This is a genomic window from Pseudomonas sp. ANT_J28 (assembly GCF_008370005.1).
Taxonomy (GTDB): Bacteria; Pseudomonadota; Gammaproteobacteria; order Pseudomonadales; family Pseudomonadaceae; genus Aquipseudomonas; species Aquipseudomonas frigoris.
Map to the genome: position 1 here is coordinate 1 of NZ_VOBM01000022.1, position 104959 is coordinate 104959.

Genomic DNA, 104959 nt, shown 5'->3' on the forward strand with positions numbered 1-104959 from the left:
CAGCGCGACTAGAGGAAAGAACCATGAATTAAGGACAGGAAAGGCCTGTTTTTCGACCGACTCATGATTTTTTGAACCTCAAGCAGAGAGGGCATGAAAAATCGGTGGGTACTTCAGACCTTCCCTAAAAGGCACAGGCCCAGAAGTGGGTGGACGAGCAGCTCCAGCCATGCAGAAAACCTCTACGAACTCATCAAATAAAGCCAATATAGATAGCTGTGTCGATCAATGGGGCGCTGCGTTCCATAAGGAAAATGGTGACGACGCCATGGTTATCTCCGACATGCTCGACGAGTGGGAAAATTGGTGTAAAGCAGGTAAGCATCCATGATTGAAAGAAAACTTAAAGAGTTCAGCCAACTCTAGAAAATCCATCATCTGCATGACTTAAATCCCTATTGATCAAGCTCAAAGTAAACCGTCCACCCCCCACCTTTCTGACCCAACGCTTAGGGCGATGGCGTCCACCAAAGTGGACACCATTTCTAACCTTTTAAGCGGCCCCCTCATGCAGCCTGCACTTAGCCTTCTACTTCGATAGAGGCAGCTGGAATAACCAACAGCAGTTCAGATTCATCAACTAACTGATAAGTAGGACGAATACCAGATAAGCGCTCGCTACTATCTAGAATAATCTGAACGCCCTCACCACGCTTATCCATCATGGCGCTGCGCCCTGAAAGATCCCGCTCTTGGTCTGGAACACTACACTTCGCGAGTAAGCTAGTAATTTCCTCGTTCCTAGCCGCCTGGCGATAGGGCAGGCTGTCCACCGTCATTGTGTTCGGAATCATGCCTGGTGAATAAAGCTCTAATCTGTCAGCAAACATGCGTAACCGAATCTTTGCGCCGTGAATGGCATAGTCACGGTGAGCTACAGCATTCACCAAGGCCTCGAACACTGCCGTAAGGTCAAATTGCGGCACATCGTGACGACCCTCTTGTTTGCTGGCGACAACACGCATATTTCTTTTGACGAAGTGACAGGCCCCAAGTACCTGCTGATCGAGCGGACCAGTAATATCTTGTGCGTCGAGTTGATAGGCCTGATCACCTTGCGGCAATATTTCTGTGCCTCTATACGCGACAGCCTGGATAAAGGCGTTGGGCAACCAACGACGAGGATCATGAGATGCCATCAATACGCCAGTAATTGTGGGGCGTAAGACTTCATCAGTATCTAGACGGGCCATAGCAAGCTTGTCGAGAAGAATCTCTCGACTATCGTTGACGCGCGGGCTGGCGAAACGCTGCCAAAGCTCAGGCTGCAAATCGTCGAGCGTAGCCCCAGGGACTGGTTGCTCATCGAAGCGGATAATGCGCGCTTGACTACGTTGTTGGAACTGCCGAGCGAGATACTCTGGTGCCATCTCACGTTTGGCGCTACCAACCCGATGCATATAGCCTCCTGGGCTTCTATGCACGAAGAGGCTGCGAGGTATCTCTACCTTTATGACAGGTAACTGCTCACCCGTAGTTGATGGAAGAGTCAGGCGCTCAATGACCGGGTTGAGCGATGGAGTAACAGAGTTAATGCAAATCTCGCGAATAAAATCCTCGACAACGTCGAGCCTATCGAGAGCAATGCCTACGACCTCTCGCCGATCGTCCACGCCCATGACGCAGACACCACCGCGACTGTTCGCGAATGCAGCCAACTCGTCAGCCAACGAATCACGATGGGGAGCGGCGACTCTAATACCGGAGAGGCGAACCTCCTTCAATTCCAAAAAGGAATCCTCACCCAAGCGAATTTTCTCGATCAGGTCAATGGGGTTGTCATACATCGTTAAACCTCTCTTCCCAGGCGTTGGTAACGTCGCTCGAAAGCGTCTTTACCTCCCTCCATCACCTTGCAAATTTCCTCTCGCATGGCCTTGTTCTGCAATGATCCTGACTGGCTGACGAAACACTGATGGTTGAAGTCGAGCACGTGAATCATCTCAGCGTCGCCATTGACTACGATATTTGGATTGTGGGTCACAATGATGAGCTGTCGTCGTTGCTTGTTGGCGCGAATTTGTTGCACGACCAGATCATAGATTAAATGGTTGTCCAAATCGTCTTCGGGCTGATCCAAGACCAGAGGTTCGTCTCCGTGAGCAAGCAAGAAGGCCAACATAGCTGCGGCGCGTTGACCAGCCGAAGCCTGCCCAATCGACTGAAAATCTTTACCGTTGCCTTTACGACTGTACTCTACCTGCAAGCCATCCTCGGGAAACCAGCACTGAATGTGGTTGATCAGCTCGGGGCGTTTTTCGGTTTCGCCTGTCAGGTATTTGTTGAACCAACCACCAAACTCAGCTGAACCGCGACATGACGACACCAAGCGGTTTTGCAATTGCTTGATAGCCTCTTCAAGGTGCTGTGTGGCTGACTCATCTGGCGTCTCAGCCAAATCAGCTGCCAGAAGCAAATTGGCAACTAGCCCCTTAGCCGGGGTGTCACCTTGTGATTCGGTATAAATATCGTCCTTGAACTTGTCTGGAACCCCGAGTAAATCTCGTAGCGAACGATCCATGGCTTGAGCATCGCGGCCATAAGGAATCAAATTCATCCGGACAAAGTGGTTTTCTGCCAGCGTTTCCTCAAGGAATTGCATGCGCGTCGCACTGATGGCTCGGCGTGCATGCCAAACGTGTTCGAGTTGCGATTTGGCATGCACTCTCAAGTCGTCGAACTGTTTTTTTAGTGCCTCCAAGCGTTTCACTTCTGTATCTAGACGTTGTCGCTCCTGCACCAGACGTCCATATTCACTAGGGTCATTTACACCCTGAGTCTGCAAATCTGTTTTCAGCGCCTCATAATCGACTCTTGCCTTCTCAACCTGCGCTTTCCAACGACCCTGCAACAATTGCTCTTTGAGCGAGCCGCTGTTGTCGACTAATTGCTGTGCTATGGCCTCTACCTGAGCTTGGGCTTGTGCGATGGACGAGGCTAATTGCTGAACGATCGCCAACGCGTCGCTGTCGGCGACGGGGTCGAATACGCTTTCGGGTAAATCTTCAGCCAGTAAGTCCCCCGCCAACTCACGCAGACGCGTTGCCGTTTCAATCGCAGTATCAAACTGTCGGTCCATCTCTCGGGTTTGGCGGCTAGTTCGCTGATAAGCCTTCAGTACTTCAGCGTGGTGAGCATCCTCAAAGCGCGCTAGCTTACGTTGCACATCCTGCAGGGTTAGATTCAGTGCCTCACGCCCTTTGAGCTTGCCATTCAGCTCGCGCAATTTGGCGCAGGTACTGAAGAATCCACCTTTGGCCTCTTCGAATAGGTTTTTTGCAGTATCCGTCCCGGCGGCTTCGTCTATTACTTGTAATAGAGCCTGTTGGCTTTCACCTGCCAGCGCTGCGATCTGCCCTTGGCTGAACAGCCGCACAGGAAAGCGTTGTTCGGTAATTGCCTGGCTCTCGGATGTTTTCCATTGAGAGGTAATTTCGTCCCACTCTTCGACGGCTTGCCCTTGCCCATCTTGTTGCCATAACAAACGATAACGGACGCCATCGCGGCTGAGAGTAAGCGTAATGTGCGTAGTGGCGAGCAGGCCTCCCAAATCATTTCGGGATCTGGCAATTTTGTTGAAGCGCACAAAGGTCTCGCTGGCCTCGCCGCTTCCCCCCAGCTCACGTTCTCGTCGGTAAGCTAGCCGTAGAGAGTGCACGATTGTGGACTTGCCAGTGCCCCGACCACCAACCAACGCATTGAAATAAGGGTTGAACGCCAGTCGGGTGGGTTTGTTGCCGCGCCCCATGAAACGAGCATCGGCTATTTCGATGGCCTCGATGAAGTGTTCAGGTCTGTCGAACGGGGAAAAGGGCTCGACGTCATCGCTACGACGCACTGAAATACCTTGCCCATCCAACAGAGCCAAACGCAGCCCTTCCAGAGAAGGCTTGGCCATTTTGATCCAGGTATAGCGCGAACCAGGTACGGCTGGGCCTTGGAAGGTATGGCAGTCGGAACCAATTACTTCGGCCCAGTTCAATTTTGACTGGATGTATGCTGATGGCTTAGGAGCTGCGGGGGTCAACACCTCCATGGCCAACACGCCAGGATTACTCAATAACAGCTCTACGGTTTGATGGTCGAGAACAGACTGGATGGAGCCTTCTGCTTTGAGTTGCAGCAAGCCCTTACTAGCGTCGGCATGGGCAGGAATAGGCAGCGCGCCAGCCTCTAGTACGGCCTGCACCACGTCTGCCGCACTTCGACGGGTTACACCATCACTATCGCCTTTTGTACCGCTGTAATCGACTCTGCCCAGTAGGGAGTCAATGTCACTGGTCGTGGCGTCGGTACCGAAAATCGCTAGTAGGTGGAAGCCCCCATTGACCGAAAGCTCCACGCCAGGAAACAGATGTAGTTCGCGAAACCCCTCAGGCGGATCTTCCTGCATGGTCGCGTAAGCGACCTTTAATTTGTCTACCCAAGCGCCGCAGTTGTGGTCAGTGACGGCCACGCAGTCAATACCTGCCACCATGTATTTCAGGAGCCATTGCTTAGCTGTTAGCTCGTCAACCGTCCCCATCGCTCGCTGCCAAGCATCCGTATCCTTGGATGCAGGGGTATGCGTATGGAAGTCAAATTTCCACCAACGGGCGCCGGGGTAAGTCCATTGAAAGCTCATTGAAATTCCTTAATTCGGACACACGCCGTGATTCTGCGGAGTCTTCGGGCATTTTTTGTTACTAATCATTGAACACCGTTGATCACCTAGCATGTCGGTTTCCCCCTTGAATCTAAGCTTTAACTAGCGCTTTGGAGACTATATTTTCCGTCCAAGAAAGGCAGACCTTGGTCATCTACGTCGCTGAATCGGAGCTCGACCCCAGCTCATCGACCAAATACATTCGACTTTACCATTGAACGTTGCAGCGCTCGCGCTCAGAAATCTCTCGACCCGAAACCCAGCACCAAGGATTGTAGTTGCTCGATGCTCAACTCTACTTCAGAGCTGTGTCGAGAATCCGGTCAGAAAATTTTACCCTGACGCGAACGACGTGCGGCCAGCCAAATCCCCCCAGCACCCATGGATCAACCACTTCTTCAACGAACAGATCCAGTGACTACCCTTCCTCTACTCTGATAGGATTCAACCTATTTAAGACGACTTATGACTATCTTTCTCGCGAGGCTGTCCTCATGAGCACCGAGCCGTGGGTTTCCGTTGAGCAGGTCGCTCAGCACTTGGATGTAGCCAAAGACACTGTCTACCGCTGGCGTGAGCGCCGTGGGCTTCCTGCACACCGAATTGGTCGGCTGTGGAAGTTCAAGCTGTCCGAGGTGGATGAATGGGTGCGCACGGGTGGTGCGGACGAAGGGCAGCAGAAGCGGAATTGAACGAGAAAACTTCATGACCAAGATAAAGAAACCAAACTATCAACCCAGTCTGTCGTTCCCAGCAGCTCCTGATGAGCTGCATCGCTTGGTCAATTGGCTGTGGATCCCGCTACGCAAAGAATGGAGGGATGTCACCACCAAAGCAGAAGAAGTCGTGCGCCAGAAATTCATCCGCACACTGGTAGAACATTATGGTTACACCTTGGAGCAGATGGATCAGGAGCGTCGCACGCTGCACGGACATAAAAGTCCGCGCGCTGACATCGTAATCTGGCAGTCCGCCACGGAAAAAGCGGCCGGACGCACGCCGGTTCTAGTCATCGAGTGTAAGACTGACACCATCCAAATTCAGGAGCGTGATTACTATCAGGGTGAGTCCTACACCCGCGCTACCGGATGCGAGTTTTTCATTGCCACCAACCAGCGTCACACGGCGGTATTCAAGCTGGTGCCGGGGCTGCCAGGCGGCTTTGTCGCCATCAACGAAATCCCCAAGGCAACTGACTGGGGCGATGCCAAGCGCCTGAAAGAAATCCGCGAATCGCTGCGCGCTTTTAACCGCAAGGAATTCCAAGACCTACTGTTCGTCTGTCACAGCATCCTGCGCGACGTACACAAGATGGAGCCTGGACGTGCGTTCGACACCATCTCGAAAATCCTGTTTATCAAGATGTATATCGAACGCTCAGGCTTGCATGGAACATTTACCGTTGATTACCTGGACCAACGCGCAGCGTTGCGTATGTCGAACGATCCACAGGTACATGACGGACTGTTTGAGCTGACCAAGGACTACTACAAGGCGGACAGTCTTTTCGGCACAAACGACACATTAGGGGTGTCAGAGGCGACCTTCAGACGCATCGTTAAAGAGCTTCAGCGTTTCGATCTTTCCAAAACCAGCGATGACATCAAGGGCCTAGCCTTTGAAAAATTCCTCGGCACTACCTTCCGAGGCGAAATGGGTCAGTTCTTCACCCCACGTCCAGTCGTGGAGTTCATGGTCGATCTGCTCGCTCCTCAAGAGGGTCAGTTGATCTGCGACCCGGCATCTGGGTCGGGCGGCTTCTTGATTCGTGCATTTGAGCAAGTTCGCAGCCAGATCGTCGCCGATATCCAGCGGCAAAAGGATGAGAAGCGTACTCAAATTGAAGTTATCGGCCTACCGGAAGAGGAAGAAGAGCTCCAAATCGAAGAAGAGTTCTCGCGTTTGAACTATCAGTTGCTGCCCAGTGGCGACGACAACAAGCCTATCGATACCCGCGTTGGCCGTTTGGCCTGGCAATGTATCTACGGCACCGATGCTGAACCTCGCGCTGCCCGCACCGCCAAAATGAACATGATCATGCACGGCGACGGGCACGGCGGCATCCACTATCACGACGGTTTACTCGACATCAACGGCATCTTCAACGGCCGCTTCGATTTGGTGCTAACCAACCCGCCGTTCGGCTCGAACGTTGGCAAAGATCAGACCGTGGGGGGGAGCAATGAAACTCGCGTGCCTACCGATGCAGTCTACCTGCAGCGCTGCCGTGAACATGGTTATGGCAGCTCCTGGGAGAAAAGCCACCAACGCCTGCTGGATGCCGCCGCTGCGAAGACTCCAATTCTTGATCTGTTTGAGATCGGCAAGGGCAAGAACAACCGCCCCACAGAGCTGATTTTCATTGAGCGCTGCCTAAACCTACTCAAACCTGGTGGACGGACGGGGATCGTACTGCCGGACGGCCCCCTCAACAATCCTTCGCTTGCCTGGCTACGCCGCTGGGCTGAGGGTAAGGCCAAACTGATTGCAGTGGTCAGCCTGCCGGAAGAAACATTCCGCTCAAGCAGTGCCACGGTCAAAGCCTCAATGGTGTTCTTGCAAAAATTCACCAAGGAAGACGACCTAGCCTGGGAGGCTGCCTGGGCCAAAGCCCATGCCGAGCTGGATTCGGGCTTTGATGTTCAGCGCAATGCCGTACATGAGGAATGTGCACCAGGAATTATTTCAGGCGAGGACGCCGAAGTTGGTCGCCTGCTCGATGAGCTAGCTGCATTTGGGTTACGACGCGTGCTATTGCCTTGGCATCGCGGGGAGGCACCGGCCTATCCACGCACTTGCCTGCCGACCGTGCAGGGTAAACCGGTCTGGCTCAACGAGGTCGCTAAGGATTATAAAAAAGCAGTTGCCGAACTCAAAAAGCAAACGTCCGCCGCACTCTCAGCTGTGCAATATCGCAGCGATGCCCTGCTGTCCAGTCTGGGCTCCAGGTACCGCACCATCGACGAAGCTCACACTGCTGCCCTCTGGGCTCGGGTGCGCGAACAGTTCGATTACCCCGTTTTCGTGGCTGCCCCCAAGACGGTGGGCATCACATCCACAGGCGAAACCGGCGAAGGCGTGGCAAACGAATTACCTGAACTACTCAAGGCTTACCGTGAGTTCGAAGCCTGGATGGCGCAAGGCGCTCAGTCGGATGCAATGCCAAATTTTCCGACACCCTCCACTGTCTGATCCGACAGTGGAGGGAGATCGAGCGTTGGATCGAAAAACCGTCTGCTGAATCGCGGACTAGTAACTTCCCATTACTGCCACTGAGTGACGTGATTACCCCACGTCACGATTCTGTTCGTGTCGAAGGTGAGCTTGGAGATTGGCAGGCTATTACTATTAAGTTCTCCGGCAAGGTCATTCCACGTGCGCGGACTGAGGTGTTCAAAGGATCCATGTTTGCGGCCTACCCGGGCGACATTGCTTTCTCGAAGATCGATGCCCGCAATGGTGCAGTGGGGCTGATTCCAGACAGCATCTCCAAGGCGGTCGTGACGGCTGAGTACCCCGTGTTCACGCCAAAGTCTGACAAACTGCGGCCAGCGTACCTGAACCATCTTCTACGCGCCGACCATTTCAAGGTTGCCTTACAACGCAAGGCAACCGGAACCAGTGGCCGAAAACGCGTCACACCGGAAGGGTTCCTGAGTCTCGAAGTGCCAGTGCCGTCGCTGGACGAGCAGGACGTACTAGTTGGCACCTACGACGACGCGCTGATCCGCGCCGCGCAGCTTGAGCAGGAAGCGGATGCCATTGAACATGCAGCCTGGCAGGCCTTCGAGACAACTCTCGGTGTGGCTGCACCTATCGCCCTGCCGGACTGGCCAGTTTTCGTGGCGCGGTTCAAGGATGTGGAGCGGTGGAGTTACGAAAGCATCTTGAAAACCTCCACGTCTGGCCCTGAACACACTTCGCCTTGGCCGCTGGCTCGTCTTGGAAATCTGATTGCTGACCTCGAGAATGGATGGAGCCCGAAATGCAACGACCACCCCGCTCGCGGGGGAAAATGGGGCGTATTAAAGCTTGGTGCTGTTTCATTCGGGACGTTCGATGAGCTTGAGAACAAGGAGCTTCCCACAAGGCTACAGCCGCGCACTGAGTACGAAGTACAACCTGGTGATGTATTGATCAGCCGTGCAAACGTTACTCGATATGTCGGTGCCTGCGTCTATGTCGAGTCGACACGAACCAAGCTGATGCTGTGCGACAAGATCTTCCGAGTACGATTTTTGCATGATGGGATGTTGTTACCCCGCTTTTTGGCGGAAACGATGAAGCTACAGCTCGTCCGTGAGCAAATCGAATCTCGACTGACAGGCACGTCTCCAACGATGAAGAACATTTCCAAGCCGTCGCTACTGGATCTGCAATTCCCGTTGCCCGATGCCCATGTGCAGGAGCAACTGGTGACGGACCTTTATTCCGCGAGAACTAGTGCAGTCAGCAGACGCATCGAAGCTACCACCCTACGTCAGTCCTCTTGGACCACCTTCGAGTCGACGCTGTTCACCGTTTCCGTGCCTGCCGAATGAGCGACTTCCAGCAACAGTACGCTCTGTGGGACGAATTCTTGAAGAAGTAGCCTCTGGAGCGGCTGATCACGATGACGCTGGACGAATACTCCTTGGTCGGATCGAAGGACAGCTTCATCTACTGGATCGAATCGCGACTGGATGAACTTGGTAGTATCTGGGGCGGTTCATCATGTTCTTACGCAAAAATATGGAGCACCGCGAAAGCGTTGAGAACCGCAGCTACTCCTACATCCACGGCTGGTACTCTTCTCTCGGCGCTACGGCGGAAGAAGCGTTCGTCAAGGTACGCGGGTATGTCGTACAAGTAATCACCTTGGCATCGCAAGGAGATGTGGAAGGCATCGAGTCATTTGAACGTCTGGGCGAGGCGACCAAATGGAAGATCGCCTTCCACCACCAGAACCGCCCGATACTGGCGGTTGTCGATATATTCAAAAAGGCACCGTTGGACGCTTTCGTCGGAGAAACGGCCGGCCGCAGCATGGCAGCTTTGCAGAAAACCGCATTGGCGCTATTCCCCACCAACCTAGGCATCCTGGAGTTCGGAGGGTAAATATGGGAGGCATCGGAGCAGGAAGATCTGGCGATCTGGAAGCTTTCGCACGATTTCAATGACTTTTACAGTTCGGAGCGTCAACAGACAGACGTCATCAAGGTATAACCTGTCACGCAGAATCCAATCGGGGGGACAAGTGGGGGGACAAGCAAAAAAATAATAATAAAGCCCTTTAAAATCAATATCTTAATCAGATCAAAAAGCCGCCCACAAGCCGGCTTTTTAATGCCTGAAATCCGCACAGGATGAGGAATTGATCCAAAACCCCATCTTTGACCCACACCCAAACGCTGGGTTAGCCGCGGCTCCAGCGACTCGATTTCTGTGACAGACAAGAACCGTGTCGTCTCATGCTCTAGTGCGTAATTGCACCAGCCTGACCACCAATGCATTCGTATTGACCACCTGCTTGCATGCGGCGTGAGCAGCACACGCCATAGTAACTACCGGCTGCGCTCGACCCAAAGGGGAAGCTAACGCTTGGTTAAGGGGCGGGCTTTAGCCCGTCCCAGAGTCTCCCGGCAGCGCATGCGGCGCCACAGACCTATTCTTGCATTCGGCAACAGAAGCCTAAAAGTAAGCAGCATCCCTTTCTTCTGAAGGAAATATCCTTGAAAGCCCAACCTGCTTGCGCACGATAAATGCGCTGACTAATCTTCGCGCTCCGCCGAAAAACCATAAGGGATAAAAGCATGAGCGACACCCCCGCTAGCCTGAGCATGCCCCCCGACGGCTACGGCGATTGGCTGATCGATCTTAAAAGCCGCATCCATAATGCCCAGCAGCGCGCCACTCTGGCGGTGAACCGCGAGCTGGTGCTGCTGTACTGGCAGATCGGTCAGGATATTTTGACCCGCCAAACACAGCAGGGTTGGGGGACTAAGGTCATCGACCGCTTGGCTCAGGATTTACGCGCGGCTTTTCCGGATATGAAAGGGTTTTCCCCACGTAACCTCAAATACATGCGCGCTTTTGCTGGCGCGTGGCCGGACGCGGAATTTGTGCAACAAGCTGCTGCACAATTGCCCTGGGGTCACAATCTGGTGCTGCTAGACAAGCTTCATGGCCCTGAAACCCGCCGTTGGTATGCCGCCCAGGCCATCGAGCACAACTGGTCGCGCAACATTTTGGTGATGCAGATCGAGACCCGTCTGCTGGAGCGTAGTGGCAAGGCAGTCAGCAACTTCGATAGCCAGTTGCCCAAACCGCAATCCGACCTTGCCCGCGAATCACTGAAAGACCCTTACCGTTTCGACTTCCTCGGCCTGACTCTTGATGCCCAGGAGCGCGAGATCGAAAACGCTCTGGTTAAACACGTTACTGACTTCTTGCTGGAACTGGGTGCGGGTTTCGCCTTCGTCGACAAGCAAGTGCTGCTAGACGTAGGCGGTGACGAGTTCTTCATAGACCTGCTGTTTTATCACCTCAAGCTACGTTGCTATGTGGTGATCGAACTCAAGGCTGGCAAGTTCAAACCAGAGCATTTGGGGCAACTGAGTTTTTACCTCACTGCAGTGGATGCGCAACTCAAACATCCGCAGGACGGCCCGACCATCGGCCTTCTACTATGCAAGAGCAAGAACAAGGTAGTGGCCGAATATGCCCTGCGTGATAACGCCCGACCTATCGGCGTGGCCGAGTACCAGTTGGTGGAGTCCTTGCCGGCAGAGCTTCAAACCAGCCTGCCCAGCATCGAACAGATTGAGCGCGAGCTGGCTAGTGATGACGCCTTCACGGAGGACGAATCGCAATAATCGGACAACCAAGGATCGGGGACTGCAGCTACGTAAAAACGCTGCGGTCGCTTTATTTCACCCTCACGGATAACTAAACCCCTTAACCAACGTCAACTCCCCCACCGCCCGCATCGGCACCAGAAACGTCTCCATCTTTTCGTTCGGCGTCCCCTCCTCCGTAATCACCGTCACCTGTGCCGTCGTCAGCGGCTGAACCGCATCCTCCTGCCCCTCCTCATCACTGCGATACCCACCGCCGAAGTAGTTCACATACACCAGATACTGCCCCTTGATCGGCGCCGGCATGGCGAAGATTTCCGGGCCGTATCCCGTCGTCACGTCAACATCGAGCGCCGCGCCATTGGGCGCAACACGATCGCCGTACCAGATGTGCGCGCCGTCGGGGGTGATGAGGTGCAAGTCGAGGTCGGTGCCGTCACTGTCCCAAGCCAGTAGCACCCGCAACTTCGCCGGAGTGGCCCCGCCGCTGGCGTTCAGGAACTGCGTGCGATGCCGTTGCTGGCCATCGGGACTTCGGACTTCGACGCTGTTGCTGCCATTCGGAAATGAGAACGGACGATCAAAGCGACCAGCGGGGTCAATCTTCAGTGGCATGCTGACGCCGTTGACGATCAACCGGCCCGGCTCACCAGACTTGGGTGTGTCGTTGATCTGACCGGTGATGCGTGCAGTGTTGGCCTGCCCCACCGGGGTGTTCACCGAGGAGGCCGGGTAGTTAACGATCTGGCGAAAGTTTTCGCCTTCGCCTTCAGGCGCGCCAGTGCGCCAGCCACCAACGGGGGTGTCGAGTTTGGCGGCGCTTTCGGCGGCGAACGTCGTCGGCCATACGCAAAAGGAGCAGAGGAACAGGAAGACCTGTGGATAACGGAGTTTCATGGCCTATTCCAGCAAGAGGTGGCGGGCGAGCCCTTCGATGTAGGTTTCATCCTGGCCGTTGGGGTGTGCTTCGAAGGCCAGGTGCAGGTATTCGTGGGTCAGGTCGAGGCGGTCTTGCAGCGACAGCACACCGCGCACGTAGATGCGCTGGCGTTCGCGGTCGACGTAGGGGCGGCCGAAGGCCAGGCGGCAGACGGCGAAGGTGCTGACTTCGTTGTAGCCAACCTCGCTTTCCAATCGCGGACGCCAGCCGCGGCGTTGGTGTTGCAGCCAGTCTTGCGCGGCGGGGAGTGCTTCGCAGGAGGCGACGGGGTTGTCCCAACGGCTGAGGCTGGCGCGCGGGTAGGCGTGCAGCAGGATGGCGTCGTAGCGTTGGCCGGCGTTGGCTTGTTCGACGGCTTGCTGCCAGGAGAGCTTGTCCGGGCCAGGTTGGTCGGAGTGGTAGGTGACGGTGCTGCCGGCGAGGACCAGGTCACTGGTCCACGCGGCGATGTTACGGGATTCGGTGGTGGCTGGACGTGGGGCGACGCGCTGACGGCTGCTGCTGTCGTCGATGCTCAGGCAGTCGCCGTTGCGGGTGGCGTTTTGCAGCAGGTACGTGCGGATGGCGACGGCCAAGGCTTTGGCGGCTTCGGCGGGTTCGGGTCTGGCTTCGCGCTGGAGGACTCGGGCGACGTATTCTTCGCGGTCCAGACGGGCGATCAGTTTGTCTTTCACCAAAAACAGTTCGCCGTCGCTGTGGATATCGAGTTGGTTGCCGTTGGTGAATTCGACGCGGTAGTCGCCCAGCAAGGGCCCGGACTCAACAGCACGATCCCCCGCCAGAACGCGACCGATGGGGTAGCGTGAAAACAGCCCTACCTCGACGCAACGTCCCGTATCCGAAGGCCAATCCACCGGCAACACCGAAGCCAACGCCCCACCGTAGTTACGCAAGACCATTTGACTGGTCCCACGCCCGCCCGCCCAAACCGGCGTGCCATCTGCTGTCCACCCGGCAAAACCACCCTGACGCGACGAAGGATCCTGATCCCCCAACCAGCTCCAGGTTTTCACCCGCAACCGGCCACCGAGTTCGCCCACAACATTGCCGTCAGCCGCATTCAACACCACATCCAGCAACACCCGCCGCGCTTGATCCTGCGCCGGCATCACGGCCAGCATTCGCAGCAACTCAGTCACTGAAACTCGCGTGGAAGGCTGCAACGAAGCCAAATCCAGCAACCACTCCGGTGCCTGCCGCGCCTGCCAATACGCACGCCAGTCAGCGCCAGCAATGCCCAGCCGTTGCGGTTCAAAGTACAAACCGCACGACTTCACCAAGGCCTGATCGCGCTCAATCTTGCCGCCCGCGGTGCAGCAATAAACTTCGTCTTTCGACTGACCGCGACATTCGTAAGCCGGCTCATGGGCGTTGGTATCCACCAGCCAGCCGTACACAAACAACTTCCACACACTGCCCAGCGGAGTCTGCACATCAGCAGGCAACGGCTCGCGCGCGATCACCTGAGTCCGGCTCAACGACAGCAACTCACCTTTAAAGGCCAGCCGCAGCGGCTCCTCCTGCGCTGTCGCCAGCGCAGGGATCAAGCACAGCAGCAACCAGACCAGACGCCGGATCATGTCAGTTGACCGTGACCTGGCCGAGGGCCGGTTTTTGCTCTTGCGCCTGATGCTGTGGCGCATAGACCTGAGTGAAACGCACCGGCGGCAGGTTGAACTGGCCTTTCTGCGAGAAACGCACCAAATGACGCAGACGCAATTCGCCACTCAAGGCATCCACCGGAATGGCATAGGCCATCTGCCCCGGCTCGAAACGCGCCTTCTCCAACGCGGACGGTTCGGTGCCAGCCTTGCCCATGAGCTTGATGCCCCAGGTGGTGCGCTCGACATCGGCGCCCGGTGGCAGCGGCACTTCGAGCATGCCGTAGCGCAGCGGTTTGGCGGCTTTGCTGGTGATGATCACTTCGTCCAGATACAGGCTGTCGCTGGACAACGGTTTGTTGCCGACCGCTTCTAGTTTGAAGGTGAAGGCTTCGTCGCCCGGCACCAGACGCGACAGACGACGGGTGATGGTGACGGCCATCGGATCAACCAGCGGTTGTTTGGTCTGGAAGCTCAAAGCCGCTCGCAGCGGACGCTCTTGCGCACCGGTCAGCGACAGCAATGCTGGCACTGGCGAAGCCCCCTGCCACGTCCAATAAGTCTCCCCGGTATCACCGTATTTTTTCTTCCAGCCTTCACCCGGTGCCAGTGCAATGGTGGGCGAAGCCTGCTCGATGCTGCGTTGCAACCAGGTCAGCGCCAATGCGCGTTCCAGGGTCGATTGCTGTGGCAATAGTCGTTGCAACAACGCTTGCGCGTGTGCCTGATCGAAGGCTTGCAACGACAGGTTCAAGGCTTCGGCAAACGGCAGAGCGCTGACAGCCAGACGTTGTTGCGCATCCGGCAGTTGACGATTGAATGCGTCCGGCAGAAGCACCTTCGATTGCTTCGCCAAAGAGGCCGTCAGCGCACGAGCGGCCGCCAGACCGAGCGCCGAATCCGGATCGCTCATGACGATGCTGTCTTCGCCATCGTCCATCAGGTTCGCCGCATTACCCTCGCCCGCTTTCGACAGATCATCCATCAAACCGCTGAGCAAGGTGTTCACCGGCAATTGCATTTGCTTGGCGAACGACAGGATCAGCGCCCGCTGCAACAGCGGCGTGTTTTTGGCCTGCTTCGAATAGACCTCCAGCACCCGCTGCCAATGCTCCGGCGGCAGGCTCAGCTCCAGCGCTTTGCTGGCGTACCAGTCGGCGTAATAGGCGTAAGCGGTGAGGAACGCATCCGGTTCACCGTCCATGCCCCACCAGGTGAAGCTCGCCGAAGGCCCGGCCATTTGCACCAGGCGCAGACGGCTGTTCTGCATGATCAAACGCAAGCGATCGCGGATCTGCGGATTCGACGACAAAGTCGGATACGCGATGCTCAGCGGCAGCAAACGACTGGCCGTTTGTTCGACGCCGCCATACGGATAGCTCAACAGATCGTCGAGTGCCGAGCGGAACAGCGCTTGCGGACTGTCGTCCAGACGCAGGCGAATATCCGTCGCGTCCGCTGGCAAGGTCAGCGGCGTATCACCGCTGGCAGCGTCTAGGCTTTGACTTTGGGTCACTTGCCAGCCTTCGCCGGTCGCGGTCAGGCGCACAGCCAAGGCATCAGCCGTTTTACCGTCCTGCACCAGCTCAGCTGTCCACTCGCCACTGGCCAACGCGAACGCTGGCAGCGCGATGTAGTTGATGCCGTTATTCAGCGTCACGGGAACGCGTTGTTCGGTACCGCCGAAATGAATCACCAACTCAGCCTTGGCCGGTTTTTCCGCTTGGCTGAAAGCAAACACACCCAGATCAGGTTTGTCGCCTGTGCGGAATTTGGTCGGGCCGCTCCACTTCAGGTACAGCGGTTTTTCCGAGCGTACGAATTGCTTCTTCTGCCCGACCTGACCGTCATCAGCGATGGCCCGGGCGGTGATGCGCCAGCGGGTCAGCGAGTCCGGCATCTTGAAGGTAAAACGGGTTTTGCCGTTGGCGTCGGTGGTCAATTCCGGTTGCCACGCGGCAGTGTCGACGTCTTCACGACGCGGCCGCTCCAGCACTTTCACGCCTCGCTCGCTGCGATTGGCTTTGCCTGGCGCGCCAGGGCTGCCCGGCAATGCCACGTCGTAGCTGATGAACGACAGACTGGCGCTGGTGCGCACGTTGTTGCGGCGCGGATGGTAGAAAAACTGGTCGATGGTCGGCGCGACTTCCGGTTGCAACGCGTAGACCATTTCGTCCACCACGCTGACCGTCAGGTGCGCTGGAATAGGCTTGCCAGCGAACTGCGTGGTCAAGTCCACCGACACGGTGTCACCCGGTTGATACGCCTCTTTATCGGTGGCAATCGCCACGTCGATTTGCGGCGTAATCACCTTGATGCCGGCGTTCTGGAAGCTGTACTGACCGCCCTTGGTGTAGAGCACCGAGAAGGTCAGGTTCGGCGCGAAATTATCCTTCACCGGAATCCGCGCGCGGTATTGGGTCTCGCTGAGTTTTTCCATCTTCAGCCAGTCGCCGCCCTTGGATAGCAGCGCTGTGGCCTCGACCTTGTCGCGCTCGAGCGACAGCAGCGCATCGCTGATCGGCTCAGGGAACGTGATCAAAGCCAGGGCTTCGTCGCCGGCCTTGTACTCGGGTTTGTCGAGGACGATTTCCACGGTGCCCGGCACCGCTTTAACGCCTTCGCCCGTGACCGAATGACCGGTGGCACCCACCACGCGGCCATGGTCATCCTTCAGCGTCAGGTTGTAAGTGCCCGGACGGTCGAAGGCCAAGGTGAAGCCTTTGTCTTTCGCGGCGAGTTTGCCCTCGCCGGTGGTCTGGTCTTCCAGGCGTACCCAGCTATAACTGCTCGGCGTGACCCCTTTGCTTTGCTCGCTGCCGCCTTCATTCAAATAACTGAACGCAACCTTGTCGCCCACCGCGCTAAAACGCTGAGGCGCGCGCAGGCTGAAACTCGCCGCGCCGCGGTCGATGAGGATTTCCTTGGTGGTCTTGACCCGATACGCCGCGCCATCGCTGGCGAACACGGTGAGCATGTAGCGGCTCGGCTTCTCGGCAGCCGGCAGATCGAGCGTCGCGTTGCCCTTGGAGTCGGTGGTCAGTTCGGTGCTGGTCAGTTCCACCGGGAATTGCCCGAGGTATTGCAGCTCGTTGTCGACCATCGACAGTTGTTGGGCCCGCAGGCTCAGGGTCAACTTGGCGTCGGCCACCGGTTTACCGTCCGGGTACAGCAGCACGAGGCTGCCCTTCACCGGTTCGCCGGTGCGGTAATCCTGTTTGGCCAGGTTCAGGGAAATCTCGAAGTGCGGCTTGATGTACTCGGCGACACGGAAGGCGCTGCTGTAGGCCTGATCCTTGTAGCTGAAACGCAGCTCGTAACCGCCCGCGACCGCGTTGTCCGGCAACTGGAAACGGCCTTGAGTGCCAGCCTTGGAATCGAGTTTCAACGCCAGCGATTGCAGCGCCGTGCCGGTGGCATCGAGCACGGTCACGTTGACGTCGGCAGCGGTCGGCAGCACAGAGTCGCGGGCGTTCTTGAACTCGCGCCCGACGATCTTCAGCGACACCCAATCCCCCGGCCGGTACAACGGCCGGTCGGTGAACGCGTAGAGTTTGGTGTCGTAGATTTCGCTGTCGTAATAGAAGTTTTCGGAGACAAACACCCCGCCCTCTTCGTCCTCGCCAATCACGAACGAACGCTCCGGGCTGACGTGTTTCAGACGCAGCAAACCATCGGCATCGGTCGCACCGCTGCTCATCACGCCGAGGCCATCGGTCCACAACACATTCACCTTCGGCACCGAACTGCCTGCGTGTTTGCGTGCAGCCCACACTAGCAATTCATCACCGGCAATCTTGCTCACGGCCACAGTGTTGGAGACGAAGACCATGGTGGTCGCGCGGTACTTGCCGATCAGCGCTTCCACCAGGTACAGACCCGGCTTCAGATTGCCCAACGGGATGTACACGTTACCCGGTGCAACGCTGACGAACTCGCTGGAAGAACCGGCCAGGTTTACGCCCTCAGGCGGCTGGATCGGTTTGGCTTGCCACAGCGGATAGCGGAATTGGCTGACAACCGGCAGGCCCGGAATCAGCGCGAATTGCGGCTGAGCGTCGTAGGGCGTTGGCGCGGCGATGGCAGTGCCCATCTTCAGTTCTGGCACTTCTTCGGTGATTTGTTTACGCGATTCGTAGGAGAACGCCCGCTGCATCACCCGACGGGATTTTCGGTACCAGTTGTCCCACAAGTACGCGAGGGTGTTCGACAGGCCTTCACCCTTGAACTGGCCGTCGCTGACCACGCGGTGCAGGTTCTTCTGGCGCTTGAGGAAGTCCAGCGGCTTGTCGATGCGGTACACGCGAATGTCGGCGCCGCCGTAAGGCTCCATGCGAAACCGACGATAATCGCGACCCGGCGCTTCGAGGCGAACCATCGCCTGTTCGTCGCTGGCAAAACTGCTGTCGGCCAGCAGGAAAAAGCTTTCACCGGCCACCGGCGCGTAGCCACTCGGCTCGACGGTGTCTTCGGCATTGACCGCCGAAAAAGGCAGCACAAAGACCAACAGCAGAGGCAGAAAACGCAACATGCGGGCACCGATCATAGGGAGAGAAAGTTCAGTCGATAGACGCCGATGAAGTTGGGGTTGGCTGCGTCGGGTATCCATCGGGTGTCCTTCCATGTCATGAGTTGCTGCAGGCTTGCGGAGCGCATGCCGTTGTCAGTCGGGGTGGTGGTGCCGGTGTGATAGGCGATGTAGCGGCCCATCCAGATCATCAGGTGCTGGTCGTCGCCCTGATCGAAAAACATCAGGTCGCCGGGCCGGGCTTGCGCCAGATCGCGGCCGACCAGATGGCTGTTGAACTGAATCAGTTTGATCGCGTTGACGTACGGCCCGACCTTGCCGCCGCCCTGCTGCCATTGCTGGGCGAGGCCGCGCTGGGCCTCGCTCAATTGCAGCTCTGGCGGCAGGTAGCGGTTGGACAGGCCATTGCTGCGCAGCCATTTGTCGTCATGAACTTTCAGCGCTTCGTTGGCGGCGAAACGTACCAGGCCCGCGCAGTCCTGCTGATACCAGCGCGGGCTCGGGCCTTGGGTCAGTTGTTCCTGGGCGATGCGCACGAACCAGGCACGGAACACCTGGGATTGCTGCACGTCCAGCGGCGGTGTCTCAGTGGCAAATGCCCGGGTACCCAGCAACATCGCCAGCAGGCCGAGACCTCGGATGAGTGCGGTCACAGGGCTTTCCATTCCAGCGGCAGCCATTGCCAGTGGCCGTCGGGTTCGCTGCCTTCCGGCAAGGTCAGGGCGTATTTGCCGTAGCCGCCGAGCTTGCGCAGTTTCGGGATCAGGTAGGTCTGCGCGGCGTTGTAGAACACCGGCTCCATGTCCTGCGGCAGGCTATCGAGGGTTTCCTGTTGCATCAGCTGCGCCATGGAATCCGGGCCGAAGTAGACCGGCATCAGCAAGTCTTTTGGTACCACGTCGGCCATCGGCGGGAAGCGTTTGTCGAGGGTGCCCAGGGCCTTGTCCACGAGCTTGTCGTCGAGGGAGAACAGCAGCGTCGAACCGTGGCGCGCCAGGCTGACTTTCATGAACGCCTTGCCGGTGATCGCGTCCGGTTGCTCGGCATCCTTGGCTTTGTAAGGACCGAAGTTGGAGCTGACCTGGCGCTGCCACTGGTGGGTTTGAACTTCTTGTTTCTCGACCACCGGGAATGCGTGCTCTTCGACGTTGCCTTCGTAGGCGCCGACCATCGAGCCGAACAGATTGCCCAGGTCGCCGTCGAGTTTGGCGCTGTTCTTGTCGTTCAGGCTGGCCACCAGCAACGGCGTGTAAAGCCGCGAGTCGGCGTACCAACAGAGACCAGCGGCACCCGCCATGTGTTCGGTCAGGGCCTGGGCCACCGACTCTTCGGCGCCAAGTTTTACCAGCAGCGGTTTTTGTTGTTCGGCGGCGAGCGGCAAGGCGACACAGGCACTGGCGCCCATCGGCATGGCTTGCCAGATCGGCTTGAAATCGAAGTCTGGCTGGTTGTCCAGTTCGTCCATGGCGAGGAAGCTGTGCCAGCCCTTGTCGTCCATGTCGAAACGCAGCCCGGCGAAATTCGGGATGAAGCGCTGATAACCCATGGCCAGGACACTGGAATTGACCGACAGGCGCTGTTTCACTTCAGGCGCGCGAGGTGGCAGGCCGAAGGCTTCGGGGAACAGTTTCTGGCCGCCGAGCAGTGCTTCCAGCGATTCAGTCGACACCATGCCGGGTTCGTCGACCGGACCGTGGCCTGTTTCATACAACTTGGCCGGATTGGACAGCACCACCAGTTTGTCGCCATGAGAGGCGAACAGCAGCGCTTTGCTGTGGTTGTAGGTGAGTTGATAAAGCGGCACCACATCGCCGGCAACCTTGATTTCAGCCAACTGGGTCAGCTGCGAATCATCCAGCGCCACTTTCGCCAGCGGCTCCAGCACCTTGGCCAGACCACCGCGATCCATCACCAACAAAAAGTCTTTCAGGCGACCATCCGCCCCGCGCCACAGCGCCACATCCGCCGGTTGATCGAAGAGCTGCTCGATCAAACTGTCCTGCAATTTCAGGTCATGTTCGTAAATGATCCGCCGCAGACTGCCGATCAAACCGAGACGATCCGCATGCGCTTCGTAATAGAAGACGAAATCCTCGGTCAGGGTTTCCTTGAGGAACGGCACCGCCAGCAAGTCCTTGGGCAACTGGCTCAAGGAGTGGGTTTCGAGCAGACCGTCCGGCCGGCTCATGCCCAGTTTGTCGCTGGCCAACGCCGCTGGCGGCGCCTTGGGTTTGTGCATGAACCAGCCCAACCCGGCCGCGACGCCGGCCACCAGGACCAGCCCGACCAGCAGCGCCGGCCAGCGGCGAGGAGTTTTGGCTGCTGGCGTTTCGGCGGCCGGAGAAACAGTGTTATCGCTCATGTTCACAAAACCCGATGTCATCCGTGGAGCGGGATGCTTAATAGTTGAAAGTCTTGACCAGCAGCAGGTCACCGATGGCCCGCAGGGGCACGATGAAGGTCTCGCGTTTTTCGTCGACGGTGTTTTCGTTGAGCACCAGGTTGATCTGCGAGGTGATCACCTCGTTCTGGTTGCTGGTCTCATCGAAGTTATAGCCGCCACTGCCGAAGTTACCCCAATAGTTCACGTAAACCAGATAGGTGCCATGCATCGGCGCGGTCATGGTGAACATTTCCGGGCCGGGGCCATCGACGCCGTCCGGGTCCAGGCCGCCGCCGTTGCTCATCGCCGGGCGAGCCCAGAACGCATGCTGGCCGTCGGGGGTAATGATGTGCAGATCGAGTTCGGCTTTCGGATCATCCCAACCCAACACCACGCGAATCCGCGCCGGAGTGCGCAGGTTGTTGGCTTCATAGAATTGAACGCGCTTGAGCGATTGGCCTTCAGAGCTGCGCACTTCGACGCTGTTGGAGCCAGCGCCAAACGCATACGGCCGGGCGAAACGCCCTTGGTCGTCGGTATACAGATTCAGAGGATTGCCGTTGACGGCCAGGGTGTGCGGCCCTCGCTGAGTGCCGATGGCCTTGAGCTGGCCCTGGATCATGGTGCGATTGCGCTGCACACCGCGATCGATGGGTGGCGTGGGGTAGGCGACTTGAGGATTTTCGCTGCGGTCCAGCAGGCCGGAATAACGCCAGCCACCCAACGGTTCCGACACCTCGGCCGAAGGCTCGGCCAACGCCGCAGTCGCGCAGACGAGCCCCATCAGCAATAGAAGAAATGAACGCATGTGACGCCTCCTGCCATGCATAACGAAACCTTGCGCCCGATCCTCGGCGCGTTACAGATCCAAAAACTGCGTTTCGTCAGAAAGACCCATGACTATCGGGTCGTAGAAGGCGCGAAGATTAGCCATTCGGCGGTTTTTTAACAATCGGATACCTCTATATTTGCGGTGGGCTTCACGCTGGCAGGTGGACGGTGAGCCGAATAGACGTCATATTCGGCTCACCACATGAGCCGAATAACATTTCTATTCGGCTCACCCACTCCAAGAGCACCGAGTTCATGGCACCTCACTGGATCTGGCAGCAGCCCGATTGGCCCAATTTCAACTGGCAAGCAGAGCGGCTGGGGCCGTTTTTGCGCGAGTGTGTCCAAGCACAAGGGCAATTGATGGGCATGGCCAGCTCAGTGGGCAGTTCGCTGAACGCTCAAAGCGAACTGGATGCGCTGTTGCAGAACATCGTGACCTCATCCGCCATTGAGGGTGAGCAGTTGAATGTAGGTTCGGTTCGCTCGTCATTGGCGCGACGGCTGGGCCTGGAGCTGGTCGATGGCAACAATGTCAGCCAGCGCAGTGAAGGGTTGGCGCAATTGATGCTCGACGCCACTCAGCATTTCGCTGAACCGCTGACGCTGGAGCGATTACTCGATTGGCACGAATGGCTGTTTCCCGAGCAAGAGACCGATCTCGCCGCCCGGCCGATCCGTGTCGGCGCATTACGCGGCGATGATCCGATGATAGTGGTGTCCGGCCGCCTCGACAGACCCACCGTTCACTTCGAAGCCCCTCCTCGTCAGGGCCTTGAGCGACAGCTCGACACCTTCCTCACTTGGTTTACCGCCAGCCGAAATCAGGCGGGACTCGATCCATTGCTGCGGGCCGGCATCGCGCACTTCTGGTTCGTCACCCTGCACCCTTTCGACGATGGCAACGGGCGCCTGACGCGCACGATCACCGATCTGGCATTGGCTCAGGGTGAAGACCAAGCCATCCGCTTCTATGCCATGTCGGCGAGCATTTTCGAAGATCGGTCCGGCTATTATCGAGTGCTCGAAACCTGCCAGAAAGCCACACTGGATATCACCGAGTGGCTGGAATGGTTTCTGCAAACCCTGCTGCACAGCTTGCAACAAGCCATGGCCCGGATCGAAAGCGTGCTGGGCAAGGCGCGTTTCTGGCAGGCGCACAGGATGTCATCGCTGTCGGTTGACCAGATAAAGGTCCTCAATCGCTTGCTTGATGGTGGGGAACGAGGTTTCGAGGCGGGCATCAGCGCGGCTCAATACCAGGCAGTCGCCAAGGTTTCGAAAGCCACCGCGACCCGTCATCTGGCCGAACTGCTGGAGAAGGGCTGCCTGGAACGCCTGCCCGGCGGAGGGCGCAGTACTCGGTACCGGATCAGTTATCCCGATGACGCAGCATCCTGAGTCCGGTTTTTCCGACGTCGCAGCAGGGCTTTTACGGGCTGCTCATTTGCCCATACCCCCCATGTCTGCTAGTGTCGCGCCGGTTTAACGTCAACCGGAAATAGCCGCCATGGCCCGCAAAAAAGCTGCACTGGATTTCGAACAATCTCTCGCTGACCTGCAAACGCTGGTAGAGCGTCTGGAGAACGGCGAATTGTCGCTGGAAGACTCGCTGACGGCTTTCGAGCAAGGCATCGGTCTTACCCGCGATTGCCAGGCGGCGCTGGCCCAGGCCGAGCAAAAGGTTCAGGTGCTGCTCGAGCGTGACGGCGAGCTGGCCGAGGAACCCTTCGACGCGGATCAGCCAGAATGATTGCAGCGTATTCGGCGACCAGCCAGGCCCGCGTCAATGCTGCACTGGAAACCCTGTTCAACGCGCCAAGCCCTGAGCTCGCGCGCCTGTACGAAGCCATGCGCTACAGCGTGATGAATGGCGGCAAACGGGTCCGCCCGCTGCTGGCCTACGCCGCGTGCGAAGCGCTGGGCGGCAAGGCTGAGCAAGCCAACGGCGCAGCTTGCGCGGTGGAGCTGATTCACGCTTATTCCCTGGTGCATGACGATTTGCCGGCCATGGACGACGACGATCTGCGTCGTGGCCAGCCGACCACTCACAAAAAATTCGATGAAGCCTGCGCGATTCTGGCCGGTGACGGCTTGCAGAGCCTGGCCTTCAGCGCCCTGCTCGACCCTCGCCTGAGCACCTCGGACGCTGAAATCCGTCTGCAAATGGTCAGTGCTCTCGCCTTGGCCGCAGGCCCGGCAGGCATGGTCGGCGGTCAAGCCATTGACCTCGGTTCGGTCGGTCTGAAACTCGATCAAAAAGCCCTCGAAACCATGCACCGGCACAAGACCGGCGCGCTGATCGAGGTCAGTGTCAAACTCGGAGCCCTGGCCAGTGGCCGCGCGGAGAAGGACGAACTGAAATCCTTGCAGACTTATGCACAGGCCATCGGCCTGGCGTTCCAGGTGCAGGACGACATTCTCGACATCGAAAGCGATACCGAAACCCTCGGCAAACGCCAGGGTGCCGACATCGCACGCGACAAGCCGACCTATCCGGCCCTGCTCGGCCTCGAAGCAGCCAAGGCCTACGCCCTGGAGCTGCGCGATCAGGCCCTGCATGCGCTGCGACCGTTTGACGCGGCTGCCGAGCCGTTGCGCGACTTGGCCCGTTATATCGTCGAACGGCGCAGCTGACGGCGTATCCGCCAAAAAATACCAACGCGTGGGCAGGGGGCGATGCATCAGGTAAACTGCCGCATCTTTTATACCTATAACGATTCGCCTGATGCCCACGACGTTTCATGAGATTCCCCGCAAGCGCCCGACCACGCCCCTGCTCGACCGTGCCAACACGCCGGACGGCCTGCGCCGGTTAGGCGAAGCCGAGCTGGAAACCCTGGCCGATGAGTTGCGCCTGGAATTGCTCTACACGGTCGGTCAGACCGGCGGGCATTTCGGTGCCGGCCTGGGCGTCATCGAGTTGACCATCGCGCTGCATTACGTCTTCGACACCCCGGACGACCGGCTGGTGTGGGACGTGGGTCATCAGGCCTATCCGCACAAGATCCTCACCGGCCGTCGCGAGCGCATGGGCACCCTGCGCCAGAAGGACGGCGTCGCGGCCTTCCCGCGTCGTTCCGAGAGCGAGTACGACACCTTTGGCGTCGGCCACTCCAGCACCTCGATCAGCGCAGCGCTGGGCATGGCCATTGCCGCCCGCCTGCAGAACAGTGATCGCAAGGCGATCGCCGTGATCGGCGATGGCGCACTGACCGCCGGCATGGCGTTCGAGGCGCTGAACCATGCGCCGGAAGTGAACGCCAACATGCTGGTGATCCTCAACGACAACGACATGTCGATCTCGCGCAACGTTGGCGGGCTGTCGAATTACCTGGCAAAAATCCTTTCCAGCCGCACTTACGCGAGCATGCGCGAAGGCAGCAAAAAGGTCCTGTCGCGCCTGCCCGGTGCCTGGGAAATCGCCCGTCGCACCGAAGAATACGCAAAAGGCATGCTGGTTCCCGGCACGCTGTTTGAAGAGCTGGGCTGGAACTACATCGGCCCGATCGATGGCCACGATCTGCCGACCCTGATCGCCACCCTGCGCAACATGCGCGATCTCAAAGGTCCGCAGTTCCTGCACGTCGTCACCAAGAAAGGCAAGGGCTTCGCCCCGGCAGAAGTCGACCCGATCGGTTACCACGCGATCACCAAACTCGAACCGCTAGACGCTCCGGCCGCCGCGCCGAAGAAAGCCGGCGGGCCGAAGTATTCCGGTGTGTTCGGTGAATGGCTGTGTGACATGGCCGCGTCCGATCCGCGTTTGGTGGGCATCACTCCTGCGATGAAAGAAGGCTCCGATCTGGTGGCCTTCAGCGAGCGTTTCCCGCTGCGCTACTTCGATGTAGCGATTGCCGAGCAACACGCCGTGACCCTCGCCGCCGGCATGGCCTGCGAAGGCGCGAAACCGGTGGTGGCGATTTATTCGACGTTCCTGCAACGTGGCTACGACCAGCTTGTGCATGATGTGGCGGTGCAAAACCTCGACGTGCTGTTCGCCATCGACCGCGCAGGTCTGGTGGGCGAAGACGGCCCGACTCACGCAGGCAGCTTCGACCTGTCGTTCCTGCGCTGCATCCCCGGCATGCTGGTGATGACACCGAGCGACGAAAACGAACTGCGCAAGATGCTCACCACCGGTCACCTATACAACGGCCCGGCGGCAGTGCGTTATCCGCGCGGCACCGGCCCGAACGCAACGATCGAGAAAGACCTGCAACCGATCGAAATCGGCAAGGGTGTGGTTCGTCGCCAGGGCAGCAATGTCGCCCTGCTGGTGTTCGGCGTGCAACTGGCCGAGGCGCTGAAAGTCGCCGAGACGCTGGATGCAACCGTGGTCGACATGCGCTTCGTCAAGCCACTCGATGAAGCACTGGTTCGCGATATCGCCGGCAGCCATGAGCTGCTGGTGACTATCGAAGAGAACGCGATCATGGGCGGTGCCGGTGGCGCAGTCAGCGAGTTTCTCGCCCGCGAAAACATCCTCAAGTCGATGCTGCACCTGGGCTTGCCGGACAGTTACGTCGAGCACGCCAAGCCTGCGCAAATGCTGGCCGAATGCGGGCTGGATGAGGCAGGGATCGAAGCTTCGGTTCGTGAGCGCTTACAACTCCTGAATATTTAAACGCAAAACTTTGTGGGAGCGGGCTTGCTCGCGAAAGCGGACTGTCAGTCGACTGAAATGTTGACTGACCCACCGCTTTCGCGAGCAAGCCCGCTCCCACATTGGTTTTCATGCCTTTCAAAACTGTATTCGCTCCAAAGCCAACGGACTGCCAATGAAACTCTCCCGCCTGGCCCTGACGCTGACGCTCCTGTCAGCCGGCCCTCTGCTGGCCGACACCTTCGAACGCGATCAGGCCCTGAAACTTCCCGACGTGCTGATCAGCGCCAACCGCCAGGTCGAAGCGCGCAATGACAGCAGCGCCGCCAACACCGTGTTCACCCGCGAAGACATTGATCGTCTGCAACCGAGCAGCGTGACTGACTTGCTGCGTCGTGTGCCGGGTGTGCAGGTCGGACAAACCGGTGGGCGCGGCAGTCTGCCGGGGATTTACATTCGCGGCACCAAGTCGGCCCAGAGCCTGGTGCTGGTCGACGGCCAGCGCATCGGAAACTCCACCTCGGGCGACAGCAACCTGCAACACATCAACATCGAACAGGTCGAGCGCGTGGAAGTGTTGCGCGGCTCACGCTCGGTGATTTATGGCAGCGATGCGATTGGCGGGGTGATTCAGATTTTCACTCGTCGCGGCGACGAGCAAGGCCTGCAACCGCGAATGCATGTGGGTTTTGGCAGCAACCAGACCTGGGAACGCAGCCTCGGGCTGTCCGGCGGCGACGAGCAGACCCGATTCAATCTCGGCGCCAGCCTCGATGAAACTGCCGGAATCAATCGCACCCACGTGTCCTATCCCAGCGACGGCGATCATGACGAATACCGCAACAAATCGATGAGCTTGAGCCTGAGTCACGCCCTCACCGATGACATCGAAATCGGCGCCAACCTGCTGGATAACCGTGGCAAAAGCGAGTTCGACAATCCGTTCGGCCGCTTCGACATGGAAACGTTCGAGTCAGTCCAGCAACAGCCCTACAGCGACTTTGCGGTGAGCAGCGTCAGCAGTTACGTCGATGCACGTATCAATGACCTGTGGAAAACCCGCGTCGAGTTCGGCCACAGTGAAAACCGCGAGAAGACTTTGGACAAGCTCAGTAACGAACGCAGCGTGTTCAACACTTACCGTGATTCGGCGAACTGGCAGAACGACCTGACCCTCGACGAGCGCAACAGCCTGATCCTCGGCGGCGACTGGTACGAGGACCGGATCAACAGCAGCACGCCATTCGACGAGGACAGCCGCTGGAACCGTGCGGCGTTCATTCAACATCACTACCAGTCGGACAGCTTCTCCACCGAACTGGGCCTACGCCGCGATCAGAACCAGCAGTTCGGCGGCCAGAACAGCTGGAGCGGCACCTTCACCCTGCCGCTGAATCCGGACAACGATGTGCTGCTGACCTACAGCGAAGGTTTCCGCGCACCGACATTCAATGATCTGTATTACCCCGACTTCAGTAATCCTGACCTGAAACCCGAGACCTCGAAAAGCTACGAGCTGCAATGGCGCAGTCAACTGACCGACACCGCTCGCCTGGAAGCTTCTCTGTACCGTACGGACCTGGAAGACGCGATTATTTTCGGTAGCAACTCACGGCCGCAGAACGTGGCCTCGGCACGGATCAACGGATTCGAAGCGGCATTGAAACAGGAGCTGTTCGGCTGGCAGAGCAACCTCGGCGTGGCGATCATCGACCCGCGGGATCGCGATAGCGGTCACACCCTGGCTCGGCGCGCGCGGCGGACTTTGAGCCTGGATCTGGATCGGCAGTTTGACCGGCTAAGGCTCGGCGCCAGCTGGCAGGCTGCGAGCAGCAGCTATGACGATGAGAACAATCAGCAGCCATTGGGCGGGTACGCGTTGCTGGGGTTGCGCAGCAGCTGGGAATTGAACCGTGAGATCAAGCTCGAGCTGAAGGTCGATAACTTGCTGGATAAGGGTTATAGCCGGGCGCTGTACAGCCATGACGGCAGTCAGTATGGGTATCGCGAGGAGGGTCGGGTGTGGATGTTTGGGGTGACCTGGACGCCGGCTCTCTGACCTGATTTGTGGTGTTTGGACTGGCCTCTTCGCGAGCAAGCCCGCTCCCACAGGGGGGGGTCGCACAGAGATCCAATGTGGGAGCGGGCTTGCTCGCGAAGCAGGCGCCTCGGTCTCAGCTGTCCGGCGCGATCACATGGCACAACTTCGCCGTCGCCTCGATCATCTGCCCACTCGGCCGCTCCAGCCCTTTATCCGTCGCCAACAGCAATTTCCCCTGCGCCACTGCGGCAACCTGCGGCCAGGCTTTCCACGCATCGAGTTGCGCCTGATCACTGGCCAGAATCACCTCTGGATTGCGCTGCAATACCGCCTCAATACCGACCTGCGGCGCCGGCAGGGTCAGGTCGGCAAACACATTACGCGCCCCGCAAACTTCAAGCGCATCGCTGATGATCTGCCCGCCACCAACGGTGTACAGCGGTCGATCCCAGACCTGATAAAACACCCGCAATGGCACATCCCGACGATAACGCTGGCGCAGAGTACCCAGCCGTTGACGCAAATTTTCAGCCAATGAAGCGCCACGCTCCGGACGGCCGAGCTGTGAGGCAATCGCTTCAATCTGCGAAGTGAGTTGTTCGAGGTTGTGGGGTTCAGCAATGTAGGTCGGGATGTTCAACCGCTTGAGCTGTTCACGCTGGGCCGGGCCAACGCTGCCGGGCCAGAGCAACAGTAAATCGGGTTTGAGGCTGAGCAATCGCTCCATGTCCAACTGGCCGTAGCGGCCAATCGAAGGAAGGTCTTTGAGCTCGACAGGACGCTCACCGGCATCCAGCACACCCACCAGCAGGTCGGCTGAGCCCAGCTCAACAACGATTTCAGAGAGCGATGGCGCGAGGCTGACAACGCGTTCGACCGCAGCCGCCGGGACACTGGCGGCCAGCAGCAAAACCGCCAGCCAGACGGGCCGCATCAGCCGAGTTGACGCGGGATACGGTAGAGGTAAAACAGCACCAGGGTCGACAGCGACAGCAGCATCAACGGCACGGCTTCGAGGCCGACGAATACCGCCAGCGCGCCAATCCAGGCCGGCAGGCCGGCAGCCAGGAACGCCGTGCGACGCTTGGCAGCCAGGGCTATCCAGGCAGCAGGTTCTTCAGGGGTGTCGAGGGCTTTTTGAGTGGCGATCAACGCGTGTTTGTAGCCGCCAAAGAATTTCAGGCTGACAAACATCGACGCCACGCCCGCGATGAACAACGGCATCGCCAGCACCGGCAGGATCGCCTCGCTCTGGCCAAACACGCCGTTGATCACGAACAGCGGCACCAAGGCCAGCGCCAGGTATTGCCACCAATTGACGGACAGTCGCCGCCGAACCTGACCGCGGGTCACGCCCGGTCTGCCTCACCCTGGTGCTCGTTGCCCATCATGTGGTCGAGCTTGCTGGCCTTGGTGGCCAGGTAGAGTTTGTTGTGCGGGTTATGGCCGGTGTGCAGCGGCACGCGCTCGGCGACCACGATGCCCATGTCGGTCAAGGCTTTGACCTTGCGTGGGTTGTTGGTCATCAAACGCAGGGATTTCACGCCCAGGTGCTCCAGCATCGGCAGGCACATGGCGTAGTCACGTTGGTCGGCGGCAAAGCCCAGACGCTCGTTGGCTTCAACGGTATCGGCGCCGCCATCCTGCAATTCATAGGCGCGGATCTTGTTCAGCAGGCCAATGCCACGGCCCTCTTGACGCAAGTAGAGCAACACGCCACGGCCCTCACGAGCGATGGCCTGCAAGGCAGCCTCGAGTTGCGAGCCGCAGTCGCAACGCTGGCTGAACAAGGCATCGCCGGTCAGGCATTCGGAATGCAACCGGCCGAGTACCGGGGCACCGTCGACGAACTCACCCAGGCTCAGCACAACGTGCTCGCGCCCGTTTTCTTCATCGAGAAAGCCGTGCATGGTGAATTGCGCAAAAGGCGTTGGCAGCTTGGAAGCGGCGACAAAAACGACAGGCACCGGTGTGCTCCTGATCAATAAGTACTGGAGATTCGCAAACGCGGCATTGTAACAGCACGTTCCGACAGACGCTTAGGCTGAATTATGGGGCATAACGATCAAAAAGTTAGATATCGGCCCTGCTGTCGACCATGTGGGAGCGGGCTTGCTCGCGAATGCGGAATGTCAGCCGGCATCAATGTTAACTGATACACCGCATTCGCGAGCAAGCCCGCTCCCACATTGACCGTGTTCAGTTCGGGTCAAACGGATAGGGTTGTTTCCAGCGCTCGAAGATCGGTTTCAGCTTGCCGTTTTTCACCAGTTGCTTCCATGCGCTGATCGAACAGCGCCTTCAGGGTGCGAGCCTTGGGGGTCTTGGCAAAGCACAGATACAGCGGCAATTCCGCGATGTGGGTGCGACGGAACTGCGACGGATCCTTGGCCCACCTGAGGACATAGTCGGCCTCGGTCAGCGCGTCGATGTAAAAGTCGGCGCGGTTGTGGGTCAACATCGACAAAATCCCGGTGCGCCGCATGACTTCGTTATAGCGGCGTATGTTGGGCAGGTAATCCTGAAAGTCGTAGCCGCGGCCCCAGGCCAGTCGATAGCTACCCAGGGTTTCCAGGGTCGACGCGGGGTTGCTGTCCAGCCCCAAGGGCGAAAACCATCACAGCCAACCAGCGTCGAGCCATCCCTGGTCCCCTGTTTTGCCCATCAGGCAAAAATCCATACCAGCCCCTGCATCGCCAACCACGCAAACACCCCGGCTAATACGTCATCGAGCATGATCCCGACGCCACCATGCACATGCCGGTCGATCCAGCGAATCGGCCACGGCTTGAGGATGTCGAAGAAGCGGAACATCAAAAACCCCGCCAGCAACCAGTACCAACCTTCCGGCACCAGCCACAAGGTGATCCACATCCCGACCATTTCATCCCAGACGATGCCTTCGTGGTCGTGCACCCGCAAATCGTCGGCGACCTTGCCGCACAGCCAGAAGCCAAACAGCATGGTGATGCCGAGCATCAGCCAGTAGCCCCAGTCGGGCAGCATCTGCCACAACGGGATAAAGGGTAACGCAACTAACGAACCCCAGGTGCCCGGTGCTTTTGGCAAGGTGCCCGAGCCGAAGCCGAACGCCAGGAAATGCCATGGATTGCGCCAGACCGAGGGCGGTACGAATTCCGCCGGGACCTGTTTGGGATGATCTGTCACGGTGTCTCCCGAAAATGTTGATAACCCCGGGTTTGCGGGGTGATGTCTTGACCGTCGGCGTCCAGCAGCACTACGCCCTGCCCCGTCACAACACGGCCGACCACATGGATCGGCCAGCCGTCGCTCAACAATTGCGGCAACTCGACGGATGGCAAGGTAAAGGCCAGCACGTAATCATCACCACCGCTCAGGGCCGCGATTTCTGCACCCGATTGACCGAGGAAGGTGACCAAAGCGTTCGACAATGGCAGCGTGTCCCGTTCAACCTGAATGCCGACCTTTGACGCGAGGGCAATATGCCCGCAGTCCGCGAGCAGGCCGTCGGAGATGTCCAGCGCCGAGGTGGCTTTGCCGCGCAGCGCCATTCCCAGCCCAAGCTGCGGCTGCGGTGACCAGTAATGTGCCAGCAGCGGATCAGCGATGGCGGCTTCCGCCGTCCGCTGGCCGAGCACCAGCGGCAATGCCCCCGCCGCGTTGCCAAGCTCACCGCCAACGCACAGCAAGTCGCCAGGCTGCGCACCGCTGCGGGTCAACGCCAGACCTGCCGGCACACGACCGAACACGGTCATCGTCAGGCTCAACGGTCCACGGGTGGTATCACCGCCCACCAGCGCCACACCACAGCGCTGCGCCATGATATTCAAACCACGGGCGTAGGCGTCCAGCCAATCGGCGGTCACCGTCGGCAAAGTCAGAGCAAGGGTAAAGGCAACGGGAGTGGCGCCCATGGCAGCCAGATCGCTGACGGCCACGGCCAGCGAGCGCTGACCGAGCAGAAACGAGTCGCAAGGATCTGCGAAATGCACACCGGCAACCAGTGTGTCGGTGGAAATGGCCAACTGCTCCCCGGGAGGAACAGCCAGCAAGGCGCAGTCATCGCCGATCCCAAGGGCAACGCCTTCGCCGCCTTGCGCACAGGGCGCGGCGGCGAAGAAATTGCGGATCAGCTCAAACTCGCCCATGGCTGAGACAAAGTATTCAAGCGCCGATTAGCGCTTGAACGCCTTCACTTCAGCTTCACGCAGACGCGGGGCCAGCTTGTCGAGTACACCGTTGACGAACTTGTGGCCGTCGGTGGAACCGAAGACTTTCGCCAGCTCGATACCTTCGTTGATCACAACGCGGTACGGCACGTCGACGCGCTTGATCAGCTCCCAGGTGGACAGGCGCAAAACCGCCAGCTCAACCGGGTCCAGCTCTTCGATCGTAATGTCCAGGCATGGCGCCAGGGCAGTATCGATCTCGGTGCGGTGCGCCGGAACGCCGTGCAGGATGTCGTGAAAGTAAGCGGCATCGACATCGCTGAAATCGTTATCGACCCGAAACTGCGCTTCGATCTCGTTCAAAGATTGCTTGGCCATGTGCCATTGATACAGCGCCTGAGTCGCGAGCTGACGGGCTTCGCGACGCTTGACGCTTTTCGATGGCTTGCCGGCATCCGCAGGCTTTGGATCGCGCGGGTTGAAACGATCGCTTTCGTCGCTAATCACTTGGCCTCCAACTGCGCCAGCAGGCTGACCATTTCCAGAGCGGACAGGGCAGCTTCAGCACCTTTGTTACCGGCCTTGGTGCCGGAACGTTCGATGGCTTGCTCGATGGAATCGACGGTCAGCACGCCAAATGCGACTGGAACGCCGAACTCCATGGACACCTGGGCCAGGCCCTTGGTGCATTCGCCAGCCACGTATTCGAAGTGCGGAGTACCGCCACGAATGACCGCGCCCAGGGCGATGATTGCCGCGTATTCGCCCTTCTGAGCGACTTTCTGCGCAACCAGCGGGATTTCGAAGGCGCCAGGTGCGCGGATGATGGTGATGTCGCTTTCGCTCACGCCGTGGCGAACCAGGGCATCAACTGCACCGCTGACCAGGCTTTCAACGACGAAGCTGTTGAAACGGCCTACTACCAAAGCGTAGCGGCCTTTAGGGGCGATGAAGGTACCTTCGATGGTCTTCAGGGTCATTCGTTAGATCTCTTAAAGAGCCGGGACGCGTTTTCTACGCGTCCCTCAGTGATGTGTTAACCGCGAATCAAGGACTGGAAACAACCGGTCATTATTCGGAGGGCACGTATTCTACAACTTCCAGATCGAAACCGGATATCGCATTAAATTTCATTGGCGCACTCATCAGGCGCATTTTGCGTACGCCCAGGTCCCGAAGGATCTGCGAACCGGCACCAACGATGCTGTAGGTGGTCGGTTTTTTCGCCGGTACGTGCTCCGCGGTTTCGCGGATATGCGCCAGCAACACGTCGCCATCGAGCGGGTGACCGAGCAACAGCACGACGCCGCTGCCCGCCTCGGCAACCGCGGCCATCGCGGCGCGCAGGCTCCAGCGGCCAGGTTGTTTGACCATCAACAGGTCGCGCAGCGGGTCCATGTTGTGCACCCGAACCAGGGTCGGCTCTTCTGCGCACACGGTGCCCAGGGTCAGGGCCATGTGCACGTCGCCTTCCACGGAATCACGATAGGTCACCAGGTTGAATTGGCCCAGTTCGCTGTCGAGCGGCTGCTCGGCAATCCGCTGAACGGTACGTTCGTGGATCATCCGGTAGTGAATCAGGTCGGCGATGGTGCCGATCTTGATGTTGTGTTCGGCAGCAAACGCTTCCAGTTCCGCGCGGCGGGACATGGTGCCGTCGTCGTTCATCACTTCGCAGATCACGCCGCTTGGCTCGAAACCGGCCATGCGCGCCAGGTCGCACGCCGCTTCGGTGTGGCCGGCACGGGCGAGGGTGCCGCCAGCCTGGGCCATCAACGGGAAGATGTGACCGGGGCTGACGATGTCTTCAGCCTTGGCGTCTTTTGCGGCAGCAGCCTGCACGGTACGCGCACGGTCGGCGGCAGAAATGCCGGTGGTCACGCCGGTGGCTGCTTCGATGGACACGGTGAACTTGGTGCCGAAGCCGGAACCGTTACGCGGTGCCATCAACGGCAGCTTCAGCAGTTCGCAGCGCTCGCGGCTCATCGGCATGCAGATCAGGCCACGGGCGTGCTTGGCCATGAAGTTGATGTGTTCAGGCTGGCAGCACTCGGCGGCCATGATCAGGTCGCCTTCGTTCTCGCGGTCTTCGTCATCCATGAGGATGACCATCTTGCCTTGGCGGATGTCTTCAACCAGTTCTTCGATGCTATTGAGCGCCACAAGGCACCCCCCTTCTTTCGAAATTTGAGCTTCAGGATTTGAGGTAGCCGTTTTGGGCCAGAAAGCTTTCGGTGATGTTACCTGGCCTTTGCGAAGAGTCGCTTGGCTCTGCGGCCTTGTCGCCCAACAACAGGCGCTCCAGATAACGTGCCAGCAAGTCAACTTCGAGGTTCACCCGGCGACCTGGCTGGTAAGACGCCATGATGGTTTCGCTCAGGGTGTGCGGAATGATCGTCAGCAGGAACTCGGCGCCATCGACCGCGTTCACGGTCAGGCTGGTGCCGTCGACGGTGATCGAGCCTTTATGGGCGATGTACTTGGCCAGTTCCTTTGGAGCGCGGATGCGAAACTCCACAGCGCGAGCATTCTCGGTACGGGCAACCACTTCACCCACGCCATCGACATGGCCGCTGACCAGATGCCCGCCGAGGCGAGTGGTCGGAGTCAGGGCTTTTTCCAGGTTGACCGGGCTGCCGCTTTTCAGATCATTCATGGCGGTGCAGTCGAGGGTTTCGCGACTGACGTCCGCCGCAAAGCCGTTGCCTGGCAATTCAACCGCTGTCAGACACACGCCGTTGACCGCAATGCTGTCGCCCAGTTTGACGTCGCTCAGATCGAGCTTGCCGGTTTCTACGTGTACCCGCACATCTCCGCCTTTTGGGGTCAATGCACGAATACTGCCGATGGATTCGATGATGCCGGTAAACATGGAGTCCTCCTCGAGAACAGGGCCGTCGCGGGGCGCAGGCCCGGAATTATACGCTCGCCGCTGGCGAAGGAATGGCGATGACTCGCCAGTCATCGCCAACCGCGCGAATTTCGGTGATTTTGAGTTCAGGCGCATCCTTCATTTGCGCGAGCGGCCAATCCAGCAACGGACGCGCAGACGAACCTAAAAACTTGCCAGCGATGAAAATCTGAAACTCGTCAACCAGCCCTTGCTGAGCGAAAGCCCCGGCGAGACGCGGTCCCGCTTCGACCAACACTTCGTTGACCCCACGGGCGGCGAGTTCGACCAGCAGTTTGCGCAGGTCGACCAAGCCATCCTCGCCCGCCACGATCAGGCATTCCGGACCGTTGGCGTATTGCTCCTCGATCGCCATGCACGTGGCGACCAGCGCCGGGCCAGCCTTGAAGAACGGCGCGTCCAGCGGCACTCGCAGGCGACCGTCGATCAACACACGCAGCGGCGGACGGCTCATGGCCAGGGCCGTTTGCTCAGGATCCAGGCCTAGTTCATCCGCACGCACGGTGAGACGGGCGTTGTCTGCCAGCACCGTGTCGGCGCCGGTCAACACTACGCTGGCCTGTGCGCGCAGGCGTTGCACCGCAGAACGCGCCGCAGGACCGGTGATCCATTGGCTTTCGCCGCTTTCCATCGCTGTCCGGCCGTCGAGGCTCATGGCCAACTTGACCCGCACGAACGGCAAGCCGTGCTCCATGCGCTTGAGGAAACCTTCATTGAGCTTGCGCGCTTCGCCTTCCAGCACGCCGCTTTCGGTAGCGATGCCGGCCTGGGTCAGGCGCTGCATGCCACGACCGGCAACCGACGGGTTCGGGTCTTGCATCGCCGCGACTACCCGAGCCACACCCGCATGTACCAGCGCATCCGCACAAGGCGGCGTCCGTCCGTGGTGGCTGCAAGGTTCGAGGGTCACGTAAGCGGTGGCGCCTCGAGCCTTATCGCCGGCGGCGCGCAGGGCGTGGACTTCGGCGTGGGGTTCGCCGGTGCGCACGTGCCAGCCTTCGCCGACAATTTGCCCATCACGCACGATCACACAGCCCACCCGAGGGTTGGGGTGTGTCGTGTAATGACCTTTGCGCGCCAGTTCCAGCGCGCGGGCCATGTAATGGGCGTCGAGGATGGCAAGTTCTACAGAGGTGGTCATTCTTTCACCGGCTCTCTGGCCAGGCGATCGATCTCTTCGCGGAACTCGTTGAGGTCCTGGAAGCGCCGATACACGGAGGCGAAACGAATGTAGGCGACTTCGTCGAGCTTTTGCAGCTCGGCCATCACCAGTTCACCGACGACAAGGGATTTAACCTCTCGCTCACCGGTGGCGCGCAGTTTGTGTTTGATGTGCACCAACGACGATTCCAGGCGCTCGACACTCACCGGGCGCTTCTCCAGCGCACGCTGCATGCCGGCGCGGAGTTTTTCTTCGTCGAACGGCTGGCGACTGCCGTCGGTTTTGATCAGGCGCGGCAACACCAGTTCGGCCGTCTCGAACGTCGTGAAACGCTCGCCGCAGGCCAGGCATTCACGCCGGCGGCGTACCTGTTCGCCCTCGGCGACCAGACGCGAGTCGATGACCTTGGTGTCGTTGGCACCGCAGAAGGGACAGTGCATGGTGGCAGGCAACAAAAAAAGGGAGGGCCATGGTAGCGCATCCCCGTGGCAAGACAAGCCATAGGGTTTGCGGTATACAGACGGGCTATAGAGCTAGATCCATGGATTTCACCTTGCTGGAGCCGAAAATGTCCCTAAGACCGCTCGTTTTGCTCAGTCTTTTCAGCCTGCTGGTGGCCTGCAGCAGCGATGCGCCCAAGCCCCAGCCGCCGACGCCAGGCCCGGCGCCGCAACAGGCGCAGAAGAAAGCCAAGGAGTCAGCCAACCTCGGCCCGCTGCCTGCTTATCAGCGTGAATTGAGCGGCACCCTGCAAGGCGTGCCGGCCGACGCCGAAGTCGAACTGGCGCTGATGGTGATCGACGAAAAGGGCCGCCCGCAACAATTGCTGGCCAGTTCCAGCCTGATCGGCACCAATCAGGTTCTGCCGTTTCACCTGCGTTTCAACCCGGAATCCTTCCCGGTCGGTGCCCGCGTTGAACTGCGGGGCCGCGCCAGCCAGTCCGGCCAGCTGATTTTGCATCTGCCGTCGCAAGTCATCAGCCAGCCAACGACGCAAGTGCTGGGTCAGCTGCAATTCGTCAAAGCGCCATGATTGCACCGCTCGACCTGCAACAGGCGCTAGGTGAACTGCTCGGTGACGCACAGCTGGTTGCCTGTGAATTACCCGATACCGACTTGAAGCTTTGGCTGATCGACGGCGACAACATGGACCGCGCGTTCAGCCCGGAAGAAACCCGGCGAATTCTCCATGACCCGCCTTATTGGAGTTTTTGCTGGGCCAGTGGGCTGGCGGTCGCCCGTTATCTCGCCGAATTCCCTGAGTGGGTCAAAGGCAAACGGGTGCTGGATTTCGGCGCCGGTTCCGGGGTGGCGGGGATTGCGGCGGTGAAGGCCGGAGCGCTGGAAGTGGTGGCCTGTGACCTCGATCCGCTGGCGATTGCGGCGTGCCGAGCGAATGCCGAACTCAATGACGTACACCTCAACTACTCGACGGATTTTTTCGCCGAAGCGGATCGCTTTGATCTGATTCTGGTGGCCGACGTGCTGTACGACCGGGCGAATCTGCCGTTGCTCGATGAATTCTTGAGTCGCGGCCAGGAGGCCCTGGTGGCCGATTCGCGCGTAAGGGATTTTCGCCACCCGTTGTATCAGCGCATCGAGAGGCTGGAAGCGATGACCTTGCCCGATCTGGCCGAGCCCGAAGAGTTTCGGCATGTGAGCCTTTACCATGCGCGGCGCGTTTAGAAGCTTCGCGAGCAAGCCCGCTCCCACAGTTGACCGCATTCCCCTGTGGGAGCGGGCTTGCTCGCGAAAGCGTCCTGACAGACGACGCATCACCAACGGCCACCCCGCTTTCAGCCACACCCCACCAAGTCGTATAGTTGCCCCATTCACGCTTTTACGAGATCCCCCATGAGTCAGGAAACGCCGTACATCTTCGACGCCACGACTGCCGATTTCGAGCAGTCGGTGATCGAGAACTCTTTCCACAAACCGGTGCTGGTGGATTTCTGGGCCGAATGGTGTGCGCCGTGCAAGGCGTTGATGCCAATGCTGCAAACCATCGCCGAGAGCTATCAGGGCGAGTTGCTGCTGGCCAAGGTCAACTGCGACGTCGAGCCGGACATCGTTTCGCGCTTCGGCATTCGCAGCCTGCCGACGGTGGTGCTGTTCAAGGACGGTCAGCCGGTGGATGGTTTTGCCGGTGCACAGCCGGAATCCGCCGTGCGCGCGATGCTTGAGCCTCACGTGCAAATGCCGCCACCGGCTGCTGCCGACCCGTTCGAACAGGCTCAGGCGCTGTTTGATGACAACCGCTTTGCCGACGCCGAAGCCACACTGAAAGTGCTGCTGGGCGAAGACAACACCAACGCCCGCGCACTGATCCTTTACGCTCGCTGCCTCACCGAACGTGGCGAGCTGGGTGAAGCGCAAACCGTCCTCGACGCGGTCAAGAGCGATGAGTACAAGGCCGCCCTGGCCGGCGCCAAAGCGCAGATTCAGTTTCTCGGCCAGGCCAAGGATTTGCCGGATGCGGCAGACCTGAAAGCGCGCCTGGCAAAAAATCCGCAGGACGATGAAGCGGTTTATCAGCTGGCGATCCAGCAACTGGCCCGTCAGCAGTACGATGCGGCGCTGGATGCGTTGCTCAAGCTGTTCGTGCGCAATCGCAGCTACAGCGAAGGCCTGCCGCACAAGACCTTGCTGCAGGTGTTCGAACTGCTGGGCAATGATCACCCGCTGGTGACCACGTACCGCCGCAAGTTGTTTGCTGCGCTTTATTAACCTGCGTTGATCCAGCTGTAGAGCGGCGTATCTCCGCCGCTCGTCACTTTCACATCAGAGCAATGGCGCAGTCGCACCAACAGGCGTTTGCCTGACGCCGCGCTGCCGGTCAATCCTTCCAACTGATCCAGCAAATCCGGTCCGCTCAATTGCCCGGCCTTGCGCAGCAAATCCTTGGCGATTTGCCACAGCGCATCATCCTGATTGATCGGTTTTGCCGGCACAGCACTGGCCTCGAGGTTCACCACCTGCAACTGCGCACCAAGCCGTGCCCAGTCGCCGTCATCCATCTCCAGCGTCAAATCCACCGGCCAGTCGCCGATGCTTCCGCGTATACGCAACATGAGTCTGCTCCTGCACATTTCTGACTTGCATGCTCCCATGGGACTTGTGCAACGCCAAGCAGGCAGTCAAACTCTCGGCACTTTCGTTATAAGATCACATAACAAACTGTTCATTTTACTTTCCGGAGACCCGCCATGCGCCGTCTGCTTCTCGCTCTGCCGTTTGCCCTGTTGCCGCTCGCTGTCGCCCACGCTGCCGATGAACATGATCATGAGCACGGCAGCCTCGGCGCCCACGAACATGGTGTCGGTCGCTTGAACGCAGCGCTGGACGGTCAGTCCCTGGAGCTGGAACTGGAAAGCCCGGCGATGAACCTGGTGGGTTTCGAACACGCCGCCACCACCGACGCTGACAAAGCCAAAGTCGCCGCCGTTCGTGCGAAGCTAGAGAAACCGCTGGTGCTGTTCAACCTGCCGAAAGCCGCCGGTTGCGTGGTTGCGACTCAGGAACTGGAAAGCCCGTTGTTCGGCGACAAGCCGGATGCCGATGATGATCACGATGAGGAAGGCAAGGACGAGCATCACCACGACCACAGCGAAATCCACGCCCATTATCAATTCAGTTGCTCGGCACCCGGCGCGCTGAAAAACCTGGACCTGGCGAACATCTTCAACACCTTCCCGGCGACCCAGAAAATTCAGGTACAACTGATCAGTCCGAGCGGGCAGCAAGGCGTAGAGGTGACGGCCAAGGCTGCCGCCCTCAAGTTCTGAGTTCACTGAAGATCTAATGTGGGAGCGGGCTTGCTCGCGAATGCGGTGTGTCATGCAACATTGATGTCGACTGACACACCGCATTCGCGAGCAAGCCCGCTCCCACAGGGTTCACCACCAATCTGACCGGTTTCACATGACCCAAGCACTCATCGAACTGTCCGACCTGGGCTTCAGCTGGCCCGGGCATCCGCCGCTGCTGGACATCCCGGCGTTTCGTCTGGAACCTGGAGAAACCCTGTTCCTCAAAGGCCCCAGCGGCAGCGGCAAGACCACCCTGCTCGGCCTGCTCGGCGGTGTGCAGAAGCCTGATCGCGGCAGCATCCGATTGCTGGGCCAGGAGCTGACCGAACTCTCGGCCGGCGCTCGCGACCACTTTCGGGTCGATCACACCGGCTACATCTTCCAGCAGTTCAACTTGCTGCCGTTTCTCTCGGTGCGCGAGAACGTCGAGTTGCCCTGCCACTTCTCCAAAGTGCGCGCTCAACGGGCGATCCAGCGCCACGGCAGTGTCGATCAGGCGGCGGCCACCCTCCTCGCCCACTTGGGTTTGAAGGATCAAAACCTGCTCAGCCGCCGTGCCGATTCGCTGTCCATCGGCCAGCAACAACGGGTTGCCGCTGCGCGTGCATTGATCGGTCAACCAGAACTGGTCATCGCCGACGAACCGACCTCCGCCCTGGATTACGACGCTCGCGAGAATTTCATTCGCTTGCTGTTCGCCGAATGCCGCGAAGCCGGGTCGAGCCTGCTGTTCGTCAGCCACGACCAGAGCCTGGCACCGCTGTTCGATCGCCACCTGTCGCTGGCCGATCTCAATCGCGCCGCCACCCCGTCCGAGGTTTGAGATGTATTTGTTTCGTCTAGCCATGGCCAGCCTGGCTAACCGCCGCTTCACCGCGATCCTCACTGCGTTTGCCATCGCCCTGTCGGTCTGCCTGCTGTTGGCCGTGGAACGGGTGCGCACCGAAGCCAAGGCCAGTTTCGCCAGCACCATCAGCGGCACCGACCTGATCGTCGGCGCCCGTTCCGGCTCGGTGAATCTGTTGCTGTACTCGGTGTTTCGCATCGGCAACGCCACCAACAACATCCGTTGGGACAGCTTCGAGCACTTTGCCAACAACCCGAAAGTGAAGTGGGCAATTCCGATGTCCCTCGGCGATTCCCATCGCGGTTACCGCGTGATGGGCACCACCGAGGCGTACTTCGAACACTATCAGTACGGTCATCAGCAACACCTGGAACTGGCCGACGGCCGCGCCTTCGCCACCGATCCGTTCGAAGTGGTACTCGGTGCCGAAGTGGCCGATGCGCTGCACTACAAACTCGGTGACAAACTGGTGCTGGCCCACGGCGTGGCGGTGATCAGCCTGGTCAAACACGACGACAAGCCGTTCACCGTGGTCGGCATTCTCAAACGCACCGGCACCCCGGTGGACCGCACATTGCACATCAGCCTGGGCGGTATGGAAGCGATTCACATCGACTGGCACAACGGCGTGCCGGCGCGCGGCAACGGTCGGATCAGTGCCGATCAGGCACGCAACATGGACCTGACGCCGCAAGCGATCACCGCGTTCATGCTCGGCCTCAACAGCAAGATTTCGACCTTCGCACTGCAGCGTGAGATCAACGAATTCCGGGGTGAGCCGATGCTGGCGATCCTGCCGGGCGTGGCGCTGCAAGAGCTGTGGAGTTTGATGAGCACGGCGGAAAAAGCCTTGTTCGTGGTCTCGCTGTTCGTGGTGCTGACCGGGCTGATCGGCATGCTCACGGCAATCCTCACCAGCCTCAACGAACGCCGTCGGGAGATGGCGATTCTGCGTTCGGTGGGGGCCCGACCGTGGCACATCGCGACGTTGCTGGTGCTGGAGGCGTTTGCCCTGGCGCTGTCCGGGGTGATCGCCGGTGTGGCGCTGCTATATGTGGGCATAGCGGCGGCCCAAGGTTATGTGCAAGCCAATTACGGCTTGTACCTGCCGCTGGCCTGGCCGAGCGAATATGAATGGACGCTGCTCGGTGGCATTCTGATCGCCGCGTTGCTGATGGGCAGCGTGCCGGCCTGGCGCGCGTATCGCCAATCCCTGGCCGATGGCCTGTCGATCCGTTTATGAGGAGGTTGAACATGCCCCGCGCTGTGCTTGCGCTGTTGATGCTGGTTGCCTTGCCCCTGTGGGCGGCCGAGCCGAAAGACCTGACCTGGTCAGAAATGATCCCGCCGAACGCCGCGCCGGAAGTGCCGAACATGACGCCGCTGCACGACCTGTCGCAGATGGGCAGCGCGTTGGCCGCCGAATCGGCACCCGCGGCCAAGCAAGACATGCCCAATGCGCCGGTGGTGAAAAGCCTCGACGGTCAGCACATTCGGCTGCCGGGCTACATCGTGCCGCTGGAAGTGAGTGAAGAAGGTCGCACCACCGAGTTTCTGCTGGTGCCTTACTTCGGCGCCTGCATCCACGTGCCGCCACCGCCGTCGAACCAGATCGTGCACGTCAAAAGCGAGGTGGGTGTGAAGCTCGACGAGTTGTATCAGCCGTACTGGATCGAAGGAGCATTGCAGGTCAAGGCATCCAGCAGCGAATTGGCCGACGCCGGGTATCAGATGGAGGCGGACAAGATTTATGTGTATGAATTGCCGGAGTGAACCCGGTGGTTCTGTGTTGTTTGATCGATCGCTTTCGCGAGCAAGCCCGCTCCCACAGTTGATCTGTGCATCAACACAAATCAACTGTGGGAGAGGGCTTGCTCGCGAAGAGGCAATCAGCCGCACCACAAAAAACGAGCCATCACTGTTTCATTGAGCTGAGTCAAAAGACCGTATCAGACGGCTCCGTACCATTGGACATCGAATATTTTTAACGTCCTTTGGAGCTCTCCATGCACAAGTCTTTGCTCAGCGCTTCGCTGTTTGCCCTCGCGCTCGCAGCACCGCTAGCCTACGCCCACGAAGCCGGCGATATCATCGTTCGTGCCGGTGCAATCACCGTCAACCCGAAAGCCGACAGCTCCAGCGTCAAGGTTGATCAAGGCCCGCTGAAGGGTGCCGATCTGGGTGGCAAGGCCACCATGAGCAGCGACACGCAATTGGGTTTGAACTTCGCTTACATGCTCAACAGCCACTGGGGGATCGAGCTGCTGGCGGCCTCGCCGTTCGAGCATGACGTGAAGATCAAAGGCACCGCCCTGGGCGCCGCCAACGGCAAACTCGGTACGCTGAAACACCTGCCGCCGACGCTGAGCGTTGTGTATTACCCACTGGACGCGAAGTCCGCCTTTCAGCCGTATGTCGGCGCCGGTATCAACTACACCTGGATCTACGACGAGCACGTTGGCAGCGAAGCCAGCGCCAACGGCTTCAGCAATTTCAAGGCGGATAACTCCTGGGGTATGGCGTTCCAGGTCGGCGCCGACTACATGCTGACCGACAACATCATGATCAACGCCCAGGTGCGCTACATCGACATCGACACCACCGCGACCGTGCAAAATAACGCAGTGGCACAGGGCACTCGCGCCAAGGTCGATGTGGACGTAGACCCGTTCATCTACATGGTTGGCCTGGGTTACAAGTTCTAAAATTGCCGCATAAAAAAAGGTGCCTCGAAAGGCGCCTTTTTCATGGCCGCGAAAAATTCAGCGCCCCAATAACCGCGCCAGGCCGACACGCATCGGTGTCTGCTCCGGGTAGGTAAAGCGCTCCAGCAAACGCTGATTGTTCGCTCGCGAGTGGCGGATGTCACCGGAGCGCGCCGGGCCATAGCTCACCGGCGGCAATTGACCGACTACCGCTTCAAGGGCTTCAAGCATTTGCTTGAGGGTCGTGGCCTGGTTCCAGCCGACGTTCACCGCGCCGACTTCGACCTGCGGTTTCTCGATCGCTTGCACCAACAAGTCGACCAGGTCTTCGACGTAGACGAAATCGCGAGTCTGCTCACCGTCACCGAACACCGTGATCGGCAGGCCCTTCTGCGCGCGCTCGCTGAAAATGCTGATCACCCCGGAGTACGGCGAGGAAGGATCCTGGCGCGGGCCGAAGATGTTGAAGAAGCGGAAAATCACCGGCTCCAGACCATGCTGGCGACGGTAAAAATCGAAGTAGTGCTCGCTCGCCAATTTGTCCGAAGCGTAGGGCGTCAACGGTGCCTTGGGCGTGTCTTCGTCGATCGACTCGCTTTCGCCATTGTTGCCGTAGACCGCTGCGCTGGACGCGTACAGTACCCGCTGGACGCCGGTCTGGCGCATAGCTTCACAGACATTCAGCGAGCCAATGAAATTGCTCTGGTGAGTCTTCACCGGGTCATCCACCGACGCCTGCACCGACGCTACCGCCGCGAGGTGCGCCACAGCGCTGCAACCGACCATCGCCTGCGCAACCAGCGCGGCATCGGCGACATCGCCCACGATCAGTTCGACGCCGGGATTGTCCAGCGGCAAGTTGCTGCGTTTGCCGGTGGAGAGGTCATCGAGAATGCGCACCGAATGGCCCTTGGAGAGTAAGGCGTCGGTGAGGTGCGAGCCAATGAAACCGGCGCCGCCGGTGATTAAAACAGGGCCGTCAGCCATGGCGATAAAACCTATCCAGTAAGCCCGGGAGTGCCGCACGCCAGGCGCGGGGCTTGATCCCGAAAGTGTGCAGAATTTTCTTGCAGGCCAGCACCGCGTGTTGCGGTTCTTCGGCGGCGTCGGGCCGGGCGGCGTGAGCCTGGGCGGTCGGCGCTTCGATGGCCAGCGGGTGCAGCGCGCGTGCTTCGGTGAGGATCGCCTGCCCAAGTGCCAGCGGCGTGGTCGCCTCATGCCCGGCGTAATGGTAGGTGCCCCACAGCGGCGCCGAGCAATCGAGTTGCTTGAGGACCGAGATGATCACCCGCGCGGCGTCATCCACCGGCGTCGGATTGCCCCGGCGGTCATCGGCCATCAGCAATTCTTCAGGTAGTTCGGCGCGACCGAGGAATCGTCCGAGAGTGCCGTCGGGACTGTCATCCAGCAGCCAGCCGAATCGCAGCAACACGTGTTGCGGGCAGGTGGCGCGGACGCTTTGTTCGATCCGCCACAAGGCCTGACCGCGCAGGCCCAGGGGCACCGGTTCGTCTTTTTCGCTGTAGGCCGTCGCCCGGGAACCATCAAACACCCGATAGCTCGACGGTTGCAGCAGCACGATGTTGTGATGCTGGCACAGTTCGGCCAGACGCTCGATCGCCCGCTCCTGACCAGCCAGACGTTGTTCGCTGACCGTCTCCGCCTGAAACCAGTCGAAGTAATAGGCGAGGTTGATCAACGCGTCCGGACGGGTGTCGTCGAGCAGTTGCGTCAGGGTTGCGGCGTCCCAGCCGTCTTGCGGTGGGCGGGGGGCGAGGAAGCCGATGTCTTCCTCCGCACCGAGGCGAATCAGCGCCTGCCCAAGGGCATTTCCGCCGCCCAGTAACATAAGGCGCATTCGCATAGAGTCAGCAGGCCCAGTCTGATTGAAACAATGGCTTTATCGACACCGCTCGCGGGCGATGCCGTCGATAGTTGCCGGAATCGTTGCATTTTGCGGGTTTAGTGCGCAACCGTCATCCGTAAAGTGTAGATACCTGAGATATGCGGCGCTGCTACTGGCCTCATCGCGAGCAAGCTCGCTCCCACAAGGGATCTGCGGCGTACACAAATCCAATGTGGGAGCGGGCTTGCCCGCGAAGGGGCCATAAGGATCAATAGAGATCTCCAGCGGTACTTGCATCTTCAGCCCCCCGCCCGCATAAATTGCTGCATGAATCTGCCAATCCCGACGGACAGCGCCCTGGCAGGCTTCCACCCCGCCGTCAGCGCCTGGTTCAGCAGCACCTTCCCGACGGTCACCGCCGCCCAGGCCCGGGCGTGGCCGTTGATCCGCCAGCACCGTTCGACCCTGGTCGCCGCACCCACGGGCTCCGGCAAGACCCTCACCGCATTCCTCGCGGTCATCGACGACCTGGTCCACCGCGCAATGGCCAACGGCGGCCATCTGCCGGATGAAACCCTGGTGGTCTACGTTTCGCCGCTAAAGGCCCTGTCCAACGACATCCAGATCAACCTGCAAGACCCGCTGGCCGGCATCACCGGGCAGTTACGCGCGATGGGCCTGCCCGAACTGCAGATCAACACCGCCGTGCGCACCGGCGATACGCCGCAAAAAGACCGCTCGGCGATGCGCAAGACCGCGCCGCATATTCTGGTGACCACCCCGGAATCCCTTTACGTGCTGCTCGGCTCCGACTCCGGTCGGCAAATGCTCAGTACCGCCCGCACGGTGATCGTCGACGAAATTCACGCGATCGCCGCCAGCAAACGCGGCAGTCACCTGGCCCTGAGCCTTGAGCGACTGCAAGCGTTGTGCGCGCAACCGCTGATGCGAATCGGCCTGTCTGCCACGCAAAAACCCATTGAAGCCGTCTCGCAATTTCTGGTTGGCCGTGGTCGCGCGTGCGAAATCATCGACATCGGCCACGCCCGCCCGCGGGATCTGGACATCGAAGTGCCGCCCGTGCCGTTGTCGGCGGTGATGGCCAACGACATCTGGGAACTGGTCTACGACCGCCTCGCCGCCCTCGCCCGCGAACACCGCACCACGCTGATTTTCGTCAACACCCGACGCCTCGCCGAACGCCTGAGCCGTCACTTGAGCGAACGCCTCGGCAAGAACGCGGTGGCCGCCCACCACGGCAGTCTGGCCAAGGAGTTTCGTCTCGACGCCGAACAGCGGCTCAAGCGCGGCGACCTGCAAGTGCTGATCGCCACAGCGTCCCTGGAACTGGGGATCGATATCGGCGATGTCGACCTGGTCTGCCAGATTGCTTCGCCACGCTCGATTGCCGGGTTCCTGCAACGGGTCGGCCGCTCCGGGCACCAGGTCGGCGGCACACCCAAGGGCCGTTTGTTCGCCACCACCCGTGACGACCTGATCGAATGCGCCGCCCTGCTCGATTGTGTGCGGCGCGGCGAACTCGACACCTTGCTGATCCCCAAGGCACCGCTGGAGGTCCTCGCGCAACAAATCATCGCCGAGGTGAGTTGCCAGGAATGGCAGGAGCAGGCGCTGCTGGAGATGTTCCGCAACGCCTCGCCCTACAGCGAACTCGACGAAAAACACTATCAAGCGCTGCTGCAAATGCTCGCCGAAGGCTACAACGGCCGCCTGGGCATCCGCAGCGCTTACCTGCACCGCGACGCCGTGACCCGCACCCTGCGCGGTCGCCGGGGCGCCAAACTGACCGCCGTGACCAGCGGCGGGACGATCCCGGACAACGCCGACTACAGCGTTTTACTCGAACCCCAAGGGCTGAACATCGGCAGCGTCAACGAAGACTTTGCGGTGGAAAGCATCGCCGGGGATGTCTTCCAATTGGGCAACACCTCCTACCGGATTCTGCGGGTCGAAACCGGCAAGGTCCGGGTCGAAGACGCTCAGGGCCAACCGCCGACCATTCCCTTCTGGCTCGGCGAAGCGCCGGGGCGCAGTGCGGAACTGTCGTTTGCCGTGGCCCGGCTGCAAGCGCAACTCGATGAGCTGCTCGGCGCCACACCCGGTCACTTGCAGCCCGCGATCGACTGGCTGACCGACACCCTCGGTCTGAACCTGGCCAGCGCCGAACAATTGGTCGATTACCTGGCCCGTGCGCGCCTGACATTGGGCGCCCTGCCGTCACAAGACACACTGCTGATGGAGCGCTTTTTCGACGAGTCCGGCGGCACGCAACTGATCATCCACACGCCGTTCGGCAGCCGCATCAATCGCGCCTGGGGCCTGACCCTGCGCAAGCGTTTTTGCCGCACCTTCAACTTCGAATTGCAGGCCGCCGCCAGCGAAGACGCCATCGTCCTGTCGCTGTCCACCAGCCACAGCTTTGAACTCGATGATGTATGGCGCTACCTGCACAGCAACAGCGCCGAGCACACCCTGATTCAAGCCGTGCTCGATGCGCCGCTGTTCGGTGTGCGCTGGCGCTGGAATGCCGGGGTCGCTCTGGCGCTGCCGCGCTACAGTGGCGGACGCAAAGTCCCACCGCAGATCCAGCGGATGAAAAGCGAAGACCTGATCGCCAGCGTGTTTCCCGACCAGATGGCCTGCGTGGAAAACCTCGCGGGCGAACGGGAAATTCCCGACCATCCACTGGTGGAACAAACCCTCGATGATTGCCTGCACGAGGCCATGGACTGCGAAGGCTGGCTGGCGTTGTTGCGGCGCATGGAACGGGGCGACATCCGCCTGATCAGCCGCGACCTGCCGGCGCCCTCGCCGCTGGCAGCGGAAATTCTCAGTGCCCGGCCTTACACCTTTCTCGATGATGCGCCGCTGGAAGAGCGCCGCACTCAAGCGGTACTCAACCGCCGCTGGAGCGATCCGCAGTCCACCGACGACCTCGGCGCGCTGGATGCGCAAGCGATTCAAGCCGTGCGCGAGGAAGCCTGGCCAACGCCGACTGGCGTCGATGAAATGCATGAAGCGTTGATGAGCCTCGCGTGCATCAGCGACGCCGAGGCCCAGGCCCATCCAGACTGGCTCGACTGGCTGAACGCCCTGGCCGACAGCGGTCGCGCCAGCCGCTTGCAAGTCAATGCCGGGCAAGCGCTATGGTTGGCCCTGGAGCGGCTGACTTGCCTGAACGCGATTTATCCACAAGCGATTTTGCAGCCACCGTTGGAGGCGTTGCCCGGGTTCGATGAAATCTGGACGGCGGACGAAGCGGTACTCGAAGTGATCCGTGCGCGGCTCAGCGCGTTCGGTCCGTTGCCGCTGAATGCGATTGCCGAACCGCTCGGTTTACCGGCGACTCAAGTCACCCAGGCGTTGGCGCAACTGGAACGCGAAGGCTATGTGTTGCGCGGTCAATTCACGCCCGGCACGACGGAGGAAGAATGGTGCGAGCGACACCTGCTGGCGCGGATTCACCGCTACACCGTCAAGCGTCTGCGGCGGGAAATCGATCCCGTGGCGTTGCAGGACTTCATGCGTTTCCTGTTCGACTGGCAGCATCTGTCCGCCGCGACCCAGGGTCAGGGCAACGCAGTGTTGCCCGCGATAGTCGGTCAGTTCGAAGGCTACCCCGTCGCCGCTTCAGCCTGGGACAGCGATATTTTGCCGGCGCGGGTCAAAGACTATTCGGCCAGTTGGCTGGATGACCTGTGTCGCAGCGGCAAACTGGTCTGGACACGGCTGACCGCGCGCAACAAGAGCGCCAGCACGGCGCTGCGCAGCACGCCGATTCTGCTATTGCCACGCAGTCAGGTCGGGTTGTGGAGCGGGTTGACCGAGCAGACGCCGGTCAGCGAACTGTCACCCAAAACGCAAAAAGTCTACGAAGCCCTGAGCCAACACGGTGCGCTGTTTTTCGATGAGCTGACTCACGAAGCCCACCTGCTGCGCTCGGAACTGGAAATCGCCTTGCAGGAACTCGTAGGCGCCGGGCTAGTGAACGCCGACAGCTTCGCCGGTCTGCGAGCCCTGATCACTCCGGCCAGCAAGCGACAGAATCGCAGCAGCCGACGCGGGCGCGGAGCGTTTGTCGGCGGGATGGACGATGCCGGGCGCTGGGCCTTGCTGCGACGCGGGGCGCAAGCTCCGGTTGTGGATAACAGACGACCGGCCCCGACGCCGACCGACACCCTTGAACATATCGCGATGACCTTGCTCCGGCGCTACGGCGTAGTGTTCTGGCGCTTGCTGGAACGTGAAGCGGATTGGCTGCCGAGCTGGCGGGAATTGCTGCGCACTTTCCATCGCCTGGAAGCTCGAGGCGAGATTCGCGGCGGGCGGTTTGTCAGTGGTTTGGCCGGTGAACAGTTTGCATTGCCCGAGGCCATTCCGTTACTGCGCGAAGTGCGGCGACGGCCGCATGACGGAAGTTTGATTGCCGTGTGCGGGGTTGATCCGCTGAACCTCGCCGGGACGCTTTTGCCTGGCGCGAAGGTGCCAGCGTTAGCGAGTAATCGATTGGTGTATCGCGATGGATTGCCCGCCGCTGCCGAGATTGCCGGCAAGCAGATTTTCTGGCTAGAGTTTGATCAGCAGACCAGTGCTGAGGTCCGTAGCAAACTGATCCAACATTGACGTTGCCTGGCCTGGCCCCTTCGCGAGCAAGCCCGCTCCCACATTTGATCGCATTCCCCCTGTGGGAGCGGGCTTGCTCTCGAAGGGGCCATCACTGCCAACAAAATTATTGAGTTCTCGGCTGATCGGGCAGGAACACTGATGAATGCTCCGATGCAAGCCCATCGCTTTGCGGCGGCTCAACAGCCTGTCGGGGCATCAAGACCTGCTGTGGATAAGTCTGCGCGAAATGCACCCACGGGCTGTTATCCACAAGCTTTTTCAAACGCTGGTTGAACGCCCGACTCACTGCGTATTGTCCACCCGACACGGTGCGGAACTGTGCCGTCAGCACCACGCCGTTGAGGTCCATCTTGTCGACACCAAACACATCCAGCGGCCCTTGCAGGTTGTACTTGAGGAACGCATCGTCGCGGATGGAGTCCCCGGCCTCGCGGATCAACTCGATAGCCTTGTCGACATCGGTGTCGTAAGTGAATTGCACCGAAAAGAACGCATAGGCGAATTGCCGCGATTGATTGGTCACGGCCTTGATCTGCCCGAACGGCACCGAGTGCACAAACCCCTTGCCGTCGCGCAGGCGCAAAGTGCGGATGGTCAGGCCTTCAACGGTGCCGGCGTGGCCAGAGTCGAGCACGACCCAATCGCCAATCGACAACGTGTCTTCGATGATGATGAACAACCCGGTGATCACGTCCTGCACCAATTGTTGGGAACCGAAACCGATCGCCAGCCCTACGACACCGGCACCGGCCAGAAAGGGTGCAACGTTGATCCCCAGGTTGGCCATGGTGGTGATGGCGCAGATCACCACCAGGATGATTTTTATTGCGTTGCGCAGCAGCGGCAGGATGGTTTTGGTTCGGGTACTGGGTTGGCGCGCCGAGCGTTTGTTAACGGGTGGCTTCAGGGCTTCCTGAATCGCCGTGTCCAACACCACCCAGCCCATCCAGGTCACCAGGAAAATCAAACCGATACGGCTCAGGGAATCGCTGATCGCCCGGCCGACCGAATTGCTCACCGCAAACTCGAACAGCGACACGCCCCAGATGCGCCCCAGGACATCGATGAACACAATCGCCAGGGCGATGCGCAGCAACGCATGCGAAAGGCTGAGAAAGCGCTCTTTGTAGGCACTGCTGCGGCGTACGGCCAACTCACTGCGCGACTTGAACAGGTGATGAAGCGACGTGCTGAGAAACACCATCGCAATCAGCAACACCGTGGTAAACAGCGCACAGCGCAGTACTTTCTGGTTGTCATCGCCGATGCCGATCAGATTGATCACCGACACCAGCACCATCAACAGAATCGGCCAGTACCAGAGCCCGGAAAAGATCCGCAACATTTCACGCAAGGCCGGCTGACTGAGGCGCTGGGCCAACGGCAAAATGCGGATCAGATGGGCGACCGGACGGCGCATCTTGATCACTAAAAAGCCAAAGGTGATCGAGGCCGCCACCCCAGTGAACACCGCGATACTGCTGGTGAGATTGCCGCCGAGCAGGCGGGCGATCTGCGGGCTGGTCAAGGCGTCGCTCAGGGCCACGAGGAAGCCCATCAAAAACAGCGATCGTGGGCTGTACTGACGAATAATCTGCACCGCCCGGCGCTTGTGGCCGGCGTTGAACAGCACCACCAGCGACAACAGCAACGACGCGGCAAAAATGCCGCTGCTGGTGGCATAGGCGAAACACAATGCCAGCGCCCGGCCGGCGGACACTTGAAGGAAGTGGCTGACATACAGCGTCAGCGGCAGGCTGATCAACGCCGGGACCGTGTAGGGCAACACATAACCCAGTAATGCCTGTCCGCGCTCGCGAGTGAGCAGCAGGCGGTTTTGGCACAGACGTTTGGCGAGCAGTCCTCCCAGCAGCCAGAGCAGCGCAAAGACGCCCATCCACACACCGGACAACAGCAGGAAATCCCCCGCCACGCTCCAGCTCGAACGGGCCGAAGGACGATTGACCAGTTGATCCACCTCAACCGCCGCCCGGTCTGCACGCAGACGCCAGGCGTCGAGCAAGTCCTCGTTGAGATCGAGTTTGCTCTGGACGTCCTCAATGCTCGAACTGATGGCACCCAGTAAACCACCCTGTACCAGCGGTTCGGGGTGTGTCAGTGGTGTCGTGGCCGTGGCCGCCGCCGGCACACCCAGTAGTGCGGCGGCCTCCAGCTCGTTGCTGCCCAGAATCAGCAACGCCCCCAGTAGTATCGCGGTCTTGAACTTGAACAAACGCGGCGCTCCTGCGAAAGGGTCTGTAAGGAACTGATCGGGGAATTGTAGGCAAGTTCGGTTTTTGGCTGAAATCAAGGGCCACCCCTCTATTTTTCCGCACAACCCAAACCCGGACACTGCGCTCCATCAATTAATCGACCGAAGTTGTAGCCATGCCCATGCCCATGGCCTTGCTTGCGCAGCCCTTCAGCGCAATCGCCATCCTGTCAGGCACGGCCCGAGTGATCGCCGGACACTGATAGCTGCTTTAACCATCCGTACTCCCATCGAAACTTTCTCGCACGCCTCGCAGTCATCAAAAGACAGGGCAGTCCGAGAACCATTAGACGGGAGGCGATATGGCGGCGATTCACATCGGTATTTCAGGCTGGCGCTACACGCCTTGGCGGGGGGATTTCTACCCGAAGGGGCTGACCCACAAGCGCGAATTGCAATTCGCCTCACGGGCGGTCAACAGCATCGAAATCAATGGATCGTTTTACGCCCTGCAACGGCCAGAACGTTATGCCCAGTGGTACACCGAAACCCCGAGGGGCTTCGTTTTCAGCGTCAAAGCCCCGCGTTTCATCACCCACATCAGGCGACTGCGGGACGTCCATGAACCCCTGGCAAATTTCTTTGCATCCGGGGTGCTGGAACTTAAAGAAAAACTCGGCCCGATCCTCTGGCAATTCCCGCCCAACTTCAAATTCGATGCCGATCTGTTCGAAACCTTTCTTGAGCAGTTGCCGCACAACACCGAAGAGGCCGCCACCCTCGCCCGCCAGCATGATTCGCACGTGAACGGTCACGCCAGCCTGAAGGCCTACGGGAAAAAGCCTTTGCGCCATGCCGTAGAAATCAGAAACGAGAGCTTCGTCGACCCGGCCTTCATCCGCCTGCTCAAACGCTATAACGCGGCCCTCGTCATCGCCGACACCGCCGGTAAATGGCCGTACCGCGAAGACCTCACCAGCGACTTCGTCTACCTGCGCCTGCACGGTGCCGAAGAACTCTATGCCAGCGGTTACACCCCCGAGGCGCTGAAACGCTGGGGCGACCGGATCGAGGCCTGGCATCACGGCCAGCAACCGAGCGACGCGCAATTGATCGCGCCCCGGCAGAAACCCAAGGCGCGCAAATCCCGTGAGGTGTTTTGCTACTTCGACAACGACATCAAAGTTCGCGCGCCCTTCGATGCCCGCCGCTTGCTGGAGCGCTTTCATCTGGATAAGGACCTCGCCACCCGTCCCGGTGAACGGGTCGCCGAGGGGGTGCTGTCATGAGCATTTCCGAACCGGTCGGCACCACCGACGAACAGCAACCCATCATCACCGCCGTGCGCCGCTTTACCGTGCTGACGGTCAACACGCACAAGGGGTTCACCGCGCTCAACCGGCGCTTCATCCTGCCCGAATTGCGCGAAGCGGTGCGCAGCGTGTCCGCCGACGTGGTGTTTTTGCAGGAAGTCCACGGCACCCACGAGCATCATCCCCAGCGCTACAGCAATTGGCCGGCGATACCGCAATACGAATTCCTCGCCGACACCCTGTGGCCGCAGTTCGCCTATGGACGCAATGCGGTCTATCCAGCGGGCGATCATGGTAATGCGCTGCTGTCGAAATTCCAGATCATTCGCCACGACAACCTCGACGTTTCCATCAGCGGTCACGAGAGCCGCGGCATCCTGCATTGCGTGCTGCGCCTGCCCGGTGACGGCCAGGAAGTGCATGCCATTTGTGTGCATCTGGGTCTTCGCGAAACCCACCGGACCGAACAACTCAAGTTGTTGGCCCAGTGCCTCGAAGAACTGCCCAGCGATGCCCCGGTGATCGTTGCCGGTGACTTCAACGACTGGCGCCAGCGCGCCGACGCACTGCTCAAACCCAGCGGTCTGCGGGAGGTTTTCGCCGAACTCCACGGCAAACCAGCGCGCAGTTTTCCAGCGCGCTTGCCAGCGCTGCGCCTCGATCGCATCTACGTGCGCAACCTCAAGGCCAGTCAGCCGCAAGTGCTGGCCGCGCGACCCTGGTCACACCTTTCCGACCATGCACCACTATCGGTGGAGATCGAGCTATGAGCAGCCCATCGATGGATAAAACCCATGTGGAGCACTTATCCACGACCCCGGCGATTCGTGAGCCGGGGGTGGTCGACGTCGAATATGGCTGGCAAGGCAACAACCGCGTAGAGCTGCTGGAAAACGGCGAAGCGTATTTCCCTCGGGTGTTCGAGGCCATGCGTCAGGCCAAGACTGAAATCCTGCTGGAAACCTTCATTGTGTTCGAGGACAAGGTCGGTAACGAGCTGCAGGACGTACTGCTCGCCGCCGCTCAACGCGGCGTGCGGATCACCGTCAGTCTCGATGGCTTTGGCTGCGGTGAACTGAGCACGGGATACCTCGCCGCCCTGAGCGAGGCCGGTGTGCGCATCCAGATTTTCGACCCTGCGCCCAAACACCTGGGCATCCGCACCAACTGGTTCCGCCGCCTGCACCGCAAGATCGTGGTGGTCGACGGCACGATTGCGTTCATCGGCGGCATCAACTTTTCTGCCGACCATCTGGCTGACTTCGGTCCTGAGGCCAAGCAGGATTATTCCGTTGAAGTGCAAGGCCCGGCGGTGGCCGACATCCATCACTTCGCCTTGCTGCAATGCGGCCGCCCGGCCCGGGCCAAATACTGGTGGCAACGCCGCAGGCAACGGCGCTCGGAGCTGGCGTTCACCGATCATGACGGCCAGGTTCGCCTGGTGTACCGCGACAATGGCGAGCACCCGACCGACATCGAAGAGGTGTACCGACAGGTGCTGCGCAGTGCCCAGCGCCGGGTGGTGATCGCTAATGCCTACTTCTTTCCGGGCTATCGCCTGCTGCGCGAGATCCGCAACGCGGCGCGTCGTGGCATTGATGTGCGACTGATCCTGCAAGGTCAGCCCGATATGCTGGCGGCCAAACTCGCCGCGCGCATGACCTATGACTATCTGCTCAAATCCGGCGTGCAGATTTACGAATACTGCGACCGTCCGCTGCACGGCAAAGTCGCGCTGGTGGATGAGGATTGGAGCACGGTCGGTTCGAGCAACCTCGACCCACTGAGCCTGTCCTTGAACCTGGAAGCCAATGTGTTGATCCGCGATCGCGCCTTCAACCGCGACCTGTTCGAGCGCCTCGAGGACCTGAGTAACCACCACTGCAAGGCGATGTGCGCAGACAAGGCCCCGCGCGGGCGGGTCTGGCACATGACCGTCGGTTTTCTGGTGTTTCACTTTCTGCGGCACTTCCCCGCCTGGGCCGGTTGGTTGCCGGCGCATAAACCGCGCCTGAAACCTTTTAACCATTCCGCCGGGAGTGACACCTGATGAGCCACTCTGATACACAACCGGCGACCCACGCCGACAACCCGACCAAATCCCGCTGGAGCCGCTGGAAACGGCCCCTGACAATGCTGTTTTTCCTGGCGCTGATCGTGCTGTTCACGATGCTTGCCCAGCGCATTGAATGGGATGAAGTGTTCGACACCTTGGCCGATTTCAAAGTGCGCACGCTGATCATCGCATCCTGCCTGACCTTGGTGAGCTTTCTGGTCTACGCCTGTTTCGATCTGATCGGCCGTACCTACATTCGCCAGGACCTGACGTGGAAGCAGATCCTGCCGGTGGGGATTATCAGCTATGCCTTCAACCTCAACCTGAGTGCCTGGGTCGGCGGTATTGCCATGCGTTATCGGCTGTATTCGCGACTCGGGGTGAGCAAGGGCAACATCGCGAAAATTCTCGGGTTGAGCCTCGCGACAAACTGGTTCGGTTACATGGTGATTGCCGGTGCGGTGTTCAGCAGCGGGCTGGTGCGAATGCCGCCAGGCTGGAAGCTGAGCAGCGGCGCCTTGCAAGGTGTGGGCGTGTTGTTGCTGCTGGTGAGTGCGGGGTATCTGGCAGCGTGTCAGTTTTCCAAGCGTCGGGAATGGGCGATACGAGGAGTGGAAATCGACCTGCCGTCCCTGCGCATGGCAGTGCTGCAACTGGCCCTCGGGGCGCTGAACTGGTCGCTGATGGCGGCAGTGATTTTCACCTTGCTGCCGAGCAAGCTGGATTACCCGCTGGTGCTTGGGGTGTTGTTGATCAGCGCGATTGCCGGGGTCATCACGCACATTCCTGCCGGGCTTGGCGTGCTGGAAGCGGTGTTCGTGGCGCTGCTGCAACATGAAGTATCCCGAGGCAGCCTGGTGGCCGGATTGCTGGCGTATCGGGCGATCTATTTCATCTTGCCGCTACTGATTACCCTGGTGATGTACCTGATCGTGGAAGCCAAGGCCAAGTCGTTGCGGATCGAGAAGAAACCGAGGCATTAACAGTCCGTATTTTCACGATGACTGAATAATGCTCAACCGCTCGCCCACCACCATTTCGGTGATCCAGCCCACCAGGATCGAGGTGTACGCCTGTTGCGACACAGGCTCACTCAAGGCGTGATCGGCGCCGTCGATAATCCGGTGGGTCAGCGAGTGAGTCTGCTGACAGGCCGCGCGGTAACTCATGATGGTTGCGTGGGGCACATGGTCGTCGGTCTCCGATTCAACCAGCAGCACATCCCCGGTAAATTGCGAACAGGCATGCAGTGCCCGATTGCTGTCGGCGCGCACTAACGTGCGGCGGTAATCACGTAAATCGAGCTTATCCAGGTCACGTTTGGGCGTGTGCCATTGATCATCGCGATACAGCGCCGGCACCCGCAGCGCCAGCCAGCGCACCGGACGTAATGACGTCAGGATCGAGGCCAGGTAACCGCCATAACTGGTGCCGACCACGGCAATCGCCGATGTATCGAGCGCGGGGTGCGCGAGCAAGCGGTCATACGCCGCCAGCAAGTCGCGCAGGTTGTCTTCGCGCGTGACGCGACTTAGCGCAATTCCGGCCCCGCCGGTATGTCCGCGCAAGTCGAACGTCAGGCACACGCAACCCAAACCGGCGATGCCTTTGGCCCGCTCCAGGTCTCGCTCCTGACTGCCGCCCCAACCGTGCACAAAGAGCACGCCGGGGACTTTCGATTTGGGACTGAGAAAAGTCCCGACCATCTGTTCATCGTCGATGTCGATTTGAATGGTTTCGCTTCTAGCCGTCATAGGATTTAACCGTTACGTACTTGAGAAGAAAGTCACTGTTTTGCGCCGGCCCGCGATACACCTCGATGGCGTCCGCCGGAAGCGGCTGGTCGATGTAGGTCTCGACCGACGACACGCGAATGGCGCGCATCCCGGAGTCGTTGACGAAGCTTTGCAAGGCGGCCACTTCGGCGCTGCTGGCACCGCCCATCCGCCAGGACTGCTCGAGCACACCGCTGCGCTGCTTGCCATTACTGTCGACACCTTGGGCGATGTCGTAGTTGCGCCGCGAGGCGTAGAAACCGGGATAAGCCTCATCCGCGGCACGGTCGAACACTTGCGCCTGGCGGATCGCCAGCCGCACATCGTCCGGTAGTTCCAGTTCGAGCAGATCATCGTAGTGACCTCGCACCACCAGCAGGTTGGACCCTCCATAAACCTGCTCGCCCTGACCGTCTTCGGTCAAGTATTGATCACCGCAATAACTCAGCACCGTGTCGCCGATAAAGCTCTGACCGACGCTGTGGGTGATCACTTGGTCCAGGTCCTGCTCCAGCACCACACCTTCGGTGAACAGCGCATTGGCCTCGGGTCTGGCGAGAATGGCATCGAACTGGTCGAGGCTTTTGATCACTTCCTGACCGCGTCCGGCGCAGGCATGAATCGGCTTGATGCGGATAGGGCCGCTGTAGAGCAGATGCTCCGCCGCAGGACGCGCATCGGCCATGGAAAAAACACTGAGGCCGTCGAGCACCACGCTGCGCACCCGTTCGGAAAACAACGGTGACCAGCCTTCCGGTGCGTGAGCATCTTTGTTGCGCAGCCCGTGACTGATGGCTTTGGTACAGATGAAATCATGGTCGACGTAACCGCCCCATAAATCCTCCGGCCCCTTGACGCCCAATTGCCGGGCGGCAGCGACGCCAACAAGCGTCTGGGTCGGCAACAGATAAAGGTCTCGACCGTTGTGCAGTTCGGGGTCGTAACTGCCGCCGTATTTAAGCCCCAGGATCTGCGCCAGCCAACGGGCCAGCGCACGATTGGTTTCCACTTCGTGCAATGGAGCCTCGGGGCGCACGGAGTGGGCGACCACCAGCTTTTTGCGATTTGTTGGGGTCATGCGTCCCCCTTCAATCTGCGCTTGATGAATGTGGTTGAAGGGGTGCAGAGATCAGGCCAAGGGGGACCGAAGACAAACGCTTTTCAAATCAGCCAGTTGCGAAAAACATGTGGCACCCTGCCTGTTTGATTCTGCACGACAAGCGTTTCAACTCTGGCATTTTGCACGACTGGCGCTCAGCCCTGACTCGCTCCCACCCCAAACCGTGTCCGGTAATCACTCGGCGCCAACCCTGTAATTTTCTTGAACGTCGCCCGAAAGGCACTCGGATCCTGATACCCCACCGTCCAGGCAATGTGATCGATGGTGCCGTTGGTGAACTCGAGCATTTCCCGGGCTTTGCCGACCCGCAGGTGCTGGCAGTACTCGGTGGGTTTGAGTCCGGTTGCCGCACGAAATCGACGCAGGAACGTGCGCTCTTCCAGCCCTGCCCGCTCGGCCATCGTCGCCAGCGACACATCGGTCGCTCCGGTGCTTTGCAGCCAATGCTGGACCTTGAGAATCGAAGCATCGCCATGGCTGAGGATGGGCGAAAAATTGCTGCCGCATTCACTCGCGCTGTCGCTGTGTTCCACCACCAGAAACCGCGCGGTGCTGGTGGCGATGCTCGGCCCCAGCAGACGGTTGACCAGACGCAAGCCCAGTTCGGACCAGGCCATCAGCCCGGCGGTCGTGATCAGATCGCCATCGTCAACAATGGGTGTGTCAGCCTTGAGCTTGATCGCCGGGTAACGCTCGGCGAAGGCTTTAGCCGAGGTCCAGTGGGTAGTGGCGCTACGGCCGTCGAGCAGGCCGCTCTCGGCCAACAGAATCGACCCCACACAAACCCCGCCGAGTGTCGCGCCATTGGCGTGTTGCAGACGCAGCCAGCGAATCAGCCGCTGCGGTGCCTGGCCTTCGGAAAAACCGGCAATAGACGGCGGGATCAACACCGCCACCAACGCGCCGTCCGCAGCGGGATGACTGTCGTAGACCCGCTCGGGCGTCTGATCGCCGTCAACCTGCCAATGGCTGACCCGCAGCAACGGCAACTGCGCCGTCTGATGCTCGGCGGCAATCCGGTTTGCCACCCCGATCAAGTCCGTCAACCCATGCACCGCCGCCATCTGCGCGCCGGGGTAGATCAGCACGCCCAGTTCGGCGATTGCCCTTTCTGCGTCCATTGTCAGTTTTCCCCCTTCTATTGTCGGTGCGGCCAATCCTCGGACGGCCTGCCAGACCCAATACTACATTCCACACCAAGAAGCACTTCGAGGAAACAGTCATGGTCAAGCAAGCACTCATCGTAGTTGATATCCAAAACGACTACTTCCCTCAAGGCAAGTGGCCGCTGGTCGGCGCCGATGCCGCGGCGGACAACGCCGTTCGTCTGCTCAAAGCCTTCCGCGATGCCGGTGATTCGGTGGTGCACATCCGCCACGAATTCACCTCCGACGAAGCGCCCTTTTTCACTCCGGGCTCCGAAGGCGCGAAGCTGCACCCTAAAGTTCTCAACCGCGCCGACGAACCGGTCGTGCTCAAACACTTCGTAAACTCGTTCCGCGAAACCGAACTACAGCCAATCCTCGACGAGCAAGGCATCAAGGAACTGGTCGTCGTCGGCAGCATGAGCCACATGTGTGTCGACGGCATCACCCGCGCGGCTGCCGACATGGGCTATACCGTCACGGTGATTCATGACGCCTGTGCCTCCCGTGATCTGGAGTTCAACGGCGTCACCGTTCCGGCAGCCCATGTGCACGCCGCGTTCATGTCGGCCCTGGGCTTCGCCTATGCAAGCGTAGTGTCCACTGACGAGTTCCTGGCGGCGCATCACTGATCAACGCTTCTGCGTCAGGGGCTGCAATCCGACGTTCCCGAAACAAAGAAGGCCAGTCGCGTGCGCACGTGACTGGCCTTTTTTCTGAGACTTACGGCCAAAAAGCCGGATAATGGCGGCCAAATCGTCTAGCCGTTATTCTGGTAATCCCCCATGGAAATCAAGGTCAACTTTCTCGACAACCTTCGACTTGAAGCCAAGTTCGACGACTTCACGGTGGTGGCCGATCAACCTATCCGCTACAAGGGCGATGGCTCGGCACCGGGTCCGTTCGACTACTTCCTGGCTTCGTCGGCGTTGTGCGCGGCTTATTTCGTGAAGCTGTACTGCGACACTCGCAGTATTCCCACCGAAAACATCCGCCTGTCGCAGAACAACATTGTTGACCCGGAAAACCGATACAACCAGATTTTCAAGATCCAGGTCGAGTTGCCGGCGGATATTTCCGACAAGGACCGCCAGGGCATCCTGCGTTCCATCGACCGGTGTACCGTGAAAAAAGTGGTGCAAGCCGGGCCTGAGTTTGTGATCGAAGAGGTGGAAAACCTCGACGCCGATGCCCAAGCGTTGCTGATGCCTGCTTCTACCTCAGAGGCGAGCACGTATATTGCGGGCAAGGATCTGCCGCTGGAGCAGACCATCGCCAATATGTCGGCCATTCTGGCGGACCTGGGCATGAAGATTGAAATCGCCTCGTGGCGCAATATCGTGCCCAACGTGTGGTCGCTGCATATCCGCGATGCGCACTCGCCGATGTGCTTTACCAACGGCAAGGGCGCGACCAAGGAAGGCGCGCTGGCGTCGGCGTTGGGCGAGTTTATCGAGCGACTCAACTGCAACTTCTTCTACAACGACCAGTTCTGGGGCGAAGAGATCGCCAACGCGCCGTTTGTGCATTACCCGGATGAACGCTGGTTCAAGCCTGGCCGTAAAGATGAACTGCCGGCCGAAATCCTCGACGAATACTGCCTGAAGATTTACAACCGCGACGGCGAGTTGCGTGGTTCCCACCTGATCGACACCAACTCGGGCAATGAAGAGCGCGGCATCTGCTCGCTGCCATACGTGCGCCAGTCGGACGGCGAAGTGGTGTATTTCCCGTCCAACCTGATTGAAAACCTGTTCCTGAGCAACGGCATGAGTGCTGGCAACACGCTGGCCGAAGCCCAGGTGCAATGCCTGTCGGAGATCTTCGAGCGTGCGGTAAAACGCGAAATCATCGAAGGTGAATTTGCACTGCCGGATGTGCCCGCCGATGTGCTGGCGAAGTACCCCGGAATACTGGCCGGGATTCAGGCGCTGGAAGAGCAAGGGTTCCCCGTATTGGTGAAGGATGCGTCCCTGGGCGGTGAATTCCCGGTGATGTGCGTCACCTTGATGAACCCGCGTACCGGCGGTGTGTTCGCCTCGTTCGGCGCGCACCCGAGCCTGGAAGTGGCGCTGGAGCGCAGCCTGACCGAATTGCTCCAGGGCCGCAGCTTCGAAGGCCTCAACGACTTGCCCCAGCCGACGTTTGAAGGCCATGCGGTGACCGAGCCGAATAACTTCGTCGAGCACTTCATCGATTCCAGCGGCGTGGTGTCGTGGCGCTTCTTCAGCTCCAAGTCCGATTACGAATTCGTGGAGTGGGACTTCTCCGGCCAGGGTGAAAACTCGAATGCCGAAGAAGCCGCGACCTTGTTCGGCATTCTCGAAGGCATGGGCAAAGAAGTGTATATGGCGGTGTATGAGCACATTGGTGCAACGGCGTGCCGCATCCTGGTGCCGGACTATTCGGAGATCTATCCGGTAGACGATCTGATCTGGGATAACACCAACAAAGCGCTGTTCTTCCGCGCCGATATCCTGAACCTGCATCGCCTGGACGAAGACGAACTGCGAGCGTTGGTTGAGCGTCTGGTGGAAAGTGAGCTGGATGACTACACCGACATCACTTCCTTGATCGGCATCGAATTTGACGACAATACGGCCTGGGGTCAGCTGACCATCCTGGAGTTGAAGCTGCTGATTTATCTCGCCTTGCAGCAATTTGAAGAGGCGAAAGAGGCAGTTGAGATGTTCCTTCAGTACAACGACAACACGGTTGAGCGTGGCTTGTTCTACCAGGCCGTGAACGTGGTGCTGGAGATGAAGCTGGACGAAGACCTGGAGCTGGAAGACTACGAGGCCAACTTCCGCCGGATGTTTGGCAACGAGCGGACGGATGCAGCGATCGGATCGGTGGACGGCAGCGTACGCTTCCATGGCTTGACGCCGACCAGCATGAAACTGGAGGGGCTCGACAGGCACCTGCGGTTGATCGATAGCTATAAGAAACTGCACTCGGCGCGAGCCAATGTGACTGCTTTATCCAGTTAACAGCGCCCACAAAAAAGCGAAGCCGGATCAATGGCTTCGCTTTCTATGGTGTCACTGATCAAGCAGCTGCTTTTTAGAACGGGATATCGTCATCAAAGCTGTCGAAATCCGGAGCTGGCTGCGGCGCTGCCTGCTGTTGTGGCGCCGGACGCGACTGTTGCGGTGCTGCCGACTGCTGCGGACGCGGAGCCTGTTGGCGTGGGGCCGGGGCGGACTGCTGGTAGTTATTGCCCCCGCCTTGTTGGTCGCCCTGTTGTGGACGGCCACCCAGCAGTTGCATGGTGCCTTGCATGTCGACCACGATTTCAGTGGTGTAACGCTTGATACCGTCTTTTTCCCACTCGCGGGTCTGCAGCTTGCCTTCGATGTAGACCTGCGAACCTTTACGCAGGTACTCGCCGGCGATCTCGGCAACTTTGCCGAACATCGACACACGGTGCCATTCGGTCTTCTCGACTTTCTGACCGGTTTGCTTGTCGGTCCACTGTTCGCTGGTCGCCAGACTCAGGTTGGTCACGGCGTTACCGTTAGGCAAGTAGCGAACTTCGGGATCCTGGCCGCAAGTGCCGACCAATATGACTTTGTTAACCCCACGGGCCATAACGTTCTCCTAGGCTACGCACGCTGCCCCGGCCGGGTTGTTCACCAGGCGTTCAAGGGTGGTGCGATCCAATAGTTCTGTGTCCAATTTGATGTAAATCGCCGCTTCATCTTCGACGATCACTGCATCTGTTACCCCTACGACGGCCTTCAGGCGCTCGACCAGACCCGCTTCGCGGATCGCCTCGGGCGACAACGGCAAGCGCAGGCTCGTCACGTAGGGAGGTTCGCGCATGGTAACAGCAAAGGCCAGCCAGAGGGCAGCCAGACCGGCGCATCCAAGGAACACAACCGACAGACCGCCATGCTGGAACAGCCAGCCCCCGAGGATGCCGCCCAGTGCCGAACCGAGGAACTGACTGGTGGAATAAACCCCCATCGCCGTGCCCTTGCCGCCTGCCGGTGAAACCTTGCTGATCAGCGATGGCAAGGACGCTTCCAGCAAGTTGAACGCGGTAAAGAACACCACCGTCCCGATCACCAGAGCTCGCAAGCTATCGCCGAACTGCCAGAAGAATAGCTCAGTGAGCATCAGCGTCGCGACGGCGCCGAGTAAAACTCGTTTCATTTTGCGTTTCTTCTCGCCGTAGATAATGAACGGGATCATGGCGAAGAAGGAAATCAGCAACGCGGTGAGGTAGACCCACCAGTGCTGCTCTTTGGGCAGCCCGGCTTTTTCGACCAGCGCCAAAGGCAACGCAACGAAGCTCGACATCAACATTGCGTGCAACACAAAAATGCCCAGGTCCAGACGCAGCAGGTCCGGGTGTTTGAGCGTCGGTATCAACGCCTTGCGCGCAACACCGGACTCGCGGTGCTGCAACGGCCCGGTCGAGCGCGGCACCATGAACATCACGATCACGATGCCGAACAGCGCCATGCCGCCCGTGGCGAGGAACAATCCGGACAGGCCAAAGGCGCGGGTCAGCAACGGTCCTACAACCATCGCGACAGCAAACGACAGACCGATCGTCATGCCGATCATGGCCATGGCTTTGGTCCGATGCTGTTCACGGGTCAGGTCTGACAGCAACGCCATCACCGCCGCAGAAATCGCCCCGGCGCCTTGCAGGATTCGTCCGGCGATCACGCCCCAGATCGAATCGGCATTGGCCGCCAGCACGCTACCGAGGGCAAAGACGATCAGCCCCAGGTAAATCACGGGACGACGGCCGATGCGGTCGGAAATGAAGCCGAAAGGAATCTGGAAGATCGCCTGGGTCAGGCCGTAAGCGCCAATCGCCAGCCCGATGAGGGCCGGGGTCGCTCCTGCCAGATCCATCCCATAGGTCGCCAGTACCGGCAACACCATGAACATGCCAAGCATACGGAAGGCGAATACCAGGGCCAGACCGCTTGCTGCGCGGGTCTCACTGCCACTCATGCGTTCGCTGTGGGGATCGTGCATGGAAAAACCTCATGTGAACCGGCGGCGATTCTACCAGTCCCATCGATTGACGGGGTATATCGCGACGCTTTGACGCGCTCTGCTGACAGAGTCTTCATGTAAGGCTGCAACCCGCTCATTTGATAGTGTGCATCCATCCAGTATTTGGCCGTATACTCCTACGTTTTCGACGCCCGCCGAGCGAGGCCACTTTGGACAAGATCCTGATTCGTGGGGCCCGAACCCACAACCTGAAGAACATCGACCTGACCCTGCCACGGGACAAACTGATCGTCATCACCGGCCTGTCCGGCTCCGGCAAATCGTCCCTGGCCTTCGACACGCTGTACGCCGAAGGCCAGCGCCGCTACGTCGAATCGCTGTCGGCCTACGCCCGGCAATTTTTGTCGATGATGGAAAAGCCTGACGTCGACACCATCGAAGGTTTGTCGCCAGCCATTTCCATCGAGCAGAAATCGACCTCGCACAACCCGCGCTCGACGGTCGGCACCATCACCGAAATCTACGATTACCTGCGCCTGCTTTACGCTCGCGTGGGTATTCCGCGTTGCCCGGATCACGACATTCCGCTGGAAGCGCAGACCGTCAGCCAAATGGTCGACCTAGTACTCGCCCAACCGGAGGGCAGCAAGCTTATGCTGTTAGCGCCGGTGATCCGCGAGCGTAAAGGCGAACACCTTTCGGTTTTCGAAGAACTGCGCGCCCAAGGTTTTGTGCGAGCCAGGGTCAACGGCAGGCTCTGCGAACTCGACGAGTTGCCGAAGCTGGATAAACAGAAGAAGCACACGATTGATGTGGTAGTCGACCGCTTCAAGGTGCGCGCCGACCTGCAACAGCGTTTGGCCGAATCGTTCGAGACCGCTTTGAAGCTCGCGGACGGCATCGCCCTGGTCGCGCCGATGGACGACGAGCCCGGCGAAGAGATCATCTTCTCCGCGCGCTTCGCCTGCCCGATTTGCGGCCACGCCATCAGCGAGCTGGAACCCAAGCTGTTCTCCTTCAACAACCCGGCCGGCGCTTGCCCGACGTGTGATGGCCTGGGTGTTAAGCAGTTCTTCGACATCAAGCGGTTGGTCAATGGCGAACTGACGCTCGCGGAAGGCGCGATTCGCGGCTGGGACCGGCGCAACGTCTATTACTTCCAGATGCTCGGGTCGTTGGCTTCGCACTACAAGTTCAGCCTGGAAGTGCCATTCAACGAACTATCGGCCGATCAGCAGAAGTTCATCCTGCACGGCAGCGGTTCGCAGAACGTCGACTTCAAATACCTGAACGACCGTGGCGACATCGTCAAACGTTCGCACCCGTTCGAAGGCATCGTGCCGAATCTGGACCGACGCTACCGTGAAACCGAGTCCGCCTCGGTGCGTGAAGAGCTGGCCAAGTTCCTCAGCACCCAGCCTTGTCCGGATTGCCGTGGTACTCGCCTGCGTCGTGAAGCCCGGCATGTGTGGGTGGGCGAGAAGACGCTGCCGGCAGTGACCAATCTGCCGATTGGCGATGCCTGTGAGTATTTCGGCGTACTGAAACTTACTGGCCGTCGCGGTGAAATTGCCGACAAGATTCTCAAGGAAATTCGCGAACGCCTGCAATTCCTGGTCAATGTTGGCCTGGACTATTTGTCGCTGGATCGCAGTGCGGACACGCTGTCCGGTGGTGAAGCGCAGCGTATCCGTCTGGCCAGCCAGATTGGTGCCGGCCTGGTTGGCGTTCTGTACATTCTCGACGAGCCGTCGATTGGTTTGCACCAGCGGGACAACGATCGGCTGCTCGGTACGCTCAAGCACTTACGGGATATCGGCAACACGGTGATCGTGGTCGAGCACGACGAAGATGCGATTCGCCTGGCTGACTACGTGGTGGATATCGGCCCGGGTGCGGGTGTACACGGCGGCCATATTGTCGCCGAAGGTACGCCGGCCGAAGTCATGGCTCATCCAGATTCGTTGACCGGAAAGTACTTGTCGGGCCGGGTGAAAATTGCAGTCCCAGCCAAACGCACGCCGCGTAACAAGAAGTTGTCGCTGTCCCTCAAGGGCGCCCGTGGCAACAACTTGCGCGATGTCGACCTGGACATTCCGATCGGCCTGCTGACCTGCGTGACCGGTGTGTCCGGCTCGGGCAAGTCGACGCTGATCAACAACACCTTGTTCCCGCTTAGCGCTACGGCATTGAACGGTGCGACGACGCTTGAAGCGGCCGCTCACGACAGCATCAAAGGTCTGGAGCATCTGGATAAGGTTGTCGACATCGACCAGAGCCCGATCGGCCGAACGCCGCGCTCCAACCCGGCGACCTACACCGGGTTGTTCACACCGATTCGCGAACTGTTCGCCGGTGTGCCGGAGTCCCGCTCCCGCGGTTATGGTCCTGGACGCTTCTCCTTCAACGTGAAGGGCGGACGTTGCGAAGCGTGTCAGGGCGATGGCTTGATCAAAGTGGAAATGCACTTCCTGCCGGACATCTATGTCCCGTGCGACGTCTGCAAGAGCAAGCGCTACAACCGCGAAACCCTGGAGATCAAGTACAAGGGCAAGAGCATCCACGAAACCCTCGAGATGACGATCGAGGAAGCGCGGGTGTTCTTCGACGCTGTTCCGGCCCTGGCGCGCAAGCTTCAGACGCTGATGGATGTCGGCCTGTCGTACATCAAGCTCGGGCAATCAGCGACCACGCTGTCGGGTGGTGAAGCCCAGCGGGTGAAGCTGTCCCGTGAACTGTCCAAACGCGATACCGGCAAGACGCTGTACATCCTCGATGAGCCGACGACCGGCCTGCACTTCGCGGATATTCAGCAGCTGCTCGACGTATTGCATCGATTGCGCGACCACGGCAACACCGTGGTGGTGATCGAACACAATCTGGACGTGATCAAGACCGCGGACTGGTTAGTGGACCTGGGGCCGGAAGGTGGTTCCAAGGGTGGCCAGATCATTGCCGTCGGTACGCCGGAAGAAGTCTCGGAGATGAAGCAATCTCACACGGGCTTCTACCTCAAGCCGCTACTGGCTCGCGACAAAGCCTGAATCAAGCCCACGAAAAAGCCCCTGTCACTTCATCGGTGACAGGGGCTTTTTTGTAGCCAGCGGAATCAGAACTGCGATTGCAGGTAATTCTCCAGACCGATCAACTTGATCAGACCCAACTGCTTCTCGAGCCAGTAGGTGTGATCCTCTTCAGTGTCGTTCAGCTGAATACGCAGCATCTCGCGGCTGACGTAGTCCTTGTGCAGCTCGCAGAGCTCGATGCCCTTGCAGAGTGCGGCGCGGACTTTGTATTCCAGACGCAGGTCCGCGGCAAGCATGTCAGGCACGGTGGTGCCGACATCCAGGTCGTCCGGACGCATACGTGGCGTGCCTTCGAGCATCAGAATCCGGCGCATCAGGGCGTCAGCGTGCTGCGCCTCTTCCTCCATCTCGTGGTTGATACGCTCATAGAGCTCGGTGAAACCCCAGTCCTCGTACATCCGCGAATGGATGAAATATTGATCACGCGCGGCCAGCTCGCCGGTCAGCAACGTGTTGAGGTAATCGATTACGTCTGGGTGGCCTTGCATCGCCCTACATCTCCCTGCCTGAAAGTCTGTAGTTTGAACCAAGCCGGCTGCTTGGTCACTTCGTTTGCGCGATAAAAGCGAAGAAATTCTGAGAAATGCAGCTTAAATAACGCAAAAACCGCCCAAATAAGGGCGGTTCTGCTTCTCGTTTAGACTTCGTTAAGCTGTACGCCCAATGCCGTTGCGATTGCTTCTCCGTACGCCGGGTCAGCCCTGAAGAAGTGCTGGAGTTGACGATCAACCACGTCACCGGAAACTCCCGCCATGGCGCCGGCAATGTTGTTGACCAGCAGGGCTTTCTGCTCATCATTCATCAGGCGGAACAGTGCACCCGCGTGGCTGTAGTAGTCAGTATCTTCGCGATGATCGTAACGATCAGCTGCACCACCCAGCGTCAGCGCTGGCTCTGCATAGCGACGCGCTTGTTTTGGCGATTCGATATAGCTGTTCGGCTCATAGTTAGGAGTCGCACCGCCGTTGCTGCCAAACGCCATCGAACCGTCGCGCTGATAGCTGTTCACCGGGCTGCGAGGTGCGTTCACCGGCAATTGCTGGTGGTTCGTGCCAATACGGTAGCGGTGAGCGTCGGCGTAAGCGAACACTCGCCCCTGCAACATGCGGTCAGGCGACAAACCGACACCCGGGACCATGTTGCTCGGACCGAACGCCGCTTGCTCGACTTCAGCAAAGTAGTTCTGTGGATTGCGGTTAAGTTCCAGTTCACCCACTTCGATCAGCGGAAACTCTTTCTGCGACCAGGTCTTGGTCACGTCAAATGGGTTCTCGTAGTGCGCCGCGGCCTGTGCCTCCGTCATGATCTGGATGCACACGCGCCATTTCGGGAAATCACCGCGCTCGATCGCGCCGAACAGATCACGCTGTGCGTAATCCGGATCAGTACCGGCCAGGCGTGCCGCTTCTGCCGGCGCCAGGTTTTTGATCCCTTGCTTGGTCTTGTAGTGCCACTTCACCCAGTGACGCTCGCCACTGGCGTTGATCAGGCTGTAGGTGTGACTGCCGAAGCCGTGCATATGGCGGTAGCCATCAGGAATGCCGCGATCCGAGAACAGAATGGTGACCTGGTGCAACGCCTCAGGTGAATGTGACCAGAAGTCCCACATCATTTGTGCGCTTTTCAGGTTGCTTTGCGGCAGACGTTTTTGGGTGTGAATAAAGTCCGGGAATTTGAGCGGATCGCGGATGAAGAACACTGGCGTGTTGTTGCCGACGATGTCCCAGTTACCTTCTTCGGTGTAGAACTTCAGGGCAAAGCCACGTGGATCGCGCTCGGTGTCGGCCGAACCACGCTCACCGCCAACGGTGGAAAACCGCAGGAACGTTGGGGTTTGTTTACCAACAGATTCAAACAGTTTGGCGCTGGTGTACTCGGTGATGTCCCGAGTTACGGTGAACGTACCGTAAGCACCCGACCCTTTGGCGTGTACGCGGCGCTCAGGGATGTTTTCACGGTTGAAGTGGGCAAGCTTCTCGATCAGGTGAAAGTCGTCGAGCAGCAACGGGCCACGAGGGCCGGCGGAACGGGAATTCTGGTTATCAGCGACAGGAGCGCCACTGGCGGTGGTAAGTGTTTTATTTTGGCTCATGCGATGTCTTCCTCTGTCAGTCTTTCCTACTGCCGGCTAATCGGCTGAGAGGGAGTATTGACCATCAACATGACACCATCAAATTCATTAAATTGTGAGAATCGATAGATAAATACTAATGAAGCTGTATCGCCTAAGCCACTCGATACTTTTCGAGCGTGCACAAAAAACCGGGCACTAGGCCCGGTTCTTCGTTTCAGACTGACGTCTTACTCAGCGGATACAGCTTCACCACCGGCAGGACGATCAACCAACTCGACGTACGCCATAGGCGCGTTGTCGCCAGTGCGGAAACCGCACTTGAGGATGCGCAGGTAGCCACCCTCACGGGTAGCGTAACGCTTGCCCAGGTCGTTGAAGAGCTTACCAACGATAGCTTTCGAACGAGTACGGTCGAAAGCGAGACGGCGGTTAGCCAGGCTGTCTGTCTTGGCCAAAGTGATCAGCGGCTCAGCAACGCGACGCAGTTCTTTAGCTTTCGGCAGTGTAGTTTTGATCAGCTCGTGCTCGAACAGCGACACTGCCATGTTTTGAAACATGGCCTTGCGGTGCGAGCTAGTGCGGCTCAGGTGACGACCACTTTTACGATGACGCATGGTTCATTCCTTACCAAACACAACGTTCGGTGATTACGACGATCAGGCAGTCGCCTTGTCGTCCTTCTTAAGACTTGCAGGCGGCCAGTTGTCGAGGCGCATGCCGAGGGACAGACCGCGGGAGGCCAGAACGTCCTTGATTTCAGTCAAGGATTTCTTGCCAAGGTTCGGAGTCTTCAACAGCTCTACTTCGGTACGCTGAATCAGGTCACCGATGTAGTAGATGTTTTCCGCCTTAAGGCAGTTAGCCGAACGTACAGTCAGTTCCAGATCGTCAACCGGGCGAAGCAGGATCGGATCGATCTCGTCTTCCTGCTCAACAACCACTGGCTCACTGTCACCTTTGAGGTCGACGAACGCAGCCAACTGCTGTTGCAGAATGGTTGCAGCGCGGCGAATAGCCTCTTCAGGATCCAGAGTACCGTTGGTTTCCAGATCAATAACCAGCTTGTCCAGGTTAGTACGCTGTTCGACACGGGCGTTTTCCACCACGTATGCGATACGGCGAACCGGGCTGAACGAAGAGTCAAGCTGCAAGCGACCGATGCTGCGGCTTTCGTCTTCATCGCTCTGACGCGAGTCTGCCGGTTCATAACCACGACCACGAGCTACGGTGAGCTTCATGTTCAGGGCGCCGTTAGACGCCAGGTTAGCGATTACGTGATCGGGGTTAACGATCTCGACATCATGATCCAGCTGAATATCGGCAGCGGTAACCACCCCCGAACCCTTCTTCGACAAGGTCAGCGTAACTTCGTCACGGCCGTGCAGCTTGATAGCCAGACCTTTAAGGTTCAACAGGATTTCAATTACGTCTTCCTGTACACCTTCGATGGCGCTGTACTCATGGAGCACACCGTCAATCTCGGCCTCGACTACTGCGCAGCCGGGCATTGAGGACAACAGGATGCGGCGCAGCGCGTTGCCCAGGGTGTGGCCAAAACCACGCTCGAGAGGCTCGAGAGTGATCTTGGCGCGGGTTGGACTGACAACCTGCACATCAATATGGCGGGGTGTCAGGAACTCATTTACCGAAATCTGCATGGATGCACCTATTTTCTAGCCCTTACTTGGAGTAGAGCTCGACAATCAGGCTTTCGTTGATGTCGGCGGACAGATCACTGCGAGCAGGAACGTTCTTGAAAACGCCCGACTTCTTCTCAGTGTCTACTTCTACCCATTCTACGCGGCCACGTTGGGCACACAGATCGAGAGCTTGGACAATGCGAAGTTGGTTCTTTGCTTTCTCGCGAATCGCGACCACGTCACCAGCACGAACCTGGTACGACGGCACGTTTACGGTCTGACCGTTAACGCTTACGGATTTGTGCGATACCAGCTGACGGGATTCGGCACGAGTAGAGCCAAAACCCATACGGTATACAACGTTGTCCAGACGGCATTCGAGCAGTTGCAACAGGTTTTCGCCAGTTGCACCTTTCTTGCCAGCAGCTTCTTTGTAGTAGCCGCTGAATTGACGCTCGAGAACGCCGTAGATACGACGGACCTTCTGCTTTTCACGCAGCTGGGTGCCGTAATCGGACTGGCGACCGCGGCGTTGGCCGTGGATACCAGGTGCTGCTTCAATGTTGCACTTCGATTCGATCGCGCGCACGCCGCTCTTCAAGAAGAGATCGGTGCCTTCGCGACGAGCGAGTTTGCATTTTGGACCAATGTAACGAGCCATTCTTTACAATCTCCTGGATTACACGCGGCGCTTCTTCGGCGGACGGCACCCGTTGTGCGGGATTGGCGTCACGTCGGTGATGCTGGCGATCTTGTAGCCACAGCCGTTCAAAGCGCGGACTGCAGATTCACGACCTGGACCTGGACCTTTGACGTTAACGTCGAGGTTTTTCAGGCCATATTCCAGCGCAGCTTGACCAGCACGTTCAGCAGCTACTTGAGCAGCAAACGGCGTGGACTTGCGGGAACCGCGGAAACCCGAACCACCGGAGGTAGCCCAGGAAAGAGCGTTGCCTTGACGGTCGGTGATGGTCACGATTGTGTTGTTAAAAGATGCATGGATGTGGGCGATGCCATCAACCACTGTCTTTTTAACTTTTTTACGAGGACGAGCAGCAGGTTTAGCCATGATTAATTTCCTGTCGATTCGCTGGGGCGATTACTTGCGGATCGGCTTACGCGGACCTTTACGGGTACGCGCGTTAGTCTTGGTACGCTGACCGCGCACTGGAAGACCACGACGATGACGCAGACCGCGATAGCAACCGAGGTCCATCAAACGCTTGATTTTCATGTTGATTTCGCGACGCAGGTCACCTTCAGTGGTGAACTTCGCCACTTCGCCACGCAGCTGTTCAATCTGCTCGTCGCTCAGATCCTTGATCTTTGCGGCTGGGTTTACCCCAGTCACTGCACAGATCTTCTGTGCAGTAGTGCGACCAACACCATAGATGTAGGTCAGCGAGATAACAGTATGCTTGTTATCTGGAATGTTAACGCCTGCAATACGGGCCATTCAGTGGGACTCCAATTGACAGCTACCTACGCCCCGGAAGCCAAGAAATAGGGCGCGAGATAATATCGCTGTAATAACAAATAATCAACCCGGCAGCGCACTAGCTGCCGGGCTTGAAGCACAATCACACTCAGCCTTGGCGCTGTTTGTGACGCGGTTCCGCGCTGCAAATTACTCGAACAACACCTTCGCGGCGAATAATCTTGCAGTTACGGCACAGCTTTTTCACCGATGCACGAACTTTCATCACCAACTCCTCGAACCTTATGGGTACTCAGCGCAACATGCCGCTGCCGTAACCCTTCAGGTTGGCTTTCTTCATCAGGGATTCGTACTGGTGCGAAACGAGGTGCGATTGTACTTGGGACATGAAGTCCATCACAACCACGACGACGATCAGCAACGAGGTCCCGCCAAGGTAGAACGGTACGTTTGCTGCAACCACCAGGAACTGGGGCAGCAAGCACACGGCCGTCATGTAAAGAGCACCGAACATGGTCAAGCGAGTCAGAACGCCATCAATGTAGCGCGCAGACTGCTCACCTGGACGGATGCCCGGAATAAAGGCACCGGACTTCTTCAGGTTTTCCGCTACGTCTTTCGGATTGAACATCAACGCCGTATAGAAGAAGCAGAAGAAAATAATCCCTGCACTAAACAGCAGAATATTCAACGGCTGACCAGGAGCGATCGACTGCGAGATGTCCTGCAACCAGCCCATACCTTCAGACTGGCCGAACCAGGCACCCAACGAAGCCGGGAACAGCAAAATGCTGCTCGCGAAAATGGCCGGAATAACACCGGCCATGTTCACCTTCAGCGGCAAGTGGCTAGTCTGCGCAGCGAAGACCTTGCGGCCCTGCTGACGCTTGGCGTAGTGAACAGCAATACGACGCTGACCACGCTCAATGAACACCACAAAACCGATAATCGCTACTGCCAGCAAACCGATGGCAACCAGGGCGAAGATGTTGATATCACCCTGACGTGCAGACTCGAAAGACTGCCCGATCGCTCTCGGAAGACCGGCGACGATACCCGAAAAAATCAACATCGAGATACCGTTGCCAACACCACGCTCAGTAATCTGCTCACCCAGCCACATCATGAACATCGCACCAGCCACAAAAGTGGATACCGCGACGAAATGGAAGCCAAAGTCACCAGTGAACGCAACGCCTTGCCCTGCCAGACCAATGGACATGCCAATTGCCTGAACGAGAGCGAGAACGACAGTGCCGTAGCGGGTGTACTGGCTGATCTTGCGACGGCCAGCTTCACCTTCCTTCTTCAACTGCTCCAGCTGCGGGCTGACGGCGGTCATCAGCTGCATGATGATCGATGCCGAAATGTACGGCATGATCCCCAGTGCAAAGATGCTCATCCGCTCCAGCGCGCCGCCGGAAAACATGTTGAACAAGCTAAGAATGGTCCCCTCATTCTGTCGAAACAGGTCCGCGAGTCGGTCCGGGTTGATACCTGGAACCGGGATGTGTGCGCCTATTCGGTAGACGATAATCGCCAGGAACAGAAAACGCAGACGAGCCCAGAGTTCAGACATACCGCCTTTGCCGAGCGCAGAGAGAGCACCTTGCTTAGCCATTTATTCCTCGAACTTGCCGCCAGCTGCTTCGATAGCCGCACGCGCACCTTTGGTGGCGCCGATTCCCTTTCCGATGGTAACAGCGCGAGTAACTTCGCCGGACAGCATGATTTTCACACGCTGTACGTTGACGTTGATCACGTTGGCATCTTTCAGGGATTGCACGGTGACGATGTCGCCTTCCACTTTAGCCAGCTCGGACAGACGCACTTCTGCGCGGTCCATGGCTTTCAGGGAAACGAAACCGAACTTTGGCAGGCGACGATGCAGCGGCTGTTGACCGCCTTCAAAGCCTGGAGCAATGGTGCCACCGGAGCGGGAGGACTGACCTTTGTGGCCACGGCCACCGGTCTTGCCCAAACCACTACCGATACCACGGCCCGGACGATGCTTTTCGCGACGGGAACCCGGCGCTGGACTCAGATCATTGAGTTTCATCGATTAACCCTCGACACGCAGCATGTAGTAAGCCTTGTTGATCATCCCGCGATTCTCGGGAGTATCAAGTACTTCTACAGTGTGACCGATGCGACGCAGACCCAGACCCTTAACGCACAGTTTGTGGTTAGGGATACGGCCGGTCATGCTTTTGATCAGCGTAACTTTAACGGTAGCCATGATCAGAAGATCTCCTTGACGCTTTTGCCACGCTTGGCGGCAATGGATTCAGGAGACTGCATAGCTTTCAAACCTTTGAAAGTGGCGTGAACCACGTTTACCGGGTTAGTCGAGCCGTAGCACTTGGCCAGAACGTTCTGAACGCCAGCAACTTCGAGGACAGCACGCATAGCGCCGCCAGCGATGATACCGGTACCTTCAGAAGCAGGCTGCATGTACACCTTCGAAGCGCCGTGACCGGACTTCATTGCGTACTGCAGAGTGGTGCCGTTCAGATCAACTTGGATCATGTTGCGGCGAGCAGCTTCCATTGCCTTCTGGATCGCAGCAGGCACTTCACGTGACTTGCCACGGCCGAAGCCAACACGCCCTTTACCATCACCAACCACGGTCAACGCGGTGAAAGTGAAGATACGGCCGCCTTTTACGGTTTTGGCTACGCGGTTAACTTGAACCAGCTTCTCAATGTAGCCTTCGTCGCGCTTTTGGTCGTTATTTGACATAACTTAGAACTCCAGCCCAGCTTCACGAGCAGCATCAGCCAGCGCCTTGACGCGGCCGTGGTACTTGAAGCCAGAGCGGTCGAAAGCCACCTGCGAGACGCCAGCGGCTTTAGCACGCGTAGCGACCAGCTGGCCAACCTTAGTGGCCGCGTCGATGTTGCCAGTGGCGCCATCACGCAGTTCTTTATCCAAAGTCGAGGCAGATGCCAGAACTTTGTTGCCGTCGGCCGAAATGACCTGGGCGTAGATGTGCTGCGACGAGCGGAACACGCAGAGACGCACGACTTCGAGTTCGTGCATTTTCAGGCGTGCTTTGCGAGCGCGACGCAGTCGAGTAACTTTTTTGTCGGTCATTTGCTATGCCCTACTTCTTCTTGGCTTCTTTACGACGGACGACTTCGTCCGCGTAGCGCACACCTTTGCCTTTGTACGGCTCTGGTGGACGGAAGTCGCGGATCTCGGCGGCCACTTGACCTACCAGCTGCTTATCGATACCCCGAATCAGGATGTCGGTTTGGCTAGGAGTCTCAGCGGTGATGCCTTCCGGCAGTTCATAATCCACTGGGTGCGAGAAGCCAAGAGCCAGGTTCAGCACTGTGCCTTTTGCTTGCGCTTTATAACCAACACCGACCAGCTGGAGCTTACGCTCGAAGCCTTGGCTTACGCCTTGGACCATGTTGTTTACCAACGCACGAGTGGTACCAGCCATTGCGCGAGTTTGTTGATCGCCATTGCGAGCAGCGAAACGCAGCTCACCAGCTTCTTCAACGATCTCAACAGACGAATGGATGTTCAGTTCGAGAGTGCCCTTGGCACCCTTCACCGAAAGCTGTTGGCCTGCGAATTTTACTTCGACACCGACTGGCAGCTTAACGGGGTTCTTAGCGACGCGTGACATGCTTATCCCCCCTTAGAACACAGTGCAAAGAACTTCGCCGCCGACACCGGCAGCGCGCGCAGCACGATCCGTCATCACACCTTTGTTGGTGGAGACGATAGACACACCGAGACCGCCACGAACTTTGGGCAGATCATCGACGGACTTGTACTGACGCAGGCCTGGACGGCTAACGCGCTTCACTTCCTCGATGACCGGACGGCCTTCGAAGTACTTCAGCTCGATGGACAGCAGTGGTTTGATTTCGCTGCTGATCTGATAACCCGCAATGTAACCTTCGTCCTTCAGGACTTTGGCAACAGCTACCTTCAAAGTAGAAGATGGCATGCTTACGACGGACTTTTCAGCCATCTGGGCATTACGGATTCGAGTTAGCATGTCCGCTAACGGGTCCTGCATACTCATGGGCTAGACGCTCCTAATACAAAAAAATTAGCCTTGCGGCTACTACTTGTCGCCGAGCTCATCCATGCAAAAAAAGCACGGGCTCAGGCGAGCCGGGTATTCTAGACACACCCCACAAATGAATCAAGCCCCAAAAGGGGCTTGATTCAAGTTCAAGGTCACCGGTGGTCAGGATCTCGCGATCCCAAACACCGAAACTTTGACAGTGCTTACCAGCTGGCTTTAACCAGACCAGGTACGTCACCACGCATTGCAGCTTCACGCAGTTTGTTACGGCCGAGGCCGAACTTGCGGTAAACGCCGTGTGGACGACCGGTCAGGCGGCAGCGGTTACGCATGCGCGAAGCGCTTGCGTCACGTGGCTGCTTCTGCAGAGCTACTGTAGCTTCCCAACGCGCTTCTGGACTTGCGTTCAGATCAACGATGATAGCTTTCAGTGCTGCACGCTTTTTGGCGTACTTGGCAACCGTGAGCTGACGCTTCAGCTCGCGGTTTTTCATGCTCATCTTGGCCATTTTCCTACTCCAATCAGTTGCGGAACGGGAATTTGAAAGCACGCAGCAGCGCGCGACCTTCATCATCGTTCTTGGCAGTGGTGGTCAGGGTAATGTCCAGACCGCGGAGAGCATCGATCTTGTCGTAGTCGATTTCCGGGAAGATGATCTGCTCTTTAACGCCCATGCTGTAGTTACCACGACCATCGAAGGACTTGGCATTCAGGCCGCGGAAGTCGCGAACCCGAGGCAGGGAGATCGACAGCAGACGATCCAGGAACTCGTACATACGCTCACGGCGCAGGGTCACTTTGACGCCGATCGGCCAACCTTCACGGACTTTAAAGCCTGCGATGGATTTCCGAGCGTAGGTCACAACGACTTTCTGGCCGGTGATCTTTTCCAGGTCGGCAACAGCGTGCTCGATGACTTTTTTGTCACCGACCGCTTCGCCCAGACCCATGTTCAGGGTGATTTTTGTAACGCGTGGAACTTCCATCACGTTCGAAAGCTTAAGTTCTTCCTTAAGCTTCGGTGCGATTTCCTTCCAGTAAATCTCTTTTAGTCGTGCCATGGTCTTCTACCTAGCAGTGTTCAAGCATCAACCGCTTTTTGGGTCGACTTGAAGACACGAATTTTCTTGCCGTCTTCTACTTTGAAACCAACGCGGTCAGCCTTGTTGGTTTCGCCGTTGAAAATGGCGACGTTAGAAGCGTCCAGTGGAGCTTCTTTTTCGACGATACCGCCTTGTACGCCCGACGCCGGGTTAGGCTTGGTATGACGCTTAACCAGGTTCAGACCACCAATAACCAGACGGTTATTAGCGAGAACCTTAAGCACCTTACCGCGCTTACCTTTGTCTTTGCCGGCGATCACGATGATCTCGTCGTCACGACGAATCTTTTGCATGTCGGATCTCCTTACAGCACTTCTGGGGCGAGCGAGACGATCTTCATGAACTTCTCAGTACGAAGTTCACGGGTCACTGGCCCAAAGATACGGGTGCCGATCGGCTCTTGCTTGTTGTTCAGAAGAACAGCAGCGTTGCCATCAAAGCGGATAATGGAGCCATCAGCACGACGTACGCCGTGACGAGTGCGGACTACAACAGCAGTCATCACTTGGCCTTTTTTCACTTTACCGCGAGGAATTGCTTCCTTCACGGTAACTTTGATGATGTCACCGATACCAGCGTAACGACGATGGGAGCCACCCAGCACCTTGATGCACATAACGCGGCGAGCGCCGCTGTTATCGGCCACATCGAGCATGGATTGAGTCTGAATCATATAATTTCTCCGACCCCTAGTCCTTAGACTTCCACAGCGCGTTCGAGAACATCAACCAGCGCCCAAGACTTGGTCTTGGCCAAAGGACGAGTTTCACGAATAGTGACTTTGTCGCCGATGTGGCACTGATTGGTTTCGTCGTGCGCGTGCAGCTTAGTCGAACGCTTAACGTATTTACCGTAGATCGGGTGCTTAACGCGACGCTCGATCAGAACGGTGATGGTCTTGTCCATTTTGTCGCTGACAACACGGCCAGTCAGCGTACGGACGGTTTTTTCGGCTTCAGCCATGATTACTTACCTGCCTGCTGTTTGAGCACAGTCTTCACGCGAGCGATGTCACGCTTAACTTGCCGGAGCAGGTGAGACTGCCCCAACTGGCCAGTTGCTTTCTGCATCCGCAGATTGAACTGGTCGCGCAGCAGGCCGAGCAGTTGCTCGTTAAGCTGCGGCGCGTCTTTTTCACGAAGTTCGTTCGCTTTCATCACATCACCGTCCGTTTAACGAAGGCAGTGGCGAGCGGCAGCTTTGCAGCAGCCAAGGCAAAAGCCTCACGCGCCAGCTCTTCAGTAACACCCTCGATTTCATACAGGACTTTGCCTGGCTGAATCTGGGCAACCCAGTACTCCACACTACCCTTACCTTTACCCATCCGAACTTCGAGTGGCTTTTTGGAAATAGGCTTGTCCGGGAATACACGGATCCAGATCTTGCCGCCACGTTTAACGTGACGGGTCAGAGCACGACGCGCTGACTCGATCTGACGAGCGGTGAGACGACCACGAGCTACAGACTTCAGCGCGAACTCGCCGAAGCTGACTTTGCTACCGCGCTGTGCCAGACCACGGTTGTGGCCTGTCATCTGCTTGCGGAACTTCGTACGCTTTGGTTGCAACATTTGGCGTACCCCTTACTTAGCAGCTTTTTTACGAGGCGCTGGTGCTTGTGGTTTCAGTTCTTCTTGGCGACCACCAATTACTTCGCCTTTGAAGATCCAAACCTTTACACCGATCACACCGTAAGTGGTGTGAGCTTCGTAGTTGGCATAGTCGATGTCGGCACGCAGGGTGTGCAGTGGCACACGACCTTCGCGATACCATTCAGTACGTGCGATTTCAGCACCGCCGAGACGACCGCTCACTTGGATTTTGATGCCTTTGGCACCAATGCGCATGGCGTTCTGTACAGCGCGCTTCATAGCGCGACGGAACATTACGCGACGCTCCAGCTGCTGAGCTACGCTCTGCGCAACCAACATACCGTCGAGCTCCGGCTTGCGGATTTCTTCGATATTGATGTGCACAGGCACACCCATTTGTTTGGTCAGGTCCTGACGCAGTTTCTCAACATCTTCACCTTTCTTCCCGATAACGATACCTGGACGAGCGGTGTGGATGGTGATACGTGCAGTCTGAGCCGGACGATGGATATCGATACGGCTTACGGACGCGCTTTTTAGTTTGTCTTGGAGATACTCACGCACCTTCAGATCAGCGAACAAATAGTCCGCATAAGTCCGACCGTCTGCGTACCAGACGGAGGTGTGCTCCTTGACGATTCCCAGGCGAATGCCAATGGGATGTACTTTCTGACCCATCTCTTCGACTCCGTTACTTGTCAGCAACCTTGACAGTGATATGGCAAGACCGCTTGACGATGCGATCAGCACGGCCTTTGGCACGCGGCATGATTCGCTTCAGCGAACGCCCTTCGTTGACGAAAACGGTGCTGACTTTAAGGTCATCAACGTCTGCGCCTTCGTTATGCTCGGCGTTGGCTACGGCCGACTCCAGCACTTTCTTCATGATCTCGGCGGCTTTCTTACTGCTGAAAGCCAACAGGTTGAGCGCTTCGCCCACCTTCTTCCCGCGGATCTGGTCGGCGACCAAGCGGGCTTTCTGGGCGGAGATTCGAGCGCCCGACAACTTAGCGGCTACTTCCATCGTTCCTTACCCCTTAACGCTTGGCTTTCTTGTCTGCCACGTGCCCACGATATGTGCGGGTACCGGCAAACTCGCCCAGTTTGTGGCCGACCATGTCTTCGTTCACGAGAACTGGAACATGTTGACGACCGTTATGCACTGCAATGGTCAAACCGACCATTTGTGGCAGGATCATCGAACGACGCGACCAGGTTTTAACTGGTTTGCGATCGTTCTTTTCCGCCGCCACTTCGATCTTCTTCAGTAGGTGAAGATCAATAAAAGGACCTTTTTTCAGAGAACGTGGCACTGTCGTATCCCTCTATTTACTTGCGACGACGGACGATCATTTTGTCGGTACGCTTATTACCACGAGTCTTCGCGCCCTTAGTCGGGAAGCCCCATGGCGATACCGGATGACGACCACCAGAGGTACGACCTTCACCACCACCATGTGGGTGGTCAACCGGGTTCATGGCAACACCACGAACGGTTGGGCGAACGCCACGCCAGCGTTTGGCACCAGCTTTACCCAGCGAACGCAGGCTGTGCTCGGAGTTCGAGACTTCACCCAGGGTCGCGCGGCATTCAGCCAGCACTTTACGCATCTCACCAGAACGCAGACGCAGGGTCACGTAGACACCTTCACGAGCGATCAGCTGAGCCGAAGCACCAGCGGAACGAGCGATTTGCGCGCCTTTACCTGGCTTCAATTCGATGCCGTGTACGGTGCTACCAACTGGAATGTTACGCAGTTGCAGAGCGTTGCCCGGCTTGATCGGCGCCAGAGCACCTGCGATCAGCTGGTCGCCAGCACTCACGCCTTTAGGGGCGATGATGTAGCGACGCTCGCCATCTGCGTACAGCAGCAGAGCGATGTGAGCAGTACGGTTTGGATCGTATTCAATACGCTCGACAGTGGCAGAGATGCCATCTTTGTCGTTGCGACGGAAATCGACCAGACGATAATGCTGCTTATGGCCACCACCGATGTGACGAGTGGTAATACGACCATTGTTGTTACGACCACCAGTCTTCGATTTTTTCTCGAGCAGCGGTGCGTGAGGAGCGCCTTTATGCAGCTCCTGGTTGACCACCTTGACCACAAAACGGCGGCCAGGGGAAGTCGGTTTGCATTTAACGATTGCCATGATGCACCCCTTCCTTACTCAGCACTGCTGCTGAAATCGAGATCTTGGCCTGGCTGAAGGGAGATAACTGCCTTCTTCCAGTCATTACGCTTGCCCAGACCGCGAGCAGTGCGCTTGCTCTTACCCAGAACATTCAGGGTAGTAACACGCTCTACTTTCACGCTGAACAGGCTTTCGACGGCCTTCTTGATTTCCAGCTTGGTTGCATCAGTTGCAACCTTGAAAACGAACTGGCCTTTCTTGTCAGCCAGAACCGTAGCCTTCTCGGAAACGTGCGGGCCAAGCAGAACTTTAAATACGCGTTCCTGGTTCATCCCAGCAGCTCCTCGAATTTCTTCACGGCCGACACGGTGATCAACACCTTGTCGTATGCGATCAGACTAACTGGATCGGAACCTTGCACGTCACGTACATCAACGTGTGGCAGGTTACGAGCAGCCAGGTACAGGTTCTGATCAACCACTTCAGACACGATCAAGACGTCAGTCAGGCCCATGCCGGTCAGTTTGTTCAGCAGATCTTTGGTCTTCGGTGCATCAACAGCGAAGTCCTGAACCACAACCAGACGATCAGTACGCACCAGCTCAGCAAGGATGGAACGCATTGCTGCGCGATACATCTTCTTGTTCAGCTTCTGGGTGTGATCCTGAGGACGAGCTGCGAAAGTGGTACCGCCGCCACGCCAGATTGGGCTACGGATAGTACCGGCACGAGCACGGCCAGTACCTTTCTGACGCCATGGGCGCTTACCGCCACCACGAACGTCGGAACGGGTCTTTTGCTGCTTGCTACCTTGACGGCCGCCGGCCATGTAGGCCACGACTGCTTGGTGAACCAGCGTCTCGTTGAATTCGCCGCCAAATGTCAGTTCGGAAACTTCGATCGCTTGAGCGTCATTTACATTTAATTGCATGTCAGCTTCCCCTTAACCGCGAGCCTTGGCTGCTGGACGTACAACCAAGTTGCCGCCAGTAGCGCCAGGAACAGCACCCTTGACCAACAACAGATTGCGTTCAGCGTCCACGCGCACTACTTCGAGGGACTGCACGGTCACGCGCTCAGCGCCCATATGACCGGACATTTTTTTGCCCTTGAATACACGACCAGGAGTCTGGCACTGGCCGATAGAGCCTGGAACGCGGTGGGATACGGAGTTACCGTGGGTATTATCTTGCCCGCGGAAATTCCAACGCTTGATCGTACCCTGGAAGCCTTTACCTTTGGACTGACCGGTTACATCAACCAGTTGACCAGCAGCGAAGATTTCAGCGTTGATCAGATCGCCGGCCTGGTACTCGCCTTCTTCAAGACGGAATTCCATTACGGTACGACCAGCGGCAACGTTCGCTTTAGCGAAGTGGCCAGCTTGAGCAGCTGTAACACGCGAAGCACGACGCTCGCCTACAGTGACTTGCACTGCACGATAGCCATCGGTCTCTTCAGTTTTGAACTGGGTGACGCGATTCGGTTCGATCTCAATGACCGTGACCGGAATGGAGACACCTTCTTCGGTGAAAATACGGGTCATACCGCATTTACGACCGACTACACCAATAGTCATGTTGTAAACCTCATGAGTGTACGGGGCTTTCACCCGCTATGGCCGCCCATTTCAGAGCGTTACACGACTAAGACCGAGTCTTAGCCGAGGCTGATCTGCACTTCCACACCGGCCGCAAGATCAAGCTTCATAAGAGCATCAACGGTTTTATCCGTTGGCTGGACGATGTCCAGAACGCGCTTATGAGTACGGATCTCATACTGGTCACGCGCGTCTTTGTTGACGTGCGGGGAGACCAGAACGGTGAACCGCTCTTTACGGGTAGGCAGTGGAATTGGACCACGCACTTGAGCACCAGTACGTTTCGCGGTTTCCACGATTTCCTGGGTGGATTGGTCGATCAGGCGATGGTCAAAAGCCTTCAACCTGATACGGATTTGCTGATTTTGCATTGGATTTCAGACTCCGGCTGCTATTCCCAGCGAGCGCAATACGCCCGTTAAAAGGAGGCGCAATTCTATAGACGGGCTACTACAGTGTCAACCCAATAAAAAAGCCCCCGCTAGGCGGGGGCTTTTTCAAGTCATCACTTATTAAGCGATGATTTTGGCTACGACGCCAGCGCCGACGGTACGACCGCCTTCACGAATAGCGAAACGCAGACCATCTTCCATTGCGATGGTTTTGATCAGGGTGACAACCATTTTGATGTTGTCGCCTGGCATTACCATTTCAACGCCTTCCGGCAGTTCGCAGTTACCGGTCACGTCAGTGGTCCGGAAGTAGAACTGTGGACGGTAGCCTTTGAAGAACGGAGTGTGGCGACCGCCTTCTTCTTTGCTCAACACGTACACTTCAGCTTCGAAGGTAGTGTGCGGCTTAACCGAACCTGGCTTGACCAGAACCTGGCCACGCTCAACGTCGTCACGCTTGGTGCCGCGCAGCAGCACGCCGCAGTTCTCGCCAGCACGACCTTCGTCGAGCAGCTTACGGAACATTTCAACACCGGTGCAGGTGGTGACGGTAGTGTCACGCAGACCAACGATTTCCAGTGGATCCTGAACCTTGACGATACCGCGCTCGATACGGCCAGTTACAACAGTACCGCGACCGGAGATCGAGAATACGTCTTCGATTGGCATCAGGAACGGCTTGTCGATAACACGAACTGGATCCGGGATGTAGCTATCCAGAGTTTCTACCAGGCGCTTAACAGCGGTGGTACCCATTTCGTTGTCGTCTTGGCCGTTCAGAGCCATCAGAGCCGAACCGATGATGATCGGAGTGTCGTCACCTGGGAAGTCGTAAGTGCTCAGCAGATCGCGCACTTCCATCTCAACCAGTTCCAGCAGCTCAGCGTCGTCAACCATGTCAGCCTTGTTCAGGAAGACAACGATGTACGGAACGCCAACCTGACGGGACAGCAGGATGTGCTCACGGGTTTGTGGCATCGGACCATCAGCGGCCGAGCAAACCAGGATAGCGCCGTCCATTTGAGCAGCACCGGTGATCATGTTCTTCACATAGTCAGCGTGACCTGGGCAGTCAACGTGAGCGTAGTGACGGATCAGCGAGTTGTATTCAACGTGTGCGGTGTTGATGGTGATACCACGAGCCTTTTCTTCCGGAGCGCTGTCGATTTTGTCGAAAGCAACAACGGCCGAACCGAAAATTTCGGAGCAGACGCGAGTCAGAGCAGCGGTCAGCGTGGTTTTACCGTGGTCGACGTGACCGATGGTGCCAACGTTGACGTGCGGGAGGGTACGGTCAAATTTTTCTTTAGCCACGACAATTAACTCCTAGCCTAAAGGGGCTGAATCAGCCTTGTTTTTTGGTAACAGTTTCGACGATATGCGACGGAGCTGTATTGTATTTTTTGAATTCCATAGAGTAGCTTGCGCGACCTTGGGACATGGAACGAACGTCGGTTGCGTAACCGAACATCTCACCCAACGGAACCTCGGCGCGAATTACTTTGCCGGAAACCGTGTCTTCCATACCCAGGATCATGCCGCGACGACGGTTAAGGTCGCCCATCACGTCACCCATATAGTCTTCAGGTGTAACAACCTCTACCGCCATGATCGGCTCAAGCAACTCACCACCGCCCTTCTGGGCCAGTTGCTTGGTCGCCATGGAAGCAGCCACCTTAAACGCCATCTCGTTGGAGTCGACGTCGTGGTAGGAACCATCAAACACGGTAGCCTTCAGGCCGATCAGCGGATAGCCGGCAACAACGCCGTTCTTCATCTGCTCTTCGATACCCTTCTGGATAGCCGGGATGTATTCCTTAGGAACCACACCACCCACTACTTCGTTCAGGAATTGCAGACCTTCCTGACCTTCGTCAGCAGGAGCAAAACGAATCCAGCAATGACCGAACTGGCCACGACCGCCGGATTGGCGAACGAACTTGCCTTCAATTTCGCAGCTCTTCGTGATGCGCTCACGGTACGAAACTTGAGGCTTACCGATGTTGGCTTCGACGTTGAACTCACGGCGCATCCGGTCAACCAGGATGTCCAGGTGCAACTCGCCCATGCCGGAGATGATCGTTTGACCAGTCTCTTCATCAGTCTTGACGCGGAAAGACGGGTCTTCCTGAGCAAGTTTGCCCAGAGCGATACCCATTTTTTCCTGGTCGTCCTTGGTCTTAGGCTCTACGGCAACCGAAATAACCGGCTCCGGGAAGTCCATGCGAACCAGGATAATTGGCTTGTCAGCGTTGCACAAAGTTTCACCAGTGGTGACGTCCTTCATGCCGATCAAGGCCGCGATGTCACCAGCGCGAACTTCCTTGATTTCTTCGCGGGCGTTTGCGTGCATTTGCACCATACGACCCACGCGCTCTTTCTTGCCTTTAACCGAGTTGATCACGCCGTCGCCGGAGGCCAACACGCCCGAGTAAACTCGAACAAAGGTCAAGGTACCCACGAATGGGTCGGTAGCGATCTTGAACGCCAGAGCCGAGAACGGCTCGCTGTCGTCTGCGTGACGCTCCATTTCCTGGGTCTCATCATCCGGGTCAGTACCCTTGATGGCAGGAATGTCGCTTGGAGCAGGCAGGTAGTCGATAACGGCGTCGAGAACCAGGGGAACACCCTTGTTCTTGAAGGAAGAACCGCAAACAGCCAGAACGATCTCGCCAGCGATAGTACGCTGACGCAGAGCCGCCTTGATTTCCTCGTTGGTGAGCTCTTCACCTTCGAGGTACTTGTTCATCAGCTCTTCGCTGGCTTCAGCCGCAGCTTCAACCATGTTGCCGCGCCACTCGTCAGCCAACTCCTGCAACTCAGCAGGAATAGGCTTGCGAACTGGAACCATGCCTTTGTCAGCGTCATTCCAGTAAACAGCTTCCATGGCCATCAGATCGATCTGACCCTGGAAGTTGTCTTCGGAACCGATGGCCAACTGGATTGGCACCGGGGTGTGACCCAGACGCTGCTTGATCTGACCGATCACGCGCAGGAAGTTTGCACCAGCACGGTCCATCTTGTTTACGTAAACAAGACGTGGAACGCCGTATTTGTTGGCTTGACGCCATACGGTTTCCGACTGAGGCTCAACGCCCGAGGTGCCGCAGAACACAACGACCGCGCCATCGAGTACACGCAGGGAACGTTCAACTTCAATAGTGAAGTCAACGTGGCCCGGGGTATCAATAACGTTGAAGCGGTATTGGTCCTTGTGCTGCTTCTCGGAACCCTGCCAGAAGGCGGTAATAGCAGCAGAAGTAATGGTAATACCACGCTCCTGCTCCTGCACCATCCAGTCTGTGGTCGCGGCGCCGTCATGCACCTCGCCCATTTTGTGACTTTTGCCAGTGTAAAAAAGGACGCGCTCGGTGGTGGTGGTTTTACCAGCATCCACGTGAGCAACGATACCAATGTTACGGTAGCGATTAATCGGTGTTGTACGAGCCATAAAGCCCTCGCAAAATTAGTGACGCTAAAATTAGAAGCGGTAGTGCGAGAAAGCCTTGTTGGCTTCAGCCATACGGTGCACGTCTTCACGCTTCTTAACTGCAGCACCTTTACCTTCGGCAGCGTCCAACAGTTCGCCAGCCAAACGCAGAGCCATAGACTTCTCGCCGCGCTTGCGGGCGAAGTCTACCAACCAGCGCATTGCCAGGGCGTTACGACGGGACGGGCGAACTTCGACCGGAACCTGGTAAGTAGCACCGCCTACACGGCGCGACTTCACTTCGACCAGCGGAGCGATGGCGTCGAGAGCTTTCTCGAAGATTTCCAGGGGGTCGCTGTTCTTGCGTTCTTTAACCTTCTCCAGCGCGCCATAAACGATACGCTCGGCAACGGCTTTCTTGCCGCTTTCCATTACGTGGTTCATGAACTTGGCCAGGATTTGGCTGCCGTATTTTGGATCGTCAAGCACTTCGCGCTTGGCTGCTACGCGTCTTCTTGGCATGGATAAGCCCTCAAACGGTCTTCAGGTTCGCTCGGAATCGGTGCCCTTTCGGGACGCCTCCGACCTTACTCTTATCGACTCAGAAAAATAGAAAATCAGTTTTTACAAAAAGCCACTACTACTTAGGCTTCTTGGTACCGTACTTCGAACGACCCTGGTTACGACCTTTAACGCCGGAAGTATCCAAAGAACCGCGTACGGTGTGGTAACGAACACCTGGCAAGTCTTTTACACGACCGCCGCGGATCAGTACCACGCTGTGCTCTTGCAGGTTGTGGCCTTCACCGCCGATGTACGAGGAAACCTCGAAACCGTTGGTCAGACGCACACGGCATACTTTACGCAGTGCCGAGTTAGGTTTTTTCGGCGTGGTGGTATACACACGGGTGCATACGCCACGACGTTGCGGGCAGTTCTGCAGCGCAGGCACGTCGGATTTCTCGACGATACGCTTACGCGGCTGACGTACCAGCTGGTTGATAGTTGCCATCTACTAGCTCCACTGTTGTCTTGCGACGCTATTGTCTTGCAAGAAAAGCAAAATGGCAGGAACGAATTCCCGCCAAATTTAGGGGTACAAGAGTCTAAAGAGGATCTTGTCCCCAGTCAAGGCAAGGCCCCGACCTCCCCACTCATCCAACCTCGACAAATTGTCTCGATTGGATGAGCAGGGCTGCCAGGGCCCCACGCTTATTTACTGCAGAACTCAGTTACCGCTCGAGTTCAGCGCTTCGGTCAGTGCAGCTTCCACTTCACTGGCGCTTACGCGCAACGGTTTGTCAGCATCACGGCGGCGCTTGCGCTCGCTGTGATAAGCCAGACCGGTACCAGCCGGGATCAGACGACCCACGACCACGTTTTCTTTCAGGCCGCGCAGGTAATCGCGCTTGCCGGTTACCGCCGCTTCGGTCAGTACGCGAGTGGTTTCCTGGAAGGAAGCCGCCGAGATGAACGATTCGGTGGACAACGACGCCTTGGTGATACCCAGCAGCACGCGAGTGAACTTGGAAACGAATTTCTCGTCGCCAGCCAAACGCTCGTTCTCTACCAGAACGTGAGTCAACTCCATCTGGTCGCCCTTGATGAAAGTCGAGTCGCCGGATTCAGCGATTTCAACTTTACGCAGCATCTGACGCAGGATGGTCTCGATGTGCTTGTCGTTGATCTTCACGCCTTGCAGACGATAAACGTCCTGGATCTCGTTCACGATGTACTTGGCCAGCGCACTCACACCCAGCAGACGCAGGATGTCGTGTGGATCGCTCGGGCCGTCGGAGATAACTTCGCCGCGGTTTACCTGTTCGCCTTCGAAGACGTTCAGGTGACGCCACTTAGGAATCAGCTCTTCGTACGGATCGGTACCGTCGTTCGGGGTGATAACCAGACGGCGCTTCCCTTTGGTCTCTTTACCGAACGCGATGGTGCCGCTGACTTCAGCCAGAATCGAGGCTTCTTTCGGACGACGTGCTTCGAACAAGTCGGCAACACGTGGCAGACCACCGGTGATGTCACGGGTCTTCGAAGTCTCTTGCGGGATACGAGCGATAACATCACCGATCGCAATCTTCGCGCCGTCCGCTACACCAACCAGGGCGTTAGCAGGCAGGAAGTACTGAGCAATTACGTCAGTACCCGGAAGCAAGAGATCCTTGCCGTTGTCATCAACCATCTTCACAGCAGGACGGATATCTTTACCGGCAGCTGGACGGTCTTTGGCGTCGAGTACTTCAATGTTGGTCATACCGGTCAATTCGTCAGTCTGACGCTTGATCGTGATGCCTTCTTCCATGCCCACGTAGGTCACGGTACCTTTCATTTCGGTAACGATTGGGTGAGTGTGCGGATCCCACTTGGCCACGATTGCGCCAGCGTCGACCTTGTCACCTTCTTTAACCGAAATCACAGCACCGTACGGCAGCTTGTAACGCTCGCGCTCACGACCGAAGTCATCAGCGATTGCCAGCTCACCGGAACGGGACACAGCAACCAGGCAACCATCCACTCGCTCAACGTGCTTCAGGTTGTGCAGACGGACGGTACCGCCATTCTTCACCTGAACGCTGTCTGCGGCGGAGGTCCGGCTTGCCGCACCACCGATGTGGAACGTACGCATGGTCAGCTGGGTACCCGGCTCACCGATGGACTGGGCAGCGATAACGCCGACCGCTTCACCGATGTTCACCTGGTGACCACGAGCCAAGTCACGGCCGTAGCACTTGGCGCAAATACCGTAGCGGGTTTCGCAGCTGATCGGCGAACGCACGATCACTTCATCAATGCTGTTCAGCTCGATGAACTCGACCCACTTCTCGTCTACCAGAGTACCGGCAGGAACGATGATTTCTTCGGTACCTGGCTTGAACACGTCACGGGCAATGACACGACCCAATACGCGCTCACCCAGCGGCTCAACAACGTCACCGCCTTCAATGTGCGGAGTCATTACCAGGCCATGTTCGGTGCCGCAATCGACCTCGGTTACTACCAGATCCTGCGCCACGTCTACCAGACGACGAGTCAGGTAACCGGAGTTCGCAGTTTTCAACGCGGTATCCGCCAAACCTTTACGAGCACCGTGAGTGGAGATGAAGTACTGAAGTACGCTCAAACCTTCACGGAAGTTCGCAGTAATCGGCGTTTCGATGATGGAACCGTCCGGCTTGGCCATCAGGCCACGCATACCGGCGAGCTGACGGATCTGCGCAGCAGAACCCCGTGCGCCCGAGTCGGCCATCATGTACATCGAGTTGAAGGATTCCTGGTCGACTTCGACGCCATGACGGTCGATGACTTTCTCTTTCGAGAGGTTGGCCATCATCGCCTTGGAAACTTCGTCGTTCGCCTTGGACCAAAGGTCGATCACTTTGTTGTACTTCTCGCCCTGGGTTACCAGGCCGGAGGCGTACTGACTTTCGATCTCTTTCACTTCATCAGTAGCAGCATTGATGATGCGGGCTTTTTCATCCGGGATAACGAAGTCGTTAACACCGATGGAAACGCCGGAAATGGTCGAATAGGCAAAACCGGTGTACATCAACTGGTCAGCGAAGATCACGGTCTCTTTCAAACCAACCACGCGGTAGCACTGGTTGATCAGCTTGGAGATCGCCTTTTTCTTCATCGGCTGGTTGACGACGTCGTACGACAGGCCAGGTGGAACAACCTGGAACAACAGCGCACGGCCAACAGTGGTGTCGACGATACGGGTGTTCTTGACGCTGCCGCCATCACGATCGTTGACGGTTTCGTTGATCCGCACTTTGACTTTAGCGTGCAGTGCAGCTTCGCCGGCACGGAACACACGGTCAACTTCTTGCAGATCCGCGAACACACGACCTTCGCCCTTGGCGTTGATCGCTTCACGAGTCATGTAGTACAGACCCAATACAACGTCCTGCGACGGAACGATGATTGGCTCACCGTTGGCTGGCGACAGAATGTTGTTGGTCGACATCATCAACGCACGCGCTTCCAACTGGGCTTCCAGTGTCAGCGGTACGTGCACGGCCATTTGGTCGCCGTCGAAGTCGGCGTTGTACGCAGCACAGACCAACGGGTGCAGCTGGATAGCCTTACCTTCGATCAGTACCGGTTCAAACGCCTGGATACCCAGACGGTGAAGGGTCGGTGCACGGTTGAGGAGAACCGGGTGTTCACGGATCACTTCAGCGAGAACGTCCCAAACCTCAGGCAGCTCGCGCTCGACCATCTTCTTGGCAGCTTTGATGGTGGTAGCGAGACCACGCATTTCCAGCTTGCCGAAAATGAACGGCTTGAACAGCTCGAGAGCCATCTTCTTCGGCAGACCGCACTGGTGCAGACGCAGGGTCGGACCTACGGTAATTACCGAACGACCGGAGTAGTCAACACGCTTACCGAGCAAGTTCTGACGGAAACGACCTTGTTTACCCTTGATCATGTCAGCCAGGGATTTCAGAGGACGCTTGTTCGAACCGGTGATAGCGCGGCCACGACGACCGTTGTCGAGCAGTGCGTCGACGGCTTCCTGCAACATACGCTTTTCGTTGCGCACGATGATGTCCGGAGCGGACAGATCAAGCAGGCGCTTCAAGCGGTTGTTACGGTTGATCACTCGACGATACAGATCGTTGAGGTCGGAAGTCGCGAAGCGACCGCCATCCAGCGGGACCAGTGGACGCAGATCTGGCGGCAGAACCGGCAGAACGGTCAGCACCATCCATTCTGGAAGGTTGCCGGAACCCTGGAAGGCTTCCATCAACTTCAGACGCTTGGACAGCTTCTTGATTTTGGTTTCGGAGTTGGTTTGCGGAATTTCTTCACGCAGACGACCAATCTCGTGCTCCAGGTCGATAGCGTGCAGCAGTTCACGGACAGCTTCGGCACCCATGCGGGCATCGAAATCGTCGCCGAACTCTTCCAGCGCTTCGAAGTACTGCTCGTCGTTGAGCAGCTGACCTTTTTCAAGGGTGGTCATGCCTGGATCGATAACGACATAGCTCTCGAAGTAGAGAACGCGTTCGATATCACGCAGGGTCATGTCCATCAGCAAGCCGATACGCGACGGCAGCGATTTCAGGAACCAAATGTGGGCAACTGGGGAAGCCAGTTCGATGTGCGCCATGCGCTCACGACGAACTTTGGCCAGCGCGACTTCAACGCCGCACTTCTCGCAGATCACACCGCGGTGCTTCAAGCGCTTGTACTTACCGCACAGGCACTCGTAATCCTTTACCGGGCCAAAGATCTTGGCGCAGAACAGGCCGTCACGTTCAGGTTTGAACGTACGGTAGTTGATGGTTTCCGGCTTTTTAACTTCACCGAACGACCACGAACGGATCATCTCAGGCGATGCCAATCCAATACGGATGGCGTCGAACTCTTCGACTTGACCCTGGTTTTTCAGCAAATTCAGTAGGTCTTTCAAGGCCTTTCCTCCTGGCGGAGCAGAGAGCGGGCAATCCTGCCCCGCTCTCGATTCGCGTCACGTGTTATTCGGTTTCCAGATCGATATCGATGCCGAGGGAACGAATTTCCTTGATCAACACGTTGAAGGACTCGGGCATGCCCGGCTCCATACGGTGATCGCCATCCACGATGTTTTTGTACATCTTGGTACGGCCGTTCACATCGTCCGACTTCACTGTGAGCATTTCTTGCAGAGTGTAAGCAGCACCGTATGCTTCCAGTGCCCAGACCTCCATCTCCCCGAAACGCTGACCACCGAACTGCGCCTTACCACCCAGCGGCTGCTGAGTAACCAGGCTGTACGAACCGGTAGAACGAGCGTGCATCTTGTCGTCTACCAAGTGGTTCAGCTTCAGCATGTACATGTAGCCAACAGTAACCGGGCGCTCGAACTTGTTGCCGGTACGGCCGTCGGTCAGCTGCATCTGGCCGCTTTCTGGCAGGTCTGCCAGTTTCAGCATGGCCTTGATTTCGCTTTCCTTGGCGCCGTCGAACACTGGAGTGGCCATTGGAACGCCGCCACGCAGGTTCTTCGCCAGATCCAGGATTTCCTGGTCGGAGAAGCTATCCAGATCTTCGTTACGACCGCCGATCTGGTTGTAGATCTCGTCCAGGAATTTACGAAGCTCAGCGACTTTGCGCTGCTCTTCGATCATCCGGTTGATCTTCTCGCCCAAGCCTTTAGCCGCGAGGCCCAGGTGGGTTTCAAGGATCTGACCAACGTTCATACGCGAAGGTACGCCCAACGGGTTGAGGACGACGTCGACCGGAGTGCCATTGGCATCGTGCGGCATGTCTTCAACCGGCATGATCACAGAGACCACACCTTTGTTACCGTGACGACCGGCCATCTTGTCGCCCGGCTGGATGCGGCGACGGATTGCCAGGTAAACCTTGACGATTTTCAGCACGCCTGGAGCCAGGTCATCGCCCTGCTGCAGTTTGCGCTTCTTGTCTTCGAACTTGTCGTCCAGCAGACGGCGGCGATCAACGATATAGGCCTGAGCCTTCTCGAGCTGCTCGTTCAGAGCATCTTCAGCCATGCGCAGTTTGAACCACTGGCCGTGCTCAAGACCGTCGAGAACTTCGTCGGTGATTTCCTGACCTTTCTTCAGACCGGCGCCGCCTTCGGCTTTGTGGCCGACCAGAGCGGAACGCAGACGTTCGAAAGTGGCGCCTTCAACGATACGGAACTCTTCGTTCAGGTCCTTGCGGATCTCGTCGAGCTGAGTCTTCTCGATCGACAGTGCACGAGCATCACGCTCAACGCCGTCGCGGGTGAAGACCTGTACGTCGATGACGGTACCCTTGGTGCCGGTAGGCACGCGCAGGGAGGTGTCTTTAACGTCGCTGGCTTTTTCACCGAAGATGGCACGCAGCAGTTTTTCTTCCGGAGTCAGTTGAGTCTCGCCTTTCGGAGTGACCTTACCAACCAGGATGTCGCCTGCGCCAACTTCAGCACCTACGTAAACGATACCGGCTTCGTCCAGTTTGTTCAGTGCAGCCTCACCCACGTTCGGAATGTCTGCAGTGATTTCCTCCGGCCCAAGCTTGGTGTCACGTGCCACACAGGTCAGTTCCTGAATGTGGATCGTGGTAAAGCGGTCTTCTTGAACAACTCGTTCCGACAGGCAGATGGAGTCTTCGAAGTTGTAACCGTTCCAGGCCATGAACGCGATGCGCATGTTCTGACCCAGCGCCAGTTCACCCATATCGGTAGACGGGCCATCAGCCATGATGTCGCTACGCTGAACCCGATCACCTTTACGCACCAGCGGACGCTGGTTAATGCAGGTGTTCTGGTTAGAGCGGGTGTATTTGGTCAGGTTGTAGATGTCGACACCAGCTTCACCGGTTTCAACTTCATCATCAGCAACACGAACCACGATACGGCTGGCGTCGACGGAATCGATAACGCCACCACGACGAGCCACGACGCAAACGCCGGAGTCACGGGCTACGTTACGCTCCATGCCAGTACCGACCAGCGGCTTGTCAGCGCGCAGGGTTGGTACAGCTTGACGCTGCATGTTCGAACCCATCAACGCACGGTTGGCGTCATCGTGCTCGAGGAACGGGATCAGCGACGCTGCAACCGAAACTACCTGCTTCGGAGAAACGTCCATCAAGGTGACGTCTTCCGGCGCCTTGACGGTGAACTCGTTCAAGTGACGAACAGCTACCAGCTCGTCGATCAGCATTTTCTTGTCGTTCATCGTGGCCGAAGCCTGAGCGATCACGTGATCAGCTTCTTCGATGGCGGACAGGAACACGATCTCGTCGGTGACCAGAGCGTCTTTCACCACACGGTACGGGCTCTCGAGGAAGCCGTACTGGTTGGTGCGCGCATAAGCGGCCAGGGAGTTGATCAGACCGATGTTCGGACCTTCCGGCGTTTCAATCGGGCATACACGACCGTAGTGAGTCGGGTGTACGTCACGAACTTCAAAGCCAGCACGTTCACGAGTCAAACCGCCAGGGCCGAGTGCAGAAACACGACGCTTGTGGGTGATCTCGGACAGCGGGTTGTTCTGGTCCATGAACTGGGAAAGCTGGCTGGAACCGAAGAACTCTTTCACCGCCGCAGCCACTGGCTTGGCGTTGATCAGGTCTTGCGGCATCAGGCCTTCGCTTTCAGCCATCGACAGACGCTCTTTGACCGCACGCTCAACACGTACCAGGCCAACGCGGAACTGGTTCTCGGCCATTTCGCCTACGCAGCGAACACGACGGTTACCCAGGTGGTCGATGTCATCGACGATGCCTTTACCGTTACGGATGTCGACCAGAGTCTTCAGCACCGCAACGATGTCTTCTTTGCACAACACGCCCGAACCTTCGATCTCGGTACGACCGATACGACGGTTGAACTTCATCCGGCCGACCGCAGACAGGTCATAGCGCTCAGGACTGAAGAACAGGTTGTTGAACAGAGTCTCGGCAGCGTCTTTGGTTGGCGGCTCGCCTGGACGCATCATGCGATAGATCTCGACCAGCGCTTCCAATTGGTTGCTGGTGGAGTCGATCTTCAGAGTGTCGGAGACGAACGGACCGCAGTCGATATCGTTGGTGTACAGAGTTTCGATGCGAACAACCTGAGACTTGGCGATTTTTGCCAGGATCTCGGTGTTCAGCTCGGTGTTGCACTCTGCCAGGATTTCGCCGGTTGCCGGATGCACGATGACCTTGGCGGTAGTGCGGCCCAGGACGTAGTCCAGAGGCATAACCAACTCTTTGATCCCGGCTTTTTCCAGCTGGTTAATGTGACGAGCGGTGATACGACGACCCTGCTCGACAATAACCTTGCCCTTGTCATCGAGAATATCGATAACAGCGATTTCACCGCGCAGGCGCTGAGGCACCAATTCCAGGCTGATACTTTCGCCCTGCACATGGAATACGTTGGTGGTGTAGAACGCGTCGAGCACTTCTTCAGTGGTATAGCCGAGCGCGCGCAGCAGTACCGATGCAGGCAGCTTGCGACGACGGTCGATACGCACGAATACGCAGTCTTTCGGGTCGAACTCGAAGTCCAACCACGAACCGCGGTAAGGAATGATACGCGCCGAGTACAACAGTTTGCCGGAGCTGTGCGTCTTGCCACGGTCGTGGTCGAAGAACACGCCCGGGGAACGGTGCAGCTGGGAAACGATTACACGCTCGGTACCGTTGATTACAAAGGTACCGTTCTCAGTCATCAGGGGAATTTCACCCATGTAGACTTCTTGCTCTTTGATGTCCTTGATCGCTTTGTTCGACGACTCTTTGTCGAAAATGATCAGGCGCACTTTTACCCGCAAAGGTACGGCGTAAGTTACACCGCGCAATACGCATTCTTTGACATCAAATGCCGGTTCGCCCAGGCGATAACCGACGTACTCCAGCGCAGCATTGCCGGAGTAGCTGATGATCGGGAAAACGGATTTGAAGGCCGCATGCAGGCCCACGTCGCGGAACTGATCTTTAGTCGCTCCCGCTTGCAAGAATTCACGATACGAATCCAGCTGGATGGCCAGGAGGTACGGCACATCCATGACGTCCGGCAACTTGCTAAAGTCCTTGCGGATACGTTTTTTCTCAGTATATGAGTAAGCCATCAGCGTTCCCCAGCTTGGTCACCTGCTTGTTTGGCCCCTCCCGACGGGAGCAGCCAGAAAATCGTGCAAACCCCATGGTTTGCGCCACCGCATCGGGTGGTTACAGCTCGTTATCAGCACCGACCCAGTCGGCTGCCAATAACGGAAAAAGGCCGGTGGCAAGAGCCACCAGCCATCAGCCTTTCGCTTAACGCTCGGGCTGGAGACGCAAAGTCGATGCTTACTTCAGCTCGACTTTAGCGCCTGCTTCTTCCAGAGTGGCTTTTGCTTTGTCAGCTGCGTCTTTCGAAACAGCTTCCAGAACAACGCCAGGAGCGCCGTCAACTACAGCCTTGGCTTCTTTCAGGCCCAGACCGGTCAGTTCACGTACTGCCTTGATCACGTTAACTTTCTTCTCGCCAGCTTCCAGCAGCATGACGTTGAATTCAGTTTGTTCTTCAACAACGGCAGCGACAGCAGCTGGACCAGCGGAAGCAGCGGCAGCGGAAACGCCGAACTTCTCTTCCATGGCCTTGATCAGCTCAACGATTTCCAGAACGGATTTTTCGCCGATTGCTTCGATGATTTGGTCGTTAGTCAGAGACATGACTATAAATTCCTGTATTGGGGTGACAGCCTACGCGGCCATCGAAATAAACAATAAACGCTGAAAGGAGTCGCTCAGCCTTAGGCTGCGGCAGCTTCTTTCTGGTCGCGAAGAGCCGCCAGAGTACGAGCCAATTTGCTGGTTGCGCCTTGAATCACGCTCATCAGCTGAGAAATTGCTTCGTCACGGGTCGGCAGGCTTGCCAGTACGTCGATCTGATTAGCTGCGAGGAACTTGCCCTCGAACGCAGCTGCCTTGATCTCGAACTTATCCTGACCTTTTGCGAACTCTTTGAAGATACGAGCAGCAGCGCCCGGATGATCTTTGGAGAATGCAATCAAGGTCGGGCCGGTGAACACGTCGTTGAGCACGTCATATTGAGTGCCAGCAACGGCGCGCTTGAGCAGGGTGTTACGTACAACACGTACGTAAACGCCAGCTTCACGAGCCTCTTTACGGAGTCCGGTCATAGCGCCTACTGTTACGCCACGGGCATCAGCCACGACAGCGGACAGAGCAACTTGGGCAGCCTTGTTGACTTCAGCGACGATGGCCTTCTTGTCTTCAAGTTTAATTGCCACGGGAAAAACTCCTGCTTGTTACCGTTTCATCCAACCGAGGCCAGATGTCGTTTTGGTGTCTGATTCGGTAAGGAACCGGGAGCACCATCTGCGTAGGCTTGAGGTTTAAGACTTGCGTCGCCTACGGTCTTGGATAGCCCCCGCCAGGCAGGGACCCCAATCTTTCAATTGGCGCAATCGCTTGCGCCAACCAGTGTCTTACGCGTCGAGCGAGCCTTGGTCGATGACCAGACCTGGACCCATGGTGGTGCTCAGGGTAACGCGCTTGACGTAAATACCTTTCGAGGAAGCTGGCTTGATACGCTTCAGATCAGCGATCAGGGCTTCAACGTTTTCCTTCAGCTTGACGGCGTCGAAGCCAACCTTGCCAACGGAGGTGTGAATGATGCCGTTTTTGTCGGTGCGATAACGAACCTGACCAGCCTTGGCGTTCTTAACCGCGGTAGCTACATCTGGCGTTACGGTGCCGACTTTAGGGTTAGGCATCAGGCCACGTGGACCCAGGATCTGACCCAACTGACCAACAACGCGCATTGCATCCGGGGATGCAATAACTACGTCATAGTTCAGGTCGCCGCCTTTCATTTCGGCAGCCAGATCGTCCATACCTACACGGTCAGCGCCGGCAGCCAAAGCGGCCTCAGCAGCTGGACCCTGGGTGAACACAGCAACGCGAACGGTCTTGCCAGTGCCGTGTGGCAGCACAGTAGCGCTACGAACGACCTGGTCGGATTTACGCGGGTCAACACCCAAGTTTACAGCAACGTCGAACGACTCGCTGAACTTGACGGTCGACAGCTCAGCCAGCAGAGCAGCAGCGTCTACAAAGTTGTAGGACTTGCCTGCTTCGATTTTGCCGGCGATAGCCTTTTGACGCTTGGTCAACTTAGCCATTACACACCCTCCACGTTAAGGCCCATGCTACGAGCAGAACCGGCGATAGTACGCACGGCCGCGTCCATATCAGCTGCAGTCAGATCCGCGTTTTTGGTTTTCGCGATTTCTTCCAGCTGAGCACGGGTAACGGTGCCAACCTTAACTGTGTTCGGACGAGCGGAACCGCTAGTCAGACCAGCAGCTTTCTTCAGCAGAACCGAAGCAGGTGTGGATTTTGTTTCGAAAGTGAAGCTACGGTCGCTGTAGACAGTGATGATCACTGGAGTCGGCAGACCTGGCTCAATACCCTGAGTACGGGCGTTGAAAGCCTTGCAGAATTCCATGATGTTCACGCCGTGCTGACCCAGAGCAGGACCAACAGGTGGGCTTGGGTTAGCCTGAGCGGCCTTCACTTGCAGCTTGATGTAAGCGGTAATCTTCTTGGCCATGAGGCACTCCAATTACGGGTTCGAACGCCTCGAAAGGCTCCCCGGTTACTTGCGCGTTTATCCCAGTGACGACAAAACCCCACAGCCTAGGGCTGCGGGGTTGGGATGCTTGCTCAGCTAGACTTTTTCGACCTGGCTGAACTCTAGCTCTACCGGAGTAGAGCGACCGAAAATGAGCACTGCCACTTGGATCCGGCTCTTCTCGTAGTTAACTTCTTCGACCGTGCCAGTAAAGTCGGCAAACGGACCGTCATTGACACGCACCGACTCGCCCGGCTCGAACAACGTCTTCGGCTTCGGCTTGTCGCTACCATCAGCAACGCGACGCAGAATCGCTTCTGCCTCTTTATCTGTGATAGGTGCGGGCTTATCAGCAGTACCACCGATAAAACCCATCACCCGAGGAGTATCCTTGACCAAGTGCCAAGTACCCTCATTCATATCCATCTGAACCAGCACATAACCTGGGAAGAACTTGCGCTCGCTTTTGCGTTTCTGGCCATTACGCATTTCAACCACTTCTTCAGTGGGAACCAGAATTTCGCCAAAGCCATCTTCCATGCCAGCCAGCTTTACGCGCTCTACCAACGAGCGCATGACATGCTTCTCGTAACCGGAGTAAGCATGCACAACGTACCAACGCTTAGCCACGGGACACCCTTAGCCGACAATCAAGGAAACAAGCCAGCCGAGCAGGGAATCAAGCCCCCACAACAGCAACGCCATAACCAGAACAACAGCCACAACAATCAACGTGGTCTGCGTAGTTTCTTGGCGAGTTGGCCATACGACTTTACGAATCTCGGTGCGAGCCTCCTTAACCAGTACAAAGAAAGACTTGCCCTTGACCGTCTGCAGGCCTACAAAGGCAGCTACAGCAGCAATGGCGAGCAAAGCAAGTACGCGGTACAGGATCGGCGAAGCAGAGTAATACTGATTGCCAACAACGCCAACAACCACCAAAGCAACTACTACTAGCCACTTGAGCAGATCGAAGCGAGAGCCTTGAGCTTCAGCTTTAGGAGTCATCTATGAAGATCCTGTGAAAAGAAAGCCAGACACACCAAGTGAATCTGGCAGGTCAGGAGGGAATCGAACCCCCAACCTACGGTTTTGGAGACCGTCGCTCTGCCAATTGAGCTACTGACCTAAAACAAAATCAGGCCGACCATTATGCCGGCCCGAAAAAGACATTACAACAACTTACTCGATGACTTTAGCTACGACACCAGCGCCGACGGTACGACCGCCCTCACGGATAGCGAAGCGAAGCCCATCTTCCATCGCGATGGTTTTGATCAGGGTGACAGTCATCTGAACGTTGTCACCCGGCATTACCATTTCAACGCCTTCTGGCAATTCGCAGTTACCGGTCACGTCCGTGGTACGGAAGTAGAACTGTGGACGGTAACCCTTGAAGAACGGAGTATGACGACCGCCCTCTTCCTTGCTCAGAACGTAAACCTCTGCAGTGAACTTGGTATGCGGCTTGACAGTGCCCGGCTTGACCAAAACCTGGCCACGCTCAACATCATCACGCTTGGTACCACGCAGCAATACGCCGCAGTTCTCACCAGCACGACCTTCGTCGAGCAGCTTGCGGAACATCTCAACACCAGTGCAAGTGGTTTTGACAGTGTCACGAAGACCAACAATCTCAACTTCTTCCTGAATGCGGACGATGCCACGCTCAACACGACCAGTCACAACAGTACCGCGACCGGAGATCGAGAAAACATCCTCGATCGGCATCAGGAACGGCTTATCAATGGCACGCTCAGGCTGCGGAATGTAGCTATCCAGAGTCTCGACCAACTTCCTGACGGCAGTAGTGCCCATCTCGTTGTCGTCTTGACCATTCAGCGCCATCAGCGCCGAACCAATGATGATCGGAGTGTCATCACCAGGGAAATCATAAGTGCTCAGCAGGTCGCGCACTTCCATCTCAACCAGCTCCAGCAGCTCAGCATCATCGACCATGTCAGCCTTGTTCAGGAAGACAACGATGTACGGAACGCCAACCTGACGGGACAGAAGGATGTGCTCACGGGTTTGCGGCATCGGACCATCAGCGGCCGAGCAAACCAGAATCGCACCATCCATCTGGGCAGCACCGGTAATCATGTTTTTTACGTAGTCAGCGTGACCTGGACAGTCAACATGTGCGTAGTGACGCACAGCCGAATCGTACTCAACGTGAGCGGTGTTGATGGTAATACCACGAGCTTTTTCTTCAGGGGCGCTATCGATCTTGTCGAAGTCAACCTTTGCCGAACCGAAAACTTCGGAGCAGACGCGGGTCAAAGCAGCAGTCAGAGTAGTTTTACCGTGATCGACGTGACCAATAGTACCAACGTTGACGTGCGGCTTATTACGTTCGAACTTTTCCTTAGCCATCAAAATCACCCCCAGGAGAAGAATTGAGCAGGTCAAACAAGCCATTAAAACAAAGGCAGATATTTTCATATCTGCCTTGTTATATGGAGCTCTTGAGCGGATTTGAACCGCTGACCTCACCCTTACCAAGGGTGTGCTCTACCAACTGAGCTACAAGAGCGTAACACTATGCAGGATCTGCAAACTTGGAGCGGGTAGCGGGAATCGAACCCGCATCATCAGCTTGGAAGGCTGAGGCTCTACCACTAAACTATACCCGCGAGCTTGCAGCTCTCGCTAAAAATGGTGGAGGGGGAAGGATTCGAACCTTCGAAGTCGTAGACGTCAGATTTACAGTCTGATCCCTTTGGCCGCTCGGGAACCCCTCCTAAGCGAGCCGGCATTCTATATCATGCCAGCCTTCTGTCAAGCATTTTCTCATTAAAAACCTGAGGTTACCTGCGTTGACGTCACTTTTCAGTGTTTACCGTTAAAGGTCTTCACTGCGAAGCGGGCGCCATTCTATGCAAACTATTCGGCGGGTGCAACCCCCTCACACGGCATTATTTTATGTTTTAACTCATTGAATTCTCTAGAAAGGTTTTTCAGCTGCGAGTCATCCAGCCAACGCCGGCTTTCTGGTGCCACACGCACCCAGTAACCATCAGACTCGGCGGGGGGCCTCAACAAGGACTCAAACTTGATTTCCATGCCACTCAATCGCCGCTCAACCGCCTGAGCCGCCTCCTGACGAGTAAAACCGCCAAGATAGAGGCATCCATCGTCTGCCCGGGCAGGCTTTCCTTTATCACGAGCCGCGTCAGTCGTTTCACTCAACAAGCGAATATCCTGCTGCGACCCCCTATACAAATTCAAAGGGGTTACATCCTTCGCACGCAGAGGAGCCTCTTGCTGGTGCCAGATGTAATAGAACACATTGAGAACAAGCAGCAGCAGAAACAACCAACGCATAAAAACCTCAGGACAAGGGGCACGCCATAGCCAAACCTACAAACACCAGATCAGGAACCACCCTGGCCTCAGGCACGACCTCGGAAACCAGGTATGCATCTCCTCCAGTGAGGAACACAGCAAAATCATCCCCCCAATAGCTACGCGCCAACTCTAGCTGTGTCAGGACAAAGCCTCTCAGCATCAACGAGCATCCCCGCTCGACCGCCTCGACAGTTGTCCGACCAGGAACAAGACTTTCCAGAGCGCGCTCGGCGGCTAGATCACCATAACGAATTCTACGGGTGTGGGTACGCAATTGGTTTCGCATTAGAGGCATACCCGGACATATAAATCCTCCGAGGTGCTCTCCATCCCTAGAGATGAAGTCCGCAGTAACAGCCGTACCAAAATCAAGCACAAGGCACGCACCCGAAGCCAGCTGGAATCCCCCAAGCATCGCCAGCCAACGGTCGAGCCCTAACCGCTCGAACTCCTCATAGCCATTACGAACCCCGGACATCTCGCGGGACGGCGCTGCACATACCACCGACACACCAAAAGCTTCTGTCAGCCGAGAAATCAGTGCATTGGTCTCTTCTGCGGTCCTGACACTGACCAACCGACAAAACTTGAGAGCGAGTCCCTTGAGCGTTCTCAAGCTCTCCAACAAAGCGAGATCCGAATCAACGACACCCTCACCAACCACCCGCAGAACATCCGCGTCGAGCACACGCCACTTGATAAAGCTGTTTCCGCAGTCGAGCTCAAGAATCATCACGCAACCTCAGACTGAGCTCACCACCACTAAAGACTTTTTCCACACCACCCACCCTCAAGCGCAGAGCCCCCTGACTATCAATACCCAGCACTTCGCCTTCTATATGGTTAACACCTGCAATCAACGACACGGCCCGCCCCTGCCAGAGATGATTTTGCTCCCACTCTGCCTGGATAGCTGAAAATCCACCGACTTGATGACGACACAGATATGCCTGGAGCATCACGCCCAACTCCCCGACCAAGTGATTTCGATCAAACACCTTGCCCGACTCTAGCCTCATGGACGTCCACTGCTGATCTACCTCATCGGTAAGCTGCATGTTCACATTAATTCCCACGCCCAGCACAACGTGACACACATCAGCAGGATCTCCCACCAGCTCGAGCAATATCCCGGCAATCTTCTTCTGACCAACCAGAACATCGTTAGGCCACTTCAATCCAGCCCCCGAAATACCGAGTTCACGCAGGGCCTGCATGACGGCAAGCCCAACAACAAGACTCAAGCCTTCCAGCTGACGCATTCCACCTTCAATACGCAGCACGAGGCTGAAATAGATGTTTTCCGCGAATGGACTCGCCCATTTACGTCCACGCCGTCCACGACCTGCAGTTTGCCGTTCGGCAAGCACCAGAAAGGGTGCCGCCTGCCCCCGCTCTATGGCGCGCAAAGCCTCGGCATTAGTAGAGTCAATTGAATCGAAAACCAGGATGGGCCAATCACAAGAAGGCGCCTGCTCTCTTATCTCGACAGGATCAAGCAGCATCAATGGCGCAGCCAGTTGATAGCCGCGCCCCCGCACTTTATGAATGGATAATCCCAGCTCAGCTTCTAAATGCTGAAGCTGCTTCCAAACGGCACTACGACTGACACCCAAGGCGACGCCCAAGGCCTGACCCGAATGGAATCGGCCATCTTTAAGAAGCTTTAACAATGTCAGCATGCAAGTCCCGCCTCACAATGAGGCCCGCATGATAGCCATGCCCCGCGCCATTGCATAGAAACCCTACAGGCCAGTTTTCCTGCGGACGAAACAAAACCCCTACCTGCATACGCAGATAGGGGTTTCGGAATTTAATCTTGACGATGACCTACTCTCACATGGGGAAACCCCACACTACCATCGGCGATGCATCGTTTCACTGCTGAGTTCGGGAT

The 104959-nt window shown here is 57.8% G+C and carries 100 protein-coding genes, 4 tRNA genes and 1 pseudogene; 26 read left to right on the forward strand and 79 right to left on the reverse strand.

Features of this window, described 5'->3' with window-relative positions:
• Positions 1-521 precede the first annotated feature (521 nt).
• Entirely contained in the window at positions 522-1787 is a 1266-nt protein-coding gene (locus FQ187_RS16610; RefSeq protein WP_149630334.1) for an ATP-binding protein, read from the reverse strand.
• A 2-nt stretch (positions 1788-1789) separates the two neighbouring features.
• Complete coding sequence (locus FQ187_RS16615) at positions 1790-4624, reverse strand: TrlF family AAA-like ATPase (RefSeq protein ID WP_149630335.1); 2835 nt, start codon at positions 4622-4624, stop codon at positions 1790-1792.
• Between the two features lie 515 nt (positions 4625-5139).
• Between FQ187_RS16615 and FQ187_RS16620 the strand changes: the two genes are divergently transcribed.
• The 5 genes from FQ187_RS16620 to FQ187_RS16640 all read left to right on the forward strand — a co-directional run bounded on the left by FQ187_RS16620 (position 5140) and on the right by FQ187_RS16640 (position 11499).
• Positions 5140-5337, forward strand: a complete 198-nt coding sequence (locus FQ187_RS16620; protein ID WP_149630336.1) for a helix-turn-helix domain-containing protein — start codon at positions 5140-5142, stop codon at positions 5335-5337.
• Between the two features lie 13 nt (positions 5338-5350).
• Complete coding sequence (locus tag FQ187_RS16625; protein WP_149630337.1) at positions 5351-7837, forward strand: N-6 DNA methylase; 2487 nt, start codon at positions 5351-5353, stop codon at positions 7835-7837.
• Between the two features lie 89 nt (positions 7838-7926).
• The gene (locus FQ187_RS16630; protein WP_149630338.1) at positions 7927-9186 is read left to right on the forward strand and encodes a restriction endonuclease subunit S; all 1260 of its coding nucleotides are present in this window, start codon (positions 7927-7929) and stop codon (positions 9184-9186) included.
• Positions 9187-9358: 172 nt separating this feature from the next.
• Positions 9359-9742 carry a hypothetical protein gene (locus FQ187_RS16635; protein WP_149630339.1) on the forward strand — a complete coding sequence of 128 codons (384 nt, stop codon included), beginning with the start codon at positions 9359-9361 and terminating at the stop codon, positions 9740-9742.
• 695 nt (positions 9743-10437) lie between these two features.
• Positions 10438-11499, forward strand: a complete 1062-nt coding sequence (locus tag FQ187_RS16640; protein ID WP_149630340.1) for a YhcG family protein — start codon at positions 10438-10440, stop codon at positions 11497-11499.
• A gap of 63 nt (positions 11500-11562) precedes the next feature.
• Here the strand turns inward: FQ187_RS16640 and FQ187_RS16645 are convergent, their stop codons facing one another.
• From FQ187_RS16645 to FQ187_RS16670, 6 genes are read right to left on the reverse strand one after another with little or no spacing between them, the layout of a single operon-like run.
• A complete protein-coding gene (locus tag FQ187_RS16645) occupies positions 11563-12378 on the reverse strand; it encodes a YfaP family protein (RefSeq protein ID WP_149630341.1) in 816 nt (271 codons plus the stop codon).
• Between the two features lie 3 nt (positions 12379-12381).
• Positions 12382-14001, reverse strand: coding sequence for a DUF2300 domain-containing protein (locus FQ187_RS16650; protein WP_149630342.1), 1620 nt, complete (start codon positions 13999-14001; stop codon positions 12382-12384).
• Position 14002: 1 nt separating this feature from the next.
• Positions 14003-18568 (reverse strand): alpha-2-macroglobulin, encoded by a 4566-nt coding sequence (locus FQ187_RS16655; protein ID WP_149630343.1) that lies wholly within the window; start codon positions 18566-18568, stop codon positions 14003-14005.
• On the reverse strand, positions 18565-19167 hold the full coding sequence (locus FQ187_RS16660; RefSeq protein WP_256667333.1) for a DUF1175 domain-containing protein: 603 nt from the start codon (positions 19165-19167) through the stop codon (positions 18565-18567). The genes FQ187_RS16655 and FQ187_RS16660 overlap by 4 nt, the downstream gene beginning before the upstream one ends.
• Positions 19168-19199: 32 nt before the next feature.
• Positions 19200-20912: a DUF2138 domain-containing protein gene (locus FQ187_RS16665; RefSeq protein ID WP_149630344.1), complete on the reverse strand. Its 1713-nt coding sequence runs from the start codon at positions 20910-20912 to the stop codon at positions 19200-19202.
• Between the two features lie 37 nt (positions 20913-20949).
• Positions 20950-21741: a YfaP family protein gene (locus tag FQ187_RS16670; protein WP_129440832.1), complete on the reverse strand. Its 792-nt coding sequence runs from the start codon at positions 21739-21741 to the stop codon at positions 20950-20952.
• 278 nt (positions 21742-22019) lie between these two features.
• On the opposite strand from FQ187_RS16670, the gene FQ187_RS16675 reads away from it, so the two are divergent.
• The 5 genes from FQ187_RS16675 (at position 22020) to FQ187_RS16695 (ending at position 28429) form a co-directional block, all read left to right on the forward strand.
• Positions 22020-23165, forward strand: coding sequence for a Fic family protein (locus tag FQ187_RS16675; protein ID WP_149630345.1), 1146 nt, complete (start codon positions 22020-22022; stop codon positions 23163-23165).
• A 109-nt stretch (positions 23166-23274) separates the two neighbouring features.
• On the forward strand, positions 23275-23517 hold the full coding sequence (locus FQ187_RS16680; protein ID WP_007894317.1) for an exodeoxyribonuclease VII small subunit: 243 nt from the start codon (positions 23275-23277) through the stop codon (positions 23515-23517).
• Entirely contained in the window at positions 23514-24401 is an 888-nt protein-coding gene (ispA, locus tag FQ187_RS16685; protein WP_149630346.1) for a (2E,6E)-farnesyl diphosphate synthase, read from the forward strand. The genes FQ187_RS16680 and ispA overlap by 4 nt, the downstream gene beginning before the upstream one ends.
• Positions 24402-24492: 91 nt before the next feature.
• Positions 24493-26391, forward strand: a complete 1899-nt coding sequence (gene dxs / locus FQ187_RS16690) for a 1-deoxy-D-xylulose-5-phosphate synthase (RefSeq protein WP_149630347.1) — start codon at positions 24493-24495, stop codon at positions 26389-26391.
• Positions 26392-26545: 154 nt separating this feature from the next.
• Positions 26546-28429 carry a TonB-dependent receptor domain-containing protein gene (locus FQ187_RS16695; RefSeq protein WP_149630348.1) on the forward strand — a complete coding sequence of 628 codons (1884 nt, stop codon included), beginning with the start codon at positions 26546-26548 and terminating at the stop codon, positions 28427-28429.
• A 115-nt stretch (positions 28430-28544) separates the two neighbouring features.
• On the opposite strand, the gene FQ187_RS16700 is transcribed toward FQ187_RS16695, so the two are convergent.
• The 12 genes and pseudogenes from FQ187_RS16700 to nrdR form a co-directional block, all read right to left on the reverse strand.
• Positions 28545-29345: a cobalamin-binding protein gene (locus FQ187_RS16700; RefSeq protein WP_149630349.1), complete on the reverse strand. Its 801-nt coding sequence runs from the start codon at positions 29343-29345 to the stop codon at positions 28545-28547.
• The gene (locus FQ187_RS16705; RefSeq protein WP_095131408.1) at positions 29345-29764 is read right to left on the reverse strand and encodes an MFS transporter; all 420 of its coding nucleotides are present in this window, start codon (positions 29762-29764) and stop codon (positions 29345-29347) included. The genes FQ187_RS16700 and FQ187_RS16705 overlap by 1 nt, the downstream gene beginning before the upstream one ends.
• Positions 29761-30378: a GTP cyclohydrolase II gene (gene ribA / locus FQ187_RS16710; RefSeq protein ID WP_033059420.1), complete on the reverse strand. Its 618-nt coding sequence runs from the start codon at positions 30376-30378 to the stop codon at positions 29761-29763. Before ribA ends, FQ187_RS16705 begins: the two co-directional genes overlap by 4 nt.
• Positions 30379-30610: 232 nt before the next feature.
• Positions 30611-31016: pseudogene (locus FQ187_RS16720) on the reverse strand (ABC transporter substrate-binding protein); the annotation flags it as partial.
• 59 nt (positions 31017-31075) lie between these two features.
• On the reverse strand, positions 31076-31579 hold the full coding sequence (locus FQ187_RS16725; RefSeq protein WP_003228639.1) for a phosphatidylglycerophosphatase A: 504 nt from the start codon (positions 31577-31579) through the stop codon (positions 31076-31078).
• The gene (gene thiL, locus FQ187_RS16730; RefSeq protein ID WP_149630350.1) at positions 31576-32541 is read right to left on the reverse strand and encodes a thiamine-phosphate kinase; all 966 of its coding nucleotides are present in this window, start codon (positions 32539-32541) and stop codon (positions 31576-31578) included. Before thiL ends, FQ187_RS16725 begins: the two co-directional genes overlap by 4 nt.
• Before the next feature lie 27 nt (positions 32542-32568).
• Entirely contained in the window at positions 32569-33069 is a 501-nt protein-coding gene (gene nusB / locus FQ187_RS16735) for a transcription antitermination factor NusB (RefSeq protein ID WP_007944234.1), read from the reverse strand.
• Positions 33066-33542: a 6,7-dimethyl-8-ribityllumazine synthase gene (gene ribE, locus FQ187_RS16740; protein WP_003185938.1), complete on the reverse strand. Its 477-nt coding sequence runs from the start codon at positions 33540-33542 to the stop codon at positions 33066-33068. Before ribE ends, nusB begins: the two co-directional genes overlap by 4 nt.
• Before the next feature lie 91 nt (positions 33543-33633).
• Positions 33634-34725 carry a bifunctional 3,4-dihydroxy-2-butanone-4-phosphate synthase/GTP cyclohydrolase II gene (gene ribBA / locus FQ187_RS16745; protein ID WP_033059428.1) on the reverse strand — a complete coding sequence of 364 codons (1092 nt, stop codon included), beginning with the start codon at positions 34723-34725 and terminating at the stop codon, positions 33634-33636.
• Positions 34726-34756: 31 nt separating this feature from the next.
• Complete coding sequence (locus FQ187_RS16750; RefSeq protein ID WP_149630351.1) at positions 34757-35434, reverse strand: riboflavin synthase; 678 nt, start codon at positions 35432-35434, stop codon at positions 34757-34759.
• A 46-nt stretch (positions 35435-35480) separates the two neighbouring features.
• Positions 35481-36614: a bifunctional diaminohydroxyphosphoribosylaminopyrimidine deaminase/5-amino-6-(5-phosphoribosylamino)uracil reductase RibD gene (gene ribD, locus FQ187_RS16755; RefSeq protein WP_149630352.1), complete on the reverse strand. Its 1134-nt coding sequence runs from the start codon at positions 36612-36614 to the stop codon at positions 35481-35483.
• Positions 36611-37075 (reverse strand): transcriptional regulator NrdR, encoded by a 465-nt coding sequence (nrdR, locus tag FQ187_RS16760; protein WP_003228656.1) that lies wholly within the window; start codon positions 37073-37075, stop codon positions 36611-36613. The genes ribD and nrdR overlap by 4 nt, the downstream gene beginning before the upstream one ends.
• Before the next feature lie 128 nt (positions 37076-37203).
• Between nrdR and FQ187_RS16765 the strand changes: the two genes are divergently transcribed.
• The 3 genes from FQ187_RS16765 to trxA all read left to right on the forward strand — a co-directional run bounded on the left by FQ187_RS16765 (position 37204) and on the right by trxA (position 39362).
• Positions 37204-37668 (forward strand): hypothetical protein, encoded by a 465-nt coding sequence (locus FQ187_RS16765; protein ID WP_149630353.1) that lies wholly within the window; start codon positions 37204-37206, stop codon positions 37666-37668.
• Positions 37665-38321, forward strand: coding sequence for a methyltransferase (locus FQ187_RS16770; RefSeq protein WP_149630354.1), 657 nt, complete (start codon positions 37665-37667; stop codon positions 38319-38321). Before FQ187_RS16765 ends, FQ187_RS16770 begins: the two co-directional genes overlap by 4 nt.
• Positions 38322-38489: 168 nt before the next feature.
• On the forward strand, positions 38490-39362 hold the full coding sequence (gene trxA / locus FQ187_RS16775) for a thioredoxin (protein ID WP_149630355.1): 873 nt from the start codon (positions 38490-38492) through the stop codon (positions 39360-39362).
• On the opposite strand, the gene FQ187_RS16780 is transcribed toward trxA, so the two are convergent.
• On the reverse strand, positions 39359-39706 hold the full coding sequence (locus tag FQ187_RS16780; RefSeq protein ID WP_149630356.1) for a hypothetical protein: 348 nt from the start codon (positions 39704-39706) through the stop codon (positions 39359-39361). The genes trxA and FQ187_RS16780 overlap by 4 nt on opposite strands.
• A gap of 135 nt (positions 39707-39841) precedes the next feature.
• On the opposite strand from FQ187_RS16780, the gene FQ187_RS16785 reads away from it, so the two are divergent.
• The 5 genes from FQ187_RS16785 (at position 39842) to FQ187_RS16805 (ending at position 43996) form a co-directional block, all read left to right on the forward strand.
• A complete protein-coding gene (locus FQ187_RS16785) occupies positions 39842-40420 on the forward strand; it encodes a DUF2796 domain-containing protein (RefSeq protein WP_149630357.1) in 579 nt (192 codons plus the stop codon).
• A gap of 136 nt (positions 40421-40556) precedes the next feature.
• A complete protein-coding gene (locus tag FQ187_RS16790; RefSeq protein WP_149630358.1) occupies positions 40557-41267 on the forward strand; it encodes an ABC transporter ATP-binding protein in 711 nt (236 codons plus the stop codon).
• A 1-nt stretch (position 41268) separates the two neighbouring features.
• The gene (locus FQ187_RS16795) at positions 41269-42534 is read left to right on the forward strand and encodes an ABC transporter permease (RefSeq protein ID WP_149630359.1); all 1266 of its coding nucleotides are present in this window, start codon (positions 41269-41271) and stop codon (positions 42532-42534) included.
• Between the two features lie 11 nt (positions 42535-42545).
• Positions 42546-43064, forward strand: coding sequence for a DUF3299 domain-containing protein (locus FQ187_RS16800; RefSeq protein WP_149630360.1), 519 nt, complete (start codon positions 42546-42548; stop codon positions 43062-43064).
• 233 nt (positions 43065-43297) lie between these two features.
• Positions 43298-43996: an OmpW family protein gene (locus tag FQ187_RS16805; protein WP_129440797.1), complete on the forward strand. Its 699-nt coding sequence runs from the start codon at positions 43298-43300 to the stop codon at positions 43994-43996.
• A 57-nt stretch (positions 43997-44053) separates the two neighbouring features.
• On the opposite strand, the gene FQ187_RS16810 is transcribed toward FQ187_RS16805, so the two are convergent.
• Entirely contained in the window at positions 44054-44983 is a 930-nt protein-coding gene (locus FQ187_RS16810) for an NAD-dependent epimerase/dehydratase family protein (protein ID WP_149630361.1), read from the reverse strand.
• Entirely contained in the window at positions 44976-45860 is an 885-nt protein-coding gene (locus FQ187_RS16815; protein ID WP_046053235.1) for a sugar nucleotide-binding protein, read from the reverse strand. Before FQ187_RS16815 ends, FQ187_RS16810 begins: the two co-directional genes overlap by 8 nt.
• A 309-nt stretch (positions 45861-46169) precedes the next feature.
• On the opposite strand from FQ187_RS16815, the gene FQ187_RS16825 reads away from it, so the two are divergent.
• Positions 46170-50486, forward strand: a complete 4317-nt coding sequence (locus tag FQ187_RS16825; protein ID WP_149630363.1) for a DEAD/DEAH box helicase — start codon at positions 46170-46172, stop codon at positions 50484-50486.
• A 106-nt stretch (positions 50487-50592) separates the two neighbouring features.
• Here the strand turns inward: FQ187_RS16825 and FQ187_RS16830 are convergent, their stop codons facing one another.
• Positions 50593-52722 carry a mechanosensitive ion channel family protein gene (locus tag FQ187_RS16830; protein ID WP_149630364.1) on the reverse strand — a complete coding sequence of 710 codons (2130 nt, stop codon included), beginning with the start codon at positions 52720-52722 and terminating at the stop codon, positions 50593-50595.
• Positions 52723-53063: 341 nt separating this feature from the next.
• Between FQ187_RS16830 and FQ187_RS16835 the strand changes: the two genes are divergently transcribed.
• The 4 genes from FQ187_RS16835 to FQ187_RS16850 are packed head-to-tail and all read left to right on the forward strand — an operon-like array spanning position 53064 to position 57053.
• Positions 53064-53990: a DUF72 domain-containing protein gene (locus FQ187_RS16835; RefSeq protein WP_149630365.1), complete on the forward strand. Its 927-nt coding sequence runs from the start codon at positions 53064-53066 to the stop codon at positions 53988-53990.
• Positions 53987-54784, forward strand: a complete 798-nt coding sequence (locus FQ187_RS16840) for an endonuclease/exonuclease/phosphatase family protein (RefSeq protein WP_149630366.1) — start codon at positions 53987-53989, stop codon at positions 54782-54784. Before FQ187_RS16835 ends, FQ187_RS16840 begins: the two co-directional genes overlap by 4 nt.
• Positions 54781-56064, forward strand: coding sequence for a cardiolipin synthase ClsB (gene clsB, locus FQ187_RS16845; protein WP_149630367.1), 1284 nt, complete (start codon positions 54781-54783; stop codon positions 56062-56064). Before FQ187_RS16840 ends, clsB begins: the two co-directional genes overlap by 4 nt.
• Positions 56064-57053 carry a lysylphosphatidylglycerol synthase domain-containing protein gene (locus FQ187_RS16850; RefSeq protein WP_149630368.1) on the forward strand — a complete coding sequence of 330 codons (990 nt, stop codon included), beginning with the start codon at positions 56064-56066 and terminating at the stop codon, positions 57051-57053. Before clsB ends, FQ187_RS16850 begins: the two co-directional genes overlap by 1 nt.
• A 12-nt stretch (positions 57054-57065) precedes the next feature.
• Here FQ187_RS16850 and FQ187_RS16855 read toward each other — a convergent pair whose 3' ends face one another.
• The 3 genes from FQ187_RS16855 to FQ187_RS16865 form a co-directional block, all read right to left on the reverse strand.
• A complete protein-coding gene (locus FQ187_RS16855; protein ID WP_149630369.1) occupies positions 57066-57824 on the reverse strand; it encodes a S9 family peptidase in 759 nt (252 codons plus the stop codon).
• Positions 57814-58923, reverse strand: coding sequence for a DUF3182 family protein (locus tag FQ187_RS16860; protein ID WP_149630370.1), 1110 nt, complete (start codon positions 58921-58923; stop codon positions 57814-57816). The genes FQ187_RS16855 and FQ187_RS16860 overlap by 11 nt, the downstream gene beginning before the upstream one ends.
• Positions 58924-59099: 176 nt before the next feature.
• On the reverse strand, positions 59100-60086 hold the full coding sequence (locus tag FQ187_RS16865) for a GlxA family transcriptional regulator (protein WP_149630371.1): 987 nt from the start codon (positions 60084-60086) through the stop codon (positions 59100-59102).
• Between the two features lie 101 nt (positions 60087-60187).
• Between FQ187_RS16865 and FQ187_RS16870 the strand changes: the two genes are divergently transcribed.
• Together FQ187_RS16870 and FQ187_RS16875 are read left to right on the forward strand one after the other, a co-directional pair.
• Positions 60188-60742 carry a cysteine hydrolase family protein gene (locus FQ187_RS16870; RefSeq protein ID WP_149630372.1) on the forward strand — a complete coding sequence of 185 codons (555 nt, stop codon included), beginning with the start codon at positions 60188-60190 and terminating at the stop codon, positions 60740-60742.
• 153 nt (positions 60743-60895) lie between these two features.
• Positions 60896-63100, forward strand: coding sequence for an OsmC domain/YcaO domain-containing protein (locus tag FQ187_RS16875; protein WP_149630373.1), 2205 nt, complete (start codon positions 60896-60898; stop codon positions 63098-63100).
• Positions 63101-63173: 73 nt separating this feature from the next.
• Here FQ187_RS16875 and FQ187_RS16880 read toward each other — a convergent pair whose 3' ends face one another.
• On the reverse strand, positions 63174-63701 hold the full coding sequence (locus FQ187_RS16880; RefSeq protein WP_056743429.1) for a single-stranded DNA-binding protein: 528 nt from the start codon (positions 63699-63701) through the stop codon (positions 63174-63176).
• 9 nt (positions 63702-63710) lie between these two features.
• Entirely contained in the window at positions 63711-65108 is a 1398-nt protein-coding gene (locus FQ187_RS16885) for an MFS transporter (protein WP_149630374.1), read from the reverse strand.
• Between the two features lie 191 nt (positions 65109-65299).
• On the opposite strand from FQ187_RS16885, the gene uvrA reads away from it, so the two are divergent.
• Positions 65300-68134 (forward strand): excinuclease ABC subunit UvrA, encoded by a 2835-nt coding sequence (gene uvrA / locus FQ187_RS16890; RefSeq protein ID WP_149630375.1) that lies wholly within the window; start codon positions 65300-65302, stop codon positions 68132-68134.
• Positions 68135-68199: 65 nt separating this feature from the next.
• On the opposite strand, the gene bfr is transcribed toward uvrA, so the two are convergent.
• The 50 genes from bfr to birA form a co-directional block, all read right to left on the reverse strand.
• Positions 68200-68664 (reverse strand): bacterioferritin, encoded by a 465-nt coding sequence (gene bfr / locus FQ187_RS16895; protein ID WP_123365585.1) that lies wholly within the window; start codon positions 68662-68664, stop codon positions 68200-68202.
• A gap of 149 nt (positions 68665-68813) precedes the next feature.
• Positions 68814-70268: a catalase gene (locus FQ187_RS16900; RefSeq protein WP_149630376.1), complete on the reverse strand. Its 1455-nt coding sequence runs from the start codon at positions 70266-70268 to the stop codon at positions 68814-68816.
• A 209-nt stretch (positions 70269-70477) separates the two neighbouring features.
• The gene (gene rplQ, locus FQ187_RS16905; RefSeq protein ID WP_008145500.1) at positions 70478-70864 is read right to left on the reverse strand and encodes a 50S ribosomal protein L17; all 387 of its coding nucleotides are present in this window, start codon (positions 70862-70864) and stop codon (positions 70478-70480) included.
• 42 nt (positions 70865-70906) lie between these two features.
• Positions 70907-71908, reverse strand: coding sequence for a DNA-directed RNA polymerase subunit alpha (gene rpoA / locus FQ187_RS16910; protein ID WP_003186012.1), 1002 nt, complete (start codon positions 71906-71908; stop codon positions 70907-70909).
• Between the two features lie 22 nt (positions 71909-71930).
• Entirely contained in the window at positions 71931-72551 is a 621-nt protein-coding gene (gene rpsD, locus FQ187_RS16915; RefSeq protein ID WP_003210056.1) for a 30S ribosomal protein S4, read from the reverse strand.
• 18 nt (positions 72552-72569) lie between these two features.
• Entirely contained in the window at positions 72570-72959 is a 390-nt protein-coding gene (gene rpsK, locus FQ187_RS16920) for a 30S ribosomal protein S11 (protein WP_002555466.1), read from the reverse strand.
• A 30-nt stretch (positions 72960-72989) separates the two neighbouring features.
• Positions 72990-73346 (reverse strand): 30S ribosomal protein S13, encoded by a 357-nt coding sequence (rpsM, locus tag FQ187_RS16925; RefSeq protein ID WP_003186020.1) that lies wholly within the window; start codon positions 73344-73346, stop codon positions 72990-72992.
• Between the two features lie 130 nt (positions 73347-73476).
• Positions 73477-73593 carry a 50S ribosomal protein L36 gene (gene rpmJ / locus FQ187_RS16930; protein ID WP_002555468.1) on the reverse strand — a complete coding sequence of 39 codons (117 nt, stop codon included), beginning with the start codon at positions 73591-73593 and terminating at the stop codon, positions 73477-73479.
• 27 nt (positions 73594-73620) lie between these two features.
• Positions 73621-74949 carry a preprotein translocase subunit SecY gene (gene secY, locus FQ187_RS16935; RefSeq protein WP_003228718.1) on the reverse strand — a complete coding sequence of 443 codons (1329 nt, stop codon included), beginning with the start codon at positions 74947-74949 and terminating at the stop codon, positions 73621-73623.
• Complete coding sequence (gene rplO, locus FQ187_RS16940) at positions 74950-75387, reverse strand: 50S ribosomal protein L15 (protein ID WP_007896782.1); 438 nt, start codon at positions 75385-75387, stop codon at positions 74950-74952.
• Positions 75388-75390: 3 nt separating this feature from the next.
• The gene (rpmD, locus tag FQ187_RS16945; protein ID WP_003186033.1) at positions 75391-75567 is read right to left on the reverse strand and encodes a 50S ribosomal protein L30; all 177 of its coding nucleotides are present in this window, start codon (positions 75565-75567) and stop codon (positions 75391-75393) included.
• Between the two features lie 2 nt (positions 75568-75569).
• Positions 75570-76070, reverse strand: coding sequence for a 30S ribosomal protein S5 (rpsE, locus tag FQ187_RS16950; protein ID WP_007943782.1), 501 nt, complete (start codon positions 76068-76070; stop codon positions 75570-75572).
• A 3-nt stretch (positions 76071-76073) separates the two neighbouring features.
• Entirely contained in the window at positions 76074-76424 is a 351-nt protein-coding gene (rplR, locus tag FQ187_RS16955) for a 50S ribosomal protein L18 (protein ID WP_003186037.1), read from the reverse strand.
• 10 nt (positions 76425-76434) lie between these two features.
• Positions 76435-76968: a 50S ribosomal protein L6 gene (rplF, locus tag FQ187_RS16960; protein WP_149630377.1), complete on the reverse strand. Its 534-nt coding sequence runs from the start codon at positions 76966-76968 to the stop codon at positions 76435-76437.
• A gap of 12 nt (positions 76969-76980) precedes the next feature.
• Complete coding sequence (gene rpsH, locus FQ187_RS16965; protein WP_003186040.1) at positions 76981-77373, reverse strand: 30S ribosomal protein S8; 393 nt, start codon at positions 77371-77373, stop codon at positions 76981-76983.
• A gap of 209 nt (positions 77374-77582) precedes the next feature.
• Positions 77583-77888: a 30S ribosomal protein S14 gene (gene rpsN, locus FQ187_RS16970; RefSeq protein ID WP_003176414.1), complete on the reverse strand. Its 306-nt coding sequence runs from the start codon at positions 77886-77888 to the stop codon at positions 77583-77585.
• Positions 77889-77901: 13 nt separating this feature from the next.
• The gene (gene rplE, locus FQ187_RS16975) at positions 77902-78441 is read right to left on the reverse strand and encodes a 50S ribosomal protein L5 (RefSeq protein WP_003176415.1); all 540 of its coding nucleotides are present in this window, start codon (positions 78439-78441) and stop codon (positions 77902-77904) included.
• A 20-nt stretch (positions 78442-78461) separates the two neighbouring features.
• Positions 78462-78776 (reverse strand): 50S ribosomal protein L24, encoded by a 315-nt coding sequence (rplX, locus tag FQ187_RS16980; RefSeq protein WP_008145498.1) that lies wholly within the window; start codon positions 78774-78776, stop codon positions 78462-78464.
• 11 nt (positions 78777-78787) lie between these two features.
• A complete protein-coding gene (gene rplN, locus FQ187_RS16985) occupies positions 78788-79156 on the reverse strand; it encodes a 50S ribosomal protein L14 (protein ID WP_002555479.1) in 369 nt (122 codons plus the stop codon).
• Positions 79157-79179: 23 nt separating this feature from the next.
• Positions 79180-79446, reverse strand: a complete 267-nt coding sequence (gene rpsQ, locus FQ187_RS16990) for a 30S ribosomal protein S17 (RefSeq protein WP_003176419.1) — start codon at positions 79444-79446, stop codon at positions 79180-79182.
• Positions 79447-79448: 2 nt separating this feature from the next.
• Entirely contained in the window at positions 79449-79640 is a 192-nt protein-coding gene (gene rpmC, locus FQ187_RS16995; protein ID WP_008030901.1) for a 50S ribosomal protein L29, read from the reverse strand.
• Positions 79640-80053: a 50S ribosomal protein L16 gene (rplP, locus tag FQ187_RS17000; RefSeq protein ID WP_008145497.1), complete on the reverse strand. Its 414-nt coding sequence runs from the start codon at positions 80051-80053 to the stop codon at positions 79640-79642. The genes rpmC and rplP overlap by 1 nt, the downstream gene beginning before the upstream one ends.
• A gap of 12 nt (positions 80054-80065) precedes the next feature.
• Positions 80066-80752 carry a 30S ribosomal protein S3 gene (gene rpsC / locus FQ187_RS17005; protein ID WP_003176422.1) on the reverse strand — a complete coding sequence of 229 codons (687 nt, stop codon included), beginning with the start codon at positions 80750-80752 and terminating at the stop codon, positions 80066-80068.
• Positions 80753-80765: 13 nt separating this feature from the next.
• Positions 80766-81098 carry a 50S ribosomal protein L22 gene (rplV, locus tag FQ187_RS17010; RefSeq protein WP_003103908.1) on the reverse strand — a complete coding sequence of 111 codons (333 nt, stop codon included), beginning with the start codon at positions 81096-81098 and terminating at the stop codon, positions 80766-80768.
• Positions 81099-81111: 13 nt separating this feature from the next.
• Positions 81112-81387 carry a 30S ribosomal protein S19 gene (rpsS, locus tag FQ187_RS17015; RefSeq protein WP_002555486.1) on the reverse strand — a complete coding sequence of 92 codons (276 nt, stop codon included), beginning with the start codon at positions 81385-81387 and terminating at the stop codon, positions 81112-81114.
• A gap of 16 nt (positions 81388-81403) precedes the next feature.
• Positions 81404-82228, reverse strand: a complete 825-nt coding sequence (rplB, locus tag FQ187_RS17020) for a 50S ribosomal protein L2 (RefSeq protein WP_003176423.1) — start codon at positions 82226-82228, stop codon at positions 81404-81406.
• Positions 82229-82242: 14 nt separating this feature from the next.
• Positions 82243-82542 carry a 50S ribosomal protein L23 gene (gene rplW, locus FQ187_RS17025; RefSeq protein ID WP_002555488.1) on the reverse strand — a complete coding sequence of 100 codons (300 nt, stop codon included), beginning with the start codon at positions 82540-82542 and terminating at the stop codon, positions 82243-82245.
• Positions 82539-83141, reverse strand: a complete 603-nt coding sequence (gene rplD / locus FQ187_RS17030; protein WP_007896707.1) for a 50S ribosomal protein L4 — start codon at positions 83139-83141, stop codon at positions 82539-82541. Before rplD ends, rplW begins: the two co-directional genes overlap by 4 nt.
• Positions 83142-83153: 12 nt before the next feature.
• Positions 83154-83789, reverse strand: a complete 636-nt coding sequence (gene rplC, locus FQ187_RS17035) for a 50S ribosomal protein L3 (protein ID WP_003186059.1) — start codon at positions 83787-83789, stop codon at positions 83154-83156.
• Positions 83790-83869: 80 nt separating this feature from the next.
• The gene (gene rpsJ / locus FQ187_RS17040; RefSeq protein WP_003186070.1) at positions 83870-84181 is read right to left on the reverse strand and encodes a 30S ribosomal protein S10; all 312 of its coding nucleotides are present in this window, start codon (positions 84179-84181) and stop codon (positions 83870-83872) included.
• A 141-nt stretch (positions 84182-84322) separates the two neighbouring features.
• Positions 84323-85516 carry an elongation factor Tu gene (gene tuf / locus FQ187_RS17045; protein ID WP_046047317.1) on the reverse strand — a complete coding sequence of 398 codons (1194 nt, stop codon included), beginning with the start codon at positions 85514-85516 and terminating at the stop codon, positions 84323-84325.
• A gap of 31 nt (positions 85517-85547) precedes the next feature.
• The gene (gene fusA / locus FQ187_RS17050; RefSeq protein WP_056743438.1) at positions 85548-87653 is read right to left on the reverse strand and encodes an elongation factor G; all 2106 of its coding nucleotides are present in this window, start codon (positions 87651-87653) and stop codon (positions 85548-85550) included.
• A gap of 30 nt (positions 87654-87683) precedes the next feature.
• Positions 87684-88154: a 30S ribosomal protein S7 gene (gene rpsG / locus FQ187_RS17055; protein WP_002555493.1), complete on the reverse strand. Its 471-nt coding sequence runs from the start codon at positions 88152-88154 to the stop codon at positions 87684-87686.
• A 118-nt stretch (positions 88155-88272) separates the two neighbouring features.
• A complete protein-coding gene (gene rpsL, locus FQ187_RS17060; protein WP_002555494.1) occupies positions 88273-88644 on the reverse strand; it encodes a 30S ribosomal protein S12 in 372 nt (123 codons plus the stop codon).
• Between the two features lie 216 nt (positions 88645-88860).
• The gene (gene rpoC / locus FQ187_RS17065; protein ID WP_149630378.1) at positions 88861-93060 is read right to left on the reverse strand and encodes a DNA-directed RNA polymerase subunit beta'; all 4200 of its coding nucleotides are present in this window, start codon (positions 93058-93060) and stop codon (positions 88861-88863) included.
• 64 nt (positions 93061-93124) lie between these two features.
• Positions 93125-97198, reverse strand: a complete 4074-nt coding sequence (rpoB, locus tag FQ187_RS17070; RefSeq protein ID WP_149630379.1) for a DNA-directed RNA polymerase subunit beta — start codon at positions 97196-97198, stop codon at positions 93125-93127.
• 220 nt (positions 97199-97418) lie between these two features.
• Positions 97419-97784, reverse strand: a complete 366-nt coding sequence (gene rplL / locus FQ187_RS17075) for a 50S ribosomal protein L7/L12 (protein WP_008145490.1) — start codon at positions 97782-97784, stop codon at positions 97419-97421.
• Between the two features lie 80 nt (positions 97785-97864).
• Positions 97865-98365, reverse strand: a complete 501-nt coding sequence (gene rplJ / locus FQ187_RS17080) for a 50S ribosomal protein L10 (protein ID WP_008145489.1) — start codon at positions 98363-98365, stop codon at positions 97865-97867.
• Between the two features lie 198 nt (positions 98366-98563).
• Positions 98564-99259 carry a 50S ribosomal protein L1 gene (gene rplA / locus FQ187_RS17085; RefSeq protein ID WP_007896626.1) on the reverse strand — a complete coding sequence of 232 codons (696 nt, stop codon included), beginning with the start codon at positions 99257-99259 and terminating at the stop codon, positions 98564-98566.
• Entirely contained in the window at positions 99259-99690 is a 432-nt protein-coding gene (gene rplK / locus FQ187_RS17090) for a 50S ribosomal protein L11 (RefSeq protein WP_003210097.1), read from the reverse strand. Before rplK ends, rplA begins: the two co-directional genes overlap by 1 nt.
• A gap of 117 nt (positions 99691-99807) precedes the next feature.
• A complete protein-coding gene (nusG, locus tag FQ187_RS17095) occupies positions 99808-100341 on the reverse strand; it encodes a transcription termination/antitermination protein NusG (protein ID WP_007896622.1) in 534 nt (177 codons plus the stop codon).
• A gap of 9 nt (positions 100342-100350) precedes the next feature.
• On the reverse strand, positions 100351-100719 hold the full coding sequence (gene secE, locus FQ187_RS17100) for a preprotein translocase subunit SecE (RefSeq protein WP_008145488.1): 369 nt from the start codon (positions 100717-100719) through the stop codon (positions 100351-100353).
• A gap of 45 nt (positions 100720-100764) precedes the next feature.
• Positions 100765-100840 (reverse strand) — tRNA-Trp (locus FQ187_RS17105).
• A 53-nt stretch (positions 100841-100893) separates the two neighbouring features.
• Positions 100894-102087, reverse strand: coding sequence for an elongation factor Tu (gene tuf, locus FQ187_RS17110; RefSeq protein WP_149630384.1), 1194 nt, complete (start codon positions 102085-102087; stop codon positions 100894-100896).
• A gap of 84 nt (positions 102088-102171) precedes the next feature.
• Positions 102172-102247, reverse strand: a tRNA-Thr gene (locus tag FQ187_RS17115).
• Between the two features lie 26 nt (positions 102248-102273).
• Positions 102274-102347, reverse strand: a tRNA-Gly gene (locus FQ187_RS17120).
• 23 nt (positions 102348-102370) lie between these two features.
• A tRNA-Tyr gene (locus tag FQ187_RS17125) sits at positions 102371-102455 on the reverse strand.
• A gap of 142 nt (positions 102456-102597) precedes the next feature.
• A complete protein-coding gene (locus FQ187_RS17130; protein WP_149630380.1) occupies positions 102598-103038 on the reverse strand; it encodes a hypothetical protein in 441 nt (146 codons plus the stop codon).
• 7 nt (positions 103039-103045) lie between these two features.
• Entirely contained in the window at positions 103046-103795 is a 750-nt protein-coding gene (locus tag FQ187_RS17135) for a pantothenate kinase (protein WP_149630381.1), read from the reverse strand.
• Positions 103785-104744 (reverse strand): bifunctional biotin--[acetyl-CoA-carboxylase] ligase/biotin operon repressor BirA, encoded by a 960-nt coding sequence (birA, locus tag FQ187_RS17140; RefSeq protein WP_149630382.1) that lies wholly within the window; start codon positions 104742-104744, stop codon positions 103785-103787. Before birA ends, FQ187_RS17135 begins: the two co-directional genes overlap by 11 nt.
• Positions 104745-104959 lie beyond the last annotated feature (215 nt).

Excerpts from the sequence above, each read along its gene's own strand:
- FQ187_RS16835 (WP_149630365.1), top strand. The coding sequence starts at position 53,064 with ATGGCGGCGATTCACATCGGTATTTCAGGCTGGCGCTACACGCCTTGG.
- FQ187_RS16635 (WP_149630339.1), top strand. The coding sequence starts at position 9,359 with ATGTTCTTACGCAAAAATATGGAGCACCGCGAAAGCGTTGAGAACCGC.
- FQ187_RS16620 (WP_149630336.1), top strand. The coding sequence starts at position 5,140 with ATGAGCACCGAGCCGTGGGTTTCCGTTGAGCAGGTCGCTCAGCACTTG.
- FQ187_RS16610 (WP_149630334.1), bottom strand. The coding sequence starts at position 1,787 with ATGTATGACAACCCCATTGACCTGATCGAGAAAATTCGCTTGGGTGAG.
- rplW (WP_002555488.1), bottom strand. The coding sequence starts at position 82,542 with ATGAACCAGGAACGCGTATTTAAAGTTCTGCTTGGCCCGCACGTTTCC.
- trxA (WP_149630355.1), top strand. The coding sequence starts at position 38,490 with ATGAGTCAGGAAACGCCGTACATCTTCGACGCCACGACTGCCGATTTC.
- FQ187_RS16810 (WP_149630361.1), bottom strand. The coding sequence starts at position 44,983 with ATGGCTGACGGCCCTGTTTTAATCACCGGCGGCGCCGGTTTCATTGGC.
- rplO (WP_007896782.1), bottom strand. The coding sequence starts at position 75,387 with ATGAAACTCAATGATCTGAGTCCAGCGCCGGGTTCCCGTCGCGAAAAG.
- fusA (WP_056743438.1), bottom strand. The coding sequence starts at position 87,653 with ATGGCTCGTACAACACCGATTAATCGCTACCGTAACATTGGTATCGTT.
- FQ187_RS16875 (WP_149630373.1), top strand. The coding sequence starts at position 60,896 with ATGGAAATCAAGGTCAACTTTCTCGACAACCTTCGACTTGAAGCCAAG.
- rplD (WP_007896707.1), bottom strand. The coding sequence starts at position 83,141 with ATGCAATTAAATGTAAATGACGCTCAAGCGATCGAAGTTTCCGAACTG.
- rplF (WP_149630377.1), bottom strand. The coding sequence starts at position 76,968 with ATGTCACGCGTCGCTAAGAACCCCGTTAAGCTGCCAGTCGGTGTCGAA.
- rpmJ (WP_002555468.1), bottom strand. The coding sequence starts at position 73,593 with ATGAAAGTTCGTGCATCGGTGAAAAAGCTGTGCCGTAACTGCAAGATT.
- nrdR (WP_003228656.1), bottom strand. The coding sequence starts at position 37,075 with ATGCACTGTCCCTTCTGCGGTGCCAACGACACCAAGGTCATCGACTCG.
- FQ187_RS16650 (WP_149630342.1), bottom strand. The coding sequence starts at position 14,001 with ATGATCCGGCGTCTGGTCTGGTTGCTGCTGTGCTTGATCCCTGCGCTG.
- FQ187_RS16885 (WP_149630374.1), bottom strand. The coding sequence starts at position 65,108 with ATGCACGATCCCCACAGCGAACGCATGAGTGGCAGTGAGACCCGCGCA.
- FQ187_RS16655 (WP_149630343.1), bottom strand. The coding sequence starts at position 18,568 with ATGATCGGTGCCCGCATGTTGCGTTTTCTGCCTCTGCTGTTGGTCTTT.
- rplX (WP_008145498.1), bottom strand. The coding sequence starts at position 78,776 with ATGCAAAAGATTCGTCGTGACGACGAGATCATCGTGATCGCCGGCAAA.
- FQ187_RS16880 (WP_056743429.1), bottom strand. The coding sequence starts at position 63,701 with ATGGCCCGTGGGGTTAACAAAGTCATATTGGTCGGCACTTGCGGCCAG.
- FQ187_RS16790 (WP_149630358.1), top strand. The coding sequence starts at position 40,557 with ATGACCCAAGCACTCATCGAACTGTCCGACCTGGGCTTCAGCTGGCCC.
- rplL (WP_008145490.1), bottom strand. The coding sequence starts at position 97,784 with ATGTCTCTGACTAACGACCAAATCATCGAAGCAATCGGCGAAAAATCC.
- rpsH (WP_003186040.1), bottom strand. The coding sequence starts at position 77,373 with ATGAGTATGCAGGACCCGTTAGCGGACATGCTAACTCGAATCCGTAAT.
- dxs (WP_149630347.1), top strand. The coding sequence starts at position 24,493 with ATGCCCACGACGTTTCATGAGATTCCCCGCAAGCGCCCGACCACGCCC.
- rpsD (WP_003210056.1), bottom strand. The coding sequence starts at position 72,551 with ATGGCTCGTTACATTGGTCCAAAATGCAAACTCGCTCGTCGCGAAGGC.
- rpoB (WP_149630379.1), bottom strand. The coding sequence starts at position 97,198 with ATGGCTTACTCATATACTGAGAAAAAACGTATCCGCAAGGACTTTAGC.
- rplP (WP_008145497.1), bottom strand. The coding sequence starts at position 80,053 with ATGTTGCAACCAAAGCGTACGAAGTTCCGCAAGCAGATGACAGGCCAC.
- FQ187_RS16860 (WP_149630370.1), bottom strand. The coding sequence starts at position 58,923 with ATGACCCCAACAAATCGCAAAAAGCTGGTGGTCGCCCACTCCGTGCGC.
- FQ187_RS16670 (WP_129440832.1), bottom strand. The coding sequence starts at position 21,741 with ATGCGTTCATTTCTTCTATTGCTGATGGGGCTCGTCTGCGCGACTGCG.
- FQ187_RS16785 (WP_149630357.1), top strand. The coding sequence starts at position 39,842 with ATGCGCCGTCTGCTTCTCGCTCTGCCGTTTGCCCTGTTGCCGCTCGCT.
- FQ187_RS16795 (WP_149630359.1), top strand. The coding sequence starts at position 41,269 with ATGTATTTGTTTCGTCTAGCCATGGCCAGCCTGGCTAACCGCCGCTTC.
- FQ187_RS16865 (WP_149630371.1), bottom strand. The coding sequence starts at position 60,086 with ATGGACGCAGAAAGGGCAATCGCCGAACTGGGCGTGCTGATCTACCCC.
- ispA (WP_149630346.1), top strand. The coding sequence starts at position 23,514 with ATGATTGCAGCGTATTCGGCGACCAGCCAGGCCCGCGTCAATGCTGCA.
- rpsJ (WP_003186070.1), bottom strand. The coding sequence starts at position 84,181 with ATGCAAAATCAGCAAATCCGTATCAGGTTGAAGGCTTTTGACCATCGC.
- rplA (WP_007896626.1), bottom strand. The coding sequence starts at position 99,259 with ATGGCTAAGTTGACCAAGCGTCAAAAGGCTATCGCCGGCAAAATCGAA.
- rpsQ (WP_003176419.1), bottom strand. The coding sequence starts at position 79,446 with ATGGCTGAAGCCGAAAAAACCGTCCGTACGCTGACTGGCCGTGTTGTC.
- rpmD (WP_003186033.1), bottom strand. The coding sequence starts at position 75,567 with ATGGCTACCGTTAAAGTTACGCTGATCAAAAGCATGACCGGCCGTATC.
- rpsL (WP_002555494.1), bottom strand. The coding sequence starts at position 88,644 with ATGGCAACTATCAACCAGCTGGTACGTCAGCCGCGTAAGCGTATCGTC.
- rpsM (WP_003186020.1), bottom strand. The coding sequence starts at position 73,346 with ATGGCCCGTATTGCAGGCGTTAACATTCCAGATAACAAGCATACTGTT.
- FQ187_RS16665 (WP_149630344.1), bottom strand. The coding sequence starts at position 20,912 with ATGAGCGATAACACTGTTTCTCCGGCCGCCGAAACGCCAGCAGCCAAA.
- FQ187_RS16805 (WP_129440797.1), top strand. The coding sequence starts at position 43,298 with ATGCACAAGTCTTTGCTCAGCGCTTCGCTGTTTGCCCTCGCGCTCGCA.
- rpsG (WP_002555493.1), bottom strand. The coding sequence starts at position 88,154 with ATGCCAAGAAGACGCGTAGCAGCCAAGCGCGAAGTGCTTGACGATCCA.
- FQ187_RS16850 (WP_149630368.1), top strand. The coding sequence starts at position 56,064 with ATGAGCCACTCTGATACACAACCGGCGACCCACGCCGACAACCCGACC.
- FQ187_RS16750 (WP_149630351.1), bottom strand. The coding sequence starts at position 35,434 with ATGTTTACCGGCATCATCGAATCCATCGGCAGTATTCGTGCATTGACC.
- FQ187_RS16825 (WP_149630363.1), top strand. The coding sequence starts at position 46,170 with ATGAATCTGCCAATCCCGACGGACAGCGCCCTGGCAGGCTTCCACCCC.
- FQ187_RS17135 (WP_149630381.1), bottom strand. The coding sequence starts at position 103,795 with ATGATTCTTGAGCTCGACTGCGGAAACAGCTTTATCAAGTGGCGTGTG.
- ribD (WP_149630352.1), bottom strand. The coding sequence starts at position 36,614 with ATGACCACCTCTGTAGAACTTGCCATCCTCGACGCCCATTACATGGCC.
- rplR (WP_003186037.1), bottom strand. The coding sequence starts at position 76,424 with ATGACCGACAAAAAAGTTACTCGACTGCGTCGCGCTCGCAAAGCACGC.
- rpmC (WP_008030901.1), bottom strand. The coding sequence starts at position 79,640 with ATGAAAGCGAACGAACTTCGTGAAAAAGACGCGCCGCAGCTTAACGAG.
- FQ187_RS16700 (WP_149630349.1), bottom strand. The coding sequence starts at position 29,345 with ATGCGGCCCGTCTGGCTGGCGGTTTTGCTGCTGGCCGCCAGTGTCCCG.
- clsB (WP_149630367.1), top strand. The coding sequence starts at position 54,781 with ATGAGCAGCCCATCGATGGATAAAACCCATGTGGAGCACTTATCCACG.
- rplK (WP_003210097.1), bottom strand. The coding sequence starts at position 99,690 with ATGGCCAAGAAGATTACCGCTTACATCAAGCTGCAAGTGAAGGCCGCT.
- secY (WP_003228718.1), bottom strand. The coding sequence starts at position 74,949 with ATGGCTAAGCAAGGTGCTCTCTCTGCGCTCGGCAAAGGCGGTATGTCT.
- FQ187_RS16615 (WP_149630335.1), bottom strand. The coding sequence starts at position 4,624 with ATGAGCTTTCAATGGACTTACCCCGGCGCCCGTTGGTGGAAATTTGAC.
- FQ187_RS16780 (WP_149630356.1), bottom strand. The coding sequence starts at position 39,706 with ATGTTGCGTATACGCGGAAGCATCGGCGACTGGCCGGTGGATTTGACG.
- tuf (WP_149630384.1), bottom strand. The coding sequence starts at position 102,087 with ATGGCTAAGGAAAAGTTCGAACGTAATAAGCCGCACGTCAACGTTGGT.
- FQ187_RS16680 (WP_007894317.1), top strand. The coding sequence starts at position 23,275 with ATGGCCCGCAAAAAAGCTGCACTGGATTTCGAACAATCTCTCGCTGAC.
- secE (WP_008145488.1), bottom strand. The coding sequence starts at position 100,719 with ATGACTCCTAAAGCTGAAGCTCAAGGCTCTCGCTTCGATCTGCTCAAG.
- FQ187_RS16800 (WP_149630360.1), top strand. The coding sequence starts at position 42,546 with ATGCCCCGCGCTGTGCTTGCGCTGTTGATGCTGGTTGCCTTGCCCCTG.
- FQ187_RS16695 (WP_149630348.1), top strand. The coding sequence starts at position 26,546 with ATGAAACTCTCCCGCCTGGCCCTGACGCTGACGCTCCTGTCAGCCGGC.
- FQ187_RS17130 (WP_149630380.1), bottom strand. The coding sequence starts at position 103,038 with ATGCGTTGGTTGTTTCTGCTGCTGCTTGTTCTCAATGTGTTCTATTAC.
- FQ187_RS16900 (WP_149630376.1), bottom strand. The coding sequence starts at position 70,268 with ATGAGCCAAAATAAAACACTTACCACCGCCAGTGGCGCTCCTGTCGCT.
- rpsK (WP_002555466.1), bottom strand. The coding sequence starts at position 72,959 with ATGGCTAAACCTGCTGCTCGTCCTCGTAAAAAAGTTAAAAAGACAGTG.
- thiL (WP_149630350.1), bottom strand. The coding sequence starts at position 32,541 with ATGGGCGAGTTTGAGCTGATCCGCAATTTCTTCGCCGCCGCGCCCTGT.
- FQ187_RS16765 (WP_149630353.1), top strand. The coding sequence starts at position 37,204 with ATGTCCCTAAGACCGCTCGTTTTGCTCAGTCTTTTCAGCCTGCTGGTG.
- FQ187_RS16815 (WP_046053235.1), bottom strand. The coding sequence starts at position 45,860 with ATGCGAATGCGCCTTATGTTACTGGGCGGCGGAAATGCCCTTGGGCAG.
- rplV (WP_003103908.1), bottom strand. The coding sequence starts at position 81,098 with ATGGAAGTAGCCGCTAAGTTGTCGGGCGCTCGAATCTCCGCCCAGAAA.
- rplN (WP_002555479.1), bottom strand. The coding sequence starts at position 79,156 with ATGATTCAGACTCAATCCATGCTCGATGTGGCCGATAACAGCGGCGCT.
- rplE (WP_003176415.1), bottom strand. The coding sequence starts at position 78,441 with ATGGCACGACTAAAAGAGATTTACTGGAAGGAAATCGCACCGAAGCTT.
- rpsN (WP_003176414.1), bottom strand. The coding sequence starts at position 77,888 with ATGGCCAAGATGAGCATGAAAAACCGCGAGCTGAAGCGTCAGCTCACG.
- rpsE (WP_007943782.1), bottom strand. The coding sequence starts at position 76,070 with ATGTCAAATAACGACCAAAAGCGCGACGAAGGCTACATTGAGAAGCTG.
- FQ187_RS16840 (WP_149630366.1), top strand. The coding sequence starts at position 53,987 with ATGAGCATTTCCGAACCGGTCGGCACCACCGACGAACAGCAACCCATC.
- FQ187_RS16640 (WP_149630340.1), top strand. The coding sequence starts at position 10,438 with ATGAGCGACACCCCCGCTAGCCTGAGCATGCCCCCCGACGGCTACGGC.
- FQ187_RS16870 (WP_149630372.1), top strand. The coding sequence starts at position 60,188 with ATGGTCAAGCAAGCACTCATCGTAGTTGATATCCAAAACGACTACTTC.
- rpoA (WP_003186012.1), bottom strand. The coding sequence starts at position 71,908 with ATGCAGATTTCGGTAAATGAGTTCCTGACACCCCGCCATATTGATGTG.
- bfr (WP_123365585.1), bottom strand. The coding sequence starts at position 68,664 with ATGCAAGGCCACCCAGACGTAATCGATTACCTCAACACGTTGCTGACC.
- FQ187_RS16855 (WP_149630369.1), bottom strand. The coding sequence starts at position 57,824 with ATGACGGCTAGAAGCGAAACCATTCAAATCGACATCGACGATGAACAG.
- FQ187_RS16625 (WP_149630337.1), top strand. The coding sequence starts at position 5,351 with ATGACCAAGATAAAGAAACCAAACTATCAACCCAGTCTGTCGTTCCCA.
- FQ187_RS16675 (WP_149630345.1), top strand. The coding sequence starts at position 22,020 with ATGGCACCTCACTGGATCTGGCAGCAGCCCGATTGGCCCAATTTCAAC.
- rpsC (WP_003176422.1), bottom strand. The coding sequence starts at position 80,752 with ATGGGTCAGAAAGTACATCCCATTGGCATTCGCCTGGGAATCGTCAAG.
- rplQ (WP_008145500.1), bottom strand. The coding sequence starts at position 70,864 with ATGCGTCATCGTAAAAGTGGTCGTCACCTGAGCCGCACTAGCTCGCAC.
- rplC (WP_003186059.1), bottom strand. The coding sequence starts at position 83,789 with ATGACTATTGGTGTAGTCGGTCGTAAATGCGGTATGACCCGTATTTTC.
- FQ187_RS16645 (WP_149630341.1), bottom strand. The coding sequence starts at position 12,378 with ATGAAACTCCGTTATCCACAGGTCTTCCTGTTCCTCTGCTCCTTTTGC.
- FQ187_RS16660 (WP_256667333.1), bottom strand. The coding sequence starts at position 19,167 with ATGTTGCTGGGTACCCGGGCATTTGCCACTGAGACACCGCCGCTGGAC.
- birA (WP_149630382.1), bottom strand. The coding sequence starts at position 104,744 with ATGCTGACATTGTTAAAGCTTCTTAAAGATGGCCGATTCCATTCGGGT.
- ribE (WP_003185938.1), bottom strand. The coding sequence starts at position 33,542 with ATGACCCTGAAGACCATCGAAGGTACCTTCATCGCCCCTAAAGGCCGC.
- FQ187_RS16770 (WP_149630354.1), top strand. The coding sequence starts at position 37,665 with ATGATTGCACCGCTCGACCTGCAACAGGCGCTAGGTGAACTGCTCGGT.
- rplB (WP_003176423.1), bottom strand. The coding sequence starts at position 82,228 with ATGGCAATCGTTAAATGCAAACCGACTTCCCCTGGCCGCCGTTTTGTG.